61 protein-coding genes and 2 pseudogenes are annotated in these 82,714 nt (G+C 41.7%); 24 read left to right on the top strand and 39 right to left on the bottom strand.

The annotated features are described in order from the left end of the window. Positions 1-129 precede the first annotated feature (129 nt). The 3 genes from RMX98_RS22895 to RMX98_RS22885 all read right to left on the bottom strand — a co-directional run bounded on the left by RMX98_RS22895 (position 130) and on the right by RMX98_RS22885 (position 3,882). Entirely contained in the window at positions 130-993 is an 864-nt protein-coding gene (locus RMX98_RS22895; RefSeq protein ID WP_322680551.1) for a DUF6671 family protein, read from the bottom strand. 406 nt (positions 994-1,399) lie between these two features. Further along, the gene (locus RMX98_RS22890) at positions 1,400-2,575 is read right to left on the bottom strand and encodes a DUF1822 family protein (protein WP_322680550.1); all 1,176 of its coding nucleotides are present in this window, start codon (positions 2,573-2,575) and stop codon (positions 1,400-1,402) included. A gap of 140 nt (positions 2,576-2,715) precedes the next feature. Then, positions 2,716-3,882, bottom strand: coding sequence for a sigma-70 family RNA polymerase sigma factor (locus tag RMX98_RS22885; protein ID WP_322680549.1), 1,167 nt, complete (start codon positions 3,880-3,882; stop codon positions 2,716-2,718). 184 nt (positions 3,883-4,066) lie between these two features. On the opposite strand from RMX98_RS22885, the gene RMX98_RS22880 reads away from it, so the two are divergent. The 5 genes from RMX98_RS22880 (at position 4,067) to RMX98_RS22860 (ending at position 13,856) form a co-directional block, all read left to right on the top strand. Beyond that, the gene (locus RMX98_RS22880; RefSeq protein ID WP_322680548.1) at positions 4,067-4,501 is read left to right on the top strand and encodes a hypothetical protein; all 435 of its coding nucleotides are present in this window, start codon (positions 4,067-4,069) and stop codon (positions 4,499-4,501) included. 655 nt (positions 4,502-5,156) lie between these two features. Further along, positions 5,157-5,582, top strand: a complete 426-nt coding sequence (locus RMX98_RS22875; protein WP_322680547.1) for a hypothetical protein — start codon at positions 5,157-5,159, stop codon at positions 5,580-5,582. Positions 5,583-5,671: 89 nt separating this feature from the next. Continuing rightward, positions 5,672-6,457 (top strand): hypothetical protein, encoded by a 786-nt coding sequence (locus RMX98_RS22870; RefSeq protein WP_322680546.1) that lies wholly within the window; start codon positions 5,672-5,674, stop codon positions 6,455-6,457. Further along, the gene (locus RMX98_RS22865) at positions 6,454-8,088 is read left to right on the top strand and encodes a hypothetical protein (RefSeq protein ID WP_322680545.1); all 1,635 of its coding nucleotides are present in this window, start codon (positions 6,454-6,456) and stop codon (positions 8,086-8,088) included. The genes RMX98_RS22870 and RMX98_RS22865 overlap by 4 nt, the downstream gene beginning before the upstream one ends. A 467-nt stretch (positions 8,089-8,555) precedes the next feature. Further along, positions 8,556-13,856, top strand: a complete 5,301-nt coding sequence (locus tag RMX98_RS22860) for a caspase family protein (RefSeq protein ID WP_322680544.1) — start codon at positions 8,556-8,558, stop codon at positions 13,854-13,856. Here the strand turns inward: RMX98_RS22860 and RMX98_RS22855 are convergent. The 4 genes and pseudogenes from RMX98_RS22855 to RMX98_RS22840 all read right to left on the bottom strand — a co-directional run. Beyond that, entirely contained in the window at positions 13,810-14,151 is a 342-nt protein-coding gene (locus RMX98_RS22855) for a hypothetical protein (RefSeq protein ID WP_322680543.1), read from the bottom strand. The two genes, RMX98_RS22860 and RMX98_RS22855, sit on opposite strands and share 47 nt — an antisense overlap. A 303-nt stretch (positions 14,152-14,454) precedes the next feature. Continuing rightward, complete coding sequence (locus RMX98_RS22850) at positions 14,455-15,090, bottom strand: helix-turn-helix domain-containing protein (protein ID WP_322680542.1); 636 nt, start codon at positions 15,088-15,090, stop codon at positions 14,455-14,457. Positions 15,091-15,147: 57 nt separating this feature from the next. Further along, on the bottom strand, positions 15,148-16,881 hold the full coding sequence (locus RMX98_RS22845; RefSeq protein ID WP_322680541.1) for an FAD-dependent monooxygenase: 1,734 nt from the start codon (positions 16,879-16,881) through the stop codon (positions 15,148-15,150). Positions 16,882-17,103: 222 nt separating this feature from the next. Continuing rightward, positions 17,104-17,256 (bottom strand): annotated as a pseudogene (locus tag RMX98_RS22840) (transposase); the annotation flags it as partial. Positions 17,257-17,650: 394 nt separating this feature from the next. Between RMX98_RS22840 and RMX98_RS22835 the strand changes: the two are divergent. Continuing rightward, positions 17,651-21,169, top strand: a complete 3,519-nt coding sequence (locus tag RMX98_RS22835; protein WP_322680540.1) for an NB-ARC domain-containing protein — start codon at positions 17,651-17,653, stop codon at positions 21,167-21,169. A 139-nt stretch (positions 21,170-21,308) separates the two neighbouring features. Here the strand turns inward: RMX98_RS22835 and RMX98_RS22830 are convergent, their stop codons facing one another. After that, positions 21,309-22,451 (bottom strand): 3-oxoacyl-ACP synthase III family protein, encoded by a 1,143-nt coding sequence (locus tag RMX98_RS22830; protein WP_322680539.1) that lies wholly within the window; start codon positions 22,449-22,451, stop codon positions 21,309-21,311. A gap of 10 nt (positions 22,452-22,461) precedes the next feature. Continuing rightward, positions 22,462-24,147 (bottom strand): ScyA-related TPP-binding enzyme, encoded by a 1,686-nt coding sequence (locus RMX98_RS22825; protein ID WP_322680553.1) that lies wholly within the window; start codon positions 24,145-24,147, stop codon positions 22,462-22,464. Between RMX98_RS22825 and RMX98_RS22820 the strand changes: the two genes are divergently transcribed. Then, positions 24,098-24,274 carry a hypothetical protein gene (locus RMX98_RS22820; protein ID WP_322680555.1) on the top strand — a complete coding sequence of 59 codons (177 nt, stop codon included), beginning with the start codon at positions 24,098-24,100 and terminating at the stop codon, positions 24,272-24,274. The two genes, RMX98_RS22825 and RMX98_RS22820, sit on opposite strands and share 50 nt — an antisense overlap. Before the next feature lie 388 nt (positions 24,275-24,662). On the opposite strand, the gene RMX98_RS22815 is transcribed toward RMX98_RS22820, so the two are convergent. From RMX98_RS22815 to RMX98_RS22730, 18 genes are all read right to left on the bottom strand, one after another. Next, positions 24,663-25,709, bottom strand: a complete 1,047-nt coding sequence (locus tag RMX98_RS22815; RefSeq protein WP_322680538.1) for a bifunctional riboflavin kinase/FAD synthetase — start codon at positions 25,707-25,709, stop codon at positions 24,663-24,665. Between the two features lie 157 nt (positions 25,710-25,866). Continuing rightward, positions 25,867-26,415: an NADPH-dependent FMN reductase gene (gene ssuE / locus RMX98_RS22810; RefSeq protein WP_322680537.1), complete on the bottom strand. Its 549-nt coding sequence runs from the start codon at positions 26,413-26,415 to the stop codon at positions 25,867-25,869. Between the two features lie 177 nt (positions 26,416-26,592). Further along, positions 26,593-28,224: a tryptophan halogenase family protein gene (locus RMX98_RS22805; RefSeq protein ID WP_322680536.1), complete on the bottom strand. Its 1,632-nt coding sequence runs from the start codon at positions 28,222-28,224 to the stop codon at positions 26,593-26,595. 127 nt (positions 28,225-28,351) lie between these two features. Beyond that, a complete protein-coding gene (gene trpD, locus RMX98_RS22800) occupies positions 28,352-29,578 on the bottom strand; it encodes an anthranilate phosphoribosyltransferase (RefSeq protein WP_322680535.1) in 1,227 nt (408 codons plus the stop codon). Positions 29,579-29,612: 34 nt separating this feature from the next. After that, positions 29,613-30,854: a tryptophan synthase subunit beta gene (gene trpB, locus RMX98_RS22795; RefSeq protein WP_322680534.1), complete on the bottom strand. Its 1,242-nt coding sequence runs from the start codon at positions 30,852-30,854 to the stop codon at positions 29,613-29,615. Between the two features lie 17 nt (positions 30,855-30,871). Then, a complete protein-coding gene (trpA, locus tag RMX98_RS22790; RefSeq protein ID WP_322680533.1) occupies positions 30,872-31,684 on the bottom strand; it encodes a tryptophan synthase subunit alpha in 813 nt (270 codons plus the stop codon). 27 nt (positions 31,685-31,711) lie between these two features. Next, the gene (trpC, locus tag RMX98_RS22785) at positions 31,712-32,572 is read right to left on the bottom strand and encodes an indole-3-glycerol phosphate synthase TrpC (protein WP_409881457.1); all 861 of its coding nucleotides are present in this window, start codon (positions 32,570-32,572) and stop codon (positions 31,712-31,714) included. A gap of 9 nt (positions 32,573-32,581) precedes the next feature. Further along, positions 32,582-34,822, bottom strand: a complete 2,241-nt coding sequence (locus tag RMX98_RS22780) for an anthranilate synthase (protein WP_322680532.1) — start codon at positions 34,820-34,822, stop codon at positions 32,582-32,584. A gap of 360 nt (positions 34,823-35,182) precedes the next feature. Continuing rightward, entirely contained in the window at positions 35,183-35,761 is a 579-nt protein-coding gene (locus tag RMX98_RS22775) for an SRPBCC family protein (protein WP_322680531.1), read from the bottom strand. A 40-nt stretch (positions 35,762-35,801) separates the two neighbouring features. Next, complete coding sequence (gene aroF, locus RMX98_RS22770) at positions 35,802-36,938, bottom strand: 3-deoxy-7-phosphoheptulonate synthase (protein ID WP_322680530.1); 1,137 nt, start codon at positions 36,936-36,938, stop codon at positions 35,802-35,804. A 71-nt stretch (positions 36,939-37,009) separates the two neighbouring features. Continuing rightward, a complete protein-coding gene (locus RMX98_RS22765; RefSeq protein ID WP_322680529.1) occupies positions 37,010-38,308 on the bottom strand; it encodes an NAD(P)/FAD-dependent oxidoreductase in 1,299 nt (432 codons plus the stop codon). A gap of 88 nt (positions 38,309-38,396) precedes the next feature. Beyond that, positions 38,397-39,827 (bottom strand): tryptophanase, encoded by a 1,431-nt coding sequence (locus RMX98_RS22760; RefSeq protein WP_322680528.1) that lies wholly within the window; start codon positions 39,825-39,827, stop codon positions 38,397-38,399. 158 nt (positions 39,828-39,985) lie between these two features. Beyond that, positions 39,986-41,434 (bottom strand): cytochrome P450, encoded by a 1,449-nt coding sequence (locus RMX98_RS22755; RefSeq protein ID WP_322680527.1) that lies wholly within the window; start codon positions 41,432-41,434, stop codon positions 39,986-39,988. A gap of 109 nt (positions 41,435-41,543) precedes the next feature. Next, on the bottom strand, positions 41,544-43,181 hold the full coding sequence (locus RMX98_RS22750) for an NAD(P)/FAD-dependent oxidoreductase (protein WP_322680526.1): 1,638 nt from the start codon (positions 43,179-43,181) through the stop codon (positions 41,544-41,546). A 412-nt stretch (positions 43,182-43,593) separates the two neighbouring features. After that, positions 43,594-44,307: an AraC family transcriptional regulator gene (locus tag RMX98_RS22745; RefSeq protein WP_322680525.1), complete on the bottom strand. Its 714-nt coding sequence runs from the start codon at positions 44,305-44,307 to the stop codon at positions 43,594-43,596. Positions 44,308-44,349: 42 nt separating this feature from the next. After that, entirely contained in the window at positions 44,350-45,069 is a 720-nt protein-coding gene (locus RMX98_RS22740; RefSeq protein WP_322649105.1) for a DevA family ABC transporter ATP-binding protein, read from the bottom strand. Positions 45,070-45,078: 9 nt separating this feature from the next. Then, a complete protein-coding gene (devC, locus tag RMX98_RS22735; RefSeq protein ID WP_322680524.1) occupies positions 45,079-46,254 on the bottom strand; it encodes an ABC transporter permease DevC in 1,176 nt (391 codons plus the stop codon). Then, a complete protein-coding gene (locus RMX98_RS22730) occupies positions 46,251-47,453 on the bottom strand; it encodes an ABC exporter membrane fusion protein (RefSeq protein WP_322680523.1) in 1,203 nt (400 codons plus the stop codon). Before RMX98_RS22730 ends, devC begins: the two co-directional genes overlap by 4 nt. A 398-nt stretch (positions 47,454-47,851) precedes the next feature. Here RMX98_RS22730 and RMX98_RS22725 point away from each other — a divergent pair, with 398 nt between their 5' ends. From RMX98_RS22725 to RMX98_RS22700, 6 genes are all read left to right on the top strand, one after another. Next, positions 47,852-48,076, top strand: a complete 225-nt coding sequence (locus RMX98_RS22725) for a hypothetical protein (RefSeq protein WP_322680522.1) — start codon at positions 47,852-47,854, stop codon at positions 48,074-48,076. A 50-nt stretch (positions 48,077-48,126) separates the two neighbouring features. Beyond that, entirely contained in the window at positions 48,127-48,252 is a 126-nt protein-coding gene (locus RMX98_RS22720) for a hypothetical protein (RefSeq protein WP_322680521.1), read from the top strand. A 182-nt stretch (positions 48,253-48,434) separates the two neighbouring features. Then, positions 48,435-48,710 (top strand): UBP-type zinc finger domain-containing protein, encoded by a 276-nt coding sequence (locus RMX98_RS22715; RefSeq protein WP_322680520.1) that lies wholly within the window; start codon positions 48,435-48,437, stop codon positions 48,708-48,710. A gap of 364 nt (positions 48,711-49,074) precedes the next feature. Further along, positions 49,075-49,776, top strand: a complete 702-nt coding sequence (locus tag RMX98_RS22710; protein ID WP_322680519.1) for an SDR family NAD(P)-dependent oxidoreductase — start codon at positions 49,075-49,077, stop codon at positions 49,774-49,776. Between the two features lie 317 nt (positions 49,777-50,093). Then, positions 50,094-51,788 carry an ATP-binding protein gene (locus tag RMX98_RS22705; protein WP_322680518.1) on the top strand — a complete coding sequence of 565 codons (1,695 nt, stop codon included), beginning with the start codon at positions 50,094-50,096 and terminating at the stop codon, positions 51,786-51,788. Positions 51,789-51,894: 106 nt separating this feature from the next. Then, entirely contained in the window at positions 51,895-52,107 is a 213-nt protein-coding gene (locus RMX98_RS22700) for a hypothetical protein (RefSeq protein ID WP_322680554.1), read from the top strand. Positions 52,108-52,231: 124 nt separating this feature from the next. On the opposite strand, the gene RMX98_RS22695 is transcribed toward RMX98_RS22700, so the two are convergent. Beyond that, on the bottom strand, positions 52,232-53,500 hold the full coding sequence (locus RMX98_RS22695; protein WP_322680517.1) for an RNA polymerase sigma factor: 1,269 nt from the start codon (positions 53,498-53,500) through the stop codon (positions 52,232-52,234). A 376-nt stretch (positions 53,501-53,876) separates the two neighbouring features. Between RMX98_RS22695 and RMX98_RS22690 the strand changes: the two genes are divergently transcribed. The 6 genes from RMX98_RS22690 (at position 53,877) to RMX98_RS22665 (ending at position 57,414) form a co-directional block, all read left to right on the top strand. Beyond that, a complete protein-coding gene (locus RMX98_RS22690; protein ID WP_322680516.1) occupies positions 53,877-54,236 on the top strand; it encodes a YciI family protein in 360 nt (119 codons plus the stop codon). Positions 54,237-54,271: 35 nt separating this feature from the next. After that, positions 54,272-54,769, top strand: a complete 498-nt coding sequence (locus RMX98_RS22685) for a VOC family protein (protein WP_322680515.1) — start codon at positions 54,272-54,274, stop codon at positions 54,767-54,769. Between the two features lie 87 nt (positions 54,770-54,856). Beyond that, positions 54,857-55,288: a YciI family protein gene (locus RMX98_RS22680; RefSeq protein WP_322680514.1), complete on the top strand. Its 432-nt coding sequence runs from the start codon at positions 54,857-54,859 to the stop codon at positions 55,286-55,288. 268 nt (positions 55,289-55,556) lie between these two features. Next, on the top strand, positions 55,557-55,967 hold the full coding sequence (locus RMX98_RS22675; protein ID WP_322680513.1) for a VOC family protein: 411 nt from the start codon (positions 55,557-55,559) through the stop codon (positions 55,965-55,967). Between the two features lie 269 nt (positions 55,968-56,236). Next, on the top strand, positions 56,237-56,671 hold the full coding sequence (locus RMX98_RS22670) for a VOC family protein (protein ID WP_322680512.1): 435 nt from the start codon (positions 56,237-56,239) through the stop codon (positions 56,669-56,671). A 110-nt stretch (positions 56,672-56,781) separates the two neighbouring features. After that, entirely contained in the window at positions 56,782-57,414 is a 633-nt protein-coding gene (locus RMX98_RS22665; RefSeq protein ID WP_289794352.1) for a glutathione S-transferase family protein, read from the top strand. A gap of 198 nt (positions 57,415-57,612) precedes the next feature. On the opposite strand, the gene RMX98_RS22660 is transcribed toward RMX98_RS22665, so the two are convergent. Both RMX98_RS22660 and RMX98_RS22655 read right to left on the bottom strand, forming a co-directional pair. Then, positions 57,613-58,542 carry a hypothetical protein gene (locus RMX98_RS22660; protein ID WP_322680511.1) on the bottom strand — a complete coding sequence of 310 codons (930 nt, stop codon included), beginning with the start codon at positions 58,540-58,542 and terminating at the stop codon, positions 57,613-57,615. 28 nt (positions 58,543-58,570) lie between these two features. After that, complete coding sequence (locus RMX98_RS22655; RefSeq protein WP_409881749.1) at positions 58,571-67,276, bottom strand: putative Ig domain-containing protein; 8,706 nt, start codon at positions 67,274-67,276, stop codon at positions 58,571-58,573. A 1-nt stretch (position 67,277) separates the two neighbouring features. Here RMX98_RS22655 and RMX98_RS22650 point away from each other — a divergent pair, with 1 nt between their 5' ends. The 4 genes from RMX98_RS22650 (at position 67,278) to RMX98_RS22635 (ending at position 69,760) form a co-directional block, all read left to right on the top strand. After that, positions 67,278-67,412 (top strand): hypothetical protein, encoded by a 135-nt coding sequence (locus tag RMX98_RS22650; RefSeq protein ID WP_322680509.1) that lies wholly within the window; start codon positions 67,278-67,280, stop codon positions 67,410-67,412. 1,266 nt (positions 67,413-68,678) lie between these two features. Then, the gene (locus RMX98_RS22645; RefSeq protein WP_322680508.1) at positions 68,679-68,963 is read left to right on the top strand and encodes a type II toxin-antitoxin system HigB family toxin; all 285 of its coding nucleotides are present in this window, start codon (positions 68,679-68,681) and stop codon (positions 68,961-68,963) included. Beyond that, entirely contained in the window at positions 68,944-69,363 is a 420-nt protein-coding gene (locus RMX98_RS22640; RefSeq protein ID WP_322680507.1) for a type II toxin-antitoxin system HigA family antitoxin, read from the top strand. The genes RMX98_RS22645 and RMX98_RS22640 overlap by 20 nt, the downstream gene beginning before the upstream one ends. Before the next feature lie 73 nt (positions 69,364-69,436). Further along, positions 69,437-69,760 (top strand): hypothetical protein, encoded by a 324-nt coding sequence (locus RMX98_RS22635; RefSeq protein ID WP_322680506.1) that lies wholly within the window; start codon positions 69,437-69,439, stop codon positions 69,758-69,760. Between the two features lie 108 nt (positions 69,761-69,868). On the opposite strand, the gene RMX98_RS22630 is transcribed toward RMX98_RS22635, so the two are convergent. The 5 genes from RMX98_RS22630 to RMX98_RS22610 form a co-directional block, all read right to left on the bottom strand. Beyond that, positions 69,869-70,264, bottom strand: coding sequence for a PIN domain-containing protein (locus RMX98_RS22630; RefSeq protein ID WP_322680505.1), 396 nt, complete (start codon positions 70,262-70,264; stop codon positions 69,869-69,871). 106 nt (positions 70,265-70,370) lie between these two features. Continuing rightward, the gene (locus tag RMX98_RS22625) at positions 70,371-73,889 is read right to left on the bottom strand and encodes an AAA-like domain-containing protein (RefSeq protein ID WP_322680504.1); all 3,519 of its coding nucleotides are present in this window, start codon (positions 73,887-73,889) and stop codon (positions 70,371-70,373) included. A 194-nt stretch (positions 73,890-74,083) separates the two neighbouring features. Then, positions 74,084-75,460, bottom strand: coding sequence for an AAA-like domain-containing protein (locus tag RMX98_RS22620; protein WP_322680503.1), 1,377 nt, complete (start codon positions 75,458-75,460; stop codon positions 74,084-74,086). A 249-nt stretch (positions 75,461-75,709) separates the two neighbouring features. Further along, complete coding sequence (locus tag RMX98_RS22615) at positions 75,710-76,024, bottom strand: hypothetical protein (protein WP_322680502.1); 315 nt, start codon at positions 76,022-76,024, stop codon at positions 75,710-75,712. Positions 76,025-76,036: 12 nt separating this feature from the next. Further along, complete coding sequence (locus RMX98_RS22610; protein ID WP_322680501.1) at positions 76,037-76,540, bottom strand: hypothetical protein; 504 nt, start codon at positions 76,538-76,540, stop codon at positions 76,037-76,039. Between the two features lie 326 nt (positions 76,541-76,866). Between RMX98_RS22610 and RMX98_RS22605 the strand changes: the two genes are divergently transcribed. After that, positions 76,867-77,121, top strand: coding sequence for a hypothetical protein (locus RMX98_RS22605; protein ID WP_322680500.1), 255 nt, complete (start codon positions 76,867-76,869; stop codon positions 77,119-77,121). Between the two features lie 434 nt (positions 77,122-77,555). On the opposite strand, the gene RMX98_RS22600 is transcribed toward RMX98_RS22605, so the two are convergent. The 4 genes and pseudogenes from RMX98_RS22600 to RMX98_RS22585 all read right to left on the bottom strand — a co-directional run. Beyond that, on the bottom strand, positions 77,556-78,332 hold the full coding sequence (locus RMX98_RS22600; RefSeq protein ID WP_322680499.1) for a hypothetical protein: 777 nt from the start codon (positions 78,330-78,332) through the stop codon (positions 77,556-77,558). A 744-nt stretch (positions 78,333-79,076) separates the two neighbouring features. Beyond that, a complete protein-coding gene (locus tag RMX98_RS22595; RefSeq protein ID WP_322680498.1) occupies positions 79,077-81,548 on the bottom strand; it encodes an NACHT domain-containing protein in 2,472 nt (823 codons plus the stop codon). A gap of 9 nt (positions 81,549-81,557) precedes the next feature. Beyond that, complete coding sequence (locus RMX98_RS22590; RefSeq protein WP_322680497.1) at positions 81,558-82,340, bottom strand: hypothetical protein; 783 nt, start codon at positions 82,338-82,340, stop codon at positions 81,558-81,560. After that, positions 82,330-82,521 (bottom strand): annotated as a pseudogene (locus tag RMX98_RS22585) (response regulator transcription factor); the annotation flags it as partial. The gene RMX98_RS22590 and the pseudogene RMX98_RS22585, both read right to left, overlap by 11 nt. Positions 82,522-82,714 lie beyond the last annotated feature (193 nt).

The following is an 82,714-nucleotide window of genomic DNA, read 5'->3' as shown; positions in this document are numbered from 1 at the left end:
AACCTTTAACCTTTACCCTTTAACCTTTTCCCCAAACCCAACTCCGAGTTAAAAATCCAAAACCCGAGCAGTATTGCCAGCAATCCCAATTCTGACTAATCCCCCACATCCTCCCCGTGTAGAGATACCCTACGGATTACAGTACATACATTGGGCTGGATTCGCAAATTCCATACCATTAGGAAATAGTTTCTCTTGATTAAAACCACATTTTTTACATTGATAAATTGCAGTCAATGGTAAGGTGGTTGGGAGCTGACAAAATTCACAGGGTAATCCCTGAATTATTTCAGTTATTTCAAAACCAGGTATATTACATTTTGGGCAACAATTGCTAATTTTATTGAGTAAATTATGGGTAGCTTTTGCAATATTTTTCATCCGAGTGGGATTATACATTGCCCGCATATCTGTCTCAATATTTACCTGATTATTTGGTGAATTATGCAATGCAAAATTAACTGATGTTATCAAATCTATTTCTGTTGTAATACCTTTCGTTATTTCATTACATCTATTCTCTAAATTTTCAAACCAGACAACTAGTCCATGTTCCGGAAAACCAACTTTCCTAGCAAAAATATATGCCTCATCTAAATTTGTTATGATTTGATGATTAAAATTAGTATCTGTAGAAATTTCCTGACCAATAATTTCTAAATTATTGATTTTATCTAAAAAAACAACTATTTCTCTATTACAGTAAATGTAAGGAATTAATGGATGAGGTGTAAAACTACCTTCGCTAGCGATCGCTAAATTTTCTCGTGTTAATTCTAAAGCTTTCTCTGCTTTGAATTTAGCTGCGGCAATTTGTGTTCCCGGACGTTTTACTTCTCTAGTAAATGTGCCAAAAACATCAGTATTAAAATCTTGTGGTACTATAACTTTGATGCCTAACTCTTGTTCTAATAGTGGAGCAATTACCTTTTCTTTTTGGTGCATTGTCGCTAATACAGCCAGACGATCATTAAATAATTGCTGGTGATTCATTCTGCGCTAATCCCTATTGGTTAAGTTTGTAGCTTTTCGTAATTCTAAAACGGCTGATTCTTCTGATTTTATCACCGCAAACCAGCTTGAGCTTCTTGAGAGCAAGTGTACTGGCAGCGATGCCTGTGGCGGGCTATTCGGCGTCGCAAGTAGCTCAAGTTCATCAAACCCAAAGCCCCCTAATTAGATATATACGATCTGCCGTAGACAATCGCCCGCCAATACGCTTGCTGAGGCAAACGTGCTCTTTGTGGCATTCAAACGAACGCGAGTAGTGTCTCGTAAAGAGGACGTTCCAGCACTCAATTTTTGCATCCAATAGGAGCAGGGGAACAAGGTAGACAAGGTAGCAATACCTCTCCCAAGTCTTTATCATCCCGCAAATATGCAACGCCTAAATTATTTTTTAAAACTTAAGTATTTCCCAATTATAATCGTCGGGAAAAGGTTCTATTTCCCAGACTATGCTTTCTCCTGCTTCTAAGGCAACTTCTACGTAGAGTTGTTCTACAGCCGTTGCAGCTACATCTTCATTATTGGGAAAAGGCTGTAAATCTTCGGTAAGTAATCGGAGTTTAAAACCACCGGGAATAGCTGCACCGATCGCAGCGTTACGTAATTCAAAACGCCAAATAGTTGCATCTGGCTCACCTTGTGGTATAATAAAAAGTTCGTAAATTTGACCTGCGATCGCCAACCGACGAGAGAGAATAGTACTTGGTTGTGTGTCTTCCACCCCCCGCGCCCCAGCAGCACTCAGTTGTAAATCAAAGCTTCCCCAACCAACAGCCTCAGCAACTTGAGAAACACCGCTTTGCAACCATTGGAGAACTGACCACTGTTCTGGTAATCCTAAGCGTCGTTGATATAAATTTTGTCGCCAACCGCCATGTTGAATTAATCCACCCCACAGTTGAAAAGGGATTTCTTGGCGGGGTGTAAGTATTTCCGGGTTTCCCAGACGGGCTATTAAATTTTCTGCCTGTTGTGGCGATAAGCTGGGAATCTCTTCGATAGGGCTACGGGTGGGTTCTTCTGGACATAATTGACGCGCTAGAGCTAAAACGCTAATGTCGTTGATTATATCAGTAGCATCGAGGGAATAAGTGCGATCGCTAGCATCATAACTGCCTTGAGTTTTCAGTTTTTCATGGTTACAATAACCCCAAACCTTAACATAGCCTTCGTCTGGTTCAACTTGTACAGCTAAATAATAATCACCTACCCAACTAGGAATATCCACCCATTCTTGAGGTACTCGCAATTCACTCAAATCAATTGCCTCGCTTGGTATCAAGACTAATCTTGTTGTATCAAGCGTGAGTGCAATTCCATTAACCAGTTCCCAGAAACTAGGTAAAGCAGTGGTAGTTGGCCAAACCTTTGTCTGTGGTGTCCAGTCTTCTTGCAACCATAACAAGATAGCATCCAGGCAAAGTTGATTAATATAAGCTTGATAGCGAGAATTAGCATTAGAAAAAGCTTGGCTGTGTAAATCCGCTTGGTTTTGGGTAGTTGTAGGGATTTCCAAAACCATATCTGTTGGGTTAGCGAAAGTAAATACAGTGGTGTCAATAGTCATAGGGGTTGGGGATTGGGGTTGGGCATTGGGCGGGAAGCATTGGGCAGGAGGCAGAAGTTTTTGAATTTTGAATACTTCGACTGCGCTCAGTACAAGTGTTGAATTTTGAATTTTGAATTGATTTCTCCCCCACTCCCCACTTATCCACCATAATAATTTTTCAACCATTCCTCCATTAGTATGTTTATATTCTTGAGTAGGTCTGAAGTAAGGGAAATATGCAAACTATCTTTACTCCAATTAGCTAAAAAGCGTAACAAAGTTTCTTGGGCTTTTTTTAGTCGCCGTGAGACAGTATATTGCTGTATTTGTAATTGTTTGGCAATTTTGTCTTGAGTTAATTCTTGAGCATAATAAAGTTGTAAAATTTCTTGTACTTGCGGTTCGAGTTGAGCGATCGCAGCCACTAAAACTTTGTTAATCTCAGTTTGTTGGAAATTTCTTGTTTGTTCTTCTTCTTGGGCAAGAATTTCATTAATTAGAGATTCTTGTTGTGTTCCGGGAATATTATCAAGCCACTCCCATGAATCATCGCTCCCTTTAGGAATATTGAGAGAGTCAACGGGAAAATAACGATAACGGCGTGCGGCTTTAGCAGCAGTTAACAGCCACTTTTCTAGGGTTTGGGAATTGACTTGTTGACTACTTTGTGAATTATAAGCTTTAGCGATCGCCTCCCAAATCTCGTTGTCTGGTTGAGGAATTTGGCGAGAAGTACCTTTTTGTGTGGGGATATATATACTTTTGAAACAGTTCCAAGCGAGGACGTAATCGTTAATATCTTCTAGCAATAAACCTGCATTTTGTAAAGACTCCACCAAAAATTTTTTAGTAATTTTTCGTAATAATCCCCAATCGGTACAAATATCAATTTCACGATTTTGGCGTAAATTTTCCCGAATAGCACTGCTAAAAAGGGCACTAGCGTAGTTTTTTAAAATAAAGCCTCGATCTGGATTAAACCCTTTGAGAACTTTATCAACTTGAGCGATCGCAATCTGAAAACAGTCTGATAGCTTGTACTGAGTACTCGCAAAACTGTTAACTGTTTTTTGGGATGCCCAATAACAGGATTCTTGCAAGTAAGCCGACAGATGCTGTTTAGCCAGTAGCGTTGTTTCAGGAACAAGCCAAAATTTATACCAATATAAAGTCCAAAAATTTTCCGAAGTTTCTTGACGAGTGCGGTTGAGACAACTTTGCATACTGCGACGTAGCTTTGATTCCGTCGCCCAACCACTGAAGCGATCGGCGTCAAATTGCACAAAAGTTGAAAAAATTTCAATAATGCTTTGTCGAGGATGCATAAAAAATTGTCACCCAACCTATAGAAAGACTGAAAGCGTTAAAGGACGCCTACACAAACTTTACTACAAGGTGTGAGGATTATATTTCGACTTAAATGAAATATTTTATACTTAGCCAACTGGTAATCGTGTCTACTTATCAATAAGTTACAAAAACAATTACGAATAATGGAGTGTGACTAAAATGTTGAAACGTTCTTTGAGTTTTATTGCTGCTAGTAGCATCTTAACTACTGCTTTAATCAATCCTGCTTTAGCTGTACCTGCTGACTTTATTGGTACTTGGGTAAATAAAGATGCCAATACTTCTAATATTACTCGTTTAGTAATTACCTCCGGTGGTAGCAATAAATTAAATATTCAGGTGTTTGGCAAATGTCATCCTAGTGATTGTGATTGGGGAACTGCACCATTAGTTACCTATGGTATTAATGTCCAAGATACTAATCATAAATATGCAACAGCCAACTATAATAAAGGGTTCGCAAATTCCTTCCTCACCTTAGGATCCGCTCGTCAAGAATTACTGTTGCAAGGCTATACGCAGTTTTTAGATAATAGCGGCAGGCAGAATTACTATTCTCGTGAATACTTTCAAAAGCAAACAAGAGTGAGATAAATAATCACTAAAAATCAGCATCAATTATTACTCTAAGAGGATGTTTGAAAAGTCCTCTTGTCGGTATCAAAAGTTTTAGATCCCCCTAAATTCCCCTTAAAAAGGGGGACTTTGACTCCGGTTCCCCCCTTTTTAAGGGGGGTTAGGGGGGATCTAAAGTGCCTAAAGTCACAGCAAAACACTTTTCAAACAACCTCTAACAAAACTAGAGAAGTTTGCAAGTAACTGAGATACACAAAGCAAGACTGAAAATAAGATAGAAAGAGTTTATAGTTCTTGCCTCAAAACCCATAGCTTTGTACTTCAAAACTGCTGCAAAAGGTAAAATTTATCCCAGTATTAAACCTCGCTTCTGCGGGGTTTTTCTAATCTCAAATAGGACTTACGCAATAACTCTCTGAAATTCTCATTTCTACCCTTCAGGAACGCCAAGGGCAAACGTGTCCTTTGCGCCTTCGCGGTTCGTTTTTCTATTATTTCGCGTAAATCCTGTCGAAAAATAATTATCAAAAGTTTTGCAAAGACTGCATAAAAATATCAAAGCAAACCTATTGACTAAGTGAAAGGTGAAAACTGAAAACTTAAGTAGCCGTAAAACCTTCACAAATCCAGTCATAACAACACAAACAACAAACCAAATAAAAGGATAATCAGAATGAAAATTACAACTTCAACTTCTACACGTTTAGCATTAGTAATGGGTTTAGCAATAGCTAGTTCAATTATTAGTACTGTAGCTAAAGCTGAATCTATCCCACAAGTAAATTCTCATGGGATCGTATCAAATAAGCCTTTTATTACCAATTCTGCCCGTCGTGACACTCTTCATAATTTGAATCAAAGACCTTTGAATAGTGTCTTAGAAACTGACGGTGGTAAAACAAAAGAATCGAGTGATAAAGGCAAAGATTCTAGCGATAAAGGTAAGGATAGTAAAGAGACTTGCGAAAGTGGTAATTGTGGTGGTGGCCTTCTAGATAGAGCTAATCCAGTTATTTTACCAGCAGATCAACTGAAAATTCCTGTAATACAAAATGTGCGTCCTCAAACTTTAATTAAAGCTAACAAGCCAATCTTCTAAAGAATAGAGATTGTGAAAAAACAGATTCCCGACTTGTTCAAAAAGTCGGGAATATAAGCCTCCCATGATAAAACGATTGACTAAATATTATGGATTTATTAATTATTGGTTCGAGTGATGACATTTTTTGCCAAGCAGTTAACGAATTGGTTAGCCAAAAAGGTTATAAAAGTGCAATTTTAGATGTTTGCAATGCTGCAAGAATGTTTTCTATCGGTGTTACTTCTAGAAAATCATATATTACACCAGAAATCCCAGTTATTTTACGTATTCCGCCACAGATGCCGATTCGCGCTAGTTTTGATGATTCTTTTATTTATGATGAGTGTCTTGCTACTTTATGGGCAGCGATGACATTATCTAAATCAACAGTAATTAATCGTCCAACTGCAAACAGTCTTTGGGGTAATTTATCGTATTCTTCTAACTTGACTAAATTAAAGGCTGGTTATACTAGCAATCTAGAAGTATTCTCTTCGCAAGTTCCACCATCACCGCAAGCATTACTCGATAAACAATGGTATCTCCAAGATTTAACTACTTATAATACTGCTGCATATCCAGAAATTCCTGAAGGAATGGGGCCATTTCGCGCAAGTTGGGTTTCGGCTAACCTGGAATATGAAATTGTTGTTGTTTTAGAAGATAAAGCATGGCGTTGCACCAATACATCTCTAGAACATTTGCAGTTAGAAGAAAAAAGTATTTCGCTGCTGAGAAATTTAGATTTGGTATTTGGTACTGTAACTTGGAGTATTGATAGCAACCTAGAAAGTGCCAATATTGCTCGTATCAACCCTTATCCATCTTTGGAAGAAATACAGTTTGTTTGGTCGGATTTTGCTCCCGCACTTTTGGAGACTATTTTCTCATGATTTACGCAATTGGCCTTGATTCAGATCGCACTTTTTGTCATTTTGTTAACTACGCTGAATCTTGTGGTGTCGAAGTCCAAGTAATTAATTTACGCGAAGTTATTCAAAATGGAGATTGGCGGCTAGCATTACCCGATGATAATCAAAGCTGGATAAGTTGTTCTAGCCAAAAGTATCTATTAAATCCTCATGGTTCTTATTATTGTCGCTTGATTGACCTTTCAACCGTACAATCAGATGTGCAAGATGCGATGCGATGGAAAAGTCTTCTTGCTGCACTTTGCTGTTGGCTAGAACATATTCCCGGTAACGTAATTAATCGTCCTGGTGCTGGCGGTAATAATTTCTCAAAACCACTTCATGAATTTCATCTGCAATCTTTAGGTTTTCAAGTTGCTGATAGCATTACCAGTTCCAATCCAGAAATTTTAGCTGAGTTTGCTAACGCTGGATTAACAATTGTTAAAACAACATCGGGTGTTCGTGCCGATAGCAGACTGGTAAAATCAGAGGAGTTTCTCGATTTCCACCCAGACGCAGGCCCAGTTCATTTACAAAGATATATACAGGGTGCTGATGTACGCGCCCATGTAGTGGGTAATAGAGTCCACGCAGAATTAATAAAATGTCCGCAGGTAGACTATCGCCATTTTCATGAAGAAGCTGAGTATGTAGAGTGGGAGTTACCAGAAGCTTTACACCAAAAAATTATTAGTGCAACTGCCGCATTGGGGTTAAAGTTTGCAGGTTGGGATTTTAAAGTTACTAACGATTTAGAGTACTGGTGTTTAGAAGTTAATCCAATGCCGGGATACGATGGATATGATATTCGGGCAGATGGGAAAATAACCGACTCGCTATTAGCTTTGCTTACAGAAAATATTGCAGGAAATAGTATTAGTTGGGATACAGATTCTAGTAATGAAATTTTCTCAGAACAAATCGTGACAGTTGAACAATGTAATGATATTTGTTCTGTAATTCATAGTTTAAGAGAATTATGGATAAAACGAGGAAACTCTCCAAAGTTTTTCTATACTTTAGGTACGGCTAGTTACTTAGATTTCTTAAATGAACCTAATTTTTCTAGAGATTATTATACTATAGCTCGTGAATATAATCTACTTCTAGAACTACACTTTGGTTGGCTTTATAAGTTAGTCAAAGAATATTTAGAGCAGGCGCTTATAAACCCTGTAAGGTATAAATCAGATGCAGCACTGCCTGGGTTTCATATTTGGCAAGATTCTAATCTTATCACTAAACCAAATGCTACCACACACTTCGATTTGCAGTACCGAAACCTCAAATGGGATGAAGGTAAACTCGATACTGTAAACACAATCTCCTTTACTTTACCAATTAAATTGCCGAAAAATGGGGGTGGGTTGAATGTTTGGGATTTCAACTATATTAATGATTATAGTCAAGCGATCGCAAGCAATGTAGAAATTCTTAAACGATTTAGAACCAAAACTTTTCATAATTACAAAGTTGGTGAAATTGTCTTGCACAGTGGACACACACTTCATCAGATTGCACCAACTACTTGTATTTATCCTGACGATGAAAGAATAACTCTACAAGGTCATGGATTGTTTTGCGATGGTCAATGGTTACTCTACTGGTAATACATCTCCCAACCTCTGACAAGTCTTTGTGTAGAAAATTTATCTGTTTGGGACTGCAATTCAGTTATTATTATTATTTATGTATATCAATCTTATCTGAGTTGTAAGTTTATGCTAATTTTATCCTAAAGTACAAGTTACAGACTATTAGAGATAAAAGACTTTTGAGAAAGTTTTAGCAAGTTTGCAAATGTTTTGCTGTTGTTAAGCGGTTATTTAACTTCCTGAATAATCATCAACAATTTGATTTTCTTAAGTTACAACAGTATCCAATACTTGTCGGTTAAGGGGAAAAGGGGAAGGTGGGGCCCCCTCTGGGGATAAGGGGCGAGGGAAAGGGGAAAGAAAAAACCTTTAACCTTTACCCTTTAACCTTTTCCCTAAACCCAACTCCGAGTTAAAAATCCTTAACCGAGCAGTATTGCAACAGTATCTACCTTATTTACAACGCATTTAGGACTACTGTAATGCCACCAATTGGGATCGCTAGTCGCTCAACTTCAGTCAAACAAACTACAACTCCTAAGCTATGGCTAATGTTGGTGGGAGTCAATCAATATCAAGATGACGGACTACCTAGCCTGAGTTATTCAACAGTAGATTGTCAGGGTTTAGCAGAAGCGTTGGTAAATGCATCTGCACAATTTACTCAAACAGAGGTGAAGATATATCATGATTTTGCACCGCAACCACCATCTTTAGAAAACATCCGTGCTAGTCTGCGGCAAATTACTACTGCGGCTCAACCTATTGATACTATTCTATTTTATTTTTCTGGACATGGAATTGTAGAACCAAACGCGCAGCAAGCATTTTTGTGTTTGGCAGATACTCACAAATCCGATCTGCAAAACACAGCTTTAGCTTTACAAGAAATTTTGCTGTTGTTGGGTAATAGTGGAGTGCAAAATCAGCTTGTTTGGCTAGATGCTTGTCATAGTGGCGGGATGACACTCAGAGGTACAACAATAGAACCATTGCTGAATGCTACACCAAAAATGGTTGAATTATTACAGCAGCGTGCTGCTAAAAGTAAAGGTTTTTATGCTTTGCTTTCCTGTGATACTAACCAGCAATCTTGGGAGTTTCCCGAATTGGGACATGGGGTGTTTACTTATTATTTAATGAAAGGGTTGCAAGGTGAGGCAGCAGATAGTCAAGGCTTAATTTATGTGGATAATTTGTATCGATACGTGTATCATCAAACTCTCCAATATATAGATAAAAGTAATCAACAATTGCGGCTGATTAATCAGCAGAAAAAAACTAAAGGAGAAACTCAGCTTTTTCGAGAATATCCCTTGCAAACTCCTAAACGAATTGTTGAGGGAGTTGGGGAACTAATTGTCGGGAAAAGATTAACTCAGGCAACTATTGGAGTGCATCGCCGGATAGGAATAGTAGTAGAGGGATTATTAGTCAGCAAAACAACACTAGATATTAGCAAATTTCTCGGAAGTGCTGGAGATTTTGCACTAGAGTATTTGCCAGCAACAAAAGTATCTGCCAATCGGATCAAAGAAGCGATCGCTCGTCATTTACAACAACCAGCATCAGAAGTGATTCTACTTTATCTGCGGGGAAGAATTGAAGAAACCGACGCAGGTGAATGGTTATTGCTGGGAGAAAATATCCGCATCAAGCGTTCCTGGTTGAAACAACAGCTACGCCTTTGTACAGCTCAACAAATTATCATCCTCGATTGTCCTGTAGCTAATACATCCTTGCAAGATTGGGTAGAAGATTTGCAAATTGACTCCCACCAAGGACAATGTTTAATCGCTTATGCCTCACCTGCTGACGCACCAGAACGCTTTGCCCAAAAATTTCTCGATACTTTGATGGCGGCAACGCATACAGATGGACTCTCAGCCGCCGGAGCGATCGCTCAATTACAATTATCCTTGGCAGGTAGCGGCGTTCCTCTTTACATCTGGCTATCAGGCACACAAGGCATTATAGAAATTCTCCAAGCAAAAACGGGAGCAAACACGCCAAAATCAACCACAGGATTGGATTTGGGAGTATGCCCTTACATGGGTTTAAGTGCTTTTTTGGAAGAAGATAGTCAGTATTTTTACGGCAGAGAAGCTTTAACTCAGCAGTTAATCCACCAACTACGCGATCGCTCTTTTTTAGCCGTCATCGGTGCTTCTGGAAGCGGCAAATCTTCAATTGTGCAAGCTGGTGTAATTCCCCAACTGCGATTGGGCAAACAAATACCCAGCAGCGAACAATGGTGGATTGGAAGTATTCGTCCAGGGGCAAATCCGCTTGAAGCTTTAGCGCGGCGGCTTGGGGGAGGGGGCAGGGGGCAGGGGAGGCAAACAATTCAAAATTCAAAATTCAAAATTCAAAATGAAGAATCCATCCTCCTGCCTTCTGCCGACGCTCGCGGACTCGCTAACGCTACGCTATCCTGCCTCCTGCCTCCTGCCTCTCCCCATCTTTTGTTAGAGGGAATATTTCACCAAGGGGTGGAGGGATTTGTTTACTGGATACGCAATCAACCCCATCGAGTTGTGGTGCTAGTGGTAGATCAGTTTGAGGAAATCTTTACTCTAGCTCCGACTCCAGACAGAGAGCTATTTTTAGAATTATTGCTGGGAGCGGTGCAATATGCTGGCGATCGCTTCAAATTAATTATTACTTTACGGGCAGACTTTATTGCCTCCTGTTTGGAAGTACCAGCACTGGCTAAAGCTTTGCAGGATTTGAGCGTGTTAGTTCCACCGAAGCTAAGTTTGGATGATTATCGGCGGATGATTCTCAACCCGGCTCAACAAGTCGGGTTAAAAGTAGAACCAGAACTGGTTGAAGTATTGTTGCGGGAGTTAAATCACTCACCAGGAGATTTACCGTTACTGGAATTTGTTTTAGAGCAATTATGGCAACATCGAGTTGCTGGTGAGTTGACTTTACAAACCTATCAAGAGCAACTAGGCGGAATTCAAGGAGCATTAGAGCGATCGTCTCAAGCTGTTTACGAAAGTTTCGATTCTCAAATGCAAGAATGTGCTAAATGGATTTTTTTATCTTTGACGCAACTAGGTGAAGGTACAGAAGATACTCGCAGACGAGTACATAAATCAGAGTTAATAGTCAAAAAATATCCCGCCGCATTGGTAGAAAAAACCCTCAACGCCTTAACTGCTGCCAAGTTAGTAGTGATGAATTTAGAAGAAGAAGTAACAAAAGGACAAAGTAGACAAGGCGAACCAGAAAACATTTCTCCCCCTGCCCCCCCTGCCTCCCCTGCCCCCCGGTCACTGAGCGTAGCCGAAGTGCTACTCCCCTACTCCCCTTCTCCCATCACAGTAGAAGTTGCCCATGAAATCCTCATCCGTCATTGGTCAACTTTACGCTGGTGGTTAGAAGAAAATCGCGATCGCTTGCGAAAACAAAGGCAAATTGAGCAAGCTTCCCAATTGTGGCTGCAACGCAGTCAGCAAGCTGATTTCTTATTACAAGGAGTGCGACTAGCCGAGGCAGAAGATATCTATATTAAATATACCGACGAACTTTCTGCTGATGTGCAACGGTTTATTGAAGCTTGTTTAGTACAAAGAAAACAACAGCAACAACAAGAGAAAACCAGACTCAAGCAAGCTCAAAGGGCTGTAGTTGCACTCAGTATTTTAGGATTAGCGGCTGTCTGTTTCGGCTCTTTAGCCTATTGGAAATCCCAAGCAGCCCAATTGCGAGAAATTGAAGCCTTAAATGCCTCATCTCAAGCTAATCTTTTATCGCATCAGCAGTTAGAAGCACTCATTGCTAGTGTCAAAGCAGGTAAACAGCTAAAAAACACTTTTGTAGCACCAGCCGATTTGCAAACTCAGACTTTGGGTGTTTTACAACAAGTAATTTCTGGAACCCAAGAGCGTAACCGTTTGGAAGGGCATAGCGCTGAAGTATCGAGCGTGAGTTTCAGTCCTGACGGCAAAACAATTGTATCGGCTAGCAACGACAAAACGGCCATAATTTGGGGACGGGATGGCACAAAGCTACGAACATTAACAGGGCATACTGATATAGTGCGGAATGTCAGTTTCAGCCCAGATGGTCAAACGATCGCAACTGCTAGTTTTGATCGCACCGTGAAGCTGTGGAGAACTAGCGACGGTGGTTTAATTAGAACACTAAAAGGTCATACTGCCGAAGTTCTGAGTTTATCTTGGTCTGGCAACGGTGAGACGATCGCTACTGGTAGCGCCGATCGCACTGCTAAAATTTGGCAAGTTAGCGATGGTCATTTGCTGAGAACTTTTAGCGGATATAAGGATTTTGTTAATAGTGTCAGTTTTAGCCCTGATGGGGAAATTTTGGCGATCGCTAGTGCAGATAAGACTGTTAAACTTTGGAGGGTTAGCGATGGATTGTTGCAAAAAACCCTACTTGGGCATAGCGCCGGAGTTTCCAGTGTCGCTTTTAGCCCCGATGGTCAAATAGCTTCAGCTAGTGTTGATAAAACCGTAAGACTCTGGCGCAGAGATGGCACACTGCTAAAAATTATTCCAGCACACAATGCAGCAGTTCTCAGCGTCAACTTCAGCCATGATGGTCAAACCCTAGCTTCCACCAGCGCTGATAGCACAATCAAACTTTGGAGTTCTCAAGACGGCTCTTTACGCCAAACTTTACTAGGACATAGCATTGCAGTCTACAGCGCCAGTTTTAGCCCAGATGACCAGACCTTAGTTTCGGCTGGCGCTGATAAAACTGTTAGACTTTGGCAGCGAGATAATCCTCTATTCAAAACTCTCATAGGATCTCAAGGTCAACTCTATAGTGTGAGTTTTAGTCCCGATGGGCAAATAGCCACCGCAGGTCAAGACACTACGATAAAACTTTGGCAGCGTGACGGAACTTTGCGCCAAACTCTGGAAGGCTATAATACTTCAATTTATGGACACAGCGATGAAGTCTACGGTTTAGCCTTCAGTCCTGACGGCGAGACATTAGCTTCAGCGAGTCTTGACCATTACATTAAACTTTGGCGGACTCGTGACGGCTATATGATTAAAACTCTTCAAGGTCATCGCAGCAATGTCAATAGTCTCAGCTTTAGCCCCAATAGTCAAATTCTGGCCAGCGCCAGTGCTGATATGACCATTAAACTTTGGAATATTCAGCAAAAAGCTTTAATTAAAACTCTCCAAGGACACACGGCTGAAGTTTTGAGCGTTCGTTTCAGCCCTGATGGTCAAGTACTGGCCTCATCTGGTAGAGATAACAAAGTTTTGCTTTGGAGAGTTAAGGATGGCAAGTTACTGTATAATCTCCCAGGACATACTAATGCTGTCAACGCCATCAGTTTTAGTCCTGACGGTCAAGTACTCGCCTCGGCTAGTGCTGATAAAACTATCAAACTCTGGCAAGTCAGCAATGGAACTTTACTACAAACTCTTACAGGACATACTGATGCCATCTACAGTGTCAGCTTTAGTCCTGATGGCAAGATAATAGCCTCAGCTAGCGGTGATGGAAGCATTAAACTTTGGAACCGTGAAGGCAGAGAACTCAAAACTCTTCCAGGACATACTGATGCAGTATTGAGCCTCAGTTTTAGCCCCGATGGGAAATTTTTGGCTTCTGCCAGTTTTGATGGTACAGCTAAACTTTGGCGTCTTCAAAGCACAGAACTGCAAACCCAAGATTTAAACAATCTACTGATTCGCAGTTGTAAATTGCTGAAAGATTACCTCAAAACTAACCCGAATATTAGCGACCAAGAACGGGGTTGGCTATGTTCAGATTTACGGAGCTAGAATTGATCGTATTTTGTAAACCTGTACCCAGTTGCAACAATGTATCTCTGCGAGGAGGTCTGGGCCCAGGGCCTTTTACTGGCGAGTTCCCACCGGTTGGCCCCGGTGATTGGCCATCTCCTGGGTTCCTGAGTTGATTCTCAATTACAGGAGTTTGAAATTCTCCTTGTACCAGAACTGGTTGTAAATTACCAACTTTAGGCGTAATAACTTGTACAGGATTTGCCAAAGTAGGTAAGGCAGTGAATAATATCGTTGGTAATGCGATCGCTAAACCCAAAATTTGCTTTTGCATATCAAGCCTTTTTCCTTTTAATATATACTTTCAGCTGAACTACTAGGGAGCCTGTACTTCTGTAGATATTTAGCTACAAAGGCAAGCAACAGTATTCCAGATTTTGGGTTTAAAACCCTTCACTGACTTAATAGATCCAGTTGAGTGTTTTTATGCAGTTTTCTGAGTAGTGTTTCCAGAACTTATGCCCATTGAATAATTAAAGCGATCGCGTAATTCTAATGGCTCAAGTCTAATTGGTATTAGCCCTGGATGACAGATGCATCTACGTTTTGAGCGCTAAGTTGTTTGTGATTAATTTGGTTATTCCATGACAATACCTAGCGCACGACGTACAAAACCTACTGTCTCTGCAAGATAGTGTTCGACGGCAATTTCGGGATGATAAAGTAAACAATCGCGTGCCATGCGATCCAGGATACTGCCCACAAGCCGAATTGCGATCGCTGGATCTATGTTTGATGAAATCCGCCCGCAGGCTTGGTCACGTTTGATCAGCAAGATTAGCTGCTGCAAGTAAGGCTCACGACGCTCCTCCGCAGAGGAAGACGAACCAAATAAGAGTGTCTCAGTATCTAGGATACTTAGAATGTCTCGGTAGGGTGTAGCAGCCGCCAGTGCAGCCCGGATCAGGGCTTCTAGCGACTTGTCCAAAGGTTGGTTCTCGGTCGCTATCTGTTCTACTGCTTGTGTAATATCGCGTTGCAATTCCTCAGCGAGTGCGCTTACTAAAGCTGTTTTCGACGGAAAATAGCGATAGAAAGTCCCTTGAGCTACGTTTGCACGCTTGACAATTTCTGAGACAGCTGCATCTTCATAGCGCCTCTGGGCAAGGATTTCGCGTGCCGCCGCTAAGATGCGATCTCGTTTATCACTACGGGGTAAACGAGAAGTGGACTTATCGACCAAAGAAATTTGATCGGGATTCTTTTCTTGCATACTCACTCTCACCAGTATTGTGTTTTCTTTTATCCCCTTACTGCCGTCATGATTTCACTAGTTCAACGTTAGCTCAACGGAGTTACCAAGTAACCGCATCAAGAATGCTTCTAACGGCTGTAACTGGGCAGGTTGACTACGGAAACCAACAAAACCGTCTGGTCGCACTAAGTACAAACACTCAAACTGGGCCCCGTAGCGGCGGCTTAGTTCACCTGTAGAATCCCATAAGCTAAATTGCTCGTTGTCACCTTGCTGGGACAAAACCAATTGACATTGAATGAGTGTACCGTAACGCGATTGCAACAAGGCAACTATCTGCCGAAGTTCTTCTAAACGCTGGGGTTGTTCTTTTAAACCGGCAAACACTAATAAATGATGTCGTGCTTCGCTACCCCAAATTTCAAACAACCGATGTGGTTGGCCATCTTGCGTTACTATGTTACGGGCATCTGGTGCGCGATCGCCTGCTGTTGGGCCATGGCTAAAATCAAAGCGATCGCCTACTGATGGGTGTGGCTCAGTGTAGGCTATTGCGTGCCACCATTCAACAAATGACTGAGTGTGTTCGCCTACCAAGGGACTGTGGCGGTAGTTGTAGGTATTAGCGGCAAAGGCGTTCCGCATCTGACGCTCAATTGCATCCACATGCCAAGCCAGCGACAGTGTAGCGTTGCGTACTTTCGCAACTAGAGGTTGCTTCAGTTCTAAAAGGCGCTCGACAAACTCGGTAGTTCTTACAATCTCAACTACGATCGGATGTCGTTCAGCGTGATAACTATCCAACAGCGCCTCGCCACCCAGCCTACGCACATGGAGTGCAAGCTTCCAAGCTAAGTTTGTGGCATCTTGCATCCCAGCGTTCATGCCTTGACCACTTTCAGGACTATGAATATGTGCAGCATCTCCTGCAAGAAATACACGCCCGTAGCGCATCTGTTCAACCACACGGCTACTGATGTGAAAGGTAGAAACCCATAGAGGGGTATGCAACTCGCGTATACCAGCATCGGGGTGATAAGTTAGCTGATGCTTAATTAAGGCTAGTATTGCCTGCTTGTCTTCTATTCTTGGTTGGTCATCAGGCAGTGTAACTACTATGCGCCAAACGCCACTAGGTAGCCGACCCAGAATTAATAAACCTTCAGGGCGTAAGAAGGTATGAATTTGGTCATCAGGCCAGGTACGATCCCACTCAACATCCACATCAACTAAGGCATACTGCCCTACATGGGGATGCCCTGGAAAGCTCACGCCTATTAAATGGCGGACTGTGCTGTGTGCGCCGTCACAACCTACTAAATATGCAGTCGTTACCTCTTCAATTCTTCCGTCCTCATGGCGTAAAGTAGCGTGAACTGTGTCTCCTTCTTGCGTGAGCGCGATCAACTCAACAGGGCGCTCCACTGTTAGCCCTTGGCTAGCAAGATGTTCAACTAGGAGGCGCTCAGTTTTACCTTGCTCAAGCAGTAGAGAAAAGGGATAAGGAACATCGAGTTCGTCGAGTCGCAGATGGACTAGCTGTTGTCCATCCCCATAGAAATTAGCTCCACGGGCAATGCGACCTTGTTCAAGGGCAGTTTGCAAAACACCAAGACGCTCGAAGATTTCGAGTGTGCGTGTATGAACGCCAACAGCACGCGACTCTACGATTGGGCGTGGTGCGGCTTTATCTATGATGCGACAGGGAACACCATGACGTGTTAACTCGGCAGCTAGCGTTAAGCCTACTGGGCCAGCGCCAACTACCAGTACAGGCATAGAAGATTGAGCAGCATGGAAGTATGTCATCAGATTATCTCCTCTATTCAATTATTCAATATCTACTAGACTGACTGTCATTCTAGTTTTTGTTTTGAGGAAACGTCAAGATACCAGCTAGTCAATTTTGGGAAAATTAAGTAAGTAATCCAAGAAAAACAAAATTAATATTACATAATTAATACGTAGGCAAATTTAAACTGTTGCTCTCAATCAACTATTAAACGTCATCTCAGCTTTGTACTACACGTTTTAGAAGCTATTTATAAAATCAATATAAAATTTTGAGTGTTTTACCAAACGATTTTTCATTTTCTTCTTAGATTTTGTGACTAACTGTAACCCTCGCTCATATAACTCTTCAAACAATTTTTGAGAGATGTATCCTTTGTCACCAAACAGTTTGCTTAGGTTAGCTTAATAGCCTATCTGATATTACAAGTTTTATCTATTTCTAGATAATAGCGACATCTACTATTAGATAAATTCCCTCTTCTATATATTAGAAAGTCAGTTATATTTATTTGTTTTAGTAGATGCTATTATGTTGACTAATTTAGAATTTTTATAATTAGTATAAAAAATATGTAAATTTTTGTACTGACATTTAAAATTTCTGGTAATATACTATCAAAGATGCATTAATATGATAATTGCTTGAATATTCATTCACAGGCATAGTGCCTATATGAAAAATAGGTTAATTAAAGGTTAAAAATAGCTGATGTTCATAGTGACTGACTACGCATAGTTGTTTAAAACCAACTATTTAAACCTACTAAAAAAGGTGCTTATAATAATGCCTAAAAAGCAAAAACGCAAACGTGGTGTTCTCCTGACTCCTGAAGGGTTGCAAAAACTTCAATCGAGCAAACTAGCGTTAGAATTAAACGACAATTATGGAAACAAGTATACTCTTGAAGATTTGAGCGATCGAGTTGGAGTCAATACGGCGACAATTTCCAAAGTACTTTCCCGTGAGGAAGGGGTTGACAAACTAACACTTGAGCTTTTTTTCAAAGCTTTTAATTTAGAATTAGATAAAACTTACTATGTCAGTTCAGACCAATCTCAGCACCAAGATTGGGGAAAAGCAATTTGTGTATCAGTTTTTTATGGACGACAAGAAGAACTAGCTACTTTAGAGCAATGGGTTTTGAGAGAAAACTGCCGAGTAGTAGCACTGCTGGGAATGGGAGGAATTGGTAAGACAGCTCTGGCTATAAAACTAGCAGAACAGATTAAGGACAATTTTGAATATATAATTTGGCGATCGCTGCGAGAAGCTCCATCTGTTAAAGCTTTGCTAGCAAACTTAATCCAATTCCTTAGCGATAATCAAGAAACAGAAACGACCTTACCAGAAAACGTAGGCGACAGAATATTACGACTAATAAGCTATCTACGGGAGCATCGCTGTTTGCTAATCCTAGATAATCTAGAGTCGATTATGCGTGATGGAAGTCGAGCTGGAATTTATCGTGAAGGATATGAGGGGTATGGTGAGTTACTCAAACTTGTAGGAGAAGCTACTCACCAAAGCTGCTTAGTACTGACAAGTAGGGAAAAACCTAAAGAGGTAGCCTCACAGCAGGGAAAATCCTTATCTGTTCGCTCATTACTGCTGAATGGTCTCAAGCCAGAAGATGGGCAAGGAATATTAAAAATGAAGGGTATCTCTGTATTAGAGTCACAATTGATCAAAACTTTAGTCGAGCGCTATGGTGGTAATGTTTTAGCTTTAAAAATAGTTGCGACAACCATTCAAGATTTATTTAATGGTAGTATTGATGAATTTTTGCGGCAAGAAACAGTTGTTTTTGGCGATATTTGCGATTTGTTAGATCAGCAGTTTTCGCGCTTGTTAGATTTAGAAAAAGAAATAATGTACTGGTTAGCGATTAATCTTGAGCCAGTTTCACTATTAGAATTGCGAGAAGATATATATTCATCAATACCACAAGTAAAATTATTAGAAGCTCTGGAATCTTTAAGACGGCGATCGCTGATTGAACAAAACGCATTACTATTCATGCTACAACCTGTAGTTATGGAGTATATAACTCAACGGTTAATAGAGCAGGTTAATGAAGAGATTGTCACTCAAGACCTCCAGCTTTTTCGGAGTCATGCTTTGATGAAAGCGACAGCCAAAGACTATATTATTAATACCCAAATACAAGTCATTATTCAACCACTTATTAATAAGCTACTTACTCACTATAGAAATAAAAAAAACCTTGAAAATCAATTTATTCAAATTTTAGCAAGATTACAAGAAACATCTCCCCTAGAACAAAGTTATACAGCTGGAAATATTCTGAATTTGCTTTGTCGTTTAGAAACAGATTTAACTGGTTACGATTTTTCTAATCTGACTATTTGGCAAGCAGATATGAGATATGTGAATTTGCACAACACAAATTTTACTCATGCTAATTTAGCGAAGTGTGTTTTTGCTGCGACCATAGGTGGTATTCATTCCGTGGCATTCAACCCAAATGGAAAAGTTTTGGCTATGGGGGATACGAACGGTGATATTAGCCTGTATCAAGTTACAGATGGCAGACAACTGCTAACTATTAGGGGGCATATAGGTTTTGTTTGGCCGATTACTTTTAGTCCTGATGGTTATGTTATTGCCAGTGGTAGCGCCGATCAAACAGTGAAACTATGGGATGCTAATAGTGGAGAATGCCTAGCAAATTTGCAAGATCATAGTGGTGGGATATGGTCAGTTGCTTTCCATCCTCACAGTACTATGCTTGCCAGTGGTAGTGAAGATCAAACAGTGAAACTATGGGATGTTACTAGTGGTCAACTACTCAAAACTTTGCATGGACATAGTAATCGAGTTACATCAGTTGCCTTCAATTCTCAAGGTACTATACTTGTCAGTGGTAGCGATGACCAAAAGGTAAGGTTATGGGATCTCAAAACCTATCAATGCTTAAAAACTCTAGAGTATCAAGATAGTGAAGTGAGGTCAGTCGCCTTTAGTCCAGATGGTCAAACTTTGGCTATAGGTTATTGTGACCAAACAATAAAGCTATTAAATTCTGTTACATATCAATGTATTCAAACTTTACAGGGTCATCAAGACTGTGTAAATTCAGTTACCTTTAGTTATGATAGTCAGACCTTAGCAAGTGGCAGTGATGACCAAACAGTTAAGCTGTGGGATGTTACTACTGGTCAGTGCCTTAACACTCTGTACGGTCATAGTAGCAGAATATCTTCAGTTGCTTTTAGACCATATACTTATACGCTAGCAAGTGGCAGTGAAGACCAAACCGTAAAGCTGTGGGATGTCACTACTGGTCTTTGTCTGAAAACTTTCCAGGGTTATTGTAATGGAGTGTGGTCAGTTGCCTTTAGCCCTAATAGTAACTATATTGCTAGTGGCAATAATGACCAAACGGTGAAGCTATGGGATGTTAGCACTGGGAGATGCCTAAAAATTTTGCAGGGTCATAGTAATCGAGTTACATCAGTTGCTTTTTCTCAAAATACTATACTTGCCACTGGTAGTGAAGATCAAACAGTGAAGTTATGGGATATTAACACTGGTCAATGCTTCAAAACATTACAAGGACATACAAATCGAATCACATCAATTACCTTTAGCCGCAATGGTCATCTATTAGCAAGCGGCAGTCAAGACCAGACAGTAAAGTTGTGGGATGCCAAAACAACTCAGTGTGTCAAAACCTTAAAAGGACATACTCATTGGGTATGGACAGTAGCCTTCAATCCCAATGGTGATTTATTAGCAAGTGGTAGTAATGACCAGACAATTAAGTTGTGGGATGTTAGTACTGGTCTTTGCCTTCAAACTTTGGATAGTCATACTGATTGGATTTGGTCACTCATCTTCAGCCCCGATGGTTGCACGTTGGCAAGTGGTAGTAGTGACCAAACAATTAAGTTGTGGGATGTCAGCACAGGACGGCATCTTAAAACCCTAGAGGGACATGCCAGTTCTGTACACTCAGTAGCTTTTCTAGATGCTCATATACTAGCAAGCGGTAGTGGCGACCATACGGTGAAACTGTGGGATATCAGTACAGGTAAGTGCATCAGAACTTTGACTGGACATTCTAAGTTTGTTTGGTCAGTTACTTTTAGTCCTGATGGTCAAACCCTAGCAAGTAGCAGTGAAGATGAGACGATTAAGCTTTGGAATTTCAAAACTGGTGAGTGTCAGAAAACTTTGAAAAGCTCTAAATCCTACGAAGGTATGAATATTAATGGTGTAACAGGTGTAAGTCCAGTAACTATTGCTACTATGAAAGCCTTGGGCGCAGTTGAGTATTGAACAGAATCCCAGCTTCTTGCCTGCTAGGGAAGGCTACCGTATACAATAATGTCAAGTGAGTTTTTTAACTTGTGTGTACACGGTAGCCGAGTCAGTGAAAGCTTTGAAAATATGTTAAATCTAATGTATTGAACTTAGGTTAACAAGAAGCAAGGCTCATTATTGAAGTTTTCACTGTCGGTTCAGGTAAATTGAGATGTGGCTCAGAACCTAAAGCCACTTTTCCCCAACGCATTACATTTGCAGTGGCACTACTGGCTGCACCAAAGCCATAAATGAGAACTAAATCATTTTCACGAATCTTACCCAACTGGGCAGCGTGATATAAATTAGCTAAAGTCAGTGCTGGCCCAATGTTTGCATAGAGAGGGTAAGTGTTGATTGTGCGTTCTGAATCAATACCTAGTACTTGTGTACAAAAGTCGGCAAACCAGGCAGTAGGTGTATTGAAAATGAAAAAATCAATTTGGTCGAAGCTGACATCAGCAGCAGCAACTGCTCCCTCGCAACACTGACGTAGAAGCCCCGCAGATGTTCTACTGATTACTTTGTTTGTACCCTTATCTACCTGCATACGTAATCGTGCTTTGCCCTGCTCATCTGGTGTGAGTTGAAAGAAGAACTGGTCACATAACATGTTGGTATTTACAGATTTGGTACTGAGAATGCCTTGGTTTGCTTTGAGCGGACTGACAACCATTGCGCCAGCACCATCGCTAAAAAACCAAGAGAGAGTATCGTCCTCGTTGAAAAAACGAGAGTAAGTACAGGAGATCACAACCAATACATTGCGGTATCCTCCTGATTGCACTAAAGCACAGGCAGTTTGTAGCGCTACAGGGGTACTACCACAGCTTGCATCAAGGTTCCATGCACCACAAGTTAATCCCAGTTCGCGTGCGAGGAAGGCAGCATTACCAAAGCCGATATGTTCAGGTAAGAATGAGCCGACAATTAAAAGATCAACATCATCAAGGGAAAGCTTTGCTGCCTCTAGAGCATCTTTAGCGGCACGATACTCCAAGGTCAGTGACGACTCGCCTGGCCCAAGTATCCTTTTCTCAACAGTCCCGCGAAAGGGATCTGATAAATAGGGCAGCATTTGGGAGTCAAATTCGTTGCAAGCAGCCAAATTATCTTGTGACATTAGCTTTGCTAAGTTTTTTTGCTCTGCATGAGCAACTAAATCAGGATAATTTTCTCTGTAGTAGTCTTTTGTACGCTTAATGGTTGGGAAGCTTAAGGCAAGTGAGCTAATTCCTACAGATTGACACGCTATCATAAATTTTTTCTCAAACACTAGTATTTTGCAAAATTAGATTCTCAATGCGGCTGCCAATCGGTGCTAGCCGAGTCGGATCAATTACTACATCAACAACAAATGGAACTGGAGAGAGCATCGCTTTCTTTAGGGCTAGCTGAATGTCAGATTCTGTTTTGATACGGATACCATCAGCCCCCATTCCTTGGGCAATTTTAACGAAATCCCCTTGGGGAATTTCTATATCAAGATTGTTAAATCCCTGCATTGTTGTTCCTTGAGCGCACATGTTATAACATGAGTCGTTGAGTACAATCCAAACGGCAGGAATTTTATATTTGACAGCCGTACTTACCTCACTGTTCATCAACATTGCACCATCTCCCACTATGGCTACAGCTTTGCCATTCCGGGCTAGGGCAGCACCTACAACACCTGTGACAGCATGACCCATAGCCCCAAATCCGGTACTAACACGGTAACGTTCGGGTTGGGCAAATCGCAGCATGTAATTTCCCCAAGCAAAAGAGTTGCCGGCTTCTGCAATGATCAAGGCATCACTGCCATCCACAATTACCTGTTGAATTGCATTCATCAATACCTCTGGTCGCACTGCACCTGTGTTCAATGATGAGAATATTTCACACTCAGGTTTGGGTAATGACTGCTGTGTTCCAATAGGACTTTTTGGTAAATGCTTAAGTAGCGATCGCACAAATAATTTCACATCCGACTGAATGGCTACTGTCTGGGCAGTTGGATAGGCTGTTCCTGGTACTTCTGGGTCAATATCAACATGCAAAAAACTCTGCAAAGGAATCATTGCAGGATTCCAAAAAGAGGTGAGTTCTCCTAATCGTGTTCCTAAAACTAGAGTGTACAATGGTCGAGATTCTTGCATATATCTCAAGACTGACTTGTGTCCAGCGAAGCCTGTACTGCCTATAAATTGCGGATGGTCTTCGGGAAAAATTCCTTTACCCCGTGGCGAACACATCACTGCTGCACCTGTTGTTTCTGCTAACTGCCGAATCTCCTTAGCTGCATTTCTAGCCCCAAAGCCTACCCAGATGGCAAATTTCTCTTTAGAAAGTAACTCTGCACATTCTGAAACTGTTTCCTCGCTGACTGTGACTCCTGGTGCAGTGAGATTGACTTTTGACCAAGATGTTTTGGCTGTACTTGTCTGCACTGCTGTTGGAATACTCAAATGGGCGACAAAACCACCCGGTCTAGCTAAACCCAGCACTAGCCTACGCGCAATTTCTGGCAATTGTTCGCCGCTTTCTAAAGTCGTTGCATAATGAAATAGTTTTCCTGTGGTAAATATATCCGCACTGGGCATTGTGTAAGCGCTGGTTTCTTGGAAAGCCCACATTCCTCGCTGTGATGCTGAGGTGGACGGCGATAAAAAGATAACTTTTGCACCGTCCCAACGTGCTGCATATAGTCCTGTGATTGCGTTTGTGATCCCCGGCCCGGCTGTAGTAAATACTACGACTGGGCGATCGCTAGTAAAGTGTGCCTCTGTAGCCGCAAACGCTGCTCCGGCTTCGTGCCGAAAGTGAATCACTTGGATTGAGCTATTTTCCAGGCTGTGCCATAAAGGTGCGATCGCTCCCCCCGAAACACCAAACGCATATTGCACTCCCATTTCTTCCAGCATCTTGACTACCGCAGAAGCCACTGAAACTTCATTGCCAACTGAAGACGCAATATTCTCCGAGCAGATCTTTGATATATCTGCAAAAGGTGGATACAGCAACGATAGTGAAGATGGCGATAAAACAGAAGACGCGATTGATCCTTTCAGCGAAATATCTGTTTTTGTGTTGGGAGTTTGAAATTTAGTACTCATGTTCAGCAAATTAAATAGATTAAAGGTTGTTATCTGGCTTTACTGACTTTCAAGCCTGCTCACTATTTCCTGTTTGCTATTTTCTGCTGTAAGAATTTACCCTTACCCGTTTAGTACTAGAAATAATAGTTTTGAGCAGGCAAGAGTGTATATCTATAATGGTTTTTGAACAATCTAATTCTTTACTCTCTAATGTTTAGATCACATAGATTCATCCCAAAACCTCTGACTTTTGAGCAATTAAGTTGATACTAAATCACTTGCAAAATTTTTTGCACTCAAGAACAGCAAGTTAAGAATAAACTTAAGTCTCTCTATTGCTCATTGAAGTTCAATATGGCATAAGACCGTTATTTATCAAGCACTACAGCTTATCAGCCTGCGAATTTCTCTAAATTAGTTGATCGTAACAATAGATATCTGGCTTTGGCACAGTCGGCTGTAATCTGTGCTTTGAGGGTTTCTGAGGAGGAAAACTTTTGCTCTGGTCGTAAAAATTCTTCTAATTGTACTGTTAATGTCTTATCATACAAATCGCCTAACCAATCCAATAGGTGTACTTCTACAGATGGATAGGTATCATTGACTACTAAATGATGAGCAACATTCATAACTCCTATACCTATAGGCAAAAGTTGGTTAGATAAAGATGAAGCATCTACAGTCTCATTGACTATGAATACTCGCACCGCATATACACCATACCGAGGTAGTAACTTGTTAGCTGTTAATTGAATTTTAGCAGGTGAAAAGCCGATGCTTCTATCCAACTGCTGTGCTTTAACAACTTTCCCTGTGAAATTATAAGGATAGTTTAATAGTACCTTAACACGGTGGATGTCACCTTTAGCTAAGGCTTGGCGAATAGAGGAACTGCTAATACGTTCGCCTTGAAAAGAGTAATTAGGAACAATGACAACAGGAATATCAAATTTAGCTGCGATATCCTGTAAGTCACTAGTAGTTCCGCTACGGTGCTTTCCAAAGCGAAAGTCCTCTCCTACACTGATCATTTGAGCTTTTAGCTGTTGCACCAAAATCTTTTCTACAAAATCTTGCGGACTTAAAGCAGTTAATTCTTTATCAAAAGGTAATAATACTAGCTGTTCTACACCACAATTTTGTAGCTGTTGCACTTTCTCTTGCAAGGGTGTCAGTAAAGGCCAAGGTTTTCCCGTAAAAAACTCTTGTGGATGCGGATTAAAAGTGACAACTGTAGGATAAATATGTTCTTTAGTTAGCGATCGGTTTTTCTTCCCGGACTCCTGCGTTCTGATGTGATTCAAAATAGGTTGAATGACTTGTTGATGACCACAGTGCAGACCGTCAAACTTTCCCAGAGCAACAACAGTTGGTGTGAAAGCAGCAGAAGTAGAGTAAGTCACCCGTACATTATTAGTAAAATTTGCTATTTTGTTCATAACTACATATTATTTTTTTGAATGTATTATAAAACTGATATTTGATTTTTGAACTTTTAGAGCAAGTTTACCAATATCATCGTTAGCAATTAATCATATTGGCAGAGATAAAATAAATTATTTACTTTTACTCTCTGCCTTTTTGTGGTCAATAAAACTAAACTGCCACCAATTCTTTCTGCGTCAAAGTATTAACAAGTTCTTGAATAGAAGCTTTTAATCTCTGTTCAATATCGCTATCTAATTGGATTTCTTTCTGCTCATTGAACTGAATTTGTGAACTGACAACGTAAACTCCCTTGAGAATGTGAGTAGCTCCCATTGCTGAGAACAGAGGCTTAATCGCATAGTCAATTGACAGTAAATGATTGATTGATCCACCTGTAACAATTGGCAGGATAGTTTTACCACCAAAAGCATACTGAGGCATTAAATCTAGCAAAGCTTTTAGTATTCCTGTATAGGAGGAATTGTAAACAGGTGTAGAAATAATTACTGCCTCTGCTTGCCCAACTAGAAGCTGTAGTTTCTTAACCTCTGGACTCTCAAAGTTTCCGTAAATCAAATCCTCTGGGGGGAGATCGCGTACTGTAATAGATGCTATTTCAATTTGATGTTTGGTACAAAGTTCTTGAGCATAGTTTAAGATTGCAGCAGAGCGAGAGGTGAAAGAAGAATTACCGGAAATTGTAACGATTTTGTGCATGGTTTAAATCTCCTAAGATGATTAGTACTAATTCTCTAAAATACATTGTATTTGATTTGAACCTGATAGATTCTCTGATGGCGATGGAACACCGAGCGAGGCTCTGTGAAATGACTTAGCATTTCACAGAGCAGCATGATTAACATGTAATATTAGGCCAGAAATATCTTAATACACTTAAGTCGTAACCAAAGAGCGAACTAATTCATTTTCGCTCAGATATTCAGACTGTTCTTGAGACTTGATCACGTAAGTTAAGTATTCATATTGAGATGGTAAGGTAGCACTAAGGTAATCTGTTCTTTCCTTAATTGCATCAAATGTTGCTATGGCTTTTTGGTCTTCAATATGATTCAAGACAGGTAAATTGTTTTCAGGAAGGTAATTTAGCCCTAACAACATTACAGAATAGGAATAAGACTCAAAACCGTGATAGTTCGGATTGATGCTCTTGTTATTTGGTAGTCTACTCTTCCATAATCTCAATCTTTCTTGTAGTTCTTCAGAAATTACGATATCGCGCTTGCTTGCCTTCCAGAACTCTGTGTCTGCTCTATTACTAGCACAATAATGAAGTGTCAAAAAGTCTCGAACACCATCTATGCAATTAGCAACAGTTTTGTTGTAGTTTTTAATTACATCCTCATTAAAGGAAGTGTCTGGTAAGTTGTTGACTAACTCTTCAATACCATGCTGAATAAAGAATATGCCGGTAGACTCTAGTGGTTCAACAAAACCACTAGAAAGACCAATAGCTACACAGTTTTTCACCCATGAGTTTCTGTTTCTACCAATTCTCATCTTGATATGTGAAGCTCTGCAATCATTGGCAGCTTCTCCCAAGTGCTGTCTAAATTCAGTTTCCGCCTCTTCTTTAGAGATAAACGCACTTGAGTAAACATACCCTGTGCCAACTCTTCCATACAGAGGGATGTTCCAGACCCAACCAGATGAGAGCGCAGTTGCTGTTGTATAAGGATTGATTCCATTTTTCTTGATATTAGTGGGTATTTGCATAGCGATCGCACTATCGCACAGTAGTGACTCCGAGAAGGAAATAAATGGTTCACCAAGAGCTTTATTGATTAATAAACCACGGAAGCCAGTACAATCTATAAACAAATCGCCTTTAATAGTCCCATGTTCTTTGGTTTTGACATCATCTATACTGCCATCTTCGCTTAAATGAACGTCTACTACGTCATCAACAATCTGTCTTACACCTCTCTGCTTCCCATAATCTTTTAAGAATCTTGCCAGTAAGTTGGCATCAAAATGATAGGCATAAGGGTACTGAGCTTTTAAATCAGCCAAGACATTTTTCTGAGTGGTAATCTCTTGGGTAAACAAATCTTGAGCTTTATTGTCAAAAACTTCTCCGTTAAAATGTCTGGGAGAGCGCTTCAGATCGCATAACAAAGGAATCATAAAGCAGGAGTAATCAAATGGTGCTTCATGTCTCTTTGTTTTTAGCCACCATTCGGAGATATCAAAACCATCTACCGTTTCATATCTTTGAAAAGGATGGTAAAAGTATTGTCCTTGAGAGTTCCAATTGACAAACTTAATTGCCATTTTATAAGTAGCATTGCATTTTGGCATCCATTCGGATTCTTGTAAACCGAGAAAATCAAAGAATAGCTTAATGGTGCTGAAGGTCGCTTCACCAACTCCCACTGTTGTGATGTTAGATGACTCAATTAAGGTAATCTGAACATTTTTGTCCAAAGCCTTGCTCAAATATGCTGCGGTCATCCAACCAGCAGAACCACCACCAACGATTACAATGTTCTTTATATTCTGTGCCATGAGAATATTGCTCCTAAAGGTTTCATGAAGTATTTTGTCAAACGAGAAAAAAGTCAAAGAAATCAACCAAGATAAATCCAAACGCAGTGAATTTTACGTTTGTAAAGTATGTAGATACTTTTTGTACCTAATGCAGAATTCGGATTAACTGTTCTAACTTCATCCAGGCTTCTCCACTTTGTAAGATGTCTTTAGCAAGAGTTACCCCTTTTGCATAGAAGTTAATTTCATCTGTGGAAGCGATCGCTTCGCCAACCTGTAAAGCTAGCGCTGCGTTCAAAGCCACAACATCTTGCTGCGCCTGAGTGCCTTTTCCTTGAAGTACAGCTTTGAGAATTTCAGCATTTTCGTTAGCATTTCCACCTGCTAACTGAGTAGTTGCAGCAGGTTTCAATCCCAAATCTTGAGGATTCAAAGTTATTTGATGTAGTTGTTTGTCTGCCAACACAACCATGTCAGTCAAATCTGCTAGTCCTGCCTCATCCAGTTTTTCACGTCCATGAAGAACGATCGCTCGGCGAGTGCCTAATTGATTTAACGCCTGGGCGATTGTGTTCATTAAGTTAGGATTATAAACTCCGATAACTTGCCCTGTAAGTGGTAAAGGATTGAGTAAGGGGCCTAATAAGTTAAAGACAGTACGGATTTTCAACGTTTTACGCAGAGGTGACACCACCTTGAAAGCAGGATGCCATGTTGGTGCAAATAAAAACGTTATCCCAACTTCGTCAAGGGCTGCAATTACGCGATCGCTGCCGGTATAGAGATTCAGACCCAGCGTTTCTAGGACATCCGCCGATCCAGCTTGACTAGATGCTGAACGATTGCCATGCTTGGCAACTTTGATTCCTGCGGCTGCAACCACGAAAGCTACAGCTGTAGAAATATTGAAAGTTGAGGCTCCATCTCCACCAGTCCCACAAGTGTCAATCAAAGGATAGGAGTTGATAGCATCACTAGTAGTCTGGCAACCCAACAATGATTGGTGAGGGTTGGGGAAAGGGGAAAGGGGAAAGGGTAAGGGATTTAAAACCTTTCCCCCTTCCCTTTTATCCTTTACCCCTCCAAGTTCCCTTGGCGAACTACTAGTTCCTAATTGTAATGACTGCTGTCGCAAAACTTGCGATAGACCAACCAACTCTTCAGGAGCTACTCCCTTGGCTTGAATTGCTGCCAAAATTGCTCCTGATTGTGCTATGGGGATGGCTTCTGTTAACCAACCTTGCATCAAATTTTTGGCTTGGAATACAGAAAGGGACTGACGGTCTAGCAGTTGTTGCAGTAAGGTAGACCAATCTTGAGAATCAGAAGTTAATGCATTGTCTGCATTTAATGTAGGAATTGCCGCTATCATCTCAAATTTTCCCAAATTTTTACAACAGAGTTAATTAGATAGCATTCAAGAACTGAATAACGGTATGCACATCTTTATCTCCCCGTCCAGAGCAACTGAGGATAATTCGTGGACTTCCTTCTATTTCAGGGCAAAGAGTTTCAAGATATGCGATCGCATGGGCAGTTTCTAGAGCCGGAATTATTCCCTCTAACCGCGAAAGACGCTGGAATGCTTGTAAAGCCTCTTGATCGGTGACGCTGTGGTATTCAACACGTCCGATGTCCTTCAAATAACTATGCTCAGGCCCCACACCAGGATAATCTAGCCCAGCGCTAATCGAATGTGCCTCGATTATTTGACCATCGTCATCTTGTAGCAAATAGCTCATTGCCCCATGCAAAACGCCAACTCGTCCGCGAGTGAGAGTAGCAGCATGTTTTTGGGAGTTAACGCCTTCACCTGCTGCTTCTACTCCAATTAGTCGCACACTTGGTTCATCGACAAACTCGTGGAAAAGTCCGATCGCATTAGAACCACCTCCTACACAAGCCAGGAGAATATCTGGTAATCCTCCCCATTTATCCTGACACTGAGTGCGAGTTTCTTGTCCAATCACAGCCTGAAAATCACGCACCATCATCGGATAAGGATGAGGCCCAGCAACAGAACCGAGAATGTAATGAGTAGTTTCGACATTAGTCACCCAATCTCGGATTGCTTCGGAAGTAGCATCTTTTAAAGTTCCTGTTCCTGCTTCCACAGGACGAACTTCTGCCCCCATCAACTTCATCCGAAACACATTTAGAGCTTGCCGCTCCATATCATGGATACCCATGTAGATTACACAGTCTAAACCAAAGCGAGCGCAAACTGTGGCTGTAGCAACCCCGTGCTGACCTGCTCCTGTTTCTGCAATAATCCGTTTTTTGCCCATTCGCTTTGCTAATAACACCTGAGCCAGAGCGTTATTAATCTTGTGAGCGCCTGTATGGTTTAAATCTTCACGTTTGAGGTAGATTTGTGGCCCTGTGCCATCAGGTTTGGCATAATGAGCAGTCAAACGTTCAGCAAAGTAAAGAGGGCTGGGTCGTCCTACATAATCCTGCATGAGGTTTTGCAACTCATATTGGAAAGTAGGAACTGTACGATAGTGCTGGTAAGCTCTCTCTAGCTCACTGAGCGCTGACATTAAAGTTTCAGGAACGTACTGGCCTCCAAAGCGTCCAAATCGACCCAATATATCAGGTTTGCTTGCTCTGGGAGCGAGAGCATAAATATCTTTTGTGATTACCACGATGAGATTCCCCTGAATTAGTTATTTGATGCAGTAATTGCTGCTTTCAGACTTCGACAAAGTTTTTCAACCGCCAACAGCCTTTGAGTCGCTGTCCCTTTAACCAAACATTTCACAAAGGCACTACCCACGATTACAGCATTTGCACCCCAATCCATCACCTGACGAGCTTGTTCAGGTCTAGAAATGCCAAAACCAACAGCAATAGGTTTGTCAGTGACACTATGCAAATCTGTGAGTAAATCTTTAACATGTAGTTGGAGTTCGGAGCGTATACCAGTGACACCAGTGACACTGACTAAATAAACAAATCCCTGAGACTGACGAGCGATCGCTTCAATGCGTTCAACTGAACTAGTAGGAGCTACCAACAAAATCACTTCAATACCATATTTGGTAGCTAGCTGTAATAAATTTTCTGCTTCCTCCAATGGTAAATCGGGTACTACCAAACCAGCAATGCCTGCTTGAGCTATTTGTTGCAAGAACTGCTCAACACCTCGGTTCAAAATGGGGTTGTAGTAAGTAAATAAGATTAGAGGTGTTTTGAGGCTGGGACTAATAGTCCGAACCATTTCCAGAACTTGATCTAAACGAATGCCCCGTTGCAAAGCGCGGGTTGCTGCTGCTTGAATTACAGGCCCATCTGCCAAAGGATCTGAGTAGGGAACACCCAACTCAATCAGATCGGCACCGTGACGATCCAAAACCCGTAAAGCTTCTGCTGTTATTTCTAAATTTGGATCACCAGCAGTAATAAAGGGAATTAAAGCGCACTGATTGCGATTCCGTAAAGTCTCGAAGCAATGAGAGATAGAAGTCGTCCTCATAGTTTGTCTAACAAAGTAAGTGAATGGCTAAAAATTTGTCCGCAGCTCGAGTACTGCTTGGACTAGATCGGTTTGTTTGACTAAAGACTCTCCCACTAAGACAGCACTAGCACCAGCATCAGCCACAAGAGCTAAATCAGCTTTTGTGTGTATACCAGACTCACTAACAACAGTGATGTTTAAACTGTTTAACTTTTCTCTTCGTTGTGCCAATAAATGCTGTGTAGTTCCTAAATCAACCGTGAAATCTTCGAGATTACGGTTATTGATACCTACTAAACGCAAGTCTTTGAGCGTTAGTACTCGGTCTAGTTCTGCTAGAGTATGTACCTCTATCAGAGCGTTCATGCCTAAACTGTAGGCAATTTGCAAAAATTCTTTGAGGTTTTGGTCTGACAGAATGGCTGCAATCAAAAGTACAGCATCAGCGCCAGCTGCTCGTGCTAGATATATTTGATAAGGATCAATGATGAACTCTTTGCACAGCAGTGGTAGTGAAACATTTTGTCGAATCGCCTGCAAATAGTCAAAACTGCCCTGAAAGAATTTTTCATCAGTTAGTACTGATATACAAGTTGCTCCACCTTGTGAATAAGCCTGTGCAATTTTGACTGGTTCAAAGTTAGCTCGAATTACTCCTTTACTAGGTGAGGCTTTTTTGACTTCTGCAATTAAGCTGGGTTTGGTTGGGCTTTGTTGCAGCGCACTTAAGAAATCTCGCGTAGCAGGGGCAGTACTTACCTGATTTTGTAAATCTTCTAAACACAATTGCTGACTTCTAAGTGCAACTTCTTGCTTTTTTTGCCACACAATCTCTTCAAGGATATGGCGCGGCTTGGTATTAGTAGTAAATAAAGTTAAAGGATGGCGATCAGTCTGCATAGTCATCACTTGAATTTAGGAGACAGACAATACGGCACGATGGATAACATCTTTGTTGCCAGTAGTTTCTAGCTGTGGATGTGAGAAATTGCACTCTCGTGTGTACATACGTACGACATTCTTAATAATTGATAGACCTACTTCATCAGAAAGAGTCATGATCGATTCTGGGTGAAACTGAAGTGCAGCAATTGGAAGGGTTTTATGCTCAATGCCCATAATCACACCATCTTCTGAAATAGCTGTAACTTGCAATTCTTGAGGAAAGCGATCGGGTAGAGCAAATAGCGAATGATATCTACCAACTTCAAAGGATTGGGGTAAACCTTGAAATATCCCAGATTCTGGCGCTGTAACAACAACACGAGCCGATTTTCCATGTTGCGGATACTCAAGAACTCCTAATTCACCCCCAAAAGCTTCAACAATTCCTTGTAATCCCAAACAAACTCCAAAAATTGGGATTTTTCGACGTATGCAGCTTGCAACTGTTTTGGACAGATTAAAGTCACTAGGTCTACCAGGGCCAGGAGATAGTACAACGATGTCTGGAGATTCAATATCTAGAATTTGTTCACAGAAGCCATGACGTAGTGTTTTAACTGTGGCACCAGAAGAGCGGATATAGTTAGCAAGTGTATGTACAAATGAGTCTTCGTGGTCAATTAGTAAGACACGCTTGTTTGTTTCAGTTTTAGCTCGATTGCTAAGGTTTAAACTGCATGACAAGTTGGACTTTTGCTGAGTCTGGTAGAGCGTTTGAAACAAAGCTGCTGCTTTAGTTAAAGTTTCTTGGGCTTCGGCTTCTGGAATTGAGTCATAAAGAACTGTCGCACCCGCACGCACTTCTGCAATTGAGTCTTTAAGTTGAATTGTTCGCAGAATCAGACCAGTGTTCAAGTCACCTTTGAAAGTGAAGTAACCAACTGCTCCACCATACCAACGTCGAGGGCTACGCTCATGCTGTTCAATAAATTGCATTGCTGCTCTTTTGGGCGCTCCTGTGACTGTGACTGCCCACAGATGAGTAAGAAATGCATCCAAGGCATCAAATTCAGGTCTGATTAAGCCTTCAACGTGATCTACTGTATGGATCAAATGACTATACAACTCTATTTGGCGGCGGCCAATTACTCGCACTGACCCAGGTTCGCAGATTCGGGATTTGTCGTTGCGGTCAACGTCAGTACACATTGTCAGTTCAGCTTCATCCTTGCGTGAATTGAGTAGCTGAAGAATTTGTGTTGCATCCTCAATGGCATTTTTTCCACGCTTGATAGTGCCACTGATTGGGCAAGTTTCAACACGCTTCCCTTCGACGCGCACAAACATTTCTGGAGATGCACCAATCAAATATTCTCCACCCAAATTGCAGATAAATCCATAGGGACTAGGATTTATTTGCTGTAACTTTCGGAAAAGTTCTGCTGGGGACTTTTGGCAGCCTTGAAAGAAGTTTTGACTAGGAACTACTTCAAAGAAATCACCTCGACGGAAATAATCAAGTGCTTTTTCAACTTGAAGAGCATACTCATCTGGTTTGTGATCGCAGGGTTGAGTGGGGGTATGGGATTTTCCTTTATAATCAATGATTTCACCACTCTTTGGCAAACCTTTAGTACTACCATGCTTAGTCTCAAATTCATACTGCACCCTGAATGCACGTTGCTGGTAGTAGTCAACAATTAACAGTTCATCAGGTAGATATAACAACATATCTCGCTGATCGACAGAACGTTCAAGCTGCTTTGGCATTGGTTCAAATTGAAAAACCAAATCGTAGCCAAATGCACCATACAGCCCTAAATGTTGATCTTCTGGACTCTCAAAAGCAGATAAGATTTCCCGAACGATGTTGAAAACAGATGGTTGTTTGCTGCGCTCTTCTTCGGAAAATAAATGTTCTGTTGGTCGAATTAATCCAGATAAATGCTTGGTTTCCCAATTAACTATCTGGAGTTGCGATCGCCCAAACAAACGCTCTGCTAAATACTGCAATAGTACTACGCCGCGATCGTTATGGGCTGTAAGTGTAAAAAAGTTGTCAGTAGTAACGAGTTCTAAGGGTGGATTAACAAAACCTATTGCCCATCTTTTATATCTTCCAGGATATTCGTAACTACTGGAAAATAAACCTCCACGTTGAGAATCAATACGTGATAAGACTTCATTAATCGCAGTTTCGATCAGTGTCTCAGTGATGGAGCGAGATATATACACTCCACCTTTAGTTGTGTAACAATGAGTATCAAACATTGGGGAATTCTCTCAAACTATTTAAAGAACACCATTCCAGAAATGCTGTAACTACAAACTTGTTTACCTAATAGTCTGCCAAGCCAAAATTGTTAGGTGAGGGCTGGGAAAAGGGTAAAGGTTAAAGGGTAAAGGAATAACACTTTTTCTCTTTCCCCCTGCCTCTTATCACCAGAGGGGGCCCCACCTTCCCCTTTACCCTGTCAAGTTTCTTTGGCGAACTACTAGTTGGTTCATCAGATGAATGCACTGTAAAATAACGAACTAAAAAGTAACCAAAATTCGCAAATAACAAGGAAAAAGAAAGAAGTTGAAAAGCTAATTTTTCTAGCAAAACTAATGCGATAAACTATTAATCATCTATCCACGACTAAATAGCTTTTCTATTCGCTCTCTAATCGCTAACATACTTACTGGTATATCGTGGCTCAAAACGTGTTCTACTAATGCGCCTGGTAAAATTGGCTTTGGCCAAATCAAGAAGTTATATGAAAGCTCCACTCCATCTTGATCGGGCGATAGATTCCAAGGTTTTAACTGCCAGTACCCAGAGAAGTCCTTAAAGTCTCCCTCAACTTGTTGATAATGAATTTTAGAGGGAAAGTTTTCTTCGATATCTACAACTAATTTGGTCGATACCTTCATCCCCATGAAACTTTTCGTGCGGACTTGTTCTACGCGAATACCTCCAGTTGGATGAGCCAAGCGTCTACTTTGCGTAAAATTGGGCATGAACTCAGTAAAAGCTTCATAGTCTGTAAGAACCTGCCAAACTTGCTCTAATGAATAGGGAATTTGAATTTTGGCAAAAACACGTCGTTGTCGGTTCTCTAGCTTTTCAATTTTGATGTCTACAGCTTGTGGAGCAATCAAGTCAGTATTAGTGATAGGTTCTAAGTTTGTTAATTCTAGTTTTGCGGGGTCATATTCCTTGCTCATTTGTACCTCTTGTGCATGGAAATTGAACAGAGTTTTAAAACTAGTTGTGAGAAGTCATGACAGTGATGGTGCTATTACAAAGTTGTTTTGCAGATTGATAGTTTGGTGAAAGGGAAGATACTGTCGATGTAGCAAATTTTGGTTCCCAACGATTAACAGCTTGACCAATCACAGCCATTTCTTGCATTAACTTCTCATATTGATCTGGTGTTAGAGATTGAGGCCCATCAGAAAGAGCTTTCGATGGGTTAGGGTGAACCTCAATCATTAAAGCATCTGCACCAGCTGCGATCGCAGCTAATGCCATCGCTGGTACATATTCTGATCTACCAGTACCGTGGCTAGGGTCAATCATAATCGGTAAGTGAGTTAGCGATCGCAACACAGGTATAGCACTCAAATCAAGCGTATTCCTGGCATACTGCCGATCAAAGCTTCGAATTCCCCGTTCGCACAAAATCACATTCGGATTGCCTGCTGCCAAAATATATTCAGCTGCCATCAACCACTCTTCAATCGTGGCAGACATCCCTCGCTTGAGCAGAATAGGTTTGTTTATACTACCTACTTTCTTTAACAACGAGAAATTATGCATATTACGAGCGCCGACTTGGACAATATCAGCAATCTGAGCTACTTTCTCAAGATCGGCTGTATCCATGACTTCTGTCACGATTCCCAAACCTGTTTCCTGACGAGCGGTTGCTAACAAATTTAAAGCACTCTCACCATATCCTTGAAAAGCATAGGGAGATGTACGCGGTTTATATGCTCCTCCCCGCAAAAACTTAGCTCCAGCAGCTTTAACTCGCCTGGCTGTTTGTACAATCATTTCTTCGTTCTCTACTGAGCAAGGCCCAGCTATTGTAACTATAGAATGATTTTCGCTAAAACTAACTGCTCCATTCAGTGTGGATACTAATACTTCAGTAGGTTCTCCATAGCGAAATTCTCGACTAACCCGTTTAAAGGGCTGTTTCACCCGCAATACTTCCTCAATAAAAGGACTGAGTTGTTGAATGTATTGAGGATTGATATCTGCCGTATCACCGATTAATGCAATTATAACTTTGTGGTTGCCTACAGTTTTTTCTGGTTTAATCTTCCATCTTTGTAATTCTTGGCTAATTTGTTGAATTTCTAGCTCAGGAGTTCCTGTTTTCATGACTATAATCATTGACTTAAACCTTCATTTACTAGACTGCTGTTCACTTTAATTGAGTGAATAATTACTTTCAAGTAAATATTCTAGACCGACATCTCTAAAACCATATTTGCTTCGACAATTTTCTCAATTATTTCCTGATGTTTACGCTCTGCTTTTAAAGCTTCTAGATATGGCATACAAGTGAAGGAAACATTGTAGTAAAGGGATGCATACTCTGGATTGTTTTCTTGAATTTTTCTCTCAATTTTATTGAGTTCTAGAAATTTGGGATCTCCTACCATTTTTCTTAAAACAGTAAAGTGTTCTACGCAAAGATCAGCGAGGGCATCCATATTTGGTTTACGCATAATCTCATATTCTTTAAAAATTGATTGCCAGTCTCCTAAATGTTTATGAATGCAATTAGTAAGTAACTGGCAATCTTCAAAGCCGGCATTAGCTCCTTGACCGTATGAAGGGAAAATAGCATGGCAAGAATCACCAACTAGTATTACTTTATCTTGATAACTCCAAGGAAAACATTTAATAGTAATCATTGCTTCCACTGGTTTATCAATGTAATTCACTAAGTTGGGTTCTACTAGCGACCAGATATCAGGAAAATACTTTTTGAAAAGATAGCGCAGAGAATCGGGAGATGCAGAAGACTTATGAGAAATTTCACCTTCATAAGGCAAGTGTAATGATAAGGTAAAACTTCTATCTAAATTAGGAAACCCGATAAGCATGTAATCATCTCGTGGCCAGATATGTATGGCGTTTTTATCTAATGCCCAATTGCCATCACTGGAGGGAGGAATGATAATTTCTTTATATCCCTGCTCAAAATATTCTTGGGAATAATTGAAACGTTTTAATCGCTGCATCTTGTGCCTAACAGAAGAATAAGCTCCATCAGCAGCAAAAATCCTATCCGCATGAACTTGATTGACTTCTCCTGTTTTTGAATTTTGGAATTTTAAGGTAGCAGTTGGTAAATCAATGTCACTACATTTTTGGTTGAAATGAAATTCAATGTTTTCATGCTGTTGGGCAAAACAGAGAAGCGCCTTACTTAAGTCTTCGCGTCCGATGGAATAAATAGCTTCTTTATTGTTACCGTAAGGCTGATAATTTAGCTCACCATTTTGGGCATGAATAATTCTGCCATAGACAGGAATGCAAAGCCTGCGTACCATGTCACCTGCACCAACAGCATCTAATGCGTGGAAACCCCGTTCAGACAAGGTTATATTGATAGATCGATCTGATTGCAGATTAACTTGACGTGGATCTGAATTTCGTTCATATACACTAACTTTAAAGCCAGCACGTGCCAGGTATACAGAGAGCAGAGAACCTACAAGCCCTGCTCCAACGATAATAATGTTTTCTTCCATTTCTACCTCTTTTATTCAAAACAGTCCTTGTTCAGCTTTATGTTTTGTGCTAGGAAGAATCTTTTTCAAGAAAGTTCACAAGTTGCGCTTAAACCGAGAGTATTGATAACTCTGTCAATGTTTTTGATAAGTGATTATCTGCTTTAATAGGTTCAAGCTGGGCTGTAAATTGACGCAACAATTTAGGCGCGTAGTTTAGTTGATATCCAGGAATTTGATCGCAGCGTGCAGCAGTTTTACCAAATATTTCAGCCACATAGTCTAAATGACTTTGTGTATATACCCTTCTAGGAAGTGCTAGACGAACTAGTTCCAATTTGGGATACACCATTTTGTTGGTATCTGGGTCAAGATGACCAAAAGTCAGTGAGCCTATTTCTACTGTCCGTATTCCACCTTCTAAATAGAGTTCTACTGTTAAGGCTTGAGCAGGAAATTGTTCTTGAGGGATATGAGACAATAACAATCCAGCATCTACGTATACCGCATGTGCGCCTGGCGGCTCAATGATGGGAATCCCTAATTCTCGTAGACGCGCTGCTAGATATGCTGTTTGCCCCAAACGATATGCCAGATATTCTTCTTGAAGTACTTCACGCAATCCAATGGCCATAGCATCTAAATCCCGGCCAGCTAACCCGCCATAAGTGGGGAATCCCTCACGGAGAATTAATTCATTACGTGCTTGTTCAAATAGCACTTCATCTCTCATGGTTATAAAGCCACCAATATTGACCATGCCATCCTTTTTGGCACTCATGGTAATGCCATCGGCTAGAGCAAACATTTCTTGGCTAATTTCCAGAGGAGTTTTATCTGCATAACCAGGCTCTCGTAGCTTAATAAAATAAGCATTTTCTGCAAAGCGACAAGCATCAATGAAAAACGGTATACCAAACTCTTTATAAGTTTGGGAAACTCTTCGTAGGTTTTCTAGAGAAACGGGTTGACCACCCCCAGCGTTATTGGTGACTGTGATCATACCAAAGGGAATTTTGTTTGCTCCTACTCTATTGATAAAGTCACGTAGCTTTTCAATATCCATATTCCCTTTAAAGGGGTGATATGAACCAGTATGATGGGCCTCTTCAATAACTAGGTTAGTAGGAAGTCCCCCACGAGCACGGATATTGGCATAGGTAGTATCAAAATGCATGTTAGAAGGAACATACTGACCTGGTTTCACCAAACAAGCGCTCAAAATGTTTTCTGCTGCTCGACCTTGGTGAGTAGGTAAAAAGTAGGGAAAGCCGAATATGTCTTGAATGACTTCTGCTAATCGATAATACGAACGAGCGCCAGCATAAGCTTCATCACCTTCAAGCATTGCTGCCCACTGTGCTTGACTCATTGCACTAGTGCCAGAGTCTGTAAATAAATCAATGAATATTTCCTCTGAACGCAGACCAAAGAGATTGTAATTAGCTCGGCGTATAGCTGCCTCACGGGTATTACGATCGAGTAGTTTGATCGGCTCAACCATCTTGATCCGAAATGGTTCTGGGGGATGAAGGGTCATAACTTACCTCTAAATATTGTTTGCTGTTTTTTGATTGTGATTTGCGATCGCTCTTAAGCTCTTAATTAAATGCATGGCACAGGGTTGAGGAATATCGCATATTTGTTGTATTTATTACCTACAACCCTTAAATCAGACTTAGTTTGTTGAACTCAAGTCTAGAATCGCGGCTTGATGATAACTTGAAAACTCTCCGGCATTAAAATAGCTCCTGCTGTACCTTCAAAATTTAATTTTTCTCCTGGAGCTTTTTCAAAAGTACATTTCTGCATTAAACTAGCAATGAAAGTGAATAGTTCAAGCCGTCCTAAATACTCTCCGAAACAGCGACGTTTTCCAATTCCAAATGGGTAATATTTATCTAGCAAATCTTCTCTAACCTCTCCTGTGTCAGTGAGAAATCGATATGGGTTGAATTTTTCAGGCTCATGCCAAAAACGCTCATCACGGGTCAAGCTATAAAGATTAACGAACACAGGCGTATCTTTGGGAATGAAGTGACCATTGATAGTGGTATCAATCGTAGTAGCGCTTGGGAGAGCCAAAGGGAAGGAATGAGCATGTCGTAGCATCTCATGAATGCAAGCTTCTGTAAATGGCAATTTCTTGCGATCGGCCATGCATACTTGTCGGTCTCTACCCACTACTGTATCTAGTTCTTGGTGGACTTTCGTCTGAATATCTGGATCAGCAATCATATATAACATTGCCCAACGAATTAGGGGCGCAATAGGCAGTAATCCTGTACCCATCATTTCTTGCGGTGTTCCTTCCACAATCACCTTTTCGGTCAGACCCAAGGTTTGCTTATCGAACTCGTCTAACTCATTAGTGGCTTTAATGAGCGCATCTACCATACCTCTAAGATTTTCGGGGTCGTATGAGTCCCGATACTCTTTTAACTTCTTCAAAATCAATTTTTCTAGATGATTTAGGGCGTTATACCATTTAGTTAATCCTTGCCCAAAATTTTCAAAAAATATGCGGGTCTGTGGTACAAAATCAGCTAATAAAGTCCCTGCCGTATTTTGAGGAAAATCCTTAGCAAATTTGACAAAGCCAATAAAATCTTGATCGTCACGGCTACATCTTTCTCCAAACAAAATCTGAAGCATAACATTTGCAACAGACAAATTTACCTCTATCTCTGGATCGAAAGGTTGACCTTGATAGCTTAAGAGAATATTTACTAATTCAGCTGCTTCCTCCATCACTTGCTGTTCAATGGAGCTTATTTTACTTGTAACGAATTTATGCAGAGCGTTAGTAGTAATTTCCCGATGCTTTTTCCATAGCAAACCATAATCCCTACCACCAATAGCTCTACCTCTAACTGCATTTTTGAGAGTGTAAAAGTTTGGTCTACCAGCAAAATCCCCTTGTTGTTTTAATAAAGCCTCTTTAATTGTTTCAAGTCCATTGAGTACAACAATAGTTTGAGAAAAAATACGTATTTGAAAGACATTGCCGTACTGTTTTGCTAGATGAGTGAATGTTTGATATGGATATTTACCCATGATTGGCAAGTTCCCAATGATGGGTAAACCACGCGGGCCTGGAAGTGGAGTATTTATTGTTGGGGTAGAAGGTCTTGATTGCAATAGCATAGTAATCTCTTTTATTTGTGTTGCTGTTGTCTCAATTCTTTAAAACACATTGCACATTATTTGTCCTCTGTTTAGTCTCTCCAATATTGGAGAGACTTTTCTAAGCCGTCTATACAGGTTGTGGTACTTTAATATCAAAAAACTCTTTAAGCAAGGCTAATGGAATATCATCTGCACCTGAAGAAACTAATGGTTTGATTGGTTCTGGATACGCACGAAAATCAACATGTCGTGCTTGAGGATTTCCCCAAGGATAAACTGATTGCGGTAACATATCAGATTGCTTGAGAAGAGAGAGCATTTGATTAGCAGCTTCTTCTACAGGTATTTCTCCTGCATCAACCTTATCTAATAACACTTCGTAACCATCTAAAACAGTTTGAAAAGTCTCAGCAAAGGGAGCTTTAGCCATAGGATAAGGCTCTTCTTGGTCAAGCTCTATAAAAGGTGATGAACTACTACTAGCTATAGATTTTAAGCAACTACGGAACAGATAGACATCACTAAGAATTAGGTAAGCTAACCAAAGTTGAGTCATTGCATTCCATAGTGGAAAGTGCGACATTGAACGGAAAGTGTTATAGAGTATCTGGTCGTTGTGATCAATTTTTGTTGCTAGCAATTTTTCTACATGGGTAAAGCGCTCAACGCTGAAGTCATCATCTTTTAACGCCTCTAATAATCGACCTGCTAGAGAATGAACAGTTTCAAAGGTGCTAATAAAACCTCTTGAGTATAAAGGATCAATAAAACCATAAGAATGACTCAACAGAGCATAACGATGTCCTACCGCATCTGTAGATGAGTATTGAATCCTATCAGTACTGACCCATTTACGTACTGGTTTCAGGTCTTTAAGATGTTTAGCAATGCTTGGGAACTGCTCGATAATACTATAGAATTCTTGTTCTGGGTCTATGTCTTTTTTCGGATACTTGTATCCATTGAGCATTAACCCAACACTGCACAGAGAGCTTTCCGAAAGACTGTGGTTGTCAAAAGGAATGACCCATATCCAGCCCCCGTCAAAGACATGATGTAATGTTCCTTCTTGCCATTTACAACTTTGTCCTGGCAAGTCTTCTTGCGGTATACAATCATCATAGCCTGGTAAATTAGCTACATGGGTAAAGATACCGCGAGTGTTGGTTCTTAAACGAGTTGGGTTTTCGCGGAGATTGAATTTTTCAGCTACTAGAGAACGGAAACCAGAGCCATCGACTAAAAAGCGAGCAGAATATTCTTCTCCATCTTTGATTCGTACTTGTACGCCATCTTCTTGAAAGTCAATGTCTTGTACTTCAGTCAAGTCATGATATTCAACGCCATAATTGATAGCTACTTTCAACATGTAATGATCAACATCTGGGCGGAAGAGGTGGCTTTCAGATATCAAAGAGGAAGATGGCGAAATCAGTTGATGTGCTTCATCTGGATTTTGTTTCTCGCCTTCTTTATGATAAACAAACCCAAGTAAACGTTTTACGCCGCAACCGGATGATACGTATTGTTGAATTGTTTCAACTTGAGTTAAATTTTTAAGTTCTGGTATACCAAAACGTTCTGCAACAATCCACATCCACAATGCACTTTCAGGCAACATGGCTTCACCAATTGCAAACCGAGGATGAGTACCTTTTTCGAGTAGCAATACGCTAAAGCCATTTTTAGCTAAAATACTAGCCAAGGTTGTTCCGGCAATCCCTGCTCCGAGAATAATAGTGTCAAAATGTTTGTTTTTTTTCATGATCTCTTGAGTTTTCAATTGACTAGATTTGTTGCGGATTAATGTATTGGAATAAGAACGTAAATTCTGTTTTTTTGATTGCGAATGCTTGCGATTAAAAAGCAAAGCATTAAAAATTATGCAGCAACTGTTTACGTCTTAAGTGTGTTGTTCTAGGAGAAAGTCAAGTGTTTTCTTTTCACAGTTCAAGTTTATAGTGTCTTCAAGGATAGTTGCAATCATCATTTTTTTGATTAATTGAACAATTATTTTGATTTCATTAAACATAACAGTATATTTTTATTTTAAAATTTAAAGAACGTAAGTTTATGTCTATGCTTTAAAAACAAAAAATGGCTGAAAGTAAAGATTGCAGCCATTGTAAAAATTGAATTTTATACATTGCAATTTCATAAAATATACGTGATGCCGCTTAAATTGCCTGAAATTTATAATGCAATAACCATTCTTTTGATTGAGATATTAATTGTTTAGCATTAATTGCTTTTGGACTAAGATAACGGCGGCATATTGTTCTCCAAACATGAGGAGTTTTGCCATTTATCTGGCGAAATTGACGACAGAAGGTAGTTGTATTTTGATAACCTAAGCTCAGAGAGATTTGATTTAAGTTTTGGTCTGTTTCTAATAACAGAAGGTATGCTTCTGCCATCCGTCGATGAGTAATCCATCGGTAAAGACTTTTACCAGTTTGTAGTCGTACCAAGTTAGTAAGATAAGCTGGAGAGTAACCAACTACTTGTGCTACATCGTCAAGGGTAATTGGTTGATTATAATTTGCTTCAATAAAGTCAAAGACTTCTTTGAGCAAGAGAACAGACTGATAATTTGACTGCTGAGTTGTCGTGTTAGCAGTATTAATAGGTAATGGCTCTAAAACTTGTTGAGCGTAAGCCTCAAAATCTTGTTTAAGGAGAGTCTGTTTTTCGAGTTTGGTAGCAATTAATGCCAATAATTTTCTTAAATTACACGGCTGAGTTTGAGAATCATTCACTTCTAGATTAATATTTTTGTGAGTTTCAACCTGAGCTACCTTAGTAGTAAAAAAAATGAAGGGGATAGTCGCTTTGAGAATATCTTGATAAAGCGTAGTTAGGACATGGAAATCATCAAATTCTGCGATCATAATTTTAGAAGTTATTTAGAGTTACTTTTTTGTGAATGATCTTCAACGGTGAGACATTTCAATATTTGATATCTGCGTTGAGTTATTTACTAGTTTGCCGTCTTCCATTTGGACAATCCGATCTGCAACATCCAAAATTCGGTTGTCGTGGGTAACAATGAGGATAGTACAGCTTTGTTCCTTTGCTAGCTGCTGCATGAGGTTAACGACATCTCGACCAGATTTACTATCGAGTGCAGCAGTTGGTTCGTCAGCCAGAACAATTTTAGGATGGCTTACCAAAGCACGGGCGATCGCAACTCGTTGCTTTTGCCCACCTGAAAGATCGTCAGGATAGTAATTTATCCGATGCTCTAATCCTACCTGCTCCAGCATTTGTGCTGCTCGCCGTTGCATTCGTTTTGAAGAAATATTTTTGTGCAATTCTAAGCCCATTTTGACGTTTTGGAGTGCCGTCAGACTACCATGCAGATTGTGAGCTTGGAAAATATAACCGTTGTTGCGTCGCACCTGTACCAATTCTGCTGGACTGGCATGACACAATTCTTTTCCTAAAACCTGTAGACTTCCTGATTGAGCAGAGCGCAATCCACCGGCTAAGGTGAGCAGTGTAGTTTTACCGGAACCAGAAGGCCCGGTCATAATCACAATTTCGCCCGCATGAATTTCTAAATTGATGTCGAATAAGACTTGTTTGCGGAGTTGACCTTGACCAAAGAAGTGATCGAGATTGTGGATGGAAATGACTGGCTTGTTAAACATGGTGTATACCTAAAACATGTCAGCAGGGTCAGCAGATTGAAGTTTACGGGTAGCGATCGCTCCTGAAATAGTACACATGACTAATGTTAGTAGCAGTACAAATACTCCTCTTAACAACGGCATAGATAATGGCAAGTTAGTGGCATTACGAACCAAATGATAAAGTCCTATAGCAATTGACGCACCAGGTATAAATCCCAATACTGCCAGAATCAACGCCTCTTCAAATACGACTCCTAACAAGTAAAAAGTACGATAACCCATTGCCTTAAATGTTGCATATTCCTTGATGTGGGCATTTACATCAGTGGAGAGAACCTGATAAACAATTACGATACCAACTATAAACCCGACTACAGTACCAAGTCCAAAGATAAAACCAATCGGTCTATTTTTGGCTTCGTAATCTTTTGCAGAGTCAATAAATTCTTTAAGTGTCAGCACTTGAACATCTTTAGGCAAGTAAGCTTTTAATGCAGCTGTAACTTGTACTGGATCATCACCTGGTTTGAACTGAATCAATCCCAAACTAACCGCCCCAGCCTGTCGTTGAGGAAATAACCGCAAAAAGCTCTGATCGCTGGTAATCAAAGTGCCATCAGTAGAGAATGAAGCACCAACTTGAAACAGTCCACTAATAGTAACAGTACGTCGCTCAATTTCAGTCTTGACAGTTTTACCCTGTTCAATTTTGGCAATAATCTCTTTGTAGTCTCCTCTAGATGTGCGGTCAAATAAAACTGTATCTGACAACTTGATACTTTTTAAATTCTGGTTAACCTCTGGCAAATCAACAGTAACACGCTCTGGATTTATACCTACTACCAGCATAGAGGTCTTGTGCTGGGTTTGGGGATTCTTCCAATCTATGAAGTTGATATACAAAGGCTGGGCTGATTTCACTCCAGGCACATCCATTGCTTGATAAAGCCGCCGCCGGGGAATAGTGCCTATATTTGCTAAGTCGCGGGCTTGGGGGCTGATTAGTACAGCGTCAGCCTTTAATTTGCGGTGGAGCAAAACGCTGGTATCAAACAGCGCATTCATAAAACCGAGTTGCATGAACATCAGTATATCTGCAAAAGCAATGCCCGACAGTGCCACGAACAGACGGCTTTTTTCATGATTCAGTTGCAACCATCCTAGAGGTGTTCGCTGCTGTAATTGTTGGATTAAACCTTTCATATATCAATCACCACCGTCACTTGAAGATTCGTTAGCTGTGCTACTTTCTTACTTGATGCTGGATCGAGACGCACCCAAACCTCAATCACACGAGCATCAGTGTTGGCGGCTGGGTCGGCATGAATCACGTTTTGCCGAACTACACTTAAACCAATCCGTTCTACCGTCCCTTGTAGTTGTTCTGGTAGAGAATCACTGACCACTCTGGCTCGTTGACCTGGATGAACTTTGCTGATATCACTTTGGTAAACTTCAGCAACCGCATACATTTGTCCTGTTTTGCCGAACTCTATAATTCCTTTATCAGAGACCCGTTCACTCGGATAAGTATGAATTTTAAGCACTCTTCCTGTCTGTAGCGCTTTTACGTAAGCCTGTTCTAAATCTGCTTGGGCTTTTTGAACTGCAACCTTAGCACTACTAACTTTTGCGGCTGCAACCTCGACATCTACTGGACGTACTTCAGCAATTTGTTTCAGCGTGGCTTTGGCTTCATTGAGTTGTTGTTTTTGTCCTGATTGGATGCGTTTTAAATTTGCTCTGGCTTCCTGCAATTGCTCTTGAGCAGTTTCAAAATTAAGACGTTTACTATCCTTAAGTGATGCAGAGATAGCTCCTTCCTGATTGAGCATCTGATAGCGCTGATTTTCGACCTGAGCATTCCTGAATTCAGCTTCCAGCCGACCTACCGTAGCAGTTTGGGCTTCTATGTTATTGCGGCGCTCGACTTCCAGACGAGCGATTTGTGCGCGCTGTGCCTCAATTTCTCCAAGTTTTGCGCCTGCTTTAATGCTAGCAAGTTCGGCTTGCGCTATTCGTACCTGTTGTTGGGCTTCTGCTAAAGCAGCTTGAAGACGAGCGCGGCTATCCAAAATGGCAATTACTTGACCTGTTTTTACCGAATCACCTTCTTTGACAAGTAATTGTTCAACTCGGCTACCCTCAGATGAAGTAGGAGCAGAAACTTGAATGACTTCACCGCCAGGATCTAAACGCCCCAAAGCAGTTACTGTCTTGACTTCGGGCATATTGCTGACTTTTACTGTTTGGGTAACACCAGCTTGAGATGACTGAAACCGCCAGAGCATATAGGTTGTAACTCCGCCAACTAAAAAAGTTGTAGCGATTGTCAGAATGGTCAATTGGTGAACCGGAGGTTTTGTAAGAGAGGATTTTTTGACTATTGTATCTTTCACCATAAAGCATTCTTTGATTTGAGTTGGGAGTAATCTCAAGTCTGTTTCAATATGGAGTAACAGGCTTTTGAAGTTAAGTTTTGTTAATTTAGCTTGTTATTACTGGTAGTCTCAAGTAAAGCCTAAATGAATATTAATTAACTGCACTCGATATGGTTAATAGAGTAATGCGATCGCCGTAAAATAAAACTTGAGTGGGTTGTGGAAAACTGTCTTGATCATGGTTTTAATGAATTGAGGTCTGTAATATTGAGTTTTCCAATTTTGAATAATTTTGTCCAATTAAAATCCGAAAGTTAAGGCGAAACTTAATTAGTCGCTGCTTTCGATAACAAAAGGTTAGGGACGAATGGCACGCTTGAAAAGCTCTAAGGTATACGGGGTAATTGCTACAGCTTTTAATGCCTGCTTCTGCACGAATGGGATGGGGTCATACCATTTTGCAATTATATGTAGTATTTCTTCCCCTGCCTCCCCTGCAACGCCAGCTCCCCCTGCCTGTCAAAACTAATATTTTTGAACGCAACTTGGTATCAGGCGATCGCGCGAAGCATAGTCTCACATCTTGCACTCAATACCACAAAGCTCAACTGACATTTGGCTACCATCGGTTTGACGAACTGTGATGCTGTCCGCATCTGCCACTTGAGTAGCTATCCATTCTTCGGTAAGCGCGATGGATAGCTGGTTAGTTCTTTGGAAAATCAAGATAGCGGTGATGATAGCTCCAGCGATCGCAGTTAAAATTATGGCAGTTCTTTACAATGGCTTCATATTGCTAGCTCTGTTGTCACAAGATTAAGAAAGCACAATTTTAACCGCATTAAACATTTACTACACCTCGTACCCAAAAGCCTTACAAATAGTGGACTTGCTCTTATCAAGCGTGCCATTTAGATATAAACTTTAATGCTTAACTGACAAAATTAGCTGTGTTTCCCCGGACTAATCTATACTCTGATTAACCTATCATTAGAAATCTCTATGAGCTGCGAACATCTAGATAATGTAACTAAGGACACTCTGATTTCTAAAGCAAACTATCCAGTATTTCGCTGTGAAGAGTGTATCCGGATCAACAGTCACTGGGTGCATCTTCGCATTTGCCAAAGTTGCGGCAAGATGCTGTGCTGTGATTCTTCTGAACATCAACACGCACGGCAGCATTATAAGGAAACTGGACATTCAGTGATTAGCTCGGCGGAGTTAGGAGAACAGTGGTTATGGTGTTTTTTGGATGAACAGGTAAAGAACTATTAAACGAAGGCGATTGCGCTGGCGAGCCACGACTTGATTTAAAAAGGAGCTTCCTCAACGAATGTTCGTCAATCCGAGCTTACTAAGCTGTTCCACATTTAAGTTGCATAACTAGGGCGGGCAAGATGCTCACTCCACAAGAGTTTGATTTAATATGATTGATTTTTTATCAGCAAAGTAAGTCAGAGTCGAGTTCAGATCCGAATCTTATTTTTACACGGATGGGGTATCTATGAAGTGCTTTACTCAACCAACCTGAGTTCAAATTAACTATTCTCTTATAGGAAATAAACCATACAAACCACCAACTTACTATTCCTTGATTTAACATTTCTGCAAGCATTCTTAATACAAGGTAGAACATCAGATGGAATCCACGCAAGACAAATGGGCATTAGTCACAGGTGGGAACCGAGGGATTGGGTTTGCCATCGCTCAAGGTCTACTGGCAAAAGGTTACTCGATAATTATCACTTCGCGTTCGCTTGATAACGCAAAACTTGCGGTTCAGAAGCTTCAATCAAAGGTAATTCCTGTCGAATTGGATGTCACTAATGATCGCTCTATCGATGAAGCAGTAAAAACCCTGTACCAGAAAATTGCTTGGTTAGATGTTTTAATCAATAATGCTGGCGTGTATCCAGACAAGGATGTAAATATTCTTACCATTGACCGAGAGTTACTTGATTCCACCATGAATGCCAACACCTTTGGCGCAATTCGGATGGTACAGGCATTTTTACCCCTGTTGGAAAAATCTCCTGATGCCAGAGTTGTCAACGTTTCAAGCGGATATGGAGCATTAGAAGGCTTGTCTTACGATGTCCCAAGTTACTGCCTATCAAAGCTGGCATTAAATGGTGCAACAATTATGCTGGCACAAGCTTTACAATCTTTTGGAATTGTTGTCAATTCCATTTGTCCGGGCTGGGTTCAAACAGATATGGGTGGGTCATCAGCACCGCGCACGCCAGCAGAAGGAGCCGACACTGCAATTTGGCTCGCTACTGATGCTCCACGCAATATAAACGGTAAATTTTTGCGAGATCGTAAAGTAATTTCTTTTTAGATGTTAATTGTCGTTATATTTAAGCAGTAAGAAACAAAAGGCAACAATAGATTTGGCTGGGTCAGGGGAGCAATGTTCCCTGACATTTTTTGAAATCTAAAAAATTTAGTAAATGATTATAATTTTTAATAGGATTTGATAGAAACAAACCTAAAAACTAATTGACAATTTTTATGAAATTATTGATTTAATTCATAAAGATTCAAAATTGCCTGCTAAATCATCAAATCAATAGATAAAAAATACAAGTTAAGCTTTAGCAATAATTTGGGAATAATAAAGTTGAATTCTAAAAAATAACTCTAGAAAGCTTTAGCATGATGTTAGCCTTTTTCAACTATCTTTTCTATTCAAACAATTTTATTCCTCACGGGCATTGTTATCTCTGGAAAACAGGACTAGTGTGGCTCCACATTATTTCTGATGCGACAATTGCTCTTGCCTATTATTCTATTCCTGTATTACTGATTTACTTTATTTCCAAACGTAAAGATATTCCTTTCAACGGAGTCTTTCTCTTATTTGGTGCTTTTATTCTTGCCTGCGGTAGTGGACACTTGATGGATATTTGGACGCTTTGGCATCCTGATTACTGGATTGCAGGCGGTTTAAAAGCCTTCACTGCGATTATTTCCATATATACAGCATTTGCGTTAATTTATTTGATACCTCAAGCCCTCGCACTACCCAGCCCAGCCCAGCTAGAAGCTATTAATAGTGCACTTAAGAGCGAAATTGGCGAGCGCAAAAAAACCGAAGAAGCTTTACTACGTATTAGCAAAGCTGTGGAAAGTGTCAGTGATGCTATTGGTATAGCCGATATCACAGGTCAGCCAATTTATCACAATCCTGCCTTCATAAATTTGTTCGGTTATACAATTGATCAATTGAATGCCGCTAGTGGGCCGGTAGCAGTTTACAAAGATCCAGCAGCAGCATACAGGGTCTTTAGTACTATCAAGCGAGGTCAATCATGGCGTGGTGAACTCATTATGCAAAGTTCTACTGGTCAAACAATGGAAATTGAGTTAAGGGCAGATGCGATCAAAGACCTGAGTGGAAATATTATTGCTTTAGTTGGTATTCATACAGATATTACCGAGCGTAAACAAGCCGAAGCTCAACTCAAACAGCAAACAATAGAACTAGAGCAAACTCTCAAAGAACTACAAACTACCCAATCCAAACTCATCCAAAGCGAAAAAATGTCTTCTCTAGGTCAATTAGTAGCTGGAGTTGCCCACGAAATCAATAATCCAGTCACTTTTATCTCTGGAAATCTGACTCATGCCAACAACTATACCCGCGAGCTACTAAATCTACTTCACCTCTACCGACTTAACTACCCGAATCCTGTAGTTGAAATTCAACAAGAAATTCAAGCTCTTGACCTAGATTTTTTAATTGAGGACTTGCCAAAACTGCTGTCTTCAATGGAAGTCGGTGCAGAACGCATCGGTCAAATTGTGGCTTCTCTTCGTACCTTCTCACGGCTAGATGAAGCCCAGTTAAAAGCAGTAGATATTCATCAAGGTATTGATAGTACTTTGATGATTCTAGAACATCGTTTCAAAACCAGAACCAATCATCCCGAAATTCAGATTATTAAAGATTATGGCAATTTACCTTTAGTTGATTGCTATGCCGGACAGCTAAATCAAGTATTTCTGAACATTTTGACTAATGCGCTTGATACTTTGGAGGATTCATTGATTCAAGGGAAATTTACACATAACCACCCACAAATTATCATTTCTACTCAACAACTAATTGACAAACAAATAGTTATCCGTATTATCGATAATGGCCCTGGTATTTCCGAACAAGTTAAACAAAAGTTATTTGACCCTTTTTTTACTACCAAAGCTGTGGGTAAAGGTACTGGTTTAGGTTTGTCAATTAGCTATCAAATTATTACCGAGCGACACGGTGGTTCATTACAATGTGTTTCTTCTCCTAATCAGGGAGCGGAATTTATCATTGAAATTCCAGTTGAACAGTCTAATAAGTAATATCAATACAGTTATTAAAAGCCCAATCTGAACTTCGGCAGTTGTTAAACCAAGAAATTGCCTGTTCAAAAGATTCTTAAAAGCTGCACAACGCCTTAATTCTAAGTTGCCCATACGCTTTCGTGATAGACCAAGTAAAGATTCTTCCCGCATTTTTTACTACCAAGTTGATAGAACGCTAAAACCCAAAGAAATGTTGCGGGAATTAGGGCAGATTGAAATTGGTCTGGGAACTTTAGTGGCTACCAATGAGCGAATTACTGGGGCAATTGAACCGAGTATTTATGAATTGAGTATATATTTAACTGAAATAATCTAACAACTTATGCATCACAGTTAATCATTTGTAGGTGCGATCGCCTGACTACAAAACTAAATTCAAAATCATTAGTACCAATCGAAACATACGAGAGAATGCTGGCGCTTTAAACTGTTGTAAACCCTTAGCCGGACTGAATGTTAGGTTGAACTTCGCGCAACCGACGTTCCAGAAAACGACGCTCACTGTCATTTGTCACTAATTCTAGTGCCCGTGTATAGCTCTGGGTCGCTTCCTCTAATGCTCCAACACGCCGGAATAAATCTGCACGGGTGGCATGAAACAGATGATAGCTGTCCAGTTCAGGAGCAAGGCTATCAATCAGTCCAAATGCGGCTTGAGGGCTGTCTGCCATTGCGATCGCCACTGCTCGGTTCAAGGCCACAATGGGTGAGGGCTGCAAGCCCTCCAACACCTCATAGAGCCGCACGATCTGCGTCCAGTCTGTTTCTTCGGCGCGGGTTGCCTGACAATGGAGGGCTGCGATCGCCGCTTGCAGAGCATACACTCCGGTTCCAAAGAGCAACGCTTCCTCTACCAGAGGTAACGCCTCAGCAATCTGTAGATGATTCCAACGACTGCGATCCTGATCTTCTAGCAAAATCAAATCGCCTGCCTCATCTAGACGCGCATTGCGCCGCGAATCGTGCAATAACATCAGCGCCACTAGTGCTGTGACTTCAGATGGGGGTTGGGGTGCCAGCAATTGCCGCATCAGTTGCCCCAAGCGAATCGCTTCGATGCAGAGGTCAGCCCGCACGATCGCATCTCCTTTGGTTGCGGCATAGCCTTCGTTGAAGATGAGATAGATGACTGTCAGGACTGCCTCTATCCGGGGAGCGAGATCAGTCGTCTCAGGTACTTTGTAAGGAATGCCTGCGTCTCGAATTTTGCGTTTAGCTCGAACTAACCGCTGTGCCATTGTTGCAGTCGGTATCAGAAAGGCACGGGCAATTTCGTCGGTTTCCAGTCCACCCAACATTCGGAGGGTCAACGCTACTTGAGTTTCCGTTGCCAGTGCCGGGTGACAGCAGGTAAAGATTAATCGCAGGCGATCGTCTCCAATTTCATCACTGTCATAGGTTGGTTCTTCAGTGGATGGAATTAAGCCAGATGCCGCATACCACTCCAGTTTTTCGGTCAGTTTCGTGCGTCGTCGGAAGCGATCGATCGCCTTGTACCGGGCAGTTCGGATAATCCAGGCACGGGGACGATCGGGAATACCGTCGCTTTCCCACTGATTCACTGCCGCTGTAAATGCTGCCTGTGCAGCTTCTTCAGCTACATCAAAATCTCCGACCAGCCGAATCAGAATAGCGACAATGCGCCCCCATTCAGTTCGATAAAGGGCAGTAATTGCTTGAGCCACATCTGTTTTTGGGATTGAAGCCATACCTTTCACAAAAAGACTTGAAGAAGAATTCAGAAGTCAGAATTCAGGAGTCAGAATCAATGTTCGTTGGGGATTCAGACCCCAACCAATTGTAGATACCGTCCAGACGATAGCGCAGCGTTAGCGACGCAGGAGCGTCTGGGGTTTTAAACCCGTTTATTCATCTACCAGTCGCACAGAATTCAATTCTGAATTCTGGCTCCTGACTCCTGAATTCTGTTTGATAAAGAATTTTGGGCAAGGTGTCGATTTGAGCAATTGCCGTTCGACTGACTGATAAAGGGAGATAAAGTTCAATTGTACTAGACAAAATTTTTGCACTCAGGTGTCGATTTGGACAATTCCCGTTCGACTTAATCACAAAGGAGGCAACCAAATGAAATATTTGCTGCTGATTTATATGGACGAAAACGCCATGAGCAACACCGAGCGGGAGCATTGCTATGAGGAATCTGCCCAACTCGCCCAGGACTTGCATACTCAAGGACAATTTCTGGCGACGGCTCCACTCCATCCTGTTGCAACCGCAACCAGTGTCCAAGTCCGTGATGGCAAATCACTCGTGACCGATGGACCATTTGCCGAAACCCGCGAACAATTGGGTGGATTCTTCCTCGTTAATGCTCAGGATTTGGATGAAGCCATTGCGATCGCCACCCGCATTCCAGGTGCAAAAGTCGGCACCGTCGAAATCCGTCCTGTCATCGAAGTTGCGGGACTACCAGCACAGCCCTGACCGTCCTTAACCGCTTGAACTCAAGGAGAACCCTCATGCAAAACAATTCCAAAATCACTCCCTGTTTATGGTTTGACGATCAAGCCGAAGCCGCCGCTCAGTTTTATACGTCGATTTTTCGCAATTCCAAAATTGTCCACGTCAGTCGATATGGAGACGCTGGACAAGAAATTCACGGAAAACCAGCCGGAGCCGTCATGACTGTCAGCTTTGAACTTGATGGTCAGCCGTTCACAGCACTCAACGGTGGTCCGACCTTCAAATTTAATGAGGCGATTTCCTTCCAAATCTTTTGCGATACCCAAGCGGACGTGGACGATTACTGGCAAAAATTGTCTGCCGGTGGGGATGAAACCGCACAGCAATGCGGCTGGCTCAAAGACAAATACGGTGTCTCCTGGCAAATTATTCCTCGCATTCTGATTGAGTTACTCAACCACCCCGATGCGGCAACCTCTCAAAAAGTGACCGCTACCATGTTGCAAATGAAGAAGATCGAGATTGATCAACTCAAACGTGTCGCTGCTGATTAGCGGTTCTTTCGGAGTTGCGCTTTGTGCTAATCAGCACACCCAACCCCTCGCAATCTAACTCAAAACCATTCAACAGGAGATTTCACAATGAAAGTCATGGTCTTTGTTAAAGCAACCCAAGACTCCGAAACTGGGGTCATGCCGAACGAACAGCTTTTAACTGAAATGGGGCAGTACAACGAAGAATTAGCCAAGGCAGGTATCTTGCTCGCTGCTGAGGGGTTGCATCCTAGCTCGAAAGGGGTGCGAGTTCACTTTTCAGGAAGCGATCGCACCGTCACCCAGGGACCTTTCACTCCAGCGCAGGAGCTAGTGGCAGGGTACTGGCTGTGGCAGGTAAACTCAATGGAAGAGGCAGTTGCTTGGGTAAAGCGCTGCCCTAACCCTATGCCAGGAGACTCCGAGATTGAGATTCGTCCCATATTCGAGGCAGAGGATTTTGGTGAAGTCCTGACACCCGCCTTAAGGGAGCAGGAAGACCGCATTCGCGCTCAACTTGAAACGCAGCAGCAAGAGTAACGTCAACAAGAAGGGTGTAGGGGGTAGGGTGTGGGGTGTAGGGAAGACTGCATTGGTTGGGGCTTGAACCCCCACCAATGCTATCGTCTTGACTCATACGGGGCTTGTAACCAAGAGTGTTGTTGGGGCTAAATATTCACTACACCCCACACCCCACACCCCACACCCCGCCCCAACGGGGCTTGGTCATCAGCAACCGCACAAATGATGTTCATGTGCGAACGATCCGCTCATCAAAACGCAGAATCGATTACAAAAGGAGAAATCAATGCAACTCAATTCTTACCTGATGTTCAACGGCAACTGTGAGGCAGCGTTCAAGTTCTATGAACAATGTCTGGGTGGCAAGATGACTATGATGATGACACACAAAGAAGCACCTTCTACCGAAAATGTCTCACCGGAATGGCAGGACAAAATCATGCACGCTTGCCTTGAACTAGATGATCGCCTCCTGATGGGATCTGACTGCCCACCAGGATACTTTGAAACCCCGCAAGGTTTCTACGTACAAATTAGCGTTCCCCAAATCGCTGAGGCAGAACGGCTTTTTCACGCTCTAGCAGAAAACGGCAAGGTGAAGATGGCGATCGCACAAACGTTCTGGTCATCGCGCTTTGGTATGTTGACCGATCAGTTTGGGACACCGTGGATGATCAACTGCGAACAAACCATCTGAGCCGAATGGCACGCTTGAAAAGCGAAAATCGTTGAGACAGCAGGGGTGCAGTGTTTCGACTACGCTCAACAACCGGAGCAAAGGAGCAGGGGAGAAAGAAGAAATTTTAGGCATTGCGTTCAGATATTTAGAAATTCCCCTCTGCACCCCTGCCCCTCTGCAATCCTTACGCTGCCTACCCTTCAGCTTAACAAGCGTGCCATTCGTCCTTTGTCCTTTGTCCTTTGTAAATAGCCACAGACCAACAACTAACTACACCAGGAGAAACCATGAGTACTCAAATTTTCGTCAACCTACCCGTCAAATATCTCCAGCAATCGATCGAGTTTTTCACAAAACTTGGCTTTCAGTTCAACCCCCAATTTACCGATGAAACGGCCACCTGCATGATTGTGTCCGAAACCATCTTTGTGATGCTTTTGACGCATGAGAAATTTAAAACATTCACGCCGAACCCGATTTGCGATGCCACAAAAAGTACCGAAGTGTTGACGTGCTTATCAGTTGAGAGCCGAGAAAAAGTGGATCAGCTGGTTCGTAAAGCCGTTGCTGCTGGTGGTACAACCTACAACGAACCTCAAGACCACGGATTTATGTACGCGCATGGATTTCAAGATTTAGATGGTCACATTTGGGAACTAATTTACATGGAACCCGAAGCAAGCCATCCAGTTGAGGCCCAAAGGGAAGGAGCAGGAGTGTGAACCGCAACAGAACAACCAGTGGAACACAAAGAAAGCGAACTCATCGAAACATGAGCACACCCATTCATGCAAGAAGATAAAAGATATTTGCACATCACTGAGGTTGATTCATGAAACTCTATGAATTTGCTCCCACACGATCAATTCGGGTTCGCTGGGTTCTCCAGGAACTTGGGGTGGAATTTGAAGCAATCTCCATCAACATGCGGGCAGGTGAACACCGTACACCCGATTTTCTCACCATTAATCCCACTGGCAAGCTCCCTGTGCTCATCGATGGCGAACATATCATCACTGAATCCGTAGCCATTGCTTTGTACCTCGGTGAGAAGTACCCAGAATCTAACCTAGTACCTACAGACTTGCTTCTGCGAGCACAGCTTTATCGTTGGCTTCTCTTTACTGCCACCGAATTGGAACAGCCGCTATGGCGTATCGCTCGCCACACGTTTATATACCCAGAAGAGTTGAGATTGCCTGCTGAAATACCTCTGGCTCGGCAAGACTTCACCAGTATGGCTGTCGTTTTAGAGAACCATCTGTTGGATCGGCAGTTTGTAGTGGGTGAACACGTCACAGTGGCTGATTTTGTGCTTGCTTATACACTGGATTGGGCGAACGAAGTTCAGCTACTCGCCACTTTCCCCACGCTGGTGGACTACATGGAACGAATGTACAAACGACCAAAGGCATCTGGGCGAATCGCAGCTGCACTTGCAAGTCTCAATCAGACCTCACAATGATTCACAAAAGGAGATAACCCAATGGAACCCAACCAAGCTGAACAAACCTCACCTATACCTGCTCAACCGCAAAAAGAAAGAACATCAGTGGCTCCAGAAACTCGTCGGTGAGTGGAGACTGTGCGTTGCCTTGGGCACAGCGAAAGCTGCTCACTGGTTAGACTTTGGGTATTGGCGGAAGGGCAATGGAGGAAGCGTCTATACTTGACATTGATTAAAAGGTTCTCGAATAAAATAGAGTGCATCGCGTTTTTGAACTTCCATACCGCCTCTATTCCAACTGACCCAACGAGTTATAAATTTTTTCCCCTGCTCTCGATATTCAATAGCAACAGTAAAGTTATTACGGAGTTCCCGATAACATCTATCCAAATTCGTCAAGGTCAAATCCAGTACTGGGATATTAAATTTATTCTCCCCTTTATTGATAACAAAAAATCCTTCATTGCCTCGCCCCATTAGCAATATAGTTGTTCCTGAAAAAGCATTAGCACTGATGTCGCTATTTTCTTCGGGGATAGCAATGATAAATCTGGAATCGATATCGATGTTACCACCATATTTCGCTGTACCTGCGGTGGTAGAAATTCCGCTACCGCGACGCAATAGTAAGCGATCGCTAGCAGTTAAATTAATATTTCCACCATCACCAGAGTTCGTTATTGCTTCAATAAATGCTTTGTTATCCAGTGCTGTGGACACAGAATTAATATTAATATCTCCGGCTTTTCCTTGCCCAAAGCTGCTTGAACTGATTCCCCCGCGATTTAAAAATAAAAAATCTGTTGTCGTCAGCTTAATATTACCTGCATTGCCTACAGCGTCTTGATTGACTGTACTAAAAAGACCGCTAGAAAAACCTGTAGTGCTAACACCGTCAATAAAAATGCGATCGCGTGCATCAATGGTAATATTACCTCCATTGCCTTTAGAAGTAGTACTAGCATTGACTACTGTGCAATGACTTTGGAAATCATAACTAATTATACGGACATCCCAACATTTGGAAGCTGCTGCAAAGCAAGGCTGTCCTTTGTCGGGTGGTCGTCTACACGCCGGATGGAGAAGCTGTGGAACTACACGAGATAATGCAGCGGTTTCCGGTTGGAGAGTGAAAATGCTACGCAATCGAGCTAGTTTAGTATGTAACTTTCACTTAAATCACAACAATGTTTCCAAAACCAATCACAGGTTTTGTTGAAAAATTGGCAATTTGAACTTGAGTGCTAGAGCCTGTACCGTCAACATCAAAGAATAGAGCGCCAGTGGATTTATTATAAATAAAGCGATCGCTCTCGTCTTTCGCTGCTGTACCTAAGACAAACTGAGTCTGTTGTAAAATACCTGCTACAAGTCCGCCACCAAAACTCGCCGCGTCAACACGAATCAGATCGTTAGCAGAATTAAAGTCTTCAATGGTGTCAAGTCCATCACTAATTGGTGAAGAGAAACTAAAGATATCTTTTCCATTTCCACCAGTAAGAATATCGTTACCAGCACCACCAACTAGAATATCGTTCCCATTATTGCCACTGAGAATATCGTTACCAGCACCACCAACTAGATTATCATCACCATTATTGCCACTGAGAGTATCGTTACCAGCACCACCATCGATACTGTCATTCGCATTTAGACCTTCTATGTAATCATTGCCACCAAAGCCATTGATAATGTCTGATTTGGAAGTTCCAGAAAGGGAATTATCAGTATTATTACCGTTGATAACGTTAGAGGTTGTCACTGTCAGGGCAAAAATGTCTGTAGCAATAGCGCCTTGGGTATCGGTGGCTGTAATTTTAATATTCAAAATACCAGTATCGCCAGTTGTGGGCTGACCGCTAAAAGCACGAGTATTGGTATTAAATTGCAACCAGCTTGGTAAAGGATTGGCATTGTCGAGGGTAGCACTATAGGTGAGAATATCGCCAGGGTCAGCATCAGAAAAAGTACTTTCAGGAATGATAAAGCTAAAGGTTTTATTTGCTGTAATTGTTTGGTCAGCGATCGCATTTTCTAGAATCGGTGCAGCATTTTTAATCGGAGTTGGAACTAAGATATCCTCTGGAACATCTACAATTGTGATTTGCAAGTCCTGAGATTTGGTCGCAGTCCCATTACTCGTAATCACGGTGATGTTATAACTATTGTTAGCATCGCTATCAGCAGGGACTTCAAAATCAGGTATGTTTTTAAAGGCGACTATCCCTGTACTGGCGTCAACATTAAACAAGTCTGCATCAGCCCCTACCAAGCCGGTAAAAGTTTCACCATTAGGAATCACATAAGCCGCCCCCGTCCCGTTTTCTAAAAAGTTAAAGATGGCCGCACCGCCACTTGATATCGGAACGCTGCCAACATTCAGATTGAGGACTTTCTCAAAGAACAATCCATTGCGATCGGTTGTTCTAACTCGCACGCTGTAACTGGGTTGTGTTGCTAAATTTGATGTGTTACTGATGATGAGTTCATTATCTGTAATCGTAAAGGCACTATTATCATCCCCACCTACCCCATTCACTAAGCTATAGGTAAAACTGTCATTTGTATTCGGATCGTTTGTGGTAAACGTTCCAATAACTGTATTCGCTGCAACATTTTCGTCAATGGTTGTAGTGCTAACGGCAAAATCCGTGGGCGTTTTATTGACGTTAATTGAGAGGATTTTTTCAAAGGTTAGACCCCCTCCATCCTTTGTTTGCACCCTAATGCTGTAATTTAACTTATTATCAACACTGGGAGAATTCTTAATTTGCAACTGGTTGCCATTAATGCTAAACAGCCCATTATCCGTTGAGCCAGCACCCTCAACTAGGCTATAAGTAAACGTATTGTTGGCATCAGGATCGGTACTGCTGAAAGTGGCGATCGCAGTATTCGCCGCAATAGTTTCATTGATTAGCGTTGTACTTAGAGCAATATCTGTGGGGGCTTCATTGATTTCATTCACCCCAATATTCAAGGCTTTCTCAAAAAATAAGCCGCCTTGGTCTGTTGTCCTAACTCGAATGTTGTAACTCGATTTGGTTGCCAGATTCGGAGATGTATTAATCTGTAGTTGATTGCCAACAATCGTAAAGGCGCTGTTATCTGCTGCACCCGTTCCCGCAACTAAGGCATAAGTAAAGGGATTGCCCGGATCTGGGTCGGTGGTGGAGAATGTACCGACAATTGTGTTGGCAGGAACTTTTTCGTTAACGCTGAGGGCGCTGAGGGCTAAATTAGTTGGTGCTTCGTTGGTATCGGTAACGAGAACCGTAACGGTTTGAGAGGCGCTTAAGTCGCCATCAAAGGCAGTCACAATCAAGTCATAAATGTTATTGCCGCCATTGTCCGCAGGGGTATTATAGTTGGGTGGTGTTTTAAACGTCACAACCCCAGTAGCACTGTTGATATTAAACAGATTGCTATCTGTTCCCGACAAGCCATAGCTGAGAGTCGTTCCGGCATCTGGGTCTGTAGCTGTAGCGGTATAAACTGTGCCTGTGCCTTTTTCGGCAAAGGTCACTAACCCCAATTTCTCAATTTTAAGATCGTCAACTGCCGAAATTCCATTACTGCCAAAGTTGAGATAGTTATTGGTGTATCCCCCGCCACCTTTGACATATTTGTAGATGAGGCTTGTGTTGGCATAAACATAAATGTTTGTTTGTCCCACCCCATTAAAGGGATTTCCATCCGTGGGGTCAGTAGCAATCAGGGTAAAGGGATAAAGTGTTGCACCATTACCAGTTCCGCCCCATTTGCTATAGGAACCAGTTACATCTCGTGTACCATCAAAAGCTTGAATGCGACCATCTCCACTGAAGACAATCCCAAAATGGGGAGCGCTATTGTAGATAAGCGTGTTTTTATCGGCAGCAGATAACCCCAGATTCAAACTAGCCCATCGGGTTTGGTCGAGTAAGTTTGTCGAGTTTGGCGCTAAATTGAAGCTAATTTTTAGCCCGCCTTGGGAACTTGCTCCGTTGAAGTTGTAATCTAAGGCAGCCGTTCCGCCATAAGCAGTCAGCAGATAGTTCCCAGAATCTATGCCAGCGGTGGAATTACCAACTTGAGCATTTCCAGAACCAACCCATTTAATAGCGGACAAAGAACCGCCTCTGCGCCCGGTAAGATTGTAGTTGAGATCGGAGTTAACGCCATTAATGGAGGGATTGCCCGTGGCTAAGAAGTTATCGGTGAGTAAGGCAAAGGTAGGGGCTTCGTTACGGTTAAGAACGTTAAGCGTTAAAGCTTTTTCTAAAGACAATCCACCTTGGTCGATGGTTTTAACCCGAATGCTGTAACTTGATTTAGCTTCAAAGTTGGCAGAGGCGTTGAATCTCAGTTGATTGCCACTAATTGTAAACAAGGAATTATCAGTTGCACCAGTGCCACCGACAAGGGAGTAAGTAAAAGTATTGTTGAGATCGGGGTCGGTAGTGTTTAAAGTGCCAATAATCCCACCGGCAGGAATATTTTCATTAATGCCACTCGTATTCAGGAAAATGTTTGTCGGGGTTTCATTTAAGTCGGTAACGTTAATGGTGAGGGCTTTTTGATAGCTTAAGCCATTTTTATCCGTAGTTTGGACGCGAATGCTGTAGCTGGGTTTTGCGATCGCGTTGGTGGCGGAGGTGTTGATTTTAAGTTGATTGCCACTGATAGTAAAAGCTGCATTATCGCTTGAGCCTGTACCACTGACAAGGGCATAGGTGAAGGTATCGCCCAAATCTTCGTCAGTGCTGCTTAAGGTTCCGACTAATGTACCAACTGGAGATTTTTCAACGATCGCCGTCGAACTTAAAGAGATGTCCTTCGGTGCTTCATTATTAACATTGGTAACGCTAACACTATAGGTTTTATCCGTTTGCAATACGCCATCGCTGGCGGTAACGATCAGGTCGTAAACGTTATCGCGATCGAGGTCTTGAGGCGCTTCATAGTTAGGAGCATTTTTAAAGGTAACAGCTCCCGTAGTGCTATTGATGTTGAATAAATTACTATCAAACCCAGGAGCAAGGCTATAGGTAATGGCAGACCCCTCTGGATCTCTCGCCGCCGCAGCAAAAACTGTTCCAGTGCTATTTTCAGCAAAGTTAATAACGCCTGTGCCGAGGTTGAGTTGTTGAATGTTGACATTATCTACCCCCGATCGCCAGAGACTCCCGAAATTCAGGTAGTTATGGCTATAACCGCCATTTCCTTTGATATAGCTATAGATCAGCGAGCCAGAGGCAAAGACATCGATTTTCGTCTCACCAACGCCATTGAAAGGATTGTTATCTGTGCGGTCAGTGAGTACTACCGAGAAGGGGTACAAAGTTGGATCGTTACCTGTGCCGCCCCATTGGTTGTTGGGGTTAGCGACGAGATTGGCACTGGTGATATCGGTGCTGCCATCAAAGGCTTGAATCCCCCCATTCCCACGGAAGAGAATGCCAAAGTGCGACACATTTGCATTGACGATCACATTCTTATTGGTAGCCGATAGACCGAGACTGAAACTACCCCAAACACTTTGGTCTGCATTATTTGTGGGATTCGGGGCTAGACTAAAATTGATTTTCAATCCCCCCTTGGAGATCGTGCTATTGAAATTGCGATCGAGAGCAGCCGTTCCGCGATCGGCGACGAGAAGAAACTTCCCTGAATCAATCCCCGCCGTGTTGTTACCAACTTGAGCATTACCACTACCAACCCAGTTTGTAGTTTTCAATGTGCCTGTTTGTCGCGTAGCTATCTCATAATTCAAGTTAGAAGTGTTGGGGTTGGCGATCGTTGTAAAACTGTCAGATAAAAGATTGACAGCCGTATTACTGAGGTTGAGGTTTTCAATTGCCAGGTTATCGATCCCTGTCCGACTGTTACTTCCAAAATTGATATAGTTGTCCCGATAGCCCCCATTACCCTTCACATAGCTGTAGACAAGAGAGCCATTGGCATAAACATCGACATTGGTTTGACCAACACCATCAAAAGGATTATTGTCAGTGGGGTCTGTGAGTACGACATTAAACGCTTGCAGAGTTGCATCATTGCCACTGCTACCCCATTTATTAGTAGTATTTGCTACAAGATTGGCACTGGTGATATCGACGTTGCCATCAAAGGCTTGAATCCCGCCATTCCCACGCAAGAGAATGCCAAAGTGGGGTACATTGTCTGTAATGTAGGCAGTTTTGTTAGTTGCAGATAACCCCAAGCTAAAACTGCCCCAAACAGCTGAATCTGCACCTGTGGCATTCGGGGCCATATCAAAGCTGATTTTTAGCCCGCCACGAGACGTTGCATCATTTAAGTTATAGTCTAGAGCAGCATTCCCACTGTCAGCTACCAGTAGATAGTTACCTGAATCAATAGCAGCAGTACCAGTGTTTCCAACCTGGGCGTTAACTCTGCCAACCCAGTTTTTTGTTTCTTGGGGGCCAGTTTGCCGCACCGGTAGGTTGTAATTGAGATTGCTGGTATTAGGATTCCCTGTGGCTGTAAAGTTATCAGTCAGCAAGGCAAAGGTAGGGAAGCCCAGGTTTTTCACCTGAAAGATACCGTTTGCAAACTGTAGCCTTTCAATTCCTTGGATAGTATCTGTGCCATCATCACCGTTACTCGTAACGGTATCCTTAATCTCAATCAGTCCGCTTAATAACTTATGGATTCTATAATCTGTGTAATTACCGCTATAGGTAGCCGTATCATTTCCGGCTCCCCCTTTGAGAACATCGTTTCCTAAACCGCCCGTGAGACTGTCATCGCCCTCCTCGCCATCAAGGATATCATCTCCATTCCCTCCTCCAAGGGTATCATTGCCTTTCCAGCCTTGAATCACATCGTTGCCATTACCGCCGTCAAGAATATCGTTGCCATCTCCTGCATCTAAAACATCGTTCCCTGCTCCGCCAGAGAGGGTGTTATTACCCTGACCGCCATCGAGGAAATCGTCTCCGTCACTCCCGTTGAGGATATCGTTTCCACCTAAGCCATAAACTTGGTCATTGCCAGTGGTTCCTTCATAGGTATTGTTCCCACTATTAAGATAAGTTCCTGACTTTTGCAGCGTTGCTTGGAGGAGGGCGGTATATATTTCATTCCCTCCCTCTTGGCTTTGGAGGAGGGTTTTTAGGTTTGGGGGAGAAGAATTTCTGGCTGCATTCAATTCATTGGTTAAATTATTCTTGACATTAGCTACTCCTTCCACACCAAACTCTTTGGAGCCAAAGAGTAGCACGCCATAGCCTGCCCCTACTGCTGCTGCGCCAACAACGGCCAAAACAGACCCACCATACAAGGCAATTGTACTAAAAGCTTGACCGATCGTACTCCCTGCTATTGCTAGAGTATTTGTCCCAACACTTGCAACAGCAGTCCCAGAACTAGCCTCAATAGCGGCAAGTGTCAATATTTGTGTTGTTGCGGTTACAAGTTTAGATACAAATGGTATTACTGTGAGAACACTTGCTTCAGCAACCACTGTTGTTGCCACTATCGCGGTCGTTACACCAGATGCTGCTGCGACTGTAGTTAAACCCGTTGCCAGCCCAGCTCCTACGATTGTTGCAGCCACTTGCCCAGCACTTGCTCCCGATGCTTGTAAAGATTGAAAAGCTGTGGAAGCATCAAATAAATTTTGTTGGTAGCGGGCAAGACCTTTAGTTGTTGTTTCTGAAGCAACTTGACCCGCAGGAGTAATCAACAAATCTCGGTAATAATCTGCCTTGGCATCCCGACGAACATCAGGGGGGTTGGGCAGACTGAAAATAGAGCCTGCATTTGGACGCGGGGGGTTGTAATAGTTCGCAAAGCCAAAACCTTGGGGGGTTTGATAATCAGGGTTTTGCTCCCAATAATTATATCGATTTAGAGCTAGGTTCTTTTCTTGAATGCGATTGAACCGAATTAGTTTTGCCAGGAAAGATAACGCACCTTTTTCTGTATCAGTTTGTTCTGCTTCAGGTTTGTTAATAGCCTGCAATAATAAACCGAAAAAGGTAGAGCGGACTGTGGTCAAATCATTAGACGAAGCTATATTTTTTGCTTGTGCCGCCAGAGCTTTAAAGTCTCGATACTCGTTGGTGTAACCTTGATTAGAGTTACCCTGTTTATAGATAAGCTCTAATGAAAAAGAAAAACTGTTTGGGTAAAAATTCCGAATACCAAAGTTATCATCATTAACAATAGAATTGTCTTTATTAACAATAGAATCGTCATTGTTAATGATGCCTGTAGTGTTAATGGTGCCTTGAGTAACCACTAACTTCACGTCATTCAAATTGATCGGTATAATATTAATGACAAAGTTAGGGTTAGTATTTGTGTTAGGGACACTCAGATTACCTGTAGAGTCTAGAACTATTTCCGGGGAAGGACTAACGGTAGTGGGTGTTGTTGCTTGACGGCTTTTATTTAAAGCAATATTGAGTTCGGTTCCATTGAAGCTAACGGTTTGGTCGGCAGTTGGAACAACGAGAGCGTTGACAAAATACTTGAGAGTGCCATCACTGCTTCCGGCGATCGCATCTACAACACCATCTCCATTCAAGTCTACTAAAGCTGGACTGATATAAGTTCCGCCATTAATTCCATAGAAAAGACTATCGCTTTGGCGCGTAAAGATGGGATTTGTGGAACTTCCTGTATTTTTGTAGTAAGTAAAACTGCCATTTCTTTCTCCCACAAGTAAATCGAGGTCGCCATCGCCATCTACATCAAATAACGTGGGAACAGCCGTTGCACCCACAGCCGCACTATTGAAGGGGTTGGCTGTCCCTGTTTGGGCTGCATAGATCGGGTTGGTGGTACTACCTGTATTTTTGTAGTATTTGAGGTTGCCTTCCCAGTCGCCCACAACTAAGTCGCGATCGCCATCACCATCGAGGTCGGCAAAGGCAGGGCTGCTTAAAAGACCGACATCAATGCCGTTAAAGGGGTTAGCTGTTCCGGTTTGGGCTGTATAGATCGGGCTGGTAGTACTGCCTGTATTTTTGTAGTATTTAAGTGTGCCATCTGCCGAACCTGCAATCAAGTCTAGGTCGCTATCTCCGTCAATATCGACTAGGGCGGGACTGCTTAAATCTCCCACATCGATACCGTTAAAGGGATTAGCATTCACAGTAATAACTAGAGGAAAGGTTAAGCCTGTGTTTTGGACTGGGACAAATGTAGTTATATTTCTGCTAGTGGCTCCTTGTTCGGCATAGGCAAACCCAGTACCACTTGGATAGTTTTGGAATGAAGCGATGGTTCCGTCACTCTTGCCGACAATTACATCCAAGCGACCATCACCATTGATATCGGCGAAGATGGGTTTACTAAAGTTACCCACATCAACCGTACCCAGGGGATTAGCATTGCCTGTTTGTGCCACAAAGTTACGGATGCCAACACCAAGCGAAACAGCAGTCTCCACAGATACAGGCTGACCTTGTACGGTAATTGTGGCAGAGTCATTTTCAGTTTGAATAGCTTGAATTTGCTCCTTAGTAAGGGAGACACCGCGCACTAGGTCGGAAAATAATTCGCCTTCATCCCCTTTGCTGTCTTTGGTGTTAATTTGAGCGTCAATGCTGTGGCCAATTTCTTCCAGAAGCACAGCCACAATTTCAGGCGAGGAAGCTGTGTCTAAAAAGGATTGGGATAGATAAATGGTATTGTTAGAACTGGCATAGGCTCCAGCGATTCCATCCATACCACTGTTCAAGACTTCGATGGGCGGTAGTTGGCTAAAGTCGCGGTTTTGCCATCTGTTCCTTAAATTTTCGGCAAGAGCGAAATTGTATTGGCTGCCAAAAATAATATTAAAGTCTTGCCAGAAATTTTTCGAGTTAGCAAAATCAGCTAAAAGGTCAAATACTGTAGCGAGTTTAATAGATATAGAAGACATAATGATTTTTCCTCAGCAAGCTAAAATTAGCCAAGACGATGCACGAGTATCTATTGCTGTGTTTCTTGGCATTGACACTGATGTATTAGGCTTCACTATATTAATGAGCGCGAAAGCTTTTATTGACTGGTACTAGGGTTTATCGATAAGAACCCTCATTTCTTAAGAAATAATTCTTAAGAAAGATGACTAAGTAATCTTGTATGTTTAATAATTTTCACGGAATTATTTGCTAGTACTAAAACATTGCTTTAGTCTCCAAATCCCAGGCTAATCTAGTTAAGTTCATAGCCTGTTGAGTTGAGCAAACACACAGCTTTTTTGGCAGGGGCAGCAGGGCATTGTTAACAAAGGCAACGACTGAAAACCAGCAGTTAGATGGTTAGTATATGTTTGGCATGGATCTATCAGGAGAATTACGTAAGTTCTACTAAATATATAGAAAAACGTCAGACTAATCTATAGCAAAAAGTATTGATGCTTAATTTGTAAGTATGATATTTTTCATTTTGTTGCCTACTTTTTCGATGGCTGGCAACTAAAAAGTATGATTTAGTATTAATCTGCCTATTTTAAAGTGGGATCTCATTGACAAAAGTGCATCGGCGATGGCTATCTGTTTAACTTAAGAATTGAGGATCGAATTCCCAGAGTTGTCTGATAGCATTAGATTCTTGACACAAGCATCTGAATCGCCGCTAAAGGCAGCAGCAACCCAGTAAAAAATATTACAAATCATTACTTATTCGCTAAATATACCACTTTTGTGGTATTGGGAAATTTCCACGAACCAACAAATGGCATAATTCCCGCTTCGGAAGAGATGGGCGTAATGCTAGAGAGTCTGTCATGAAGTTCCACGCAGAGATACAGAGTTCCATAGAGATTCAGACAATATAGAGGTCTTGAGGAAATAAGATTTTCGCTACACGGTTACAAAAAGTACATGGTATGAAGCATTGATCTGAAGTATCTGGCAGGAGTTGATCTCTTTTTTAATTAGGTACTTGACAAAAAAGTTCGCAATCGGCGAAGATATTATGTGAACAAGATCAATTAAGGAGTAAATGTACTAACTCTAAATGCTAAATCGTTAAACAAACCGATTTCATGAGGATATTTGATGGAAAATCGTGCGCCACCTCCTTCTGTATAGAAAGGGTTACAAGTGTGTATGACAAACATTAAGTACTCACATATAGCTACACAGAGAAATCGATAAAGAGGCTAGCATTAAAGCCGTTCGTAATGTCGTATCACATAAAGATTTACTTGAATCTTTATGTATGGGGCATTGCGAATGGTCTGCTAAGACTCGCGATGCTCTTGTTTGCGATGTAATGAGTGTCTTAAATGCTCCTTGGAAGGATTTCTTATAAAGTCCTGTACATGGAGTAATGAAATGGAACTTACTGGAATTAACAAACTCGAAGACTTTCAGAACAAACACCCCGAATCCAAACAACATATAGCTGCCTGGTGCAAACTTGTAAAAACAGGAGAATGGTTTACATTTCAACAAATGCGTCAAAAATTTTTCTATCCTCTTGAGGGTAGTGAAAGCAAAGCTCTTTTTACAATTGGATGCGGTCGTTATACCATTCAAACCTGTATTATATTCAAGCTCCAGCGTGTATTTATCCGCAACATTATTGAGAATGCGGATTATGATGGACAAAACACATGAGACTATTTCAGAAAACTATCTTGATTTAGTCAAAGAATACCCTCTTATTCCGATAAGATCAAAAGCCTCGGCCGTAGCTGCTCAAAACAGAATTAATTCCATTTTAGATCGTACAGGAGGTTGTTTAAATCAAGAGCAACTAAGCTACATTGATACTTTAAGCGTCCTATTGGACGAATATGACAGGAAAGAAGAATCAATTACGGATATTCACGGGATAGATTTACTGAAGGTACTCATGAAGCAAAAAGGATTGCGTCAGAAAGAGCTAGTTAGTATTTTTAAGACGGAATCAATTGTTTCAGAGGTCTTGAGTGGTCAAAGAAATCTGACAGTGGAACATATTCGGAAATTGGCTGATTATTTCAAAGTATCGCCTTCTGCATTCTTTCCAAGATAAAGCAATTAAAACCAGGAGAATAAATTATAGTTCTCCTGGTAATTTTCTATTCGCCATACAGGAGACTAACATAATGTTGGACGACTTTTTAATTGAAGCTGCCAAACTACTAGGGTTTAAGGTTTTGCTTTTTCTTGTAAAAGAGGGATTGAAACTTTTTTCTCAACGCAACAATACACGCAATCTAATCCCTGACATTTATGGAGTTGATTTATTACGAGTAATTTTGAAGGAGCGTTACGTCCAATCTCAACAAATTATAGATATTTTCGGTACTGAAGAAAAGTTGAATTCAATTCTCAGTGGTCAGCAAGAATTGACAATTGGACAAATTCAAAACTTGTCTAAACGTTTCTTGATTTCACCTATGGCATTTTATCCATTAGGAAATTCTTAACGGATCGGCTATTTAGCTACAAACAAAAGTTGAAAACCAGAGCTAGCTGCATAAACTTTCGTATCTTTTAAAAGATAACGACTAAAAGCCTGTTGGTAAGCAACTCATCTACTCTTGCCAAATTCGCTTGGACTCGCCCTGATTTTCTGCGCCGTAACACAACTCGCCAATTGCAATACTTGGAATAAAAACTTCGTTGGCTTGACCAAGGTTGTTTTTGATAACTGCTTCATCTGCAAAGAGAGCAATGATAATGTTGGTATCTAGCAAGTATCTACCACATTCATTGATGTCTACCTGTTCGCAGTCTTGCTCAATTGCTGCACGCATTAACTGGATATCTTCAGGTGGTATTGAACCTGTAAACCGCAGTAATTTTTGCCCTGGAGTACCTCGAACTTCAGATTTTACCAGCGATCGGGCAAACTCTAGTACCCGCAGTTGTAAGTGCTGCGGCATAGCTTTTAACTGCTCAGTTACTTCGTCGATTATGGATGCGTTCATTTTGTCCTCCTGGTAATAACTCATTACTTGTCAGTTCAATAGGCTCAAACCTTCTTTCCTTCAGCATAGCTGCTTTATCTTAGTGCCATTCCTACCTGTTCTTTTTTTACTTTTTGCACAAAGCCGCATCTTGTTTTGCCTCTGGATTGGTTCGTAAATAATCTCGCACCCAATCGCAACCAATCTGTTCTACTCGATTGATATCAATTGCTTGTTGCAAATTCCAGATAATCGCACTCTTATCCCAACTGCCAGATGTTAGCCACCGCCCATCTTGGCTAAAGGCTAACCCAAACACAACATCTTGATGAGCTTTGAAGGTTGCTAACAATGTGCCGTCTGGTTTCCAAAGCTTAATAGTACGATCGCGGCTCCCGGATGCTATGGTTTTACCATCGGGACTGAAAGCAATCGCGTAGACTTTGCTGCTATGTCCGCTAAAGGTGCGAAGTAGTTTCCCCTCCACTGTCCAGAGTTTAACGGTGCGATCGTGGCTTCCTGAGACAATGAGTTTACCATCTGGGCTAAAGGCGAGATCCTGTACTTCCGCTTTATGCCCTGTAAAAGTGCGAATCAAACTGCCATCCAAATGCCAGAGTTTAATAGTGCCATCATAACTGCTGGTGGCAATCTGCCGTCCATCTGGACTAAAGCGGATGTGGCTGATACTATTTTGATGTCCGGTTAGGGTACTAACTAGGCTACCGTCTAACTTCCAAATCCGAGCTATATTTTGTGTTGTGTTGCTGGCTGCCAATAGTTGACCATCTGGACTAAAGTCAACGGTACTAGCTTCAGCTGATGGCTGCTCGTTTTGGTTTGGCTCGATGGTTCCAGTTGGCTGAAGGAGGGAAAATGTCTTTAACTGTTGACCATTGGCTTGCCAGAGGTGAATAATGCCATTGCCATCGCTGGATGCCAGACGCTGACCATCGGGATGAAAAGCAACTCCATTGGCGATCGCGTTATGTCCTCGAAAGGTAGTGAGTAGGCGACCATCCCGCGTCCAGAGTTTCACTGTTCGATCCCAACTGGCTGAGGCAATGCGATCGCTATCGGGGCTGAACGCCACCTGCAAAACCTGGGCCTGATGTCCCAAAAGACGGGTTAGCGCTGGGTTTTGCAATTGCCAAAGCTTAACTAAATTATTAGAGCCAGAAGAGGCAAACTGCTTCCCATCTGGGGTAAACGCCACTCTCCAAGCAGCATCTCCCTGTTTCAGTGTTAATAATAATGTACCATCCTGCCGCCACACCTTTACTGTTTGATCGGCACTTGCAGAAACGAGCAGTTGTCCATCTGGACTAAAGCTAATGCCAAAAATGTCAGTACTATGTGCCGCCAAAGTCTGCATTAGGCGACCGTCTCGATGCCAGAGTTTCATCACTCCTTGCATATCTCCAGATGCTAGCAGTTGACCATCCTGGCTCCATTTCACCACATAGACTGCTCCCTGATGCCCTACTAACGTTTTGATTAAGCTGCCATCGCTACTCCAAAGCTTGACGGTGCGATCTTCGCTAGCAGAAGCAATTGTCTGTCCATCCTGACTCCAATCCAGACTCCAGATCGCATCCTGATGCCCTTTGAGGCTGCGAACCAAGCGACCGTTTAGATTCAAGATTTTGATGGTGCGATCGTCACTTGTCACCGCAATTGACTGACCATCGGGGCTAAAGATGAGCTTGAATAAGAGAATCTGCTTGTGTGAATCGGGTTGCTGTTTCCAAGTCCAAAGCAGCCGTCCGTCCCGTCTCCAGAGTTTCACTTCTCCTGCTTGAGTTGATGCAGCCAAAAATTGACCGTTAGGACTGAAAACCACATCAAAAACCCAATCACTGGTATTTAAAGTCTTCAATAATCTGCCATCCCTCGCCCAAAGTTTGATGGTTTTGTCGCGGCTACCTGTGGCAATTTGTTGCCCATCTGGACTAAAAACCACACTGTACACGTACTCCTGATGCCCAACCAAGCGGTTAAATTCCACTGCCCCATATACTGCTTGCCGCAGAACTTCTTCTACTTGGGCGATCGTGGTAGCATTAACGTGGCTTAACCGCCGCAATTGCTGTTTTGCTCGTAGTGCTTCTATTAAAGCATCTAAGCGTCGATCGGAGGCAAATAAGGCTTCAGAACTCCGGGAGAGGGCTTGAATTTCACTTACTTTTGCAGTGCGATATTGCCAGAAAGCCGTTAACCCTAAGCCTAATACCGCGATGAGTGCCAAACTGATTATCCCTAAGAAGTATCGTTGCAGTCGAGCCGTTTTTTTCTCTTGCACTAAACGAGCTTCGACTTCCCTGGTACGGGCGGCTTCTAGGGCTTGCTGTTGTTCCCGTTTTTCTAAGGCATGGGAAGCAGCTAAAAACTGATAATCGCGATCGCCAATTTGTTTGCCCTCAGCCCAAACCTCGGCATCTCTTAAAGCTTGTCCTTGCAGCAGGCGCGATTCATCTAATCGTTCGGAACTCAGCCATGCTTTTAAATTAACTGCATAAGGACGCAGATTTGTTAATTGCTGTTCAACCCAGACTGCGTTAAATACCTCTGCATATATCTGGTTGCGAACTCGCAAGTAGCCTTGCTCTTTGACGACTAAGCCGGATAGTAGTAACTCCGTTTGTTCGGGGCTATTATCGATAGGAACAGGGAAACTGCGTACATCTAAAATCTGTTGATACAACCCTAATAATCGTCCTGCACGCTGTTCGTCATAGAGTAGGCGATGAGCGATAGTTCGCAAATGTTCTGGCTCATCTTGGAGTTCCCAGTAGTCGATTAAGCGCGATCGCACTAGGTTTTCTAGCCAACTGGCTTCCTCTCCACTAGGAATAGCGATCGTACCATCCTGCCAAGCATTCAGCACCAATTGGCAAAGCTTTTGAGTTAAAAAGGGTTGTCCATTTGTCCACTCTATGATGTGACGCAGCATAATTTCCGGTTGGTTGACTGTTTCTTGCAAACCGGGAAGCAAGGGTAAGGCTTCAGACAAGCGAAATCCTTGTAAATCAATTGCCTGACCGATATTAAATGGTGTCCGGCTTTTGTCTGCAATTAAATCGCTGGGCGTGGCTACACCCAATAGCGTAAAAGCGAGCCGTTGGTAAATCGGTTCTTCCACCCGCTTGTTATAACAGGCGCGAATCAAGGCAAAAAAGTCATCAATGGGAAAGTCTAACCCCAGGACGCTATCAATTTCATCGATAAAAATGACTACAGGTTGCTGAATCTCAGTCAGTAAAACTGCTGAGAAAAAATCATCAAAGCGTTTTACAGGGGAGAGATGCGATCGCTCTCGCCACCAGGTTCGCAAATTTACCTTCAGTCGAAAACTGCTGACAATACTTTGTAAGACTGAGGCATACCACTGTTCGGATGTCATTTGTTGGCTACCAATGGTAGTCATGTCGATTGTACCCGTTCGCATCCCTTCAGCTTGCAGACGATCCATAATCCGGACACGCAGGCTAGATTTCCCCATCTGTCTCGCATTCAGGACATAGCAAAACTCTCCCTTTAGCAATGCCTGATATAACTCATCATCCGCTTGTCGTTTTACATAGCTGGGCGCAGTCACAGGAAGGCTACCACCTGCTTGATATTGATAAACAGATGGACTGGACACTAAGTTACTCGCCTCCTCGACTGGTAGTTTGCCAACCCAAAAATGCGCTTGTGAGGGAAGGGGAAAGGGGAAAGGGAAAAGGGGAAAGGGTAAAGGGTAAGGGATTTAAACCCTTTCCCCCTGCCCCTTATCCCCAAAGGGGGCCCCACCTTCCCCCTGCCCCTTTACCCCGCTTGCGTTCGCTTGGCGAACTACTAGATACCATCACCGCAATTAACTAAACACCGACGATACAACTCACACCGGATTTTCACCTGCCCTGAGTGTACCTCAATCAACCCCATACGATTTAAATGAAACAGTTCTAATGAGTTGAGGCGAACTCGCTCCTGTGCTTTCATTATGGCTTTGAGGGCAGTGACTAAGGAGGGTTGCTGTTCCAAGGTAGATAACTGGCGTTGCAAATGATGGTAAAATGGACTGCTGGTAGTGAGGGCTGAGTCCAACAGTTCGTCTAAGCTTATGCGCGTGCGAACGATATGATAAAGTGCCAACCGCACTAGATAAGGGTGTCCTCCTACCTGAAACATCAGTTGTTTGACCTCGGCGTTTGTCCAGTTGAGCTGATGCCAATCAGCTAGAGTTTTCACCTGAGTGCTATTAAACTCTGGCAGTTCGATAGGAATGCCGACATTAAACGGTGATTGGTTGATATGAAGGGGAACATAGGATTCCGTAGAATGCACCAGAATCAGCCGCAGGGTTTGCCACAGTTCGCTGTTCTTGGCATCTTCATACCAGGCTCGCAGCAGGGTAAAAAAGCCATCGGCGGTTGCTGGATAGGCAAATAGGGTATCGACTTCATCCAATGCTAGCACCAGTGGTTGCTGACATTGCGGTAGCAGGTAATTTTCAAAGTAGTCTTTACAACTGGTTTTGCTGCCAAATATGTCGTCCCAATATTCGGCTAACTGCAAAGGAAGTTTCAGCGTATGGGTAACTCTGGCACAAAACCATTGCAGAAAGCGATCGAGGTCTTGCAGAATGGCACTATCTACTAGTTGCAGATTCAGCAAAATAGTCGAATATTCTTGTTGTTGTGCGCGGTTCAAGATGCGGTAGAGCAAAGAAGTTTTACCCATCTGCTTGGGTGCCCGGATACGCAGCAACGATCCGGGTTGAGCGATCGCTTCATAACAGCAAGATTCAATCGGCGGGCGATCGCAATATAAAACTGAGGTAAGTTTGACAGGCCCATCGGGAAATTCTAACGGCAGTGATTCAGATGTTACACCATCAAACAAAGCAGAGAATTGAACTGATTTCAGACAAGACAAATCTTTGTAGCGACGCTCAATAACAGAGCGAAAGTTTTTCTTGCTCACCCGTTCATTAAGTGTCTCAGACATCAGTTCCCATAAGGCAGCCCCAATCGCTTTGACATGAGGCTCAGACCAGCAAGTAGCCGCAGAGATATCTTCATAGGTTCTTCCAATCCAGACTCCCTGGATGATTGCTAGCTGCAAGGTGCTTAAATGCTTACCTGTTTTCACAAGAACTAGCCAATCGATTACATTAATTGCTGTTTCTAAATCAAAGTATAAAGGTATAGAAGAATCGATGGGCTTCATGAAAATTGATTAAACTGAGCAATGAATGCACTTAATCGGACAGTTCTGAAAAGAAATTAGGCTCTGACAGCTTGACTTTTACCTGCCCGATTGCATCACTTTTCATTCACTGCTGAACTATCTCAATACACCTTATCATAGGTATGATAGTCCATCGCTTGATGTGTTTAAGGTTTATTATACCAGGTACAAACAAAAACAACCGAATTTAAAGTTAGGAATTTTCGTTCAATCAACTTCTATTTGTGTCTAATTTAGACAAATTTTCATTAAGTTATCAAATACAGCAGAAGCTTGCATTGTCAAATAATCAACACAAATAATACCAACTTTGCCAAAGGGAGATGGAATCTTTAACTGTCCATCACTTAGTTCCACGACAAAATACCAAACGCAAAAAACAAGACCTAAAATATGGTTATCCACCAGAAAAGCAAAAAATACTTTCATCTGGTCTATCTGAATATCTTTTTTTTCTGATTTGAGATATACTCTCGAATTTTCTCTCGTCACTTTTGAAGGTGAATACAAAATATCCTCCAGCCTAGAAACTTTCTTTGACAAAATTCCCTAACCCTACCATCTTCGATGGTGGCCCCATCCGTGGAACCCTCCGCCAAATCCAAAGTGGAACCCTCTTCCAAATCCGAAGTTGATGCCATAAGTAGGATAGGGCGACACATAAATGGGATAAGGGTTGTAGATGTAAACTGGAGAAGGCGCTACGGTGTCATAACCATCATCATTACAAACAGTAGTAGTGTGTTGCACAATTGTTCTAGGTACAACATTCTCTTGCCCAGCATAAGGTAGATTCAAATAACCATCGTGAAAACCACGAGCGAATTCACCTCCGGCAGTCCGAGGTTTATAAGCAACTCTATTCCGAGCGCTTTGTTCTCCTTCTCGAAAACCATTTGCATAAGCATAGGGGTGGTCAGCCGCCGATTCATTGAGTACTCTATTATCAATAACAGGATGACAGTAAACAACCCTATCAGCTTTAGCGGCTTGGGGAAAAAGTAAAGATGTTGAGCCAGCGATTAAGCTAAATATTGCAGCAAAAACTATTTTTTTCACAGCCTTTAACCTCATTTATGTTTAATGCTCTAAGCCCTTTATCTTTAATTATAAAACCTGAATCCTTACAAAAGTTTTTCTCTAATTAAGCATTCAGTGGAAATACATGGTAACTAGCAGCTTACCGACTGCATTGCTAGATGCGATTTTGAACCAACCTGAGTTAAGTTCGGGAGAATAACACTTTGGTTAAGCCAAGCGCGATCGCTTAACTGCCTGTTGTGGGCAATTGTCATCCTTTTAACTCGTGTAACGCTGCCATTTCTGCTACGTGATTTTGTAATTGGTAGCGTTCAGCTAACGAATTACAGTTAGGTTTTTTAACAGTGGTTGCCGCACAATTACTACAAATGACTTATTTACATGGGAATTCACCGGATAGTTCGGCAGAATTAGTGTTAACAAAAATACAAATGGATGTACTACTTGCTAGTACTCCACCCAAACAAAAAAAGCAGATACAGCTTACCGTTGACTGGGCAATTAGAGCAATTCCACGTCTTGGAGGTTACTTAGAACACAGGAAGAATAGCCTCATTGGGATACAAGTTTTGTGGCGATCGCAACTTTCGCGCTCTTGATGGATGCAGCGATAAATTCCCAGACTGGGAATCGGTAACGGCCGATACGAACAGAAGAGATAGAAATTCCCCTCTGCACCCCTGCCCCTCTGCAATCCTTTTAACTTAGTGCCATTCGCTTGGGGGTTACTCCTTATAGTGGCGACTTTGGCTAATTTTTAGCACTACAGGTAGTGAAGTGTTCTTGTTGCGCTAAATTTAGCCAAACAAAAGCCCCGCATTCATAGATATCTTGGTAGGGGGCATTGATATCATGATTGATATCATTAGTTCTGCTCTTTTGAAAAGCGATCGCCCCAATAAAAAAAACCTAATAATGGAGAATAGCCAGGTACCATTTTTCCCGAAACGGGAAAAGCGATCGCTGGGGTTAGATCCAAGGGAAAAGGCATTCAATCCCTTTACCTTTACTCCTTACCCCTTACTCCTCTTTTTCATTTACGTCGGCGTAGTTTCAAAACAGCACCAGAAGCACCAAAAACTAAGATACCCAAAGTTGAATTTGCTTCGGGAACAGCAATAACGCTTAACCTATTGATGGCTAAACCACGTTGTGGGTCAGAAGTACTAAAAACCAGACTTGAAATATTTGCAGTATCACTACGAACCCCAATAAACGCTGCTGAATTATCTAATGCCAGTGATGAAGTTCCTGGAGTCGAGAAAGTACCCAACAAGTTATTATTACTATCAAAAGCTGAGACAAATGTATCGAATCCAAAAACATCATCTGTAGCAATTTGAGTACCAGCGCCAAAAACAGGCCGGTCAAAGGTAATGGTAAAAGGCCCACCGTTCCCGTCAGTGGGAAAAGGAGGATTAGGCCCAAAACCTCTTACGTCTATACCTCCAAAAAGAATATAGTCACCATTAGCAAAATTAGTCCGAATACCAGTAGAAGATGTTTGGAAAACAAATGGTGCAGAAATCAAAGGGTTCTCCGGATTAACTGGAGGTATATTGACACTCAATCCTAAACCTCCTTGGGATGTTGCTCGAAAGTCGTTAGGTAAAGGTGCAAAAGGAGGACTTACACTCGACCAATCAACTTGATCGTTAGCTCCCAAAGCTGCACGATCAGTTACTAAAAATGTTGCAGCTTTTGCTTGTAGTGGCACAATAGCGAGGGAAACTGCAATTACTAGTTGAGTGGCAATTGCAGGCAGATATTTACTGGAAGATTTTAATAATTGGCTTGTCGCAGATGCCACAAAGGTCACTCCTTATTTGGTAGAACAACAGTATGAAATTATTGCTGTTTACAGTTAATTTTGTAGTTGATTATACGGTGTAGAAAATGATATAATTATAAATGTATGTTAAAGATTTAGTAGAATTACCTAAGACCTACCTGTAGCGAACTGCAAACATCCAGCGATCAAACTGCAAACAAGGCGATTTTGAAACCACATTAAGGTTCTTGTCAGATTTTGGTGATGATGAAAGGTTACGCACTTTAAGGCAGTTGGCTCAGTTGGCAGAAGATTTTAAAATGTTTTCTTATCCGGGCGTGGGATTTGTGACTTCATTCTTGCGATCGCTTACGGCTTTCTTGGGGTAAAGACAAGATACGCGCAAAATTTATATGAATTTTCATAAATGTCGGAATCTGATTGAGCATTCCCAAATTGGGAATGGGCATTAATTCTTTAAACTGGATATTAATTAATTATTTAATGCACAATATGCTATTTTTGGTGCTAGATCAGGAAAATGGGCTGGTCTTCATACCGAAGAATTGTTCATCAATTCCCTTCGTTGCGATCTGGGAAAAGGCGTAAGCCCCAATAAAAAAATCCGGCGTTATAGAGAGTAGCGCAGGACGATTTTTCCCAAATTTGGGAAAGCGTCGCAGTCTTCACACCTCAAAGCTGTTTTATCTATTAGATTTTTAATAATGTTCGCCCAGCTTGGAGTTATCTGCTGATACTTGTTGACACGTTTTGATTATGATCTTACCTGCTTAACTTGGTTGTATTTTCCGAATTTCGCCTGAACTCCATTTCGGCGAAATGCTCTTGCAGTAATTTATGAATGAAACGGTAGCCCCCACCAACACGTTGGAGGAATAATCGCTCGGTGCAGTAGTCAAGGAAGCGGGCGTAGTTCCAGGGGATATAGCCGCTAGACCAAAGAATTATACGTAAAATAAAATGTTTGATAACAGGTATTCCACTTTTAGATATCCCCACCAATAATCCAAAAGATAATCCTGATAGTAAGCTATAAATTAAGACTTGATTCCAACTACTGTTATTTAAGACTTGATTCCCACTCCTGTTATTTAATATAATTTTTTCAATCAAAAAGATTGATATTGTGATCGGTAAAAAATTCAATGCTGATAAAAAAACCAAATTTTTAGCTGATTGCCAAATCCCTTCGTTAGGAATAGTTTTATTTTCAATTTCTAGCCCATACAACCCTCCATACAGCCTTTCAATCAGCCACCAAATCAGCAAGATACTCAAAGACCCAATCAGATCATAAGCAAACCTATAATTCCACTCCCCACTCAACCAAATTAGCCCGACACTCAGCCCGACACTCAGCCCAGTAATCCGATTACAAATTAGCCTAAAATTGCGCCTGAAATTCTGGTTATAATTCTCCGCTATGAAAGCTTTCTTGAAAGAAAATCTTAGAGTTTCAACTGCTTCAATTTTATCTCCAATCAGCCTAGAAATTAGCCTAGAAATCAATATAGAAATCAACCAATTAATCAGCCCAAGCGCCCCGAAACTCAGCCCAATCTCCCTGACACTCAGCACGGACAGCCTAAAAATCAGCCCAGACAGCCTAAGAATCAGCACTCCAATCAGCCCAGAAATCAGAACAGAAATCAGAACAGAAATCAGCCCAGAAATCACCATAGAAATTTTTATGCCAACAGGTATATTAGAATTCATTACAGAATTCCTCTGACATTTATCCTCTAGCTGCTTACCAATCAGCCCATTAATCAGCACAGACAGCCCAGAAATCAGCCCCCAAATCAGCCCCCAAATCAGTCCAAAAATCAGCCCAAAAAGCCCAATATTCAACCAAGAATTCAGATCATTAAATTGAAATTGTCTAGGAAACAACCCCAAAATCAGATCACAAAATAGCACTCCAATCAGCCCTCCCATCAGCTCTTGTATAACTCCCCAGACAATCAAATTATAAATAATTTCGTCAAACTTATTTTTTATTAAATTTGGCTGCATTCTTTCAATCAAAAACTCCGTTGATTCCTGCTCAATTAACACCTGTGCTAACCAACTTAACCAAAATTTTGTATTTGTATCCTGAGGTTGTTTATCTTTGTAGGGACGTTTGAGCATCAGACGAATATAAGCATCAAATAGATAAGTAAGTCGTTCTTTAGAAGACTTAATTGACAGCCACGTTGGTACTGATATCTCTTGAGCAGAAAGAACAATAATATTTAACAGAAGTGGTGTTCTGGCTAATTGGGTTAAATCTTCATCCTGACTAATACTATCCCACAGGTATACGTTATCCGTGTTTTGCAAGTATTGACGAACCTGTTGAGAAGTAAAAGGGTATAATTCCAGTGAGTTATTTAGTTGTAGTAAAGTTTGATAACGTTGATACTCTTCTGTGCGGCTACAAATTACTAAAGGATTAATCCAATTGCCGGGACGAAGAAAATCATTAATTTTTTGAACACACAGTTCCTGGCGTTCGGCTGCTAACTCGTCCAAACCATCTAAAATGGGTAAAATTTCTTGATTATTTATCCACTGTTTAGCAATATCTTTCCGCACCCCATATTTATTTTTTAGCTGTTCAATTAACCAATCCTTGATGCTTTGATTATCACTTTTCCAAGTGGGTAAAGAGAATAATACTGGTACAGCACATAATGGGTCAGAGTAAGCGCGTTTAACTAACTCCTCAGCTAATTTAAGGACTATAGTAGTTTTTCCGGCTCCTGGCTGTCCTAAAATTAATAATCTGCCTGCAACATCTGATTGGTCAAAAATTTGAATGATTTCTGTATTATTTAATTTGATTTTAGGTTTAGAACCTACTTTAACCTCCATCTCCCAAGGAGAGTCAATATTAGATGGGTTTTGCTCTGTATCTAGGAGAATATAAACCCGATTATGCAGCGAACTATTTATCCGACTTTCTACTTCAGTACTGACTTGCTTTAACAATAGTTGTCGTACACGGTTTCTGGACTCAGATAATTTAGTAGTATCCGATTGTCCAATAGAAATATTCCAAGCAAGCGACTTTCTATTATCCTGAACTACTGTGTTGTTGTCACCCAGAACAGCTTGGTTATCATTACCTTGAACGGTTCGGTTTTGATTACCTTGAACTACATTTTGAGGTATGGAACTATCAGCCTGCTGCCTTGAGCTTGCATCAGGCTGTTGTGGTTCAGAGTTATCAGGTGGCTGCTGACTCATAATTCAGTTTTATAACCCCAATAGGTGAGAACCAGCAGCAACACCTAACCAAGTTGCAACTTTTACAATAATCGGTTTAGCTATTGTCCAGACTTTCTGACCAGCTTCCACGCCCTTACTTGTTTTTTCAAGTGTTTCTGCCACAGTTCCCAAACGCTCTAATGCTCGTTGCTTATTTGGTTCTTCTTTATCTGTGGCTTTCTTAGCTGCACTCAAATCTTCAATTACTTCTTCTTTAGTATCTGCTGGGAGTTCTGCCCCTTTAATCAAAGCTTCCAGTTGAGCCAGTAACTTGACAACATCTTCTTTAGTGAGTGATTCTCCGGTATCTGCACCCACTTGGTTCTGTTGTGTTACTTGATTCCCATCACCAAGGACAGCTTGATTATTGTCCCCTTGAACAGCGCGGTTGCCGTCCCCTTGCACATTATTGACGTTGCCACCTACTGAACCACCAACTGAAAAGCCGCCGGGGTTGTTAGTCATAGTACCTACCTGTTCTACATTTAAATAATAACTAGGGCGTTGTAGCGCCTGATTAACAAAATTTTCTAAACTACGAATTATACTATCTTTTTCTGCTAAAAGTAATTTAATTTCTCGCTCAGGCAAGCTTTTTATCTCATTGTAAGTGTCAAAATATTCTGCACTCAGTTGGGACTTGTCAGCCGTCGCTGCGGTTTTTGCACGAAGCAGAAACTTATCCTCTCCCCGTTTCTCCATTGCCACAATTTCAAGTTCAGCTTCCGGGTGATTCTGGGCTAACTGCTTAAAGGAAATTGGCTTCAACACCTTCCATTTTGGGCATTCGTAAATCCATTAGTGTGACATCAGGTTGGTATTCTCGAAACGCGGCGATCGTCTGTTGCCCATCTTCAGCTTAAGCAATCACGGTCATTTATGGATCGCGGTTAATAATGGTTGCTAGACCCTTTCTGACTATGGCATGGTCATCAACAATTAGCACCCTAATTTTAGTGGTGGGGTGTGGGGTGTGGGGTGTGGGGTGTGGGGTGTGGGGTGTGGAGAAGTCAATTGTCTATCCCCCTTTGAAGGCTTTGACGCAGACGATTCAGTAAGCGTCCTGTACTGTCACATAAACTCATTAATTCAGTAATGTCATCAATGTAATTCAAATTATTTGCAAGAAGAAGTAAGGTTTCCAA

The organism is Nostoc sp. DedQUE02, assembly GCF_034531035.1.
Lineage (GTDB): Bacteria > Cyanobacteriota > Cyanobacteriia > Cyanobacteriales > Nostocaceae > Nostoc.
The sequence above is the reverse complement of the archived record's forward strand: the minus strand, read 5'-3'. Positions and strand labels throughout refer to the sequence as shown.

Bases quoted from the DNA above. Each gene is read 5' to 3' on its own strand.
- RMX98_RS22895 (WP_322680551.1), bottom strand. From the start codon at position 993: ATGAATCACCAGCAATTATTTAATGATCGTCTGGCTGTATTAGCGACA.
- RMX98_RS22890 (WP_322680550.1), bottom strand. From the start codon at position 2,575: ATGACTATTGACACCACTGTATTTACTTTCGCTAACCCAACAGATATG.
- RMX98_RS22885 (WP_322680549.1), bottom strand. From the start codon at position 3,882: ATGCATCCTCGACAAAGCATTATTGAAATTTTTTCAACTTTTGTGCAA.
- RMX98_RS22880 (WP_322680548.1), top strand. From the start codon at position 4,067: ATGTTGAAACGTTCTTTGAGTTTTATTGCTGCTAGTAGCATCTTAACT.
- RMX98_RS22875 (WP_322680547.1), top strand. From the start codon at position 5,157: ATGAAAATTACAACTTCAACTTCTACACGTTTAGCATTAGTAATGGGT.
- RMX98_RS22870 (WP_322680546.1), top strand. From the start codon at position 5,672: ATGGATTTATTAATTATTGGTTCGAGTGATGACATTTTTTGCCAAGCA.
- RMX98_RS22865 (WP_322680545.1), top strand. From the start codon at position 6,454: ATGATTTACGCAATTGGCCTTGATTCAGATCGCACTTTTTGTCATTTT.
- RMX98_RS22860 (WP_322680544.1), top strand. From the start codon at position 8,556: ATGCCACCAATTGGGATCGCTAGTCGCTCAACTTCAGTCAAACAAACT.
- RMX98_RS22855 (WP_322680543.1), bottom strand. From the start codon at position 14,151: ATGCAAAAGCAAATTTTGGGTTTAGCGATCGCATTACCAACGATATTA.
- RMX98_RS22850 (WP_322680542.1), bottom strand. From the start codon at position 15,090: ATGCAAGAAAAGAATCCCGATCAAATTTCTTTGGTCGATAAGTCCACT.
- RMX98_RS22845 (WP_322680541.1), bottom strand. From the start codon at position 16,881: ATGACATACTTCCATGCTGCTCAATCTTCTATGCCTGTACTGGTAGTT.
- RMX98_RS22835 (WP_322680540.1), top strand. From the start codon at position 17,651: ATGCCTAAAAAGCAAAAACGCAAACGTGGTGTTCTCCTGACTCCTGAA.
- RMX98_RS22830 (WP_322680539.1), bottom strand. From the start codon at position 22,451: ATGATAGCGTGTCAATCTGTAGGAATTAGCTCACTTGCCTTAAGCTTC.
- RMX98_RS22815 (WP_322680538.1), bottom strand. From the start codon at position 25,709: ATGAACAAAATAGCAAATTTTACTAATAATGTACGGGTGACTTACTCT.
- ssuE (WP_322680537.1), bottom strand. From the start codon at position 26,415: ATGCACAAAATCGTTACAATTTCCGGTAATTCTTCTTTCACCTCTCGC.
- RMX98_RS22805 (WP_322680536.1), bottom strand. From the start codon at position 28,224: ATGGCACAGAATATAAAGAACATTGTAATCGTTGGTGGTGGTTCTGCT.
- trpD (WP_322680535.1), bottom strand. From the start codon at position 29,578: ATGATAGCGGCAATTCCTACATTAAATGCAGACAATGCATTAACTTCT.
- trpA (WP_322680533.1), bottom strand. From the start codon at position 31,684: ATGAGGACGACTTCTATCTCTCATTGCTTCGAGACTTTACGGAATCGC.
- trpC (WP_409881457.1), bottom strand. From the start codon at position 32,572: ATGACTATGCAGACTGATCGCCATCCTTTAACTTTATTTACTACTAAT.
- RMX98_RS22780 (WP_322680532.1), bottom strand. From the start codon at position 34,822: ATGTTTGATACTCATTGTTACACAACTAAAGGTGGAGTGTATATATCT.
- RMX98_RS22775 (WP_322680531.1), bottom strand. From the start codon at position 35,761: ATGAGCAAGGAATATGACCCCGCAAAACTAGAATTAACAAACTTAGAA.
- aroF (WP_322680530.1), bottom strand. From the start codon at position 36,938: ATGATTATAGTCATGAAAACAGGAACTCCTGAGCTAGAAATTCAACAA.
- RMX98_RS22765 (WP_322680529.1), bottom strand. From the start codon at position 38,308: ATGGAAGAAAACATTATTATCGTTGGAGCAGGGCTTGTAGGTTCTCTG.
- RMX98_RS22760 (WP_322680528.1), bottom strand. From the start codon at position 39,827: ATGACCCTTCATCCCCCAGAACCATTTCGGATCAAGATGGTTGAGCCG.
- RMX98_RS22755 (WP_322680527.1), bottom strand. From the start codon at position 41,434: ATGCTATTGCAATCAAGACCTTCTACCCCAACAATAAATACTCCACTT.
- RMX98_RS22750 (WP_322680526.1), bottom strand. From the start codon at position 43,181: ATGAAAAAAAACAAACATTTTGACACTATTATTCTCGGAGCAGGGATT.
- RMX98_RS22745 (WP_322680525.1), bottom strand. From the start codon at position 44,307: ATGATCGCAGAATTTGATGATTTCCATGTCCTAACTACGCTTTATCAA.
- RMX98_RS22740 (WP_322649105.1), bottom strand. From the start codon at position 45,069: ATGTTTAACAAGCCAGTCATTTCCATCCACAATCTCGATCACTTCTTT.
- devC (WP_322680524.1), bottom strand. From the start codon at position 46,254: ATGAAAGGTTTAATCCAACAATTACAGCAGCGAACACCTCTAGGATGG.
- RMX98_RS22730 (WP_322680523.1), bottom strand. From the start codon at position 47,453: ATGGTGAAAGATACAATAGTCAAAAAATCCTCTCTTACAAAACCTCCG.
- RMX98_RS22725 (WP_322680522.1), top strand. From the start codon at position 47,852: ATGCCTGCTTCTGCACGAATGGGATGGGGTCATACCATTTTGCAATTA.
- RMX98_RS22720 (WP_322680521.1), top strand. From the start codon at position 48,127: ATGGATAGCTGGTTAGTTCTTTGGAAAATCAAGATAGCGGTGATGATA.
- RMX98_RS22715 (WP_322680520.1), top strand. From the start codon at position 48,435: ATGAGCTGCGAACATCTAGATAATGTAACTAAGGACACTCTGATTTCT.
- RMX98_RS22710 (WP_322680519.1), top strand. From the start codon at position 49,075: ATGGAATCCACGCAAGACAAATGGGCATTAGTCACAGGTGGGAACCGA.
- RMX98_RS22705 (WP_322680518.1), top strand. From the start codon at position 50,094: ATGATGTTAGCCTTTTTCAACTATCTTTTCTATTCAAACAATTTTATT.
- RMX98_RS22695 (WP_322680517.1), bottom strand. From the start codon at position 53,500: ATGGCTTCAATCCCAAAAACAGATGTGGCTCAAGCAATTACTGCCCTT.
- RMX98_RS22690 (WP_322680516.1), top strand. From the start codon at position 53,877: ATGAAATATTTGCTGCTGATTTATATGGACGAAAACGCCATGAGCAAC.
- RMX98_RS22685 (WP_322680515.1), top strand. From the start codon at position 54,272: ATGCAAAACAATTCCAAAATCACTCCCTGTTTATGGTTTGACGATCAA.
- RMX98_RS22680 (WP_322680514.1), top strand. From the start codon at position 54,857: ATGAAAGTCATGGTCTTTGTTAAAGCAACCCAAGACTCCGAAACTGGG.
- RMX98_RS22675 (WP_322680513.1), top strand. From the start codon at position 55,557: ATGCAACTCAATTCTTACCTGATGTTCAACGGCAACTGTGAGGCAGCG.
- RMX98_RS22670 (WP_322680512.1), top strand. From the start codon at position 56,237: ATGAGTACTCAAATTTTCGTCAACCTACCCGTCAAATATCTCCAGCAA.
- RMX98_RS22665 (WP_289794352.1), top strand. From the start codon at position 56,782: ATGAAACTCTATGAATTTGCTCCCACACGATCAATTCGGGTTCGCTGG.
- RMX98_RS22655 (WP_409881749.1), bottom strand. From the start codon at position 67,276: ATGTCTTCTATATCTATTAAACTCGCTACAGTATTTGACCTTTTAGCT.
- RMX98_RS22650 (WP_322680509.1), top strand. From the start codon at position 67,278: ATGATTTTTCCTCAGCAAGCTAAAATTAGCCAAGACGATGCACGAGTA.
- RMX98_RS22645 (WP_322680508.1), top strand. From the start codon at position 68,679: ATGGAACTTACTGGAATTAACAAACTCGAAGACTTTCAGAACAAACAC.
- RMX98_RS22640 (WP_322680507.1), top strand. From the start codon at position 68,944: ATGATGGACAAAACACATGAGACTATTTCAGAAAACTATCTTGATTTA.
- RMX98_RS22635 (WP_322680506.1), top strand. From the start codon at position 69,437: ATGTTGGACGACTTTTTAATTGAAGCTGCCAAACTACTAGGGTTTAAG.
- RMX98_RS22630 (WP_322680505.1), bottom strand. From the start codon at position 70,264: ATGAACGCATCCATAATCGACGAAGTAACTGAGCAGTTAAAAGCTATG.
- RMX98_RS22620 (WP_322680503.1), bottom strand. From the start codon at position 75,460: ATGAAGCCCATCGATTCTTCTATACCTTTATACTTTGATTTAGAAACA.
- RMX98_RS22595 (WP_322680498.1), bottom strand. From the start codon at position 81,548: ATGAGTCAGCAGCCACCTGATAACTCTGAACCACAACAGCCTGATGCA.